The organism is Nocardia sp. NPDC127579, assembly GCF_042672005.1.
Classification (GTDB): Bacteria; Actinomycetota; Actinomycetes; order Mycobacteriales; family Mycobacteriaceae; genus Nocardia.
Genome location: NZ_JBHXVZ010000009.1, coordinates 1 through 113,652, shown reverse-complemented (window position 1 = coordinate 113,652; position 113,652 = coordinate 1). Strand labels below are relative to the sequence as shown.

Here is a 113,652-nt window from a genome sequence, read left to right as displayed (position 1 = left end):
TCCGGCACCACGTACTGCCCGTCCGCGTCGGTGCGTACCGTCGCCGTCAGGTCACCCGCCACATCCAGCACCATGATCTGCACATCGGGCACCGCACGCCCATCGGCGATAGCCATCCCCGCGAGCACCGCCATCGGATCCAGATCGATGTCATGCCGCAGCAGACCACTCGGCGGCACGGTCAGCGCGGCCGCGTACGGGCGCATGTGCTCGGCGATCACGACCAGGGTGTAGCTACCGGAAACCACGTCGTGGCAGACGAAATGGCCGTCCTCGGTCGACAGGGCCGCACCGACCACTTCGCCGCGCCGGTCGGTGAGCGTGATCGTCGCGCCGTCGATCGGATTGCCGCTGAGCACCGAGCGGACCACACCCGAGACCTCGCTCGATCCCATCAGGGTGAGATCGAGTTGCTGCGGCCACGGTCCGGCGACCACGCTGATCGCGGTGGGCTGATGCCCGGCGGCCGAGACGATCAGGACGTAGGTCCCGGGTTCGGGCGCGTAGACGGCGTAGTCGCCGTAACTGTCGCCGGTGGCGCGGGTGACCTGCTGTCCGCGCTTGTCGATGAGAGTGAGCGCCGCATCCGGCACGGGTCTGCCGTCCTCGTGGCGAATCCGGCCGGTGAGCGAGGGGTCCCCCGACTCCGTCGCGGCGACAACGCTCTCCACGTCCTCGTCCTCTTCCTCGTCGTCGGGAACCTCCAGCGGCGCGGTGACTTCGAGCACCGGCTCCGGCTCCGGCATGCTCCGCGCCGGAACCCAGTCGAGTTCGGCTTCGCCGCGCGGCGCGCCCACGCCTTCGACCTCGCCGCCCGGCGCGATCGGATCATCCTGTAGCGGAAGCTCTTTCATGAACAGCAAGATCAGTCCGGCCAGCAGCGCCACCCCGGCGGCGGTGTAGAACACACCGTTCATGGCGTCGGTGAAACCGGCCAGCACCGGCACCCGGAACTCGGGAGACAGATTCGCGATGCCGCTGGCATCGCTGGTGATACCGCCCAACTGCCCGGCGTCGAAGCCCGGGGGCAGCTGGCCGCCGAAGGCATCGATGATCTTGTTCGGCAGCAGATTGAACAGGATGGTGAGGAAGATGGCGACGCCCAGCGTGCCGCCCATCTGCCGGAAGAAGGTCGCCGCGGCGGTGGACACCCCCATGTCCTGGCGCGGGCCGGCGTTCTGCGCGGCGATGATCAGGGTCTGCATACAGAAGCCGAGCCCCGCGCCGATCACGCCCCCGCAGACCAGCGGCTGCCACAGCGGGCTGTCGAACTCCACCTGCGCGTGCAGCACCGCACCGACGGTGATGAGCAGACACCCCGCCACCGGCAGCATCTTGTATCTACCGGTGCGCTGGGTGACCATCCCCGAGATCTGCGCGCCGACCATGATCCCGACCACCAGCGGCAGCATGAGCAGGCCCGACTTGGTCGGCGAATAGCCGCGCACCACCTGGAAATACAACGGCACCAGCACGATCGCGCCGAACATGGCGACACCGACGATGAAGCCGCCGAGGATTGACACGCTGAAGGTGGAGTTGTCGAAGAGCCGCATCGGGATCAGCGCGGCGTCTCCCATCAGCAGTTCCACGATGATGAACAGCAGTACGCCCGAGGCGGCGACGCCGTAGCAGATCAGGGCACGCTCGGACTGCCACCCCCACTCCCGGCCCTGCTCGGCGATGATCAGCAGCGGCACCACGCCGACCGTCAGCGTGAGCGCTCCGAACCAGTCGATCCGCTGTTTTTGCCGCTGGTGCGGCACATTCAGGAATCTCGCCACCACCAGGAAGGCGAGAATGCCGATCGGCACGTTCACCAGGAAGACCCAGCGCCAGCCGTCGAGCTTCGCCAACTCCGCGTAGCCGGAGAAGAACCCGCCGAGCACCGGGCCCAGCACGGTCGAGGAACCGAAGACCACCATGAAATAGCCCTGGTAACGCACCCTTTCCCGAGCCGGGACGATATCGCTGAGAATGGTGAACGCCAGCGACATCAGCCCACCCGCGCCCAGCCCCTGGAACGCGCGGAAGGCCGCGAGCCCGTACATGGAGGTCGCGAAGGTGCAGGCCACGGAGCCGATGATGAACAGGCCGATCGCGATGAGGTAGCACGGTTTCCGGCCGTAGATATCGGCCAGCTTCCCGTACAGCGGGGTGCTGACCGTCGCGGTGATCAGGTATGCGGTGGTTGCCCAGGCCTGCTCGTCGAATCCGTGCAGGTCGTTGGCGATCGGCACGATCGCCACACTGACGATGTTCTGGTCCAGCGCGGCCAGGAAGATGCCCAGCAACAGACCCGACAGGATGGTCAGGATCTGCCGGTGCGACAGCGCGGCGGGGGTCGAGTTCGTCATGGTGGTGGGGCCTCAGCTCTGGTCGACCATCCGGAAAGGGTCTGCGGTGTGAGCTCAGCGCCCGGAGGCGGTAGCGCAGCGTAACCACGGAGGGCGTCGCGAACACCGCCGGTAGGCACTGGTAAAGCAAAGTCCTGCGGTACATCTCGAACATCGCGCGCCTGCTGTCATCGGCAGGTCATGCGCCACAAGCGATCTCCCGGCAACTATAGAGATCGAGCCTCGGGTGCGCGTCGACACCCCTCCCCCACGGCCGGATTCGGGCCACGGGGGACGGGGTGTCGCGGTGCCGGACGGGTCAGCGCGTGGCTGCCCGCTGCTTGCTGGTACGCGCCTTGCGCCGCTCGGCCTGGAGCTCGGCGAGCTCCTGCTCGAGAATGTCGGCGACCCGGAACTGACCGGTGTCGTACAGCGGATCCGGCTCTGTGGTGCTTGCCTTTTCGCCGGCCACCGGCTTGGCCGGCGCCTTGCGCTCGGGCACCGCGACAGGCTCCGCTTTCACCGGAACCGGCTTGACCGGAACCGGCTTGACCGGAACAGGTTTGACGGACGCCGGCTTGACCACCTCCGGCTCGGCCGTCTCGGTCTTGCGCATCGGGGCCTTGGCGACAGGCGGCTCGGCGGCACTCTTGGCCACCGGCTGCGGCGAGGTCACCCGGGTAACCAGGTGCGGTTCGATTTCGACCGGGACGGCCCGCTTCTCGGCGGCGGGACGGCCGTTGGTCTTGACCGCGACCGGCTGCTCGGGCTTCGGCGCTGCCGTGACCTTGTCGGAATCGACCGGCGCGGGGCGCTTCTCCGGGGCGTCGGCCGCCGCGCCGTTGCGCTTGCCGTTGCTGACCCCCGGCGGCGTCTGGACCTCGGCTACGACCTCGGCCTCGGCCTCGACCGTTTCGGCGTGCTCCGCCTCCGGCTCGGCCGCGGGCATCTCGGCTTCCTCCAGCGGCTTCGGCGCAGCGCTGCGCGCGTAATTCGCGATGGTGGGCAGTTGCCGCCGGATGCGCTCGGCCGGGTCCGGCATATCCCGGACCTGTTCGGTGGCGCGCGCGATGGCCAGCCCGTAGCGCGCGCTCGCCGCGTCGTGGATGAGTAGCGCGACACCGATCATCACCGGGGCGATGGCGTGCACCGCGACCTCGTACCATTCCCCGCCGCGCAGATAGGGGTAGGTGTTGAGGCAGACGGTCAGTCCCAGCAGCGCCAATTCGGCCAGGGCGACCTGCCCGCGACTGTCGACGACGCCCCATTCGGAGACCTTGTTGGTGCCGATCATGATGATGATCAGGCAGACGCTGATCATGCCTTCCAGCAGGTAGCTGAACCAGAACAGCGGATCACTCGGCCCGCCCGGCGCGATGTTGTGCTGAACATTGACCGCCGACCACAGCATGCCCGCACCCACCACGCCGGCCAGCGCACGCAGCGACCAGGACCGATGCCGGTAGAGCGAGGCCAGCCGGGCATGCGGGCTCGACTCTCGCCGCTGCGCGGCGATTGCCTTGCGGGCGACCAGGAGATCTCGCATATCGGCCTTTTCGATTGCCTCGGTGGTCTGCCTGGCGCGGTCCGCGGCCGCCGCCAAAGCCTGGACTTCCTTCCAGCGCTGGCCCCGATCCTGCTCGCGGATCCGTTCGGCGAGTTCCCGTTCGGCGTGTAGCTCGTCCTCGGAGAGCGCCTCGGTGAGCGCCGGATCGAATTGCCACGCGAGTCGGCCGCGGGCCCGCTCGACCCGTCTTGCCAGCTGCGTCACCTCGTCCTCGATGGGATGCTCGATGGTCACCTGGGCCCCCCGCTCGGGGGGAGACTCGTAGTCGCGGTTGGGTTCGGCACCCAAGCATTCATAGTCGATGGCCGCCGACTACGAAACCGTTGATTAGCCAATGGCACGCCAAACTCGGCGTGGCGCGCGGCGACACACGGTGTACGGCGGTGGACAGCACCAGCGCGGCGGCCGTGTATTGCGGACCCTCCCCGCGAATCGGAAGTGAAATGATTACTGATCGAAAGCCCCTGGGCAGCAAGGAAAACGACGCGGCTCAGCGTGCCATATGCCGACCACGTCCGAATCGGCGGGTCGGACGGCGCGGGGACGCCGCGCAGCGGCTGGGGCCAGCAACGCGCCCGCATATTTCCGGGCCGCCGCACCGATCGGCATCAGCGCAGCTCTGTAGAATTTCCGGCTGGCCGATTCCCGGCGATCTCGGACGAGGTGGACGACAGTGGCGATGCGTGTGCGGAAGCTGACTGCCCGCTCGGCGATTCTGAGCGCACTGCTCGGGGCACATCCGGCGCAGGCGCCGGTGAGTTCCATCGTCCTGGTCGCCGAGGAGCTGGGGTTACAGCAGTCCGCGACCCGGGTGGCGCTGACCCGGATGGTGGCCGCCGGGGACCTGGAGCGCACCAACGGCGTGTACAAGCTCTCGCGCCGATTGATCGAGCGGCAGCGCCGCCAGGACGCCGCCCTGCGCCCGGTGCAACAGGATTGGGACGGCCGGTGGTACATGGCCGTGGTCACCGCCGTCGGCGACGAGGCCAGCGCCCGCGTCGCGTTCCGTGACGCCATGCGCGCCAGCAAGCTGGCCGAACTCCGAGAGGGGGTGTGGACCCGGCCGGACAATATCGCCATCGCGCTGGGTCGCGACGCCACCCGCCGCATCGTGCGGTTCACCGCCGAACCGCACACCGCGCCCGCCAAGCTCGCGGAATCCCTGTTCGCCCCGAAGCTTTGGGCTCGCGATGCCGAGCGCCTGCTGCGCGCCTTCGGCGCCGCGCACACCATGGCCGATCGGTTCGAGGTGGCCGCGGCGGCGGTCCGCCACATTCTGGACGACCCGCTGCTCCCGGAATCGCTCTTGCCCGCGACCTGGCCCGGCCCCCGCCTGCGCGCCGAGTACGAAGGCTTCCGCGCCGAGTTCATCAGCTTCGCCGAACAGCGCTTCGTCTCCTGACCCGCCATTACAATCCATGATCATTCGATAGAAGTAAGTAATACGATGGATCACATGGATCCCGAGAAGCATTCCGGCACCCGTCCCGCCGCCTGGTACGAGGGCCTCACCGAAGGCCCGGACGCCCCACTGGCCGGGCGGGCGCTGCCCGCGGACGAGACGAGCTACCGGACCCTCACCTACGAGGTCGACGGCCGGATCGCGCGCATCACCTTCAACCGCCCCGTGCACGGCAATGCCATCACCAGCGACACACCGATCGAGCTCGCGCACGCCGTCGAGCGCGCCGACCTTGACCCGCGCGTGCACGTCATGGTGGTCTCGGGACGCGGCAAAGGCTTCTGCGGCGGCTACGACCTGTCCATCTTCGCCGAGAACAGCTTCGATCTCGGCGCCGGCACCCACGACACCGCGGGCACCGTCCTGGACCCCGGCGTCCAGGCCGCCAACCACAACCCCTGGGGCACCTGGGATCCCATGGTCGACTACGCCATGATGAGCCGCTTCAACCGCGGCTTCGCCAGCCTGCTGCACGCGAACAAGCCGACCGTGGCGAAGCTGCATGGATTCGCGGTCGCGGGCGGCACCGATATCGCGCTCTACGCCGACCAGATCATCTGCGCCGACGACACCAAGATCGGCTACCCGCCCACCCGGGTCTGGGGCATTCCCGCCGCGGGCATGTGGGCGCACCGTCTCGGCGACCAGCGCGCCAAACGCCTGCTGTTCACCGGCGACTGCCTGACCGGCAAGCAGGCCGAGGAATGGGGGCTGGCGGTGGCGGCGCCGCCCGCCGACGAACTCGACGCGCGCACCGAGGCCCTGCTGGAGCGCATCGCACGGATGCCGGTCAACCAGCTGATCATGGCCAAACTCGCGCTCAACAGCGCGCTGCTGGCCCAGGGCGTGCAGAACTCCGGCATGATCAGCACCGTCTTCGACGGCGTCTCCCGGCACACCCGCGAGGGCTATGCCTTCCAACTGCGCGCGGCCACAGCGGGTTTCCGCGAGGCGGTGCGCGAACGCGACGAACCCTACGGTGACTGGAAGCGCGGACGGCCCGCGCCCGAGCAGGACTAGGCGATCGGCCGGAACCCGGCGCCGAGATCGCCGCGCGCGTCCAGATCGGCGCTGATGGCTGCCATATTGGTGCCCACCTCCGGGCCGAAACAGCCGATCGCCAAGTAGGCGTTCACCATGCCGACCAGTGTCGACCCGGCCATCACCGGCGCGCCCGAATCGCCTTCGAGCACGCAGAGCTGAGTCCAGGTCTCGTGGTGGGCCGCGCGTAGATTCCCCCACACCACACCGCAACTGGTGCCCGTGGTACGCCCCTTCTTGCACACCACCGCGGGGAACTGCGCGGGCCCGCCGAGCCCGGTGATCGTGGTGTCACCGATTCGCGCGACCGGCCGGATCCGGTCCGGCGGGAATTCGATCAGCGCGTAGTCCAGCACCGGATCGGAGTGGACGAAGCGGCCGACCACGCCGAAACCCGGGTTCGCCTCGGCCACGACCTGGGCGCCGAGGGCACCGCAGTGCCCGGCGGTCAGGCCGAGCAGGCGACCCGCGTGGTCGTGTCCGACGGTGGTCAGGGTGCACTGCGCCCGGTTGTCGATGATGATGCCCGACCCGCCGCCCACCATCGGCGCGTCGGTGTCGGCTTGCGCCGCGCCGCCTGTGGCCGCGCTGATCGCGACCGCGGCGCAGACCGCGCCGAGGCGCCCCGCTCGTTGACTCATCGCACCCTCGCTTCCGACATCGTCCAGCGGAACTTCTCGGGTCAGATCCGGGCGGTACCCGGGTACACACATACCGAAGTTACACCGGGCGATGCCGCGGGGACCAACCGTCGCGATAGCGTTTCGGAATGCGGCTTCACGTGGGATGTGCGATGTGGAGACACGCGGCGTGGCAGGAGGGGCAGTTGCCCGCGAGTTCGGCGCTGCGGGTCTATGCGAGCAATTGCACAGCGGTGGAAGGGAATACGACCTTCTACGCGACACCGTCGCAGGCCACCGCGCGCTCCTGGGCGGAGCAGACCGACCCGGATTTCCGGTTCGTGATGAAGCTGCCCAAACCGATCAGCCACGACCGCCGCCTGCTCGACGCCGAGGCTCCGCTGCGGGAGTTCCTCACCGCCCTGGCACCGCTCGGGCCGCGGGTGCACGCCTGGTGGGTGCAGCTGCCCGCCTCGTTCGGGCCGAACGAACTCGGCGCGCTGGCCGGTTTCCTGCGGCTGTTGCCCGGGCGGGCGGCCGTCGAGGTGCGCCATCCGGCCTTCTTCACCGACGAACGCGCCGCACGTCAACTGGAATACGTGCTCGGCCGGGTCGGCGCGGAATGGGTGCTCTTCGACACCACAACGCTTTTCGAGGGTGCCGCGCAGAGCTCCGCCGAGGCGGAGGCGCGGTCGAAGAAGCCGCGCCTGCCGCGAAGAACGGTGGCGCTCACCGAGTTTCCGATCCTGCGTTACCACGGCCGGGATGACGACGAGCGCACCATCGCAGGCTGGCAGCCGTGGCTGGACATCGTCGTCGACTGGCTGCGCGCGGGCCGCTCCCCCACCGTTTTCCTGCACACCCCGGACAATGTCGGCTCCCTGCCGCTGGCCCGCCGCTTCCACGCGGCGGTCCGGGCTCGGCTGCCGGAGCTGGATCCGCTGCCCGAACCCGAACCGAGCGAACCGATGACGCTGTTCTAGCGGGCGCTCACGTGTTGTCCCGGCCGCGCGGCGCGGGCTGCACGTATCCACCGAATGGCACCTGACGCTGCCGAATCTCGGTGCCGTCGAACAGGATTCGGAGCAGCGACCGTACCCGCGGCCAACCGTGGACGTGCTGCGGGCCGACATAGGAGGAAATAGGGGACCGGGGAATATGGGAATGTGGAATCGACCAGGACATGGCTGCCTCGCGATCTCCGCCGTACGCCGCCATCGCGGCTGAGGGCAACGCCCTAAGGCTACCCACCCTCGGCCGGGAACAAACCCTGATCGGGCAACCAGGCCCACGAACGCCCAGGCAGGACGCGTGTAGGGTGGATTCCGTCGGAAAAGGAGCCGTCACATGGCGCCAAACCACCTGCGGCTGCTCTGCGGCCGTCAACATCTGCCGTCGGTCAACACCGCGCAGGTCAAGTTCACCCCGACCCCGCCCCGGTTCGGCGGGATAGACGGGGTGTGGTGGCCACGTACCCGGCACCTGTCCACCGAACTACCCCTGTTGTTGACAGCATTGCAGCCTCAGTTGGGTCTGCCCTGGCGCGTCGCCTACAACCCGCACGGCTGGGTCCTGGGCGCGCCGCGCACGCTCGAGCTGGACGACCGCGCCGTGCAACTGGTGCCGCGACGCTTCGAACTGGGCAATATCGTGCACATCGTCGGACTCGACGGCGCTCGGATCGTGCTGCGGGTGATCCCGCCCGCCACTGGCTCGCGTATCCCGTTCCGCTGATCAGCCGACCGGACGTAGTCGGCGAACCAGCAGGAAGGCGACCGCGCAGCCGAGGCTGACCAGCAGCGCGGCCACCCCGGGCGTGACATCGGTGAGCAGACTCGGCTCGGTGTAGATCGGCGGGCGGCCGCCCTCCCGGAAGACCCGCCCGCGCATCGCGACCACCAGCCCGGGTACGAACAGGGTGGCGATGCACAGCATGAGACTCGAACCCTGCACCGGCAGCGCCGCGGTGAAGCAATAGCCCGTCACCGCCGCCAGCGCGATACCGGCGGCGGCCAGCACCGCGCCCTGCGAATCACCGAGCAGAACCGCCACCCACGCCAGCAGCAGCGTCACGGCCATGCCCAGCGGCGGCAGCGACCATCGCGCACCCAGCCACAACCCGCTCACACAGGCCACGAACAGCAGCGGGATCAACCAGTTCGTCTCGGCGGTGAACACGATCGCCCCGCCCACCGCGGAGAGCGCCACGGTCTGGATCAGCAGCAGCCCGTCCCGGCCCGGCAGTAGCAGCGCCGCGACCGTGGCCGCGACCACGGTCGCCGCCGCCACCAGGAAGATCTCGCCGAAGGTGCTGCCGTTGCGGGCCAGCCACTCCGAGCCGAGCAGCGGCACCGACATGGTCACCAGCGCGGCCACGATGGGCAGCAACGGCAGCTCGGCCGAATCGTCCTCGGCACGCTCGCGTCTGCCCCGCAACGCGCACAGCACCACCAGGATCGCGGCGGGCCCGATCAGCCACAGCGGCGGCGAGCCGACGATGAACCCGTAGATCGGCGAATGCCAGGCCGGATCGCCGTAATCGGTCGCGGAGACGCTGACATCGCCCAGCGCGATGCTGAACAGCGCGCCGAGAACGAACACGACTGTGGGCAGTAGAACAGGAGCCACCACCGCCGCCACGCCGCCCATCAGCACACCGCCCGCCAGCGAGTCGACGTAGTTGAGGGTGGTCAGCGGAGCCAGCGTGGTGGAGAAACTCCCGAGCAGATGATTCACCAGCAGGATCACGGTTCCGGTCGCGGCCACCCACCAGGCCACGGTGGCCGAGTTCGCGGTGCTGGCGAAGACCGCCACCATCACCGCCGCGACACAGCCGATCGCGGAGGCGCGGGGCATGTTGAAACCCAGCAATTCCATCTGCAAGGTGGAGGTGCCCTCGGCCCAGGCGAGGGCGAGTGGCGTGGTGAGCGCCAGTCCGCCGATCACGGCCGTCAGGAAAGCCGTGATCAGTTCTAGTCGACCGGTGCCGCGTCGCACCAGCTCACGCTATCGGAGACGGCGTCGATTGCCCTTCATTTGCGCGCGAAAGCCTCGTGCGCGAGTGAAATTCCTACTCGAACCGCAGCGCCCGGGTCGGGCAGCTGTCGACCACGAGATCGAGCAGCTGCCGATCGCCCGCGCCGACCTCCGCCGTCGCGGGCACCGTGATGCCGTCGTCGCCCACCTGGAACAGCAAGGGCGCGAGCGCTTCACACATGCCGTGCCCTTCGCAGCGTGACCGATCGACCGCGATTCTCACCGGCGCTCCAGTCGAATCGGCAGTCCGTCCGCCGGAGTCGGCCCGGTGCCCGCCACCAGGGGCACCCGATAGTCCGCGGGTACGGTCCAGCGGTAGCGCAGGAGCACCTGGTGCAGCACGGCTTTCACCGTCATCCCGCCGAAGTAGAGGCCGATGCACTTGTGCGCGCCACCGCCGAACGGGGCCCACGCGAAGCGGTGCGATCGGTCCTCGCGGCGGTCGGGGGCGAAGCGCTCCGGGTCGAAAACGTGTGCGTCCGGCCAGTATTCGTCCGTGTGCATCATGGCGTAGGGGCTGCACATCACCAGTGTGCCCGCCGGCAGGTAGTAGCCGAGCAGATCGGTGTCGGCAATGGTCTCGCGGGCCTGCTGCGCGACCGGCGCGTACAGCCGGAGCACCTCACGGAAGGCCAGGTCCAGTGACGGCAGCCGATCCAGGTCGTCGTAGTCCAGCGAATCCTTGCCCAGCGCAAGGGATTCGGCGCGTAACCGGTCTTGCCACTCCGGGCGGCGCCCGAGCTCGTAGATCAGCATGGCGGCGGCGATGGTGCTGGTGTCGTGCGCGGCCATCATCACGAAGATCATGTGCTCGACCACCTCGTCGTCGGTGAAGGTGTGGCCGTCCTCGGTGGTGGCGCGACTGAGCACGCTGAACAGATCGGTACCCGCGCCCGCGCGCTTGGCGGGCAGCTCGCGCCGGAAGTACTCGGCGAGCAGCCGCCGTCCGCGCAGGCCGCGCGCCCACACACCGCCCGGAATATTCGCGCGGACAAGGGCTTTGCCGCCCGCGACCGCGTCCTCGAAGGCGTGCGCCAGCCGGGTGCCCTCCGGCCCGAGCCGGGCGCCGGCGAAGACCTCGGTGGCCTGTTCGAGCAGCAGGTGCTTGATCGCACGGTAGGCGTGGAAGCTTCGGCTCGGCTCCCAGGCGGCGACGCCCCGGGCGATACACGGCGTGGTCAGCTCCAGGTAGCCGATCAGCCGGGGCCGGGTGAACGCCTGCTGCATGATCCGCCGGTGGAACAGATGCTCGTCGAAGTCACGCAGCAGCAGGCCGCCGTGGAAGAAGGGCCCGATCAGGAATTCCCAGCCGCGCTCCGCCGAGAACACCTTGTCCCGGTCCAGCAGTACCGCCTCGAGGGCCGCCGGGCTGCCGACCGAGACCGTCGCCCGGCCGAGCACGCCGAACCATTGGATCGGGCCGTACCGCTCGAAACGCTTGCGGGCGAAGGGGATCGGGTCGGCCAGGGTGTTCAGCGTGTAGCCGATGCCGGGCGGGCCGTAGTCGCCCATGATCGGCCGCAGGCCGCTGCCGGGCGGCGGTGCGGCCAGTGCGCGCGCCCGGGCCGGATAGCGTTCGGCGAGCCGGGCGCCGACTCGTTGCACCTGCCCCGCGGCCAGCGCCCTGGCCTGGCGCACGGTGCCGGAAACGGCGGTGATCGTCGGCGGCGCGAGCAGGCTCATGATCGACCTCTTCATGTGATGCGGGTCACTCGACCATATCGGAAACAACCATTTCCGTAAACGTTTGTTTCCCAACTTCTTCCGTGCCAAGCTGGGCAGGGTGACCAGAGCATTCACCGGCACCTACCGCGGCACCTCCACCGAGGAGCGCCGTGCGGACCGGCGCCGACGCCTGCTCGACGCCGCCCTCGACATCATCGGCACCCAGGGGCTGACCGCGCTCACGGTGCGCGGGCTCTGCGAACAGGCGCGGGTCGGTCCGCGGTTCTTCTACGAGGCCTTCTCGGATCTGGACCGCCTCACCTCGGAACTGCTTGTCGAGATCCAGGATTCGACCCTGGCGAGAGCCCGCGCAGCCGTCGCCGACATGCACGGCACACCCGCCGACCGGATCCGCGCCGGCGTGGCCGCGCTGATCACCGATCTCACCGACGACCCGCGCCGCGCCCGGCTCGTCTTCGCCCAGGCGTACGGCAACGAGGCGCTCATGCGCACCCGCTTCGCGGGCATGCACCGGGTGGCGGAGGTGATCGTCGAACAGACCCGCCTGGTGCTCGAGCTGCCCGAGGGACAGGACATCGCGGTGGCCACCGTCGCCCAGCTGATCACCGGCGGCGCCGCTGAACTCGTCCTGGCCTGGATCGACGGACACCTCGCGGTGGACCGCCCGACCCTGATCGCGCTGCTCGGGGACTACGCGATCGACATGATCGAGCGGCTGCCCGCGATCGGCGCGCGCGTGGGCTAACCGGAGCGGTGCACCGGCCCGTGCGCGTCGGCACAGTGCAGATCCGCGGCGGCACAGTGATCGACCTGGAGCGTGGTGTGCTCGAGCCCGAATTCGTCGTGCAGCACCGTCTCGATCGTCGAGCGCACCGCGTGACAGTCCGTCCCCGCGTCGACCAGGACGTGGGCGGACAGCGACGGCTGACCCGAGGTGATCAGCCAGACGTGCAGATCGTGCACCTCGGCGACGAACGGGATGCCGACCAGCCGGGTGCCGATGGCGTCGGGATCGAGGTCGGCCGGAGCGGCCTCGAGGAAGATCCGGCCGGATTCGCGCACCAGCCCCCAGCCGGCCTTCAGCATGAGCGCGGCCACGACCAGAGCGGCGATGGCGTCGGCGCGCGGCCAGCCGGCCAGCCAGACCACCGCGCCCGCGATCGCGGTCCCGATGAACGCGTAGAGATCGTTGAGGATGTGCTGGAACGCGCCTTCGACATTGAGACTGGTGCGGTTGGCCTTGCTGATGCACCAGGCGGCGAGGATGTTCACCACGATGCCGAACAGCGCCGTGATCAGCACCAGCGGCCCGGCGACATCCGGCGGTTCGATCAGCCGATGGATGCCCTCGTAGACGAACCACGCCGCGAGCAGCAGCAGCGTAATGCCGTTGACCTGGGCCGACAGGATCTCCGCGCGCTTGTAGCCGTAGGTGTACTTGCCGCCCGCGGGGCGCCTGGATAGCCGGATCGCGATCAGCGCGAGCACGATCGAGGCGGCATCGGTGAGCATGTGCGCGGCATCGGTGATCAGGGCCAGCGACTGGGCCACGAGGCCGACGATCACCTCGACGGCCATGAACGACGCGATCAGCGCGAGTGCGATGCCGAGCCAGCGCCGATCCGAGTCGGCGGACACGCCGTGATCGTGACTGTGCCCGTGATCAGGGCCTTTGCTGTGATCATGGGACGGCGCCGACGCGCGGACGGCGCTCGCCTCCGGCTGCTCCACCCCACAGTGATCTCCACCCATAACCCAGTGCCCTCGTTTCGTGTGTCCGGCGTGCACCCGACAGCCTAGCTCAAAGTGCACGCATGCGAATGTCTGCATCTATTGCTTTCCGCTAAGTATCCACGACATCGCCACGAGCGCAATCGTGATCTTCTGCGGTGCACCGGGATTCACCGGGCGGATTACTATGCGGACATCGCCTTTCGAGGTCAGCGGTCGAGGTCAAGGGGTTGTGCGAATGGATAGGCCAGCGTGGGCGCCCGAGGGCGTGGATATGCAGCAGGCGAGCCCGGCGCGAATGTACGACGCGCTGCTCGGCGGCTCACACAACTTCGAGGTCGACCGCCAGGGCGCCGAGATGGGCAAACAGCTGGTCCCCGACCTGCCGCGCGTCGCCCTGAGCAACCGGGCGTTCCTGCGGCGGGCCGTACGATTCATGGCCGACGCCGGGATCAAACAGTTCCTCGATATCGGATCCGGCATTCCCACCGCGGGCAATGTGCACGAGGTCGCGCAGAGCATCGACCCCGCGATCCGGGTGCACTACGTCGATATCGATCCGGTGGCCGTCGCGCACGCCAACGCCATCCTGCTGGGCAACGACCAGGCCACCGCCACCGAAGCCGACCTGCGCAAACCCGACGCCCTACTCGACGCGGTACGCGCGGTCGGCCTGATCGACTTCGAACAGCCGGTCGGCCTGCTGCTGGTGGCCGTGCTGCATCTGCTCGCCGACGCCGACCGGCCCGCCGACATGGTCGCCGCGCTGCGCACCGCGGTCCCGGTCGGCAGCTTCGCCGCCATCTCGCACCTGACCTCGGAGCTGCGGCCCGAGGACGCCGCCCAGCTGGGCCAGAACGCGGCGAATCAGACCCGAATCGGCATCCACTTCCGCGATCGTGCGGGCATCGAGACTATGTTCGACGGGTGGGACCTGGTCGAACCCGGGGTGGTCGAGCTGCCGGCGTGGCGGCCGGAGTCCGAACGCGATCAGCACGAGGCGCCAGGGCGCTCGCTCGGTTTGGCGGGCGTCGGCCGGAAGATCTGACCTGGCCGGCGCGGCGTGAAGACGGTGAGGTCACCGCGATGACGGAGACTCCGCCGGGACGACGGGAACGGTGAGCGGGTTGGGTGAGCTGGCGGTGCGCTGGGCCGACGCGCTCGACGGCGTCGTCGCCCCCACCCTCACCCGCGCCCAGATCGAAGCACTGCTCGCCGACCTGGCCGAGGTCCTGCTGGCCACCCTGCGCGAACAGGCCAGCCCCCGAGTCGCCTTCGACGCGGCCGAGGTGCTCGTCGCCGCGAACTATCGCGACCCGGTCGCGGTGAGCCGATCCATCGATGTGATCTGCCGTGACATGGTCGCCGAGATCTGCCCCGACCCCGGCGCACCCGGCTACGAACGGGTCCGGGACCGCTCGATCACGATCGCCGCCGAATTCGCGGCCGGATTCACCGCCGCGCTACGCAGCGCGGCGCTGGGCGAACAGGAGACCACGCTGGCGGCGGCACTGGCCGCGGCACAGGAGGCCGAGGCGCGCCGACAGCTCTCGGAGGCCAGATTCCAGGCCGTGTTCGAAGGCGCGTCGGTCGGGATCGGCACCCTCGACACCATGGGCCGGGTGATCGATGTCAACCGGGCATTCGCCGAAATGCTGGGTCTGCCTGCCGATCTCATGCCCGGACGGTCGGTGGCCAATCTGCTCGGCCCGGACAATATCGGCTACGCCTTCGATCAGATGCAGCAGATGCTGGCCGGGCGAATCGAACGGTTCCGGCTGGAAACCGAACATGTGCGACCGGATGGCGGTTTCGCCTATATCGACCTGTCGATGTCGGCGGTGCGCGACGCCGGTGGACGGGTCCGGTTCCTGATCGGTGTCGCCGTCGATGTCACCGAGCGCAAGCAGCTGGCGAATCAGCTCTGGCACGACGCCAACCACGACAATCTCACCGGCCTGCCGAATCGCGTGCTGTTCTTCGACCGGCTCACCAACGCGGTCGCCCCGCTGGGGGTCTGCTATCTGGACCTGGACGGGTTCAAGGAGATCAACGACCAGTGGGGCCACACCGTCGGCGATCGTGTCCTGCGCGATGTGGCGCACCGGCTGCGGGCGGCGGTCGAACCGGTCGGCGGTCTCGCGGCCCGGATCGGCGGCGACGAATTCATCGTCCTGGTCGATCGCTGTGAAGGCGAGCATCAGCTCTCCGCCATCGCCCGGCGCATCCGTGTGGCCCTGGCCGCCCCGATCGAGGTGGCCGGTCATCCGGTGACGGTCGGCGCCAGCATCGGCATGGTCTTCGCCGCGGAGAAGCCCCGCGATATCGATGAACTCATGCACACCGTCGACACCGCCATGTATCGCGACAAGTCCGCCGGTGGCGGCAATCAGGCCAGCCACAGCTAGGCGGCGGTATGCCGGTCGGCCCGTGGAAAGTCGCTCGGGCCGGGAGCGGCCACCAGGGTCCGATGCTCGCGGATGAGCCATTGGCCGCACACGCAGCGCAGGTAGTGGGTGGTGCCGTGGGTGGAGACGAGGGTGGGGGTGGGCCAAGCGCAGGTGGGGCACGGGGTGGTCATGCAGACAGCGTGGTGTAATGGTTCAGTGCATTTCAACCCTTACGGCGGCGCGGCGGCGGAACTGGCCGTCCGGCTGGTGAATTCGACGGCCGAGACCGACCTACAGCACCTGCTGGACGAGGCGGACTACAAACCCCTCGGATCACTGGACCCGGCGCAGGTCGCGGAGCTGCGCCGGTGGATCGATCGGCTCGGCGCGGTGTTCGACGCGCCGTCGGTGGCGCTGCTCAACGAACTGCTGGCCGAGACCGCCAGTGAGCCCTACATCTCGACGCACGACGGGCGCGCGCCGCACCTGCACTTCTCGCGGATCGATCGGCCCACGGTGCAACGCGTCAAGGCGTACACGGCGATGGGGCTCGCGGAATTGTTCTGCGCGGCACCGGAACGGATCGGGCGCTGCGCGCGCGATGGATGCGCAGCGGTGTTCGTGGACACCTCGCGCAATGGCCGGCGGCGCTTCTGCACGACCCGATGCTCCACCCGGGTCCATGTGGCGGAGCACCGGAATCGGGCGAGCTAGTTCGCGCTGCGCTGCCCGGGACCGCGGAAACCCGGCAGGGTGTCGGCGACGATCCAGCGGCCGTAGGTCTTCGCGCCGGTGTCGTCACGGCGGATCGGGCTGACCCAGGTGGGGCGCGGCATGGCGGCCGCGCGCTGTCCGCGGCCGACGAGCGGAACCTGTTGGGCGACCAGGTAGTAATCGCCCTCGTCCTTGGGTTCGGGTAGGTACTCGCATAGTTGCTCGGCCGCGTCACCGAGCTGGGCGGCGGCGACCACTCCGCTCCACGGCCGGGAATCTTCGTCGCGGACGACGACGGCCGACACCGTCCACATGCGATTGCCGGTCGGGTGCTGGTGAGGATCGGCGGTGTCTCCCGCGCCTGCGTACGTGTTGTCGATCATCTTGCACCTCCGGTTGCTGCCCGGGGGAGACCACAGTCTCCCGGTCTTGCGTTTCCTGCCGCGAACCAGTTCGGTATTACAGAGGAGAACTGGCCTGCAAATGAAGTGTATCGTCCGGTCCGCTGATCTTGGTGGTGATTCTTTGCATGAAACACGTTCTGGTACAGCCATATTCGTGTGAATTCCGGTAACGGACGATGCGCCCGATACTGTGGTTGGCACGATCGACCCGATGAGGTGACCCCATGGATGGCTGGCCCGTCACCGTCGCGCTGCCGATCGCGCTGGCGTTCATCATGTTCGGCCTCGGCCTGGCGCTGACGGTCGCGGATTTCGCCCGCGTCGTCAGCTATCCGAAGGCCGTCACCGTCGCCCTGGGCTGTCAGATCGTGGTGCTGCCGCTCATCGCGTTCGGCCTGGTGGCGCTGCTGGATCTGGCGCCGCCGCTCGCGGTCGGGGTGATGCTGCTCGCCGCCTCGCCCGGCGGCGCCACGGCCAATCTGCTCAGTCATCTCTTCCGCGGCGACGTCGCCCTGAACGTCACACTGACGGCGGTGAACTCGGTGCTCGCGGTGGTCACGCTGCCGCTGGTCACCAATTTCGCGCTGACGCACTTCGCGCCCGACGGCGCGGGCGGGCTCGGCCTCCAGTTCGGCAAGGTGCTCCAGGTATTCCTGATCGTGCTGATTCCGGTGCTCGCGGGCATGCTGACCCGGCGGTGGGCACCGGGATTCGCGCGGGCGATGGACCGTCCGGTGCGGATCGGATCGATCGCATTCCTGGCGCTGGTCACGCTGGCGGCGCTGTTCGCCGAGCGGGCCAATATCGTCGACTACGCGCTCCAGGTCGGGGCGGTCATGCTGATCTTCGCCGTCGCCAGCCTCGCCATCGGCTACTGGGTACCACTGGTGGCGGGTGTGCGGCACGCGCAGGCCATCGCCTGCTCCATGGAGGTCGGCATCCACAACAGCACGCTGGCCATGACCATCGCGATCAGTCTGCTCGACAGCGTGCGCATGGCGGTGCCCGCCGGGGTGTACGGGGTGGCGATAGCGCCGATGGCCCTGGGGGCCGGTGCGCTCATGGCCCGGCGCAGCCGGGCTCGGGCCGAGCCCGGCGCCGACCCGATCCGGGAGCGCCGCTAGACCGGGGTGCCGAGCGGGTCGGTCAGCAACTCGGTGAAGGCCAGCTCGGCGGCGCCGAGCAGAGTGGCCTCGGCGGCCAGCGCCGAGGTGCGCAGGCGGACGCGTTCGCGCAGCGCGAGCAGCCCGTCGACGGCGAGCCGGCTGCGCACCTGCGCGGCGGAGGCCAGATAGACCTCACGCAGGACGCCGCCGAACACCACCACCGACGGATTGAAGATATTGACCAGATTGGCGACGCCGTAGCCGAGCCGGTCCCCCACCTGGTGCAGGGCGTCGCGGGCGCGAATGTCACCGCGCGCGGCGGCGTCCACGATGGCCTCGACCACCGCCCGGCCCGGCGGATCGGTCCGCCCGGCCGCGGCGATCAGCGCCAGCTCCCCGGCTTCGGCCTCCAGGCAGCCGCGCGATCCGCAGGCGCACGGCCGCCCGCCCGGATTCACGATCATGTGCCCGACCTCGCCGCCGTAGCCGCCCTCGCCACCGATCAGATTGCCGCCCATGATGATTCCGCCGCCGATGCCGACATCGCCGTGCAGATAGATCAGATCGGCGACATCGACGCCGACCCCACGCTCACGTTCGGCGAGCGCACCGAGATTGGCGTTGTTGCCGACCGCGACGGTCAACCCCAGTTCCGCGGACAGCAGCGCGCCGATCGGGACGTCCACCCAGCCGATATTCGGCCCGTAGCGCACCACCCCGTCGGATTCGCGCACCATTCCGCAGAACGCGACACCGACTCCGGCACAGCGGGACTGCGGGCCCGCGCCATCGATCATGGTGCGCGCCATGGCCGCCAGCGCGCCGATCACCTCGTCCGGGTCGAAAGCCCGGCTGGTGCGCGGTGTTTCGGTGCGGTCGAGCACGGCGCCGCCGAGCCCGACCCGGCCCGCGGCCAGCCGGTCGGCGCCGACGTCGAGGGCCACCACATAGACCTGCTCGCTGGGCCGCACGACCAGCGACGGCCGCCCGGCCCGGCCGGTCTGGCCGGGCAGCTCCTCGCTGACCAGACCGGCGGCCGCCAGATCGGCGGTCAGCGCCAGAATCGTGCTGCGGTTCAAGCCCATTCGCTCGGCCAGCACCGCTCGCGACATGGGGCCGCCGCGATGGATGTGGCGCAGCAGGACCGCGAGGTTGCGCCGCCGGATCTCCTCCGGCGTCGGGGCCGCTCGCATGCCGAGTGTCCCCCTCTCCGTCTCTGTCCCGATCGTGGTGTCTCGCCGGCTAACTCCGGGCGTGCGCCCGTTTGCGCGACAGCGCGTCGACGCCCGCGGCCAACAGCAGCACGAATCCTGTCACAACGAATTTGGTGCCCGCGCTGAAGCCCATCAGCCCCATCCCGTTGTTGATCACCGCGACCACCGCGGCGCCCAGCACCGCGTCCAACATGCGGCCGCGGCCGCCGAACAGGCTGGTGCCGCCGATGACGGCCGCGCCCACCGCGGTGAGCAGCACATCGCTGCCGCCGGTATTCGGGTCGACGGAGTTGGCCCGCGACGCCGCGATCAGCCCGCCGACAGCCGCCATGGTCGAGCACAGCACGAAGGCCGCGATCTTGATGCGGTCCACGGCGATACCCGCCCGGCGTGCGGCCTCGGCATTGCCGCCGACCGCGTAGATGTGGCGGCCGAACGCCGTGCGGCGCAGCACGAACGTCCACAGCAGCAGCAGCGCGGCGATCAGCGGCACCACGATCGGCATGCCCTGCAACGAGTTCAGCGCCGGGTTGCGGCTGCGCTCGTCGTTGAGCACACCCACCACCACACCGAGGACCAGCGCCACCGCCGCGATCCGCAGCAGCACCACCGGCAGCGTCTCCCCCGTCAGCCCGAGTTTCGTACGCGCCCGCAGCTTCCGGAACTGGACCAGCGCGAACCCGGCCAGCAGCACCGCGTACATGAGCCAGCCCAGCAGCGGCGGCACGTTCTTGTTGGCGATCGCCACGATGGTCGGATCGGCGATCGAGATATTGCGCCCGTTGTCCATGATCTTCAACGCCACACCCTGTAGCGCCAGGAACGCCGCGAGCGTGACCACGAACGACGGAATCCCGATCCGCACCACGATCACGCCGATGATCAGCCCGATCGCCACGCCGGTCAGCAGTGACACCGCCACCGCCGCGTACCAGGGCCAGCCCTTGTCGGTCAGCAGCACGGCCAGCACCGCCGCGCAGACGCCGCTGGTGAACCCGGCCGAGAGGTCGATCTCGCCGAGCAGCAGCACGAAGATCAGGCCCATCGCGATGACCGCGATCGCCGCGCCCTGGGTGAACAGATTGGCGAAGTTGGCCTGGGTCAGGAAGACCGGGCGGGCGACGGAGAAGATCACCGACAGCACCACCAGGGCGATCACCGACGGCAGCGCGCCCATGTCGCCGCCGCGCACCCGCCCCAGATATCCGGTGGCCAGCTCGGTGAGCGGCGCCAGCACGGCGCGCTCGCGGCTCATCGGCCCGCTCCGCCCGCGGTGATGCCGAGCTCACCGCTGCGCCCGGCGGTGATCAGCTCGACGATCTGGGCGTGGGTGACATCGGTGGTGCGGACCTGGGCGGCCATCCGGCCGAGATAGAGCGCCGCGATCCGGTCCGAGACCGCGAAGACGTCGTTCATATTGTGCGAGATGAGCACCACGGCCAGCCCGCGGTCGGCCAGGGTGCGCACGAGTTCGAGCACCTGCTGGGTCTGTGCGACCCCGAGCGCGGCGGTCGGCTCGTCCAGGATCACCACCTTGCTGTTCCACAGCACGGCCTTGGCGATCGCGACGGTCTGCCGTTGCCCGCCGGACAGGCTGGACACCTGCTGCCGCACCGATTTCACGGTGCGAACCGACAATCCCGCCAACGTCTTTCCGGCCAGCTCCTCCATGCCGTACTCGTCGAGCACCAGGCCGCGGCGGCGTTCCCGGCCGAGGAACATGTTCTGCACGATGTCGAGGTTGTCGCACAGCGCCAGGTCCTGGTACACGATCTCGATGCCGAGCGCGGCGGCGTCACGGGGACTGTGCACCTGTACCGGTGCGCCTTCGAACCGGAACTCGCCCGCGTCGATGGGGTGGGTGCCGCCGATACATTTCACCAGCGTCGACTTACCCGCGCCGTTGTCACCGACCAGAGCCGTCACCTCGCCCGCGTGCGCGCTGAAGGCGACATCGTGCAGCACCTGGACGGCGCCGAAACTCTTGTCGATACCCCGTAATTCGATGATCGGGGGTGTGGTCATCGCAATGCTCTCCTAGCGCGACCGCCGCGGTCCCCTCATCGGTACCGCGGCGGAGCCGATATGTTCGTCAGATTCCGTTGTCCGCGCAGAGTTTCGCGAAATCGCCGGTGCACAGTTCACTCTTGGTGACATAGCCGTCGGCGACCACGTCCTTGACGTCGGCCTTGTAGATCGGTTTGGGTTCCAGCAGCACCGAGGGCACGTCCTTCTTCGATTCCGGATCGGCCACCGTGCCGTTGGTGGTGCCCTTCTCGCCCTTGGTGAGCGCGATGGCCAGCCGCGCGGCCGCGGCCGCCTCCTGCTTGATCGCCTTGTAGACGGTCATGCACTGATCGCCCACGAGCACGTTCTGCAGGCCCTGCACGGTGGCGTCCTGGCCGGTGACCGGGACCTGGCCGTTGAGCTTCTGCTTGCGCAGCACCGCGATGGCGGCATTGGCCATTCCGTCGTTGGCCGCGGCCACGCCGCCGAGATTCGGTGTGCCGGTGAGCATCTGCTCGAAGATGGTGCCCGCCTTGGTGTTGTCCCACTCCGGAACGGCCTGATCCGGGCCCTTGAGGTAGTCGCCGGAGTCGAATTTCGGCTTCAGCACGCCGTCGTAGCCGTTGCGGAACAGCGTGGCGTTGTTGTCGGTGGGGCCGCCGTTCAGGTAGGCGACCACGGGCTTCTGGGCGTTCTTGTCCGATAGGCAGCGCACCAGCCCCTGGCCGATCAGGTTGCCCACCTTCACATTGTCGAAGGACACGTAGTATTCGGCGCCGCCGCCGAGGGTGAGCCGGTCGTAGTCGATGACGGTGACGCCCTGCGAGCGGGCCTTCTCGATCACGGCCTTGCCGGTGCCGCTGTCCAGGTTGGTGATCAGCAGGACCTTGGCGCCATTGGTGATCATCTGGTCGGCAATGGTCTGGAACGCGCCCTTGTCGCCCTGGGCGTTCTGGATATCGGCCTTGACCCCCGCGCTGTCGAAGGCTTCCTGGAGGTATTTCCGGTCCGCGGTTTCCCAGCGCGCCGAGGTCTTGCTGTCCGGCAGGATCACCCCGATCTCGGCGCCGGAGCCGCTGCCGCCGGTGTCGTCGCCGCAGGCGGTGAGTGAGCCGAGCAGTGCGGCCGAAACAGCGGTGATGGTGAGAATGCCCTTACGCATGGTGGGCCTTTCATCGGACCGCCCAGCAGGCCGGGCCGGTCGTGTCGAGCGAATGTTGTTCGCTGCAACATATTCCACTGTGACCCAGCGCACAACCACTTTCGGCAAATCCGCCCGCCCTCGGTGAATCCCGGTCCCCCACGCCGTCTGTACCGGTATCGACGACGAAGGGATTCGCCATGACCACACCCGAGGTACTGCTGGAGGGCATCGCGTTCGGAGAATCACCACGCTGGCACGCGGATCGCCTCTGGTTCTCCGACTGGGGCGCCGGACAGGTGATCCGGCTCGACGCCGATCATCGGCCCGAAGTCGTCGCGCGCGTCGACTCGTTCCCGATGTGCATCGACTTCTTGCCCGACGGCCGGCTCCTGATCGTCGACTCGACGCGGCGGCGGCTGCTGCGCCGGGAACCGGACGGCGCGCTCGTGCCGCACGCCGATCTGGCCCCCATCTCGGACAAACCGTGGAACGACATCGTGGTGGACGCGCACGGCAACGCCTACGTCAACACCATCGGATTCGACTTCCCCGGCGGGGAATTCGCGCCCGGCCGGATCGTGCGCGCCACGTCGGACGGCAGCGTCGCCGAGGTCGCCGACGGGCTCGCGTTCCCGAACGGGATGGCCATCGCACCCGACGGGCGCACCCTGGTGGTCGCCGAGTCCTACGCCGAGCAGCTCACCGCCTTCGACATCCAGGACGACGGAACGCTGGGCGGGCGCCGGGTCTGGGCCAAGACGCCCGGGGACCACCCCGACGGCATCTGCTTCGACGCCGAAGGCCACCTCTGGTACGCCGATGTGGGCAACGGGCACTGCGTCCGGGTCGCGCCCGGCGGCGCGCGCTCGGCCACCCGCGCCCTGGACCGCGGCGCGTTCGCCTGCGTGCTCAGCCGGGGCGAGAATCCGCGCCTCTACGTGGTCGGGCAGCGCTGGGGCGGCGAATCCGACGCACCGAGCGGGCAGGTGGTGGCATTCCCGGCTCCCGCTCCCGGCGCCGGACGGCCCTGAGCCCGGCGATCCCGCGATTGTGTAAAGCAATGTTTCAATTCCAATCGCGCGGACCGGGAATGCGGTAAATCTGTCCAGATGAGATCTGCCACTGCCTTGAAGACCATCGTCGCCGGCGGTGCCGCCGTCGCGCTCGCGCTGCTCACCGCATGCGGTTCGCCCCCGGCCGAGAAGGGATCCGCCGGATCCGGGAACACCTACGGCGCCCCGGACGCGAAATTCCGGGCCTGCATGGTGACCGATGCCGGCGGCGTGGACGACAAATCGTTCAACGAATCCGGCTGGAACGGCGTCAAGGCCGCGGTCGACGCCAACAAGGCGATCTCGGGCAGCTACCGGCAGTCCAACAGCACCGCCGACTACGAACCCAACCTGCGCGCCTCGGCCGACGACGCGGCCTGCGGTCTGGTCATCGGCGTCGGCGGCCTGATGGCGGACGCGATCACCACGGTCGCCAAGGAGAACCCCGACAAGCGCTTCGCCCTGGTCGACTCGCACGTCGACCTACCGAACGTGTACTCGATGGAGTTCAACGCCGCCCAATCCTCGTATCTGGCAGGTTATCTCGCGGCGGGCACGACCAAGACCGGCAAGGTCGCGACCTGGGGCGGGATGCAGATTCCCGCGGTCACCATCTTCATGGACGGCTTCGCCGCCGGTGTCGCCAAGTACAACCAGGTGCACAACACCAGCACCGCGGTGCTCGGCTGGGACACCCAGGCCCAGAAGGGTTCGTTCACCGGCAATTTCGACGACACCAGCGCGGGCCGGTCACTGACCGAGAACTTCCTGGCCCAGGGCGCCGATGTGGTCCACCCGGTCGCCGGGCCGGTCGGCCTCGGCGGCGCGTCGGCCATCAAGGACACCGGCAAGGCCACCATGATCTGGGTGGATTCCGATGGCTACCAGGCGGTTCCGGAATACAAGCAGATCATGCTCTCCTCCTCGATGAAGGACATCAGCTCGGCGATCCGGGTCGCGATCGACAACGCCTTCAACGAGGGACCCAAGGACGGCCGCTACGTGGGCACGCTGAACAACAAGGGTGTCGCGCTGGCGCCGTTCTACGATTTCGACAGCACGGTGCCCGAGGCCCTGAAGCAGGAGCTGAAGCAGTTGCAGGCCGACATCGTCGCGGGCACCGTGGTGGTCAGCTCCCCCGCCGCGCCGAAGCCCTAGCGTATGCGCCTCGAATTACGCGGCCTGACCAAGCGATTCGGCGATTTCGTCGCGGACGACGCGATTGACCTGGTAGTGCTGCCGGGCCAGATCCACGCCGTCCTCGGCGAGAACGGCGCGGGCAAATCCACCCTGATGAACATGCTGTACGGGATTCTCGAGCCCTCCGCCGGGGAGATCCTGATCGATGACGCGCCGGTGCGATTCCGCTCGCCCGGCGACGCCATCGCCGCCGGAATCGGCATGGTGCACCAGCATTTCAAGTTGGTGGGCCCGTTCAGCGTCGCCGACAACGTCCAGCTGGGCCGCGAGCACGGCAGAGCGGGGATCCTGGACCGCGCCGCCGCCCGGCGCGCGGTCCAGGAGGTCTCCGAACGCTACGGGCTGGCCCTGGACCCCGACGCGATCTGCGAGAACCTGCCGGTCGGTGTGCAACAGCGGGTGGAGATCGTCAAAGCGCTGTCCGGGCACACCGAACTGCTGATCCTGGACGAGCCCACAGCGGTGCTCACCCCGCCCGAGGTGGCCGAATTGCTCACGATCATGCGCAATCTCGCGGATTCGGGCATGTCGATCATCTTCATCAGTCACAAGCTGAAGGAGGTGAAAGCGGTCGCGGACACGATCACGGTCATCCGGCGCGGCAAGGTGGTGGCCGAGGCCGCGCCCGCCGACAGCGAGGCGGAACTGGCGGCGGCCATGGTGGGTCGCGAAGTCTCGCTCACGGTCGACAAATCTCCGGCGAAACCAGGCGAAATCGCCTTGCGGATCACCGATCTCACCGTGCTCGACGATCGCGGCGTGCCCGTGGTCGACGGCCTGAACCTCACCGTGCGCGCGGGCGAGATCGTCGGCCTGGCCGGCGTGGAAGGCAACGGCCAGACCGAACTGGCCCGCGCCATCCTCGGAACACTTACGCCCACGGCGGGTTCGGTCACCATGACCGGTACCGAGGTCACCCGGTGGCACCCGTACCGGCGGATCGCCGCCGGACTCGGCTACATCCCGGAAGACCGGGCTCGCGACGGCCTGGTCGGTGATTTCACCGTCGCCGAGAACATCGCGCTCAACCAGTACCGGGAGCCGCCGCTGTCGCGCCACGGCGTGGTCGACGACCAGGCGGTGCGCGAGATCGCCACACAATCCATCGCGGAGTTCGACATTCGCACCCAGGGCCCCGAGGAACGGGTGAGCGCGCTGTCCGGGGGCAATCAGCAGAAGGTGATCATCGCCCGGGAATTCTCCCGGCCGCGCAAGGTGCTGGTGGCGGCGCAACCGACTCGCGGCGTCGACATCGGCGCCATCGAATTCATCCACGCCCGCCTGGTCGCCGAGCGCGACACCGGCACCGCCGTACTGCTCATCTCCGCCGAACTCGACGAGATCCTGGCCCTCGCGGACCGGGTGGCCGTCATCTACAACGGCCGGATCGCCGGTGAGGTGGGACCCGAGGCGCCCCGCTCCGACATCGGCCAGCTCATGATCGGCCACCGACCCGAGACCCCGGCAGGCGACGCGTGACCACGACCACCGAACCGGAAACCGAGCCGAACCGAAAAGGCTTCGGCCCCACCTTCGTTCGCTACCTGACCGAAGCCAACAGCGTGATGGTGACGGTCTACTCGCTGCTGCTGGCCTTCGCCATCGGCGCGGTACTGATCATCGTCTCCGATCCGGGCGTGCGCGGCACGTTCGGCTATCTGTTCGCGCGACCGGGCGACGCGCTCAACTCCTCCTGGTGGGCCGTGCGCACCGCCTACCAGGATCTGTTCGAGGGTTCCATCCTCGATATCGGCCGCCTGCAACAATTCCTGGCCGGCGACGCCACCCTGGCCCAGGTGCTGCGCCCACTCTCGGAGACGCTGACCTACGCCACTCCGCTGCTGTTCACCGGCCTTGCGGTCGGGCTCGCGTTCCGCGCCGGACTGTTCAATATCGGCGCGCAGGGGCAGTTCATCTTCGGCATGCTCGGTGCGCTCATCGTCGGATTCGCGGTGGAACTGCCCGCGCTGCTGCATCTTCCGCTGGCATTGCTCGCCGGTGGACTGGCGGGCGGGCTGCTCGGCGCGGTCCCCGGCTATCTCAAGGCGAGAACCGGTGCGCACGAGGTCATCTCGTCGATCATGTTGAACAATATCGCCGCCTACTTCCTGATGTGGGCGCTGGGCACCACGTTCATCCATTCGGTGACCTCGCAGGAACTGGTCTCCAAACCCGTCGCCGCGTCCGCGCGGCTGCCGCAGCTGCTGGGCTGGGCCGGATCGGGACTGCGGGTCAGCATCGGCCTGCTGCTCGGCCTGGCGCTGGCCGCCGGAACCTGGTGGCTGCTCAGCAAATCCACCTTCGGCTTCCGGATCCGCGCGGTCGGCGCCAACGCGCACGCGTCGGAGACCGCGGGCATGGACATCGGGCGCACCTTCACCACCACCATGGGGGTAGCGGGTGCGCTGGCCGGGCTCGGCGGCGCCGCGCTGGCACTCGGGCTCAACCCCTACACGGTGAATCCCGGCACCGCGGTGGAGTACGGTTTCGACGGCATCACCGTGGCGCTGCTCGGGCGCGCGCACCCCGGCGGAATCGTCGCCGCCGCACTGCTTTTCGGAGCCCTGAAATCCGGCACCCTGCACATGCAGCCGGCCATCCCGGTGGAGATGTCCACCCTGCTCCAAGCCGTCATCGTGCTCTTCATCGCCGCGCCCGCACTGGTGAAAACCCTGCTGCGGCTGCGGACACCGAGCGGCGGGCTCAACACTCTGGAAGCGAGGGGCTGGTGACCAGCACCGAACCGCGGATCGCGGTGTCCGACAAAGCATTGCGACGGCACACGGCGGCCGGGGCCGGGCTGGCCGGTGTCGGCGTCGGGCTCGGCGGACTCGGTCTGCTGCTGATCGACTCCGGCCGCACCACCACCTACCGGCTGGACCAGACCGTCGACGCGAACTGGACCGTCGCGACGCTGATCGTGGTGCTCGCGACCGGCGTGCTCGCGGCGCTCGCCGGAGTCGCCCTGCTCACCGTGCCGAAAGCCCGGTTGCGGCGCGGCGACAACCTGCTGATCGGCGGCGGCGTGGCTGCGCTGGTCGTCGGGGCGCTGTCCTGGACGGTCACCCCGGGAGTCGGCTTCCCGGTCGAATTCGTGCTGGCAACAACGCTTTTCCTGGCGTTGCCGTTCATCTTCGGCGCGCTGTCCGGTGTGGTGGCCGAACGCTCCGGTGTCATCAATCTCGGCATCGAGGGGCAATTCCTGACCGGCGCGTTCACCGCCGCGCTGCTGGCCTCGATCAGCGGCAACGCCTACGTCGGCATGCTGGCCGCCACCCTGTCCGGAGTCTGCTCCACGCTGCTGCTGGCCTGGCTGGCCACCCGGTTCCAGGTCAACCAGGTGGTGACCGGCATCATCCTGAACCTGCTCGCCCTGGGTCTGACCGGATTCCTCTACGAGCGGCTGATGCGCGCCGACGGGTCGCTCAACCAGCCCGCCACCGTGCAGCGCGTCGGCGACTCGCTCGGATTCCTGGCCGACATCCCGATCCTCGGGCCGGTGCTGTTCGACCAGAACGTCTTCGTCTACGTGGCATTGGCCTGCGTATTCGCGGTGTCGTTTCTGCTGTTCCGCACCCGCTGGGGGCTGCGCACCCGCGCCGTCGGCGAACATCCCGCCGCCGCCGACGCGGCCGGGATCAATGTCAATCGGCTGCGGTTCTGGAACGTGACCGTGGCGGGCGCACTCTCCGGCTTCGGCGGTGCGTTCTTCACGATCGCCAACAATGTGTCGTTCAGCAAGAACATGACGGCTGGGCTGGGCTTCGTCGCGCTGGCGGTGATGATCGTCGGACGCTGGCATCCCTTCGGAGTGCTGTCCGCCGCACTGCTTTTCGGGTTCTCCAGCGCGCTCCAGCGGTTCCTGAACACGATGCCGGGCAATCCGATCCCAACCGAGTTCCTGGGGATGCTGCCGTACGCGGTGACGCTGGTCGTGGTCGCCGGGTTCATCGGCCGGGCAGTCGCGCCCGCGGCGGACGGTATTCCGTATACGCCGGGCGGGAAGTAGCCGGGTCTTGTAGCCCGGGCACCCGCAGTTGACCTTCACCCAACTCGAAGCCCCACTATGTCCCCGTGACTGAATTGACGATCGGCGCGATGGCCCGCGCCACGGGCGTCACCGCCAGCGCACTGCGCTTCTACGACGACTGTGGACTGCTGCCTCCGGCCCGGGTAGACCCTGTGACCGGCTACCGGTACTACACCGAGGAGCAGTGCGGGCGCGCGGTCGCGCTGCGGCGGCTGCGGGAGATCGGGGTGCCGTTGGACGCGGTCGCACGGATTCTGGACGGCGAGCCGAGGGAAGCGGCGCAGGTGCTCGACGGCTATGTGCGCGAGTTACGGCAGCGCGCCCAGGCGGCGGCGGAAATCGCCGAGGAGCTCAAACAGGGACTCGCCGCCATCGTCATCGGTGGGGCGGCACTGGCCGAAGCGGTGGCGCAGGTCCGTTCGGCCTGTGCGCGCGACAGCGAATTCCCCGTGCTGTGCGGGATCTACCTGGAGGCCGACAGTTCCACACTGTCCGTGACCGCGACCGATCGCTATCGGTTGACGACCCGCACCCTGGTGCCACGTCAGGGCGTCGGCCGGTGGTCCGTCGTGGCCGACGCCGACGCGCTGGCAACAGTCGCCGAGCGCCTGCGCGGAGCCGCGGCGGTGAGCCTGTCCGCGTCCGAGGAGTCCCTGCTGGTGGCGGCCGACGGAATCGAGTACTGCTGTGACGCGATCGCGGAGCCGTTCCCGGACTATCGCAGCATCCTGGGCGGCCTCCCCGAGATCCGGACCCGTGTGGTCGTCGATCGCGCGGCGCTGCTCGCGGCCAGTGACCGCACCCCGATCACGCTGTCGCTCACCGAGTCGGAATGCGCGGTGCCCGGCTGGGGCCGCCTGCCCGCCACCGTCGCCGGTGCCCCCCTCGACATCGCCTTCGCCCCCGAGGTCCTGCGCCCCGCCCTCACCACCGCCGTAGGCCCCGAGATCATGCTCGACCTCGCCGCCCCCGACGCCCCCGTCATCGTCCGCTCCGCCACCGACGGCGACCTGACCACAGTGGTAATGCCGATCCGAATCCCCTGATCCGAATCCCTGCACCGCAACGTTCCCGACCCGGGACGACTACCGCGACCTCGGCGGTCGACTCGTCCCGAGGCCAGCACTGCGGGTCACGACGCCGACCAGCAGACCGAATCGGCGCACCGGAACAACGGCCGGCACCCCGATTGATCACGAAACCCATTGATAGACAAGGAGTTCAGCTGATGGACAGCATTTCGGACCCGACCATGGACGCAATCATGCGGGCGGTGACGCTAGGCCGCGAAGGCGAGACGGGGCAGGCGCGCACAGCCCTCACCGAACTGTGGGCAACGCTGGGGCCGCAGGGTGATCCGCTGCACCGGTGCACGCTCGCGCACTTCCTGGCCGACCTACAGCCCGATCCCGCGCAGGCACTGGTCTGGGATGTGCGGGCCCTCGATGCCGCCGACAGCCTGACGAACGAGCGCGCACGCCAGCACCATTCGTCCCTCGACGTGGCGGGCTTCTACCCGTCGCTGCATCTCAACCTGGCCGACAACTACCGCCGCCTCGGTTCGTTCGATGCGGCGCACGCCGCCCTCGCCGCCACCCGCGCCTGCCTGCACACCCTCGCCGACGACGCCTACGGCAACACCATCCGCACCGCGGTGGACGAGATCGACGAGGCCACCCGCGCCGGATCAACTGCCCGCCGCGACTCGTCCCCGGGCACCTGACCCATCCACACGGCCGAACGAGGACAGCCGGACCGGGGCTCGCTGCCCGGTCATCGCCCCGATATGACTACCGTCGGCGCAGCTGCCCGGGCCCTCAGCGCGTGCCGACCAGAGTTTTGCGCAGGTCGGTGCGCATGGTGGTGGCGGTGTCGAGCAGGTAGTTCTGGCGGACTTTCCAGGGGTGACGATCGCCCTGACGGGGGAAGGCGGCGATGGAACGCTGGACGTAGCCGGAGGCCAGGTCCAGCAGGGGGCGCTCGGTGAGCTTGCCCGCGGGTTCGGGGACGACGGCGGTGAAGCGGTTGCGGTCCATATGGCGCAGCACCTTGCAGATCAGCCGGTGGGTGAGGTCGGCGCGCAGGGTCCAGGACGCGTTGGTGTAGCCGATACAGACCGCGAAGTTGGGGACGCCGGTGAGCATGGCGCCCTGCCAGACGTACTGCTCGGAGATCTCGACCTTGCGGCCGTCGACGATCGGCGTGATACCGCCGAAGGCGAGCAGTTGCAGACCGGTCGCGGTGATCACGACGTCGGCCTCGAGCACTCGGCCGGACTTCAACCGGATACCTTCGGGGACAAAGGTTTCGATGTGGTCGGTGACCACCTTCGCCTTGCCCTTCTTCATCGCCTTGAAGAAGTCGGCGTCGGGCACCGCGCACAGCCGCTGATCCCACGGGTCGTAGGACGGCGTGAAGTGTTCGGCAACCGCCTGCTCGTCCTTCAGGATCCGGGTGGTGAGCCCGGTCAGCAGTTTGCGCGCGGACTCCGGGCGGCGGCGGCAATACTGGTAGAAACCAATGCTGAACAGGATGTTCTTGGTGCGGATCACCCGGTGCGCCAGATCCGCCGGGAGCAGCTCCCGGATCTTGTCGGCTTGCTTGTCGCGGCCGGGCACGGCGCTGATCCAGGTCGGGCTGCGTTGCAGCATGGTGACCGAGGCCGCGGTCTCGGCCATGGCGGGCACCAGGGTGACGGCGGTGGCGCCGCTGCCGATCACTACGACGCGCTTGCCGGTGTAATCGAGGTCCTCGGGCCAGAACTGCGGATGCACCATGCGGCCGGAAAAGCTTTCCGCGCCGGTGAATTCGGGCGCGTGGCCCTGATCGTAGTTGTAGTAGCCCGCGCAGGCATAGAGGAAGTTGCAGGTCATGGTGCGCTCACCGGCGTCGGTGGCGACCGTCAGCGTCCAGCGCGCGGTACCGGAGGACCATTCGGCTGCCACGACCTTGGTTCGGTATCGAATGTGCTGGTCGATGCCGAATTCGGTCGCGGTCTCCTTGATGTAGCGCAGGATGGACGGCCCGTCGGCGATGGCTTTGGCGTCACGCCACGGCTTGAACGGGTAGCCGAGGGTGAACATGTCGGAATCGGAGCGAATTCCGGGGTAGCGGAACAGGTCCCAGGTGCCGCCGAGGGCGTCGCGCGCCTCCAGGATGGCGTAGCTGCGGCCGGGGCATTCGGTTTGCAGCCGGTAGGCCGCACCGATGCCGGACAGGCCCGCACCGACGATGACGACATCCACATGGTCCCGAACCTCAGCGTTCATGTCTCCAGTGTGGAAAAGCTGTCACCCGGATTCTTGACTTTGCGCGACAACTATTTGATTCTGGACGACATGTCGGTAATCAGGTCGGCCGGACTGCGCGGCTTCCGCGCGGTGGTGGCCGAGCTCGGCGGCGACGCCGAGGAGCTGGCCACCGCCGTCGGGCTGCCGATCGCCGCGCTGGACGCCGACGATCTCCTGGTCCCCGACGACGCCATGGCGGCCGTGCTCGAACTCGCCGCACACCGGCTGAACTGTGCCGATCTCGGACTCCGGATCGCCTACCGGCAGGATCTGGACATGCTCGGGCCGCTGGCGCTTGCCATCCGCAACTCCCCCACCCTCACCGACGCGCTGGAGTGCACCTCGCGCTATCTGTTCGTGCACGCGCGCTCGCTGAGCCTGAGCCTGGAACCGGACCCCTACGCCGATCGCGGCGTCGTCGCACTGCGCTACGGCACGCAGCCGGGGCTGCCGACGCCGGTCCAGGGCACCGACCTGGGCCTGGGCTTCCTGCACCGCACCATCGAGCGCCTGGCCGGCGCCCGCTACGGTCTGCGTTCGGTCGAACTCCCCTATCGCCCGCAGGCTCCGCTGCGCGTCTACGAGGAATTCTTCGGCGCGCCGGTGCGGGTCGGCCGACCGGCCGCCGTGCTGCGGGTGCCCGGCGCGCTGACCGGCAAGACCCTGGCCGGCGGCGACGAGAATCTGCACCGGCTGGCCATCGCGTTCCTGGCCGAACAGGCCAAGCAGGCGGGCGGGTCCATGGTGCCCCGGGTGCAGGCCGCGCTGCGGCAGCTGCTGGGCACCACGCCACCCGAGATCGACATCGTCGCAACACTTCTCACGCTGCACCCGCGCACCCTGCAACGCCGGCTGGCCGCCGAGGGGACCAGCTTCGCGCACATCCTGGACGCCGTGCGCCGCGAGGAGGCGCGCCGCTATCTGACCACCACCGATATGCCGATGACCCAGATCGCTTCGCTGCTGGGCCTTTCCGAGCAGGCGACCTTCACCCGCTGCTGCCGGCGCTGGTGGGACCTGACCCCCAGCGCCGTGCGCCGGGCGGGTTAGGCCGCCTTCTCCACCTTGCGGACCGCGTCGAGGAACACCTTCTGGAACGCGGCCTCGTCCAGCGAGTCCTTCAGGGCGCTGGTGCGCACGACCACGGTGGTGCCGCGCAGCACCGCCATACCCTGGTAGCCGACCGAGGTGAGCGGCTTGCCGGCGCCGACCGTGGAGACGGTCGTGGTGCGGTAGACGATCGCCGTCGTGCCCTTCAGATCCGCTGGCACGCTGAGGTTCTCGACCTTGGCAACGGTGCTGATCTGCTTGCCCTCGACCGTACTGGTCACGGTGACCTCAGCGCAGCGCTTGTTGCCGTCGGTGATGGACTGCAGATCGCCGGTGCGGCCGGACACGAATTCCAGGTACATGACCCCGGTCTTGGCGTCGGTCGCGGCGATCACGGCCGACTCGGCCAGCAGCGACTTGCTGGCGGTGCTGAGATCCTTTGTGGTCGCAGCGCATTCGGCGGGGGTGAGGGTCGCGGAGTCCTGGAGCCCGGCCATATCGGCGGCCGCCGCGTCCAGCTTGTCCTTGGGCAGATCGATCTTCTTCACCCCGGACGGGAATTCGTCCACGGTGAGCAGCAACTGCTCGCGCGGCGTGCTCGGCGCCGCCGTGCTGCCCTCCGACTTCGACTCGCTACAACCGGCCAGCAGCAGCGCGCCCGCCGCGATTCCGGCCATCCATCGTGCACCCTTGATCATGCGGGTCAGCATGCCAGCATGAGCGGGGGTTCGGCGAACCGGACCGGACATCGCGCAGGCGGCGCGAATCACCTCTAGGCACTGTCCTGAGCGCCCCCTAGACTTCTGCCGCAGTTCCCGGCGTACGCCGGCGATGACGGGTGGCTGAGCCGGGTGAGGAAGGGGCCGAATGGATACGGTCAGAGAGGTCGCCGAGGAGGGCAAGCGCCTGATCGACCGGGCCTGGCTCGGCGAGCTGTCCCGTGACGAGGCCGTGCACCGTTTCGTGCAGGTCGGTGACGGCATGGTCTGCCCCGTGACCGCCCGCGAGATCATCGATGACGGTGTGCGCTGGCTGGATTCGAACGCGACCCGACTACGGGTACTCGGCTGGTGCGCCCTGCTGGAACTGCCGGTCTTCGGCGGTTTCGCGCTGCTGGCCGTGCTGCTCGGCGACTATCTGACCGCCGCGCTGTCGTTGCTGCTGCTGTTCGGGCTGCAATTGATCCACCACCGGGTCATCCCGCATCCCACGCCCGTCCGGAAGGCCCGCCACGCCCGTAACCTCTAGGGCGCACCGGTATTCGCCTCCGCCGCCGCGCCACCCTGCCTACAGTGAGAACGTTGCGGGGCGCTGGGAGGAACGCGGATGCGCATCGATGAGCTGAGCACGGTCGCCGACGCGGAGCTGACCGCCGACATCTGCGTCATCGGTTCGGGCCCCGCCGGTTCGACCTTGGCTGCCGAACTCGCCGGCACCGGTTTGCGGGTACTGGTGCTGGAGAGCGGTGGCCGCGCGGCCACCGAGGCGGCCAACGCCCTGGACGACGCCGAGCAGATCGGCGCACCACGCGCCGGTACCGGCCGGGTGGCGGGCGACCGTGTTCTGGGCGGCAATTCCCATACCTGGAGCGGCCGCTGCGGCCTGCTCGACGACCTGGATTTCAGCGCGCGCCCGTGGGTGCCCGAATCCGGCTGGCCCCGTATCGATCTCGATCCGTACCTGGACCGCGCCGCCCGCCACATCGGCATCGGCTACGGCACCGGGTTCACCGACGACGCGTTCTGGGAGCTGGCCGAGCGCACCCGGCCGCGAAAGAGCCTGGACCCGCAGTGGTTTCGCCCCTACTTCTGGCAGATCAGCCGCGATCCGGTCGATCCGTTCGACTGCAAGCGTTTCGGCAGGCATGTGAAAGACCTTGTCGCACCGAATATCCGGGTGCTGGTCGATGCCACCGTCACCCGGCTCGACACCGATCCGGACGGCCGCCGCGTGCTGGCCGCGCGGGTGGCCGATCCGGCGCCGCGCACGGTGCGGGCGCGGTACTTCGTCCTCGCGGCCGGGGGCATCAACACCCCGCGCCTGTTGCTGGCCTCGCGCACGGTCCGGCCCGAGGGCATCGGCAACCGGCACGATCTGGTGGGCCGCTATCTGATGGACCACCGCTGCGGCGCGGTCGGCGAGCTGACACCCACCCAGTCCCGGAAAGCCTTGCGCCGGTTCGGAAAATACGTGGTCAAGAGTCCGCACGGGCGGCACACCTTTCTGCACGGCCTGGCCCTGCATCCGGACGTACAGCGCACGGAGCAGCTGCTGAACTGCGCCCTGTGGCTCCAGGAGGTGCCCGCCGACGACGACCCGTGGGAGTCGGTGAAACAGCTCATCCGCGGGCGCGGCACCCGGCACGACGCACGGGTCGCGGTCGCGAATTCCCGGTTGCTGCTCGCCGGGGCGCGCCGCCGCCTGATCCAGCATGCGGGGCTGCCGCACAAGCTGGACCGAATCGAACTGCGCTGCATGGTCGAACAGGTACCCGACCCCGACAGCCGGGTCACGCTGAGCGATCGGGTGGACCGGCTCGGCATGCCGCTGGCGCGGATCGACTGGCGAGTGCACGAGCAGGAGGACTCGACCGTGCGGCGGGCGGCGGCCCTGGCGGTCGAGCAGTTCGCCGGACTCGGTTATCCCGAACCGGCGCTCTACGACTGGGCGATGCCCGGCAGCACCCGGACGCCCGCGCTCACCGACTGGGCGCATCCGACCGGCACCACCCGGATGGCGCAGCGCCCGCACGCCGGCGTGGTCGACCCGGACTGCCGCGTGCACGGTGTCGAAAATCTGTTCGTCGCGGGCAGTTCGGTCTTCCCGACGACCGGGCACGCGAATCCGACCCTGACCATCGTGGCGCTCGCGGTGCGGCTGGCGGATACCCTGCGTACCAGCGGTTAAGGTCCGGATATGGATCCGCACCCCCACGAACCGCACACCGAGGCGCTGGCCTCGCGGCTGAACTGGCTGCGCGCGGGCGTGCTCGGCGCGAACGACGGCATCGTCTCCACCGCCGGCCTCGTGGTCGGCGTGGCCGCCGCGAGCACCGACACCTCGGCCATCCTGACCGCGGGCATCGCGGGGCTCGGCGCGGGCGCGATCTCGATGGCGGTGGGCGAGTACGTCTCGGTCAGCACCCAGCGCGATTCCGAACGCGCGCTGCTGGCCAAGGAGGCCCGCGAGCTGAAGGAGGAGCCCGATACCGAACTCGCGGAGCTCGCGGGCATCTACACGGCCAAGGGCCTGACGGCCGAGACCGCGCGCAAGGTCGCCGAGGAGCTCACCGCCCACGATGCCTTCGCCGCGCACGCCGAAGCCGAATTGGGTTTGGATCCGGACGAACTCACCAATCCCTGGCACGCCGCGTTCTCCTCGGCGGTGTCGTTCACCCTCGGCGCGCTACTCCCGCTGTGCGCGATCCTGCTGCCGCCGGTGCAGTGGCGGATACCGGTGACCTTCGTCGCCGTCCTGCTGGCCCTGGCCGCCACGGGGAGCATCAGCGCCCGGCTGGGCGGTAGCGCACCCAGCCGGGCGGTGCTGCGCGTGGTGGTCGGCGGGGCCGTCGCCATGGCCGTCACCTACGGAATAGGACAGCTGGCCGACGTTTCCGGAATCTGACGCGCTCAGTAATAGTGCCGGCGGCCGCCGATCGGGCGGCCGACCTGACCGGCGATCATCAGCACCGCGCCGATGATCAGCACGATGATTCCGGCCGTGACCAGAAGTGGGATGCCGAGTAGCCAGCCCAAGACCAGCAATACCAATCCGAGAACAATCATGTCCTAGCTCCTTTTCTGCGGTGCACGAATCACCGTGCGGTGGCGGCCGGTTGTTTCTTCGCGGGTTGCGTCGCCGCCATCTGTTTGCGCGACCGGCGCAATTCCCGGCGCGTGGCCCGGCTGCGTGCGGAAGTACGGGCCAGTCCGGTGAACAGTAGCCCGAGGCCGAGCATGCCGACCGCACCGACGGCAATGCCGTAGAGGAAGAGTTCGCCCGCCGATGCGGTGAAGCTGTAGTCGAATACCGCGAATTCACCTGTCGAAGCATCGAATTCGCCGGAATTCGCCGCCACACCGGCGACGCCGACGACAACCGCCGCGATCAGAACGAACAGCCCGATGAGAATGATCATGACAATCCCGTGGTCGCTGAAATAGGTAATACACCGGAGCTATTCCCGGCGAATTGCGCCCCAAACAACCGGTGGAACGGCCGCTAAAAGGATTTCATCCGGCCCAGATCCAGCCGACGCGTCACCCGGTCCACCAGATCCGGCGGCATGCCCGGCTCGCGGCGGGCGGCCTGGGCCTCATGCCGTCCGGCCTCCACGATCTCCTCCCGCACCCTGTGCATCACCTTCAGATCGCGCACCGCCTGGGCCCGGGCGTCCTCCTCGTCGGCGGCCTGCGGATCGGCGCGGGCCAGCCGGGCCATGAACTGGTCCCGCAGCCGCTCGTAGAGCTCGTCGGGCAGATGTTCGCTGGCCGCAAGCTCTTTCAACCTGGCGAGCTGGGCGCGCATCACCCGTTCCCACAGCTGCCGCTCCAGCTCACGTTCGTGCTGGGTGTCAGCGTGCACCCCGGTGAGCCGGACCACCAGCGGCAGCGTCGGGCCCTGCACCAGCAGGGTGAACAGCACCACCGCGAAGGCCGTGAACAGAATCTCGGTGCGCCCGGGGAACGGCGCACCGGCCTCGGTCAGCAGCGGAATAGCCAGGGCCAGAGCGACACTCGCGACCCCGCGCATACCCGCCCACCAGGTGACGATGGTTTCGCGCCAGGTGTAGGGTTCGTCGGCGTCCAGGCGCCGCCACCAGCCGCGGCCGATCGCCCAGGTCGCCAGCAGCCACACCAGGCGCAGCACGACCACCGTGGCGATCACCGCACCGGCCACGCCGAGCAGCCGGGGCCAATCATGCCCGGCGGTCTCCAGCACGGTCGCCAGTTCCAGACCGATCAGCCCGAAAGCGAAACCGGCGAGCAGCATTTCGGCGATCTCCCAGAACGAGTCGCCGACCAGTCGATAGTCCCGGTCGCCGATATCGGTGACGGCGTCTGTCAGATACAGCGCGCACACCAGCACCGCGAGCACACCGGATCCGTGCCAGGCCTCGGCGAACCCGTAGGCGGCGAACGGGAGCAGCAGGCTCGCCGCCACCTGCCAGGACGCCTCGTCGAGCAACGCGGTCAGTTTGCTGCCCGCCCAGCCCAGCGCGAGGCCCACCAGCACCGCCACCACCGCGGAGACGACGAACTCCCCCACCGCGTGGGCGGTGGAGAAGTGGCCGGTCAGCACCGCCTGTATCGCGACGGTGTAGATGACGATGGCGGTGACATCGTTGAACAGGCCCTCGCCGTCCAGGACCACCACCAATCGACGCGGCAGACCCAGTTTGCTCGCCAGTGCGGTGGCCGCCACCGGATCCGGTGGCGCGATCGTCGCGCCCAGCACCACCGCCGCCGCGATGGGCACGCCCGGATACCAGCGATGGAAGACCGCCGCGACCGCCGCGGCGGTCGCGATCACCAACCCGACCGCGCGCAGCGCGATCGGACCCCAGTTCTCCGCGAACTGCTGCCAGGAGGTACGACGGGCGGCCGCGTACAGCAGCGGCGGCAGCACCAGCGGCAGGATCAGATCCGGCGGGAGGTGGATACGCGGCGCCCACGGAATCAGCGCGACCACGCAGCCGAAGAGCGTCATCAGGACCGGGGAGGCGATGCCGATGCGCCGGGCCAGCGGCTCGGCCAGGATGGTCGCGAACAGCAGCGTGAACATCAGCACCAACTGGTCCATAGCCGCCCAGTCTGCGGCTCTCACTCGGTTTTCGACGCCAGCCGCGCCGACGAATTCCTAGTATCGGCGCAGGTAGCGGGTGCTGGCGCGGTTGGGCGGCCGGGTGGCGGTGGGATTGGGACGCAGCCGATTGCCCCAGGGCGCCGGGGCCGGTGCGGTAATGCGACGCTCGGGCTTCTTGGCCGAGAAGCGGCGCCACCACATCGGGTTCAACGAGCTGCCCAGAGGGTAGGGACCTGGACGGCATCCGTACTGTCGATCACCCTTCAACGATCCCAGCCGCGTCCACCGATTTTCGGGAACGCGCCCAGCGCGCCCCGTCAACCAGCGTGTTCGGTATGGGTCAGCGCGGGATGTGGCGACAGGCCCGGGTGGGCAGCGGGGCCGGGTCGCCGAGGTCGGGGTGCGGCGCGTGCAGGCGCTGCCGCCAGCGCGGCGGGCCGGCGAGCCGGGGTGTGCGGGTGGGCAGCGGGGGCGGCGGGGCGTGGCAGAGACGACCCGCGCGCCATAGTCGGAACAGCAGCAGCGCGATCAGGATCTGACGGAGCGTGGTCCAGCGGGAGGTCGGTACAGCGGGCATGCGCGCGGTCACCTCGGTGGGGGGAGGAAGGGCAGGGGCGGGAGCTGTAGATCGGGAATCAGTGGGGGTGGGGGCGGCGGTGGGGGCGGAGGAGGCGGCGCCTCTTCGACCGGCTCCGGCGCCGGGGGCGGTTCGTAGTCGGGGACGTACTCGGGCTGATATTCGGGGGCGGGCCCGACCGGTTCCGGCGGCGGAACGAATTCGGGCGGCGGGGCCGGTGCGGGCGGCGGTGGAACGGTGGTGGCGCCGGCTACCACCGGCGGCGGCGGGCTGCATGCCCAGCTGCCGTCGGGCAGGAAGCCCCAGCGCTTGGTGACGCCGTCGCCGGAGCAGTCCTCCCCCACTCGTTTTCCGTTGGGCCCGAGTTTCACCGCGGCGCAGTTCCATTCGCCGTCGCGCTTATCCCAGCGGGCTTGGACGCCACCGGCCGAGCAGTCGTCGCCGATCTGCCGCGCGGGAAAAGGCGGCGCGGGCGGTGGCGCCACCGTCGGTGAATTCGGGTCGGTGGCGGAGTAGGCGGCGGCGCCCTGAGTGCGATTGTCCGCGGGTTCCTCCGAGCGCAGCGTCAAGGCGACAGAAACAACCACCGCTGCCCCTGCCGCCACGGCGGCGGCAATGGACAGCGCACGGGTGTTGTCGCGCCGATCGTCTCTCGGCCCGGGGTCGCCCTCGGATTCCACCTTCGCACCGCCTCCTCTGTTAAACAGGGAATATCGTCACGAATAGCTGATCTCCGGAGAGGCTACCGGAAGTTTGCTGAAATCTCGGTCACCTTTGACATGCCATATTTTCGCAGTTCAATACCAGCGAATTCGGTTGTCCGACTATTAGCTGAATTTCCGCGCGATTCCCCGGCGCGGAAGCGCGACTCACTTGACGGCGACCCGCACCCGCACTGCGTCCGCATCGGTGCCCGCCAGCGCCTGCGAGATCAGCGCGCTCAGATCGAGCGCGGGCGCACTCGAGGTGACCGCGTCCGTCACCGGCCGCAACCCCGGAATCAGCGCCTTCAGTTCCGGGCCGACCTCCTCGAGCCACCGGGTGAGCTGCTCCAGGAACGGCACCAGGCCATTACCCTCGAGATACATCTCGGGAGCACCGGCCGCGGTGACCACCCGGCCCACCGCCTCGACCAGCCCATCGAGCACCCGGCCGAACTCGGCGAAATTCGGCGCGGCCTCCGACAGCGCCGGATCGGCCCAGGCGATGTCGGAGGCCGTGTACTGGAAGCTGTTGAGCAACTCGGCGATCCGCGGCGAACGGGTCATGATGGTGGCTGCCAGCAGATCACCGGAGCGGGTCAGCTCGGGCATCACCGCCTGGGTGCCGTCCAGCGCGGTGCCCATCGTCCGCACCAGCGAGTCCACCACGGTCGGATCCAGCTGGTTCATGGTCTTGGTGACCAGCCGCGCCACCTCGGCGATGGACAGCGGAGTCCGGACCTCGGCGGTGTCCAGCCGCTGCCCGTCCCGCAGATACGGCCCGCCGGCGCCCTTGGGCACGAACTGCACATACGGCTCGCCGAGCGCCGAGAGGTGCTCGACGGTGACCACGCTGTCGGTGGGCAGCCGATGCTCGGCGTCGACCCGGAACCCGACCTCCACACCCGCGGGCGTGCTGTCGACCGAAGTCACCTTGCCGACCGGAATACCGGTCAGCAGAATCGGCGAACCGACCCCGAGGCCACCCGAATTACGCAGCAGCATGGACGCGCTGGTGTATTCGGCGAACGGATCGAACCGCACCACACCGAAGGTGAGATAGGCCGCGCCGAGCACGAGAATGGCGGCGATACCGGTGAGCGAGGCCAGCGAACCCGGCTTGATCTTCATCGCACAGCTCCGATCATGCGCAGCGCCTGCACCATCCGGTCCACCTGTTCGGCATCGGCGTCCTGCGAATTCACCTGCACGCCGGTGACATTCACCTTCGGCCCGCGCTCGGCGAACGGAATCACCTTGTCCCGCAGCAACGCGACCAGCAGCGCGAGGTTCGACGGCGAACTCAGATCCAGCGGCCCGCCGGTGAGCAGCGGCACGAACGCGATGGCCGCGGCCTCCCCGGATCGCGCCAGCGGCGCCAGCCAGACCAGCGACTCACCGACCGGCCCGAGCGCACCGAAGATCTTGGTGACACCGTCGATCGTCCCGGCGGCGTCCTCGACCCGCCGCACCGATTCGGCACTGAGGATATTGTCGAGTTCGGGCCGAAGATCGTGCAGCACCCGGGCATTGGTGCCCAGACCGTTGATCAGCTTGTCGACCTCGTCCAGGTTCGCGGCCAGATCGGCGGCGTCCGCGCCGAGTACCTGCGAGATCCGCGCGGTCTCGCGCGGGTCGGCCGGCAGCACCGCATTGAACTGGTTGACGATGTCCTGCAACTGACCGATCGCGCCGCCCTGCACGAACATCGCCATGGCGGCCATGGTGTCCTCGAGCTGCACCGGCGGGCGGCTGTGCGCCAGATCGATGACGGCGTCGGCGCCGAGCAGCGTGCCGAATCCGTCCGGGGGTGTGGTCAGGGCGATGTGGATATCGCCGAGCACGGTGTTCTGCCGCAGTTCGGCAATCGTGCTGGCGGGCAGGCGAACCGACTCCGAGATCTCGGCGTCGACCACCACGTGACCGCCGCGACCCGCCGGGGCCTGATCGGCGGGGATCACGGTGACCTTGTCCACCGTCCCGATCTGGGCGCCGTTGGCGATGACCTTGGCCCGCGCGGGCAGGTTCAGCACATTCGCGAACTGGATCTGGACCCGATAGGTGGGACCGGACACCGAGGTGCCCGGCATCGGCACCGAGGCGGGATCGAAGCCGCAGCCGCCGAGCGCCACCGTGGCCGCGAGCACCAGCGCGATTCCGCTGCGCCGCACCGCTTTCGGCCGTGGGAGCCGCAGGGTCACCGATCTCATCGCGTACCAACCGATCCCAGCACCAGCTGCGTCAGGGAAACCTGCATCATGCCGTCGGAGGCGCCCGCGCAGCGCCCGGGGGCGAGGGCGTTGAGCGCGGCGCACACCTGCTCCGCGTCCGCCTGCGGCAGTGCCACTCTCGGTGGCGCGTAACTGATTCCGGCCACGCCCGTGGCCGGGTCGAGCACACTCCGGAAGGCCGAGGCCACCACCGGCGCGGTGAGCACGATGTCGCGCAGCGACCCCGCGTTGGCGCGCAGCAGCTTGATCAGCGGCACAGTGCGATCGAGCAGAGCCCCGATCTGCCCGCCGAACATGGTGGTGATGTCGTTGAGCATGGGCAGCACCTCCCGCAGCCCGTCGAACAACTGGATGCCGGGCCCGAGCAGTTCGGTACTGGCCTGATTCAGGGCGGGACCGAGCCGGGTCAGCATGGTCTTCAGATCACCCCAGTGCTCCTGCACCTTCTTCGACACCGAGGCGAACGCGTCGAAAATGCCCGCGAGATTGGCGATATCGGCGTCCGGCGACTTCAGCGCCGAGCCCAGCTTCTTGATCAGCTCGTTGATCTGCGGGCCGGTCCCGGTGCTGGCCCGATCCAGGGCGGAGAGGCCGTCGGCGAGCGAATTCGGCTGGGACGGATCGGGTCCCACGATCTCGTCGGACAGTTGCGCCAGGGCCGTCAGCGTCTGGGTCAGGCTCTTCGGGGTCAGCGTCTTGGTGATGCACTGCCCGCCGTCCCACCGCTCGGTCCCGGTCCCGGTGGACAGCACCGCCAGTTCCCGATCCGCGACGACGGTGTCCGACAGCGTGGTCGCGCCCGCGTCGGCGAGCACTGGATGATCGGCGTCGACCTCGAAGTCGACCCGCACGGTCGCGCCCTGATTGCGCACCGAGGTCACGGTGCCGACCGCGATGCCGCGCATGGTCACCTGATTGCCCTCGTACAGCCCGATGCTGTCGGGCATGATCGCGCAGTATGCCTGGGTCTTGTGCAGCGGATCGAAGGCGACGAAATAGCCGACGACGGCGAGCAAGGCGATGACCACCGCCCCCGCGATCGACATGAACGCCTGACTACCGAGTACCCGGTTCAGCATCAGCATTCCTTCCCGGGTAGCGGCACACACAGTCCGGCGGGCGCGGGCACGGTGTCACCGGACTGATCGATGACGAGGCCGCCCTCCGGAATCACCAGCTCGCGCAGCTTGTCGGTGAGCGCGTGCGCGGAGGCGATCATCGGATCCAGCCGACCGCCGAGTTCGTCCAGTCGCGGCAGCGCGTCCGCGAGCTGCTGCGCCTTGGGTTTCAAGGTCTCGTCCCAGCTCGGCGCGAGCAGGGCCAGCCGCTGCACGACGCCGTTGAGCAGACCCACCGCCTCGCGCATCTCGGCGCGCTTGGCGAGCAGCACCGTCTCCAGCTGATTGGCGTTGTCCATCAGGCGTTTCAGATCGCTCTTGGCGCCGTCGTACAGCCGCACGTACTCACTGGCCACGGAGATGGCATTGGAGACCTGGGTGCGCTGGCGGTCGATGGCGTCGATGTAGCCGCCGACCGTGTCCAGGGTGGTGCGCAGCGCGTCCGGCGCGCTGTCGACCGACCGGTTCAGCGCGGCCAGGTTCTCGCGCAGCGTGGCTCCGTCGATCCGGTCCAGCGGGGTGGTCGCGTCCTGGAAGGTCTGCATCAGGCTGTAGGGCAGCCGGACCCGATCCGCGGGAATCGCGGTGTCGCCCAACGGTTTGTCCCCTGCCGGGAACAGTGCGACGTAGTGGCCGCCGACCACGGTCAGCATGCGCACGTCCAGCGAACTCTGATCACCGACGAAGACGTCGTTGTCGACGGTGAAGCTCATGACGACCCGATCCGGCTTCAGCTCCAGACCGGTCACCGAACCCACCGAGACACCGGCCAGCCGGACGTCGTCGCCGGTCTTCACCGACTGCGCTTCCGACAGTTCGGCGGTGTAGGTGGTCTTGCCGAACGGCACCACGTACAGCGCGCCCGCCGCGATCATGCCGAGCACCAGCAGCAGCACCCCGAGCAGGCCGAGGCGCACCTCGCGCCGCCGCTTGCCGGCCTCGTCGAGGACGCGCCGGTCGCCTCCGAAGATCCGGGAGATCACGCCTTGCATACCGCCACCTTCTGTCCGGCGATGAGCACCTGCAGCGGGGCCGGCACATCGGCGTCGCCCTTGCTGCACTGCGGTTTCCAGCCCGCGACGGTGTGCGGCAGCGCGTTGTCGATCGCGGTGAGCAGGCCGGGCAGCTTGCCGAACACCTCGACCGCCTGCTCCGGATCCGGGAACAGACGGCGGAGCTGGGCGTCCAGATCCGCGGCGCCGTCCTGGTCCAGTCCGAGCGCGCCGAGCAGCCGGTCCACCGGGCCGAGTACCGAGGGCGCGGTCATCGCGAAACGGGCCAGTCCGTCGATGTTCTCGCGCAGCGAGCCGAAGACATCGGAGAGGCGGGCCAGCAGCGGCACCAGATAGTGCACGCGGCCGCCGACCCGGTCGGCGATGTCGGACATATTGCGCACCAGCGTGCCGATCACCTGCTGCCGGTCACCGACGTAGGCGCTGAGCTCGGCGATCGATTCCATCGCGGGGCCGAGGCCGTTGCCGTCACCTTCGAGCACCGCGAGCATGTTCTCGGTGAACCGGTTCACCGACTCCGGCGACAGTGTCGCGAGGACCGGCTTCAGACCGTTGAAAAGGCTGGTGACATCGAACGACGGGACGGTCATATCGGTGCCGATGGTCGCGTTGCCGGGCAGCCGCAGGCCGGGATTCGGCTGCTGCTGCAAATCGATGTAGCGCTGACCGGTGAGGTTCTGGTATCGGATGGCCAGCACCGAGTTGTCGTACACCGGCGTCGAATCCCGCACGGTCAGACGCACTTTCGCCTGCACGGAGCTTACCCGCCCCGTCGGCTTCGCCTCCTTTCCATCCCCCGTCTCGAGCGAAATGCCCTCGATCTTGCCCACCTGCACGCCGTACATGCGCACGTCGTCGCCGACCTTGAGGCCGTTGGCGTCGGTGAACAGCGCGTCATGGGCGTGGGTGTCGCCGTCCACCGGGCGCTTGATCGCGGTCAGTACCAAAGCCAGCACCACCATCATCACGCCCGCGAACAGCACGAGCCGCCAGGTCGCTGCGCGTACTGTCATCGCGATCCCTCCTCGGGGGCGGTGGGCAGGCGCTGCCCGAGTAGCGGCACGGCGACGCCGGGAACGTTCTGGAGATCGACCTCCAGGTTCAGCACCGGGCCGTCCGGTGTATCCGGCATGGCCGCGCGCAGCCGCTCCAGCAGCAACCGCAGCTCCGTCGCCGACTGCTGCGGGCGCGGCACCATCTGGGCGAGCACGGTCAGCATGGGGGCGAGCATGTCGGTGGCCTCGGCCAATTGGTCACCGGCGGCCGTGACGGTGGTCGCCAGGCCCGGCAGGATCTGGCCGGTCAGCGCGGCCACGCCCACGTCGTAGCGGTCCTTGTCGGTCTGGACGATCCGGATGTCGTGGATCTGATCGATGATCTGGATGGTCGCGCCCGCGAACTTGCCGCCGCCGTCGAAGGCCGGTCCGAGATTGCCCAGCAGCTCCGAGGCGGGCATGTTCTGGTTGTCGGCGATGATCTTCGAGACCGTGATCAAGGCCTGGATCAGCGGCGTCATGGCCTTGAAGTCCGCGGAGACCTGGGCGATGACGGTGGCCAGCTGCGGGGTCAGCACCGCCGCGCCGACCTGCGACAGGCTGCGCAGGATCGAGCCCATGGTGGCGTCGTAGACCCGGCCGGCCCGCGGCCCGGTCAGATCGAGCACCGCGCCCGCCCGCAGCGGCGCGCCACCGGCACCGCGCAGCAGTTCGAGTTCGCTGATGCCGAACAGATTGGCGGGCGCGTAATCCAACCGCAGGCTGTCGTCGATCCCGTGCAGCCGGGAACCGTCCAGCCGCAGCATGATTCGCTGCGTGCCGTTGGCGTCCGGGCTGATCTCCTCGACGGTGCCGACCTGGACACCGTCCAGGCGCACCTGGGTACCCGCGGTCAGACCGTCGCCGACCTGTTCGGTGTGCAGTGCGATCCGCAGCCCGTCCTCGGTGCGCAGATTCCGGTACAGCGAGGTGGCCAGCGCCACCACCGCGAGCAGCGCGACCAGCGCCAGCCCGACCGTGCGGGCTTTCTTCTTGTCCGCGGCGACGCCGGGCAAACCATATTCAGGCATCAACTCACCCCGTAAAACTGATCGCCGCGTTGAAACCCCAGAACACGATGGACAGCACCATGTCGATGGCGATGATCGACACGAAGCTGGCGCGCACCGCGCGGCCGGAGGCGATGCCGACGCCCTCGGGCCCACCAGTGGCGAAGAAGCCGTAGTAGCTGTGCACCAGGATCACCACGACACCGAAGACAGCCACCTTGAGCACGGCGGCGATCACATCGAATCCGGAGACGAACTGGAAGAAGTAGTGGTCGTACACGCCGGCCGACTGCTCGTGCACCAGGGTGATCAGACCGCGGCAGGCCGCGTAGGACAGGATCAGCGCGATCAGGAAGGTCGGGATGATGGCCAGCGCGCCCGCGATGACGCGCGTGGTCACCACGAACGGCACCGAGCGCAGGCCCAGCGACTCGATCGCGTCGATCTCCTCGGAGATGCGCATGGAACCGATCTCGGCGGTGATCCGGCAGCCCGCCTGCGCGGCGAACCCGACCGCGGCGGCGATCGGGGCCAGCTCGCGGGTGGTCGCGTAGGCCGAGACCACGCCGGTGACCGGGCCCATACCGAGCATGTCCAGCGTCGCGAACGCCTCGACCGCGACCGAGGCGCCCATCACCAGGCCGAGCACGATCATCATCGGCACCGTGCCGCCGCCGACCACGATGGAGCCGCGGCCCCAGGTCATATTGGTGATGGCGCGCATGGTCTCGCCGCGGTAGCGCCGCAGCGTCAGCGGGATCGCCGAGAGCACCTGCCAGACGAACACCGCGACGAAGCCGAGCAGGTCGGCGGCGCGCAGCACCCGGCTGCCGCGCCGGAAGTAACGCGCGACCCAGCGCAACCCCTTGGGGGTGTAGGAGGACGTGGTCATCTATGCCAGCCTGGTGGGAAGGAACATGGCCGTGACCTGCGTCATCGCCAGATTGACGACGACGATCGAGACGACCGAGAGCACCACGGCCGCGTTCACCGCGTCGGCGACGCCGCGCGGACCGCCCTTGGCTTCCAGGCCGCGCTGGCAGGCGATGATCACCACGAGGAATCCGAAGATCAGCGCCTTGAGCAGCGATACCCACACATCGGCGGTGGTGGTGAAGGAGCCGAAGGTGGCCCAGTAGCTGCCCGGGGTGACGCCCTGTCCGGTGATGGCGACGGCGTATCCGGCGAGCACGCCGACGAAGATGATGAGGATATTCAGCAGCGGTGCCACGATCAGCATGGCGGCCATGCGTGGGATCACCAGCCGGTGGATCGGGCTGATGCCCATGGTGTGCAGCGCGTCGATCTCGTCGCGGATGGTGCGCGCGCCGAGGTCGGCGGCGATGGCCGCGGCGCCCGCGCCCCCGAGCAGGAAGCCGGTGGCCATCGGGGCGCCCTGTTTGATCACGCCGAGGCCGCCGGTCGCGCCGAGCAGCGAGTCCGCGCCGAGGGTGTGGATGAGATTGCCGACCTGGATCGAGACGATCACGCCGAACGGGATGGCGATCAGGATGGCCGGGATGGTGGTGACCGTGATCAGCCGCCAGGCTTGCAGGATGGCTTCGCGCCACTGGAACTTGCCGCGGGCCAGATCACCGACCGCGCCGGTCACGGACTCCTCGGCCATGCCGACGGCGCGGCCGAAGGTGCGCACCGAGGACACGACGGTGTCGGAGAAGTTCTTGCGGACTACCTGCGCCGGGGAGTCACGGCGTTTGGCTTCCCGCAGGATTTCGAGCTGTGCGAGCGCGGTCCGGGTATCGGGGGTCATACGCGAGTTCCGTACCCCGCGCCGACGGCACGGGTTGTGTCGAAGTTCATCAGGTATCTCTCCGAATCCGGCAGCAATGCCAACTCATGCAAGCTAATGGGTACTCTAGGTCACAACAAAATCTCGCCTCTGTGACGATCATCACTTGACGATTGATTCGAGCACCGTCCGAGTTATTCGTGAGACGCATCATAATGTGCGCGACAATGCGGTGCAGAGCACATTTCGCCAGCACAATAGGTAAATTCAACTTTCCGACAACCCGATGCGAGACCGGCCGAGATGGACATTTGCGCTACGCGAGAGGCCGCCGCGAACCCCACTCCGACCAGGCCGGGAGATTTTAGAGAGTCGATTTCAGTTTGCTGACAGATTGCTTTCCCTCTGTTCAGCAAACACTCTTCCGGAATGGCCCGGTCGAGCTTTTTCGAGTGAATGGCTACCTTTCGGCAAATTCGCTGATTAGCATCGGCCGAATGCAGATGCGGCTATGTCAGGTAGTCCTGCTCGGCCTCACGACCCTGCCCGTCGCGGCAGCCTGCACCTCGCAGTCGCTGGCCGAATCACCGGCGGTACCCGCCAGCTCACCGGATATCTCGCTGCGCGCGGGCGCGTTCGGAAACTTCGCGCCAGCGCATAGCTCCGGCGATTCGGGCCCGGTCGAGCAGGTGCTCGAGATCGACGTCGCGCACGAAACGATGCGCTGCACACAGACCTCGGAGGATCGGTGCCTGCAAATCCGTCGCGACGCCAACGCCCCCTGGGAGCTCTACGCCCGCGAAATCGACGGATTCGAGCACGAGGCGGGGTACCGCTATCACCTGCGGATCGAGCAGACCCCCGCCGAGAACCCGGCGGCCGAGGCCGCGGACTGGCGTCTGGTCGACGTGCTGGACAAACAGCGCGTCATACCCGACACGGTGCAGCGGCCCAGCTCCGTCGGGCTGGACGGGCCGGGCCTGACCGGTGGACGCTGACCCCGAGGTCATACACCTGGGCTATGAGCGCTCTTCAGCGCGATCGCATACAGCTGCCGCGCGGGTCCCGAGGGTCGACGACCCTTCGGCCACACCGCGCGCAGACTCCGGCGCAGATCCAGACCCGGCACCTCGGGCGCGACCAGGGTGCCCGCCGCCACATCGGCGGCCACGGCCAGTGAACTCAGCACGGAGACACCGACATCAGCGGCGACCGCTGTCTTGATCGCGGTGGTGGACGACAGCTCCAGCGCGACATTCGGCTGCCAACCCGGAATCGCACGACCTAGCACCTGCTCGAACAGCGATCGCGTGCCCGAGCCGGGTTCGCGTTGGATCAGCGGGGTGGCGGCGAGTTCGGCGGCCGTCACCGTGCCGCGCTTGGCCCACCGGTGCCGCGGCGCGACGACAACCACCAGCTCGTCGCGGGCCACCACATGCGATTCCAAGCCGCGCCAGGATCGTGGGCTCTCGATGAACCCGATTCCGGCCTTGCCGTCGAGCACGGCCTGCGCCACGTCGACCGAGTTCCCGGACTCCAGCGCGATGGTGATCTCGGGCGCGGTGGCGCGCAGGGTGAGCAGCCACCCCGGGAACAGGTATTCGGCGACGGTCTGGCTGGCCGCCACCCGCAGCCGGGAATCGCGTTCGGCCCGCAGCGCGGTGATTCCGGCGTCCAGTTGCTCGGCGGCGGCCACCACCTGGCGTGCCCAGGCGGCGATCAGCGCGCCCGCCGGGGTGGGACGCGACCCGAGCGGCGTGCGTTCCAGCACCGCCGTGCCGACCAGCTGCTCCAGGTAGCGGATGCGCGAGGACGCGGAGGGCTGGCTGATGCCGTGCGCCTGGGCCGCGCGCCCCAGGCTGCCCAGCTCGATGACCGAGAGCAGCAGATCGAGCGCGGCCAGATCCGGTACGCGCGGGGACAGGGGCATAGATCCACTCTATGCACCCATAGCTACGCGGCGGCTACTCGATATCGGCGGCGACGCCGATGCTGGAGCCATGACCGCCACCATGATCTCGCGCCCGGCCGTGCGGTCCGGGCAGATGGACGCGCTGCGCCACCTCGGACCGAACTGGTTCGCGGCCGTGATGGGCACCGGCATCATCGCGAACGCGGCCGCCACGCTGCCGCTGCGGTTTCCCGGCCTGCGCCCGGCGGCGCTGGTCGTCTGGGCGGTCGCGGCCGCCTTCCTGCTCGCGCTGAGCGCGGCCTACGCGGTGCACCTGATCCGGTTCCCGGAATACGCGCGAGCAGACGGCCGCCACCCGATCATGTCGCAGTTCTTCGGCGCGCCGCCGATGGCGCTGATGACCGTCGGCGCGGGCACCCTGCTGCTCGGCCGGGACGTGATCGGGCTGGACGCGGCGGTCACGATCGACTGGACGCTGTGGAGCCTGGGCACGGTGCTGGGGCTGCTCACCGCGTTCGCGATTCCCTATCGGATGTTCACCGGCGAGCGGATCGCACCGGACGCGGCGTTCGGCGGGTGGCTGATGCCCGTTGTGCCGCCGATGGTTTCGGCGGGCATGGGCGCGCTGCTGGTCCCGCACACGCCCGCGGGTCAGGCGCGCCTGACCCTGATCCTGGTGTGCCTGGCGATGTTCGGGCTGTCGCTGATCGCCGCGCTGGTCACCATCACCATGATCTGGTCACGACTGGTGCACAGCACGGTGCCGCGTGGCGCGACGGTGCCGACGCTGTGGCTGGTGCTCGGCCCGCTCGGCCAGTCGGTGACCGCGGCCGGTCTGCTGGCGAACGCCGCCGACGGCACGCTACCCGAGCTCTACGCCAAGGGACTGATCGTCTTCTCGGTCATCTTCGGTATCGCCACCTGGGGATTCGCCATGCTGTGGCTCGCGCTGGCGATGGCGGTCACCGCGCGCGCCCACCGGGCGGGCGAACTCGACTTCGCGCTGACCTGGTGGGGTTTCACGTTTCCGCTCGGTACCTGCGTCACCGGTAGCGCCGTCCTCTACACCCATACCGGCGCCTATCTGTTCGCCGCGACGGCGGTCATCCTCTACGCGCTGCTGCTGGGCGCCTGGGCGATCGTGCTGGCCCGCACCGGAAAAGGGCTGCTCAGTGGCACATTGCCGGCGCCGCGCTGAAACAGACTGCGCCGTCCGGCTTTTCCGGGACCTGCGACTGTGCCAGCATCGATGGTGACGTGCGTCACTCGCTGTGCCTAACCTCATACGCGGCATTGCCTTTCGCCAGTACGGCGGCGAGTTACCTTGACGCCGTTCGAGATCGCAGGCGTAAGGAAAGTACTGATGAAGGTCACGGCTCGTCCACTGTCGCTGCTCGGCCGCTCGGCCGGTCTCTGTCTGGCCCTGGTGATCGCCGCCGGCTGCGGCCAGGCGACCAGAACCGCGGCGCCGCAGTCGGCACCCCAGGCCGCGGGGTCCAGCGCCGAGATCAACGACATGCTCGGGAAACTCCAGGTCGCGACCGAAGCCGCGATGAGCGGCTACGACCGCGAGAAGTTCCCGCACTGGGACACCAACAAGGCCGAGCACGGCTTCGGCGCCGAGTTCACCCAGTACGCCAAATGCACCACCCGCGAGGTGATGATGCTGCGCGACGCCACCGGCGCGGTCACCCTGGACGCGAAGACCTGCAAACTCACCATCGGCAAGGACGGCGGCTGGCGCGACGAATACGGCTTCCTCGACGCCAAGACCGGTCAGCTCAAGCCCTACAAGTGGATGACCGACCCGGCCTCGGTCGACGCCGAGCACATCGTCGCGCTGGCCGAAGCCTGGCGTTCGGGCGCGGCCACCAAGGACGAGGACACCCGCCGGCGGATCGCCAATGACGCGCTCAACCTGGAGGCCTCGGATCCGTCGGCCAACCGATCCAAGGGTGATCAGGACGCAGCCAACTATTTGCCGCCGGGGACATTCCGGTGCGCCTATATCGATCGCTACGTCCGCGTGAAGATAAAGTACGCACTGACCGTCGATTCCGCCGAACAGTCGGCACTGCGCGCCGCGGTCGCCGACTGTGTGTCTCGAGGAGAGTTCAAATAAGCGACATCATCGAGATCCCCAAGGCCGCCGTCATGACCGAGGAGGAGGGCACCGTCTCCGGCGAGCTCGACATCACCGTCGATGCCGCCGGAAAGGGCCTGGTCCGCTACCGAGGCACGGAGAAGTGGTTCACGATCGGCAATCTCGCCGCCGACCCGCCGCGCACCTGGACCGGCGTCGTCGAGCTGGCCACGGCGATCGCGGCGGGTGCGGGCACCCGGGACGCCGCGGGCAACGCGGTGCCGTTCGAGGCCTGACCCTCAACCCACCCGATGCCCCGCGTCCACCAGCGACGCGGTAGCTGCCTCGAGTTTGCTCTCCGGGACCAGCACCAGGTCGGCATGGAAGGTCGAGGCGACGAACACGGGAATCTTCGACTCCGCCAGGGGTGTGATCAGCCCGGCCAGCACACCGGGCGCGTCCAATTCGTGTGCCGTGCCGTAGAAGCCCACCCACTTCTCCTCCACCCACGGCGGCGCGTCCCGGATGACCGTCAGCCCCTCCGGCGCGCGCACCAGCGCGATCCACTCGTCGTCCTCGGGGAAGGTCGCCTCCGGCAGGTGCTCGATGGCGAAGCGAGAGGGCACGACGGAAAGGCGCATGCGGCCAGCTTAGGCGTCAGGTTCGGCTCGCCCGCCGATACCCGATCCCGGCGGGCACCGCGAAGATCGCGAGCAGGGCCACCGACCACAGCACGGTCAGCAGCAGCGGGTGCGCGGTCGGACCGCCCAGCGCCAGCGCCTTCATCGCGTCCACGGCCACGGACATGGGTTGATTGCGCACCACCGGCTGGATCCACGCCGGGTACGCGATCAGCGGCACGAAACCGGTGCTGAAGAACATCAGCAGCGAGCTCAGAATCGTGATCCCCTCCACCAGTGTGGCTTTGGCGGTGAACACGGCAACGGCGGTGACCATGGTGGCGAACGCCAGCCCGAACAGCACCGGCACACCGACGAAGGCGAGGGCGGCGAACCAGCCGCGCTGGAAACGGAAACCGAGCAGGTGGCCCACGACGATCACCACCAGGGTGCCCGCCAGGATGCGGCAGCCCTCGGCCAGAATCCGGGCCAGCAGCCCCGAAGCGCGATGCACCGGCAGCACCCAGAAGCGCGCCAGCAGACCGGCATCGCGTTCCCGCCCGAGCATGACACCACCGGCGACCGCGCCGGAGAGCGCGCCGACGATCGCGACCATGGGCACCGACCCGTAGAGTGCGTTCGCGCCGGAGAACTTCTCGATCTGATTGCCGACCACGATGTCGAGCATGAGCAGCAGCAGACACGGAATGATCAGAGTCTCCAGCAGCGCCACCGGATTTCGCGACCAGCGCAGTAGCAGTCGCTGCGTCTGCACCGTCGTGTGCCGCAGCAGCGCGATCGGCGCCGTCTCGCCGGGACCGTGCGGGCGAAGCACCGACAGCACCATCATGCCCTCCTCGAACTCAGCCGGATCACCAGCGGCAGGCACACCACCAGGATTCCGAACACCCACAGCAGCGGCGGCCAACCCGGATCGCCCACCACAGCTTTCGAATCACCGGCCAGCGCACGCAGTCCGATCGCGAACTGCGAGATCGGCTGATTGCGCACGAATGGTTGTACCCAGGACGGGAATTGACTCGCGGGCGCGAGGCCGGTCGAGAGCATGCCGAGGATCAGCGGTGGCAGGACCAGTGCCTGGGTCGTCGCCTCCGGGCTCTTGGCAAGAGTCCCGATGACATCCGCGCCCAGGGTCAGCGCGAGCCCGATCAGCAGCGCGAACGCCAGGAAGCCGAGGGTGTGCGCGAGGTCGAGATGGAAGCGGAACCCGATCACGTACCCGGAAACCAGCGCCGCCGCCACTGCGATCAGCAGCCGGAAGACATTGCCCGCCATCCGCGCCGCGACCGGCACCAGCGGGCCGATCGGCATCGCGCCGAATCGGCGATCGAGGCCCGCGACGGCATCGGTCGCGGCACGAAAAGCCGCGCCGATCGCGGTGAACGCGGCGGCCTGGAGGATCACGATCGGCATCATGAACTGCGCGTAGCTGCTGAAACCGTGCCCGGCGAAGGTCATTACGGTCTTCAGCGGGATGTAGAAGCTCGCGGTGAAGGCCACCGGCGCGAGCACCGAGGACAGCACCTCACCGGTTCGCAGCGACGGCACGATCAGCCGCGTGGTCAGCACCCACCACTGCTGGACGCGGACCGGTGTGGCACGCACGTCGGCCAGCCAGACCCCCGCGGTCATGCCGGGTCCTCGGCAGCGGCCAGATGGCCGGTCAACTGGAGGAAGACGTCATCGAGCGAAGGACGGCGCAGCGCGATGTCGACCAGTTCGATATTCGCGTCGTCGAGACGGCGCAGCGCTTCGGCCAGGGTTTTCGCGCCGTCGGGGGCGGGGATGGCGACGCGGTCGGAGTCGGGGGTGAGCGCCGCCCGATTGCCCTGCGGCAGCAGGGAACCCAAGGCATCGGCGATGGCCGGGAGATCGGCCGGCGCGAGCGGCACCACCTCGCAGTAGGCGGCGCCGGTGCGGGCCTTGAGCTCATCGGCGGTGCCCTCGGCGATGACCACGCCGTGATCGATGACGATGATCCGGTCGCACAGTGCGTCGGCCTCCTCCAGGTACTGGGTGGTCAGCAAGGTGGTGATGCCGTGCTTGCGAAAGCCCGCGACCAGGTCCCAAACCCCCTGTCTGCTCCGCGGATCCAGGCCGGTGGTCGGTTCGTCGAGGAACACCACATCCGGGCGCACCACCAGGCCGCAGGCGATATCGATGCGCCGCCGCATGCCGCCGGAGTAGGTGCCGACCCGGCGACCCGCCGCCGACACCAGATCGAACTCGGCCAGTAGTTCATCGGCGCGGACCCGCGCGGCCCGTTTCCGCAGACCCATCAGCCGGCCGAACATCACGAGATTCTCGTAACCGCTGAGCATATCGTCGAGCGCGGCGAACTGGCCGGTCATCATGATGGCGCGGCGGACCGCCGCCGGATCGGCGACCACGTCGTGACCGGCGACACTGGCCCGGCCCCGGTCCGGCGCGATCAGGGTGGACAGGATGTTCACGGTGGTGGTCTTGCCCGCACCGTTGGGTCCGAGAATGCCGAGCACCTCCCCCGGCGCGGCAGCGAAATCCACTCCGCGCAAGGCTTTCACGGAGCCGAACGATTTCTCGACGGCCTCCACCACAACCCCGGTGTCAGTGCCCACTGGTTCCTCCAAGATGTCGGTCGAGCACGCGCGCGATTCCGGGCAGGACGTGCGGGGCTGTCAATTCGTCGTGGGTGACCGCGATCTCGTGCTCGGTGATCGCGCCGGTGACGTAGGGCTGCCAGCCCGCCGCGCCGAAGATCGCCGAAGTGTCCTCGGTCGCATGGAAATACAGCACGTCACCGTGGTAGGCGGGACGCTGATAGCCGGTGCGCGTGCGCGCGGAAGCGTTGTAGGAGCCCGCCATTCGCTCGAGCGTGCCCGCGTCGACCAATTCGGCGCCGACGCGGGCAGCGATCAGGTCGGCTGCCTGCTGCGCGGTGGCGTCGGCGGGGACGTTCTCGATGCCGAAGACCGCGCCGAAGGCGCTGACGAACGAACCGGCGGTGAGCGTTTCGATACTGTCGCCGTCGATATCGGCGGTATCGGCGTCCAGCAGCGCCAGCACGCCGACTTCCGCACCCGATCGCTCCAGGAGCACCGCGACGGCGTGTGCGATCAGCCCGCCGAACGACCAGCCGAGCAGGTGGTACGGGCCGGTCGGCTGGATCGCGCGGATCTCCCGGACATACCGGTGCGCGAAGTCCTCGATACTGCGGACCGGCGCTTCCCGGCCGCTCAGGTCCGGCGCCTGCAAGCCGTAGATCGGCCGGCCCGGGGCCAGGGCCTCCGCGAATCCCAGGTAGGTCCACGACATTCCGGAGGACGGGTGGATGCAGAACAGGGCCGGTTCGTCACCGGCCGGGCGGATGGGGAGCACGACATCCAGGCCGAGCGCCGAAGCCGGTGCCTGTCCCTCCGCCGCGCCCAGCTCGCGAGCCGCGTCGGTGTCCGCGAAAGCAGCTGCGGCGGTGAGTGCTTCGCCCCAGCGCCGCGCGAGTTCGGATACGGCCGCATGGTCGAAGAGGGTGACGGGGAAGCCGAAGCTCGCCCGCAATCGACCGTCGACGACGACCGCGTTCACATCGATCTCCGTCTGTAGCGGCACGTTCGGGTGTTCGCCTGCCGGGAGGTCGCCGAGTTCGTCGGTCGGGAGCCAGCCCAGTCCTTCCAATCCGGCGGGGATGTCGCTGACCGAATAGCGGCCGAGATAGTTGAAGCCGATGCGGCCGGGAAGTCGACGGGGAAGGTGCCGCGTTGTCTCGTCGTTCAGATATCTGAGCAGCCCGAAGCCGATGCCCTTGTCCGGGACCGCCAGGAGCCGATGCTTGACCGCCTGGATGAGTGATCCGAGTGCGGTCCCACCCGCCGCCGCCTGCGCGATATCTATGCCGCCGAGGTCGATTCGCAAGGGATAGATACTGGTGAACCAGCCGACCGTGCGCGAAAGATCCGCGCCGGGCACGACTTCCTGCTGTCTGCCATGGCCTTCCAGGCGCAGCAGCACGCTGCCCGTGGGAGCGGAGCGCCACTGTTCGACGGCCAGCGCCAGCGTAGCGAGCAGGGTGTCCTCCACCGAGCCGTGGAAAAGGGCGGGCAGGGTGGTGAGCAGTGCGGTGGTGACATCGGCCGGAAGCTCGAGGTCGACCATGCGCAACGTATGGGCCTGATCGATGCCGGGGTCGAGGTCGCGCGCGCCCAGTCCCGGGTCCGGACCATCGAGGACCGTTCGCCAATAGTCGAGTTCGGCTGTCCGGGTGGGTGTTCGGGCCTCCGCGGCGAGGGCATGCGACCAGCGGCGCATGGACGTGCCGGGGTCCGGCAGGACCGGGGTGGAGCCCGCCGAGAGCTGCGCCCAGGCGGCCATGAGATCCGGGATCAGGATGCGCCAGGAGACGCCGTCGACGACGAGATGGTGCGCGATGACGATCAGCCGTCCGGCCCGGCTGCGGTCCCCGGCCGCGCCGACCGGGTCCAGCCAGAGGAACCGCAGAACGACGCCCGCGGCCGGGTCCAGCTCGTTCATGGCCGAATCCACTTCGGCGGTAGCGTATTCGCGCAGGTCGACGGTATCGGCGTCGGCGGCGAACTCGACCCGGCGGACCAGGGCGGCGGGATCGGCCGTACCGGGTTCGGCGACCCACAGCCGCCATTCGCCGTCCTCCGCACGGAAGAGCCTGGCGCGCAGCATGTCATGGCGGTCGATTACCGCCGCGAGCGTGGCGACCAACTGGTCGTGGCGGATTCCCACGGGCAATTCCAGAACCGCGGTCTGCGCGAAGCGATCATGGTCGCCGCCGCGCTCGAGCATGTAGTGCACGATCGGCGGCAGCGGAATATCGCCCACGCCACCGCCCGGCAGTTCCGCCAAGGTGAGCTGCGGTCCGGCGGCATCGGCGACCGCCGCCAGCGCGGCCACCGTGCGATGCTCGAAAACCTGGAGCGGCGTGACGATCACACCGTGCTGCTTGGCGCGCGAGACCACCTGGATGGCCAGGATGCTGTCACCGCCCAGCGCGAAGAACGAGTCCGTCACACCGACTCGATCGCGCCCGAGCAGTTCGGCGTAGATCGACGCCAGCACGTCCTCGGTGGGCGTTCCCGGAGCGATGAACTCGCCCTGCTCGACACCGAATACAGGTTCCGGCAGCGCTTTTCGATCGAGCTTGCCCACCGCGTTCAGTGGGATGGCGTCCAGCACCACGAATGCCGCGGGCACCATGTAGCCGGGCAGGCGATCCGCCGCGTGCGCGCGCAACTGCTCGGCCTCGACCTCGGCACCGGGTTCTCGCACGATGTAGGCGGCCAGCGCCGTTGCCGCACCGGGTCCGTGCACACCCAGCGTCACCGCGAAGTCCACACCCGGCGCACGGCCCAGTACCGCATCGATCTCTCCGAGCTCGATGCGCTGCCCGCGCACCTTCACCTGGAAGTCGGTGCGCCCGAGGTACTCCAGCTCCAGACCGTCCGCTCGCACCCAGCGCACCAGGTCACCGGTGCGATACATCCGTGCCCCCACCGCACCGAACGGATTCGCGACGAACCGCGCCGCGTTCAGGTCAGCTCGCGCGTGATACCCGCGCGCCAGCGCAGGCCCCGCCACATACAACTCCCCCGCCACCCCGACCGGCACCGGCCGCAACCGCTGATCGAGCACCAGCGCCTGGGCCCCCCGAATCGGCCCGCCGATCGTCACCGTCGTCCCAGGCCGCAACGCCCCCGATCCGGTACCCCAGATCGTGAACTCGGTCGGCCCATACAGATTCACCATCCGCCGCTCGCCGAATCCGAGCGCGGCCCGCCTGCCTTCCGCGTCCGGCTCACCTGCCGACTCGCCAGCACCGGAGGCGGCCGGATCGACAGTCGGCTGCGCCCAGCGTTCGACGAGTTCGGGCCCCACGGCCTCACCGGCCACCGCGAGCACGCGGACGCTCGCGACTCGGGCCGGGTCCAGGGTGGCCAGGGCCGAGGGAGTGATCACCATGTGGGTGACCTGCTCGGATTCGATCAAATCGGTCAGCGCCTCGCCGCCGAACACGTCCGGTGGGGCGATGATCGCCGCACCGCCGGAGCCGAAGGCCATCAGCGCTTCGAAGATCGACGCGTCGAAACTGGGCGAGGCAACCTGCAACACCCGGGACTGCTCGTCCAAACCCAGCGACTCGCGCTGCGCCAGAACCAGATCCGCTATTCCACGATGGGAGACCGTGACCCCCTTGGGAGTTCCGGTCGACCCGGACGTGTAGATCATCCACGCGGCACGATCGAGCAGGGCCGGATCCGAATCCGGTAAGCCGGTGCGACCCTCGCGCGCGGTTAGAGCGACCTCGGGGGTAGCAGACGTCGGGGGTGTTTTCGTGGCGGCGGGTTCGACTGTATGAGGCGGAGTGGTCGGGTCGGCGTGGAAGGGGTTGTCCAGGTTCAGCCAGTGGGTGGTGTCGGGGAGGTTAGGGCGGTGGATGGTTCGAGTCAGGCCGAGGCGCGCACGGGAGTCGGTGAGCATGTGGGCTATGCGGTCGAGAGGGTGTTTCGGGTCGACCGGGAGAAAAGCGGCGCCGGTCTTGGTTACCGCCCAGATGCTCACGAGTAGCTCGATGCCACGGGGAAGGCCGAGGGCCACAACCGTTTCCGGCGCTGCACCCGCCGCGCGCAGCAGGTGTGCGAGCTGATCCGAGCGGGCGTCGAGTTCGGTGTAGGTCAGCCTGGTGCCGGCGCAGACGAGGGCGGTCCGGTGGGGGAAGCGCGCGGCCGTGGCGGTGAGCAGGTTCGGCAAGGTGATCGTGCCGGTGGACTCCGGCCCGCGGACCGGTACCAGCTCGGCGCGTTCGGCCGAATCCAGTAGATCGATGGCCGCCACGGGCAGGTCGGGTTCGGTGGTGATCGCGGTGAGCATGCGGAGCCAGCGGCGGATGTAGGAGTCGACGGTGGCGCGGTCGAAAAGGTCTGTCGCATAGGTGAGTACGCCCTCGATTCCGGCCGGCTCCGCGTCGGCGAGCCGTTCGCGCAGGTCGAAGGCGAGATCGAACTGTCCGGCCGCGCGTTCCAGCTCTTCGAGTTCGACACGCAACCCGGGCAATTCCAGAACGGGCTCGGTGAAGTTCTGTAGCGACAGGGTGACCTGGAAGATCGGGTGGTGGGCGGTCGAGCGGGACGGGTTCAGCACCTGGACCAGACGCTCGAAGGGAACGTCGGCATTCCCGAGGGCCGCGAGGTCCGATGTGCGGACAGCGCTGAGGAATTCACGGAAGTCGAGCGCGGGATCGACCTGCGTGCGCAGGGCGAGGGTGTTGACGAACATGCCCACCATGTCGTCCAGCGCCGCCGCACCACGCCCGGCCACCGCCGTGCCGACCACCACGTCGTCGGTATTGCCGAGCCGCCCGAGCAGTACCGCCAACGCGGCATGCACCACCATGAACACGCTGGCCTGCTGCGCGGCAGCGAGTTCCACGATCGCACGGTGCAGTTCGGCGTCCAGCGTGAAGTTCAGGTCGGCGGTGCGCATCGACTGCACGGCGGGCCGCGGCCGGTCGGCAGGCACCTCCAGTATCTCCGGCGCATCGGCGAGCGTTTCGCTCCAGTGCCGAATCTGCCGCGCCGCCAACGACTCCGGATCCGACTCCAGGCCGAGCAGGTCGCGATGCCACAGCGCAAAATCGGCGTATTGCACAGCGCGCGCCGGCAAGCCCCCACCGTACCCGGCCACGCGTGCCGCGTACGCCGTCATGAGATCCGCCGCCAGAGGTGCCATCGAGAACCCGTCGGCACTGATGTGGTGCACCACGAGCAGCACAACGTGCACCGGTTCCACACCATCGTGGGCCGAATCGGTGTCGTACGGCGGGATTCGAACCCCGCCGTTGGAGGCGTCCGCCTCCTGGGCGGGCAGGCGCAACAGCGTGACTCGGATCGGTGTATCGACGGTCAGGTCGAACCCTCGGGCGGCGAGGGTATTGATCCGATCGGTCAGAGGCGCGCCGTCCTCGATCTCGCGGACCTCGAGGGTGGGTACCGCCGAGTCGACGTCCAGGATCACCTGGCGCGGGCCCTGCGTGTCGGCGGGGTAGACGGTGCGGAGGGTTTCGTGGCGGCGGAGCACGTCGGTGAGCGCGTGGCGCATGACTGCCGGGTCGAAGGGGCCGGTGAGGCGCAGCGCGACGGTGATGTTGTAGGCGGCCGAGGTCGGGTCCAGTTGGTTCAGCACCCACATGCGCTGTTGTGCCGGAGACAGCGGGATGCGGTCGGGGCGCAGCCGCGGGGCCAGAGCGAAGGGGGCGCGGGCATCCTCGGTGGCGGGGACGACGCGGCCGGCCAACTGCGCCACGGAGGGTGCGTCGAACAGGTCGCGCAGGGCGATGGTGGAGCCGAGGGCCGCGTTCACCCGGGCGACGACCCGGGTCGCGCTGAGCGAGTTGCCGCCGAGTTCGAAGAACGACTGGTCGATCCCGACTCGCTCGGCTCCGATCACGTCGGCGAACACCTGCGCGACCGCCGCTTCGACCGGGGTGCGCGGTGCCAGATACCGGCGCTGCTGCCGCTCGAAATCCGGTACCGGCAAGGCTTTTCGGTCCAGCTTGCCGACCGGGGTCAGCGGCACGTCGTCGAGGACCATCAGGTGACCGGGCACCATGTACCCGGGCAGTCGACCCGCCACTCGATTGCGCAATCGTTCGGTGTCGAACTCGCTGCCGCCGGTACGCGCGGGCACGACATAGGACACGAGTACGGTCACGCCGCCGGGGCCGGGCATTCCGATGGTCGCCGCGTACTCGACGTCGGGATCGGCCCCGAGCACCGCGTCGATCTCCCCGAGCTCGATCCGCAGCCCGCGGATCTTGACCTGGAAGTCGCTGCGCCCCAGGTACTCCAGCTCGAGCGCGCCGTCGCGCGCTACCCACCGCACCATGTCGCCGGTGCGGTACATCCGCTCCCCCGGCACGTCGAACGGGTTCGCGACGAAACGTCCCGCGGTCATGGCGAATCGGTTGAAGTAGCCGCGCGCGATGGCCGGTCCGGCGAGATACAGCTCGCCCTCCACGCCGACCGGCACCGGCCGCAACCACCCGTCCAGCACCATGAGCGCCGCGCCGCGGATCGGGCCGCCCATGGTCACCGGTTCCCCGGCCCGCAGCTCACCCGGACCGGTCGCCCAGATGCTGAATTCGGTGGGGCCGTACAGGTTCAGCAGGCGCCTGCCCGCCGACCATTGCGCGGTCAGTTCGGCGCTCGCCGCCTCACCGGCGACCGAGAGCACCCGCAGTTCGGGAAGATCGCGCGGATCCATGGTGGCCAGCACGGAGGGGGTGATCACCGCGTGGGTCACCCGTTCGGTGCGCAGCAGCGCCTCGAGTTCGGCGCCGCCGTACACCTCGGGCGGCGACAGCACCAGCTGTCCGCCCATGCCGTGCGCGCACAGCATCTCGAACACCGACGCGTCGAAACTCGGTGAAGCCACCTGGAGTTCGCGAGCCGTTCGATCCAGCGCCAGCGATTCCCGCTGTGCTGTCACAAGATTGGCGACCCCACGATGACTCAGCAGTACCGCCTTGGGTTTTCCGGTCGAGCCGGAGGTGTAGATGAGGTAGGCGGTCTGATCCAGCCGGATCGCGCCGCCCCGTTCCGCGTCGGTGATCGGATCGGCCGATACGGTCATGACCCGGCGGATGGTGTTCAGTTCGTCGAGCAGCAGCCAGTCGATGGTGCCGGGCAGGGTGTCGCCGGTGGCGTGCACCGTGACCCCGATCGGTGCCTCGGAATCGGTGAGAATGTGCTCGATCCGCTCGACCGGATAGTTCGGGTCCAGCGGCAGGAAGGCCGCGCCGGTCTTGACCAGCGCCCACACCGCGACCACCGATTCGATGGAGCGGGTCAGCGCCAGCACCACGAACACCTCCGCGCCGACCCCGCGCCGCAGCAGCACCCGGGCGAACCGGTTGGACCAGGCGTCGAGTTCGCCGTAGGTCATGCTCACACCGCCCAGGCTTACCGCGACGGCGTCCGGGTCGATCGCCGCGCCCGCGGCGAGGATCTCGGGCATGGTGCGCTGCGGCACCGAGGGCGCGCCGCGGCGTGGCAGCAGCAGGGCCCGTTCGGCACGGTCGCAGTGCCGCAGCTGCGCGACCCGCGCCTGCGGCCGTTCGGCGAGCTGCCGGAGCAGCAGCACGAATCGATCCCGCAGGCGGCCCGCGTCCGCCGCCGTGAAGTGGTCGGCCAGGTACTTCACGGTGATGCGCAGGGTGTCCGGTTCGCCGGGTGCTCCGTGCAGCGGAATCACCATGAGGTTCAACGGGTATGGCGTCGCGTCGGTCCCGGAGACGTCCAGCACCCGCATGCCCGCGATGTCCAGCGAGCGGGACAGCGTCTCCCGGTCGATCGGATACGACTCGAAAACGGTGAGCGTGTCGAACAATTCGGCCAGGCCGACGGCTTGATGGATCTCGGCCAGCCCGATCTGCTGGTGATCCAGCAGGCACGCCTGTTCGGCCTGGATGCGCGAGAGCAGGTCCGTGACGCGCTCGGCCGGATCCAGTCGGATCCGCACCGGCAGCGTGTTGATGAACAACCCGACCATGTCTTCGACGCCCGCCAGGTGCGGCGGGCGGCCCGATACGGTGCCGCCGAACACGACATCGGTGCGACCGGTCAGCATGACCAGCAGCAGCGCCCATGCCGCCTGCACCGCGGTGTTCGTCGTGGCGCCGGCCGCGCGGGTGGTCACCGCCAGCCGCTCGACCAGCTCGGCCGGTAGATCCGCCGACACCATCCCGGCGGCGGACTGCACGCCGGCCAGGGTCGGCACCACTCGGGTCGGTGCGTCCACACCATCCAGGGCGGCCCGCCAGACCGCCGCGGAGTCCGTGCTGTCCGGCTCGGCCAGCCAGGCCAGGAAAGCCCGGTAGGACGGTGCGGGCGGCAGGATCTCCGTCATCGGCGCACCCGAGGCAGCGCCGACATACAACGTCAGGAGCTCGCGTACCAGCAGCGGCGTCGACCAACCATCCAGCACCACATGGTGATTGGTCATCAGCAGGGTGTATGTCTCGTCGTCGACCCGGATCAGCTGGAAGCGCAGCAGCGGCGGCCGGGTGAGGTCGAATCGGCAGTTGGCGTCGACCGCGACGAGACGGTCCAGATCCCGCGTATCGGTCAGCGGTCGCAGATCCACCTCGTGCCAACGCACTTCGGCGGCGTCGAGAACCAATTGCCGTGGACCGTCTTCGGTTTCGACGAAGGCGGCGCGCAGATTCGCGTGCCGATCGACCAAAGCCTGCGCGGCCGCGCGCAATCGGCGGGCATCGACCCGGCCGGACAGGGTGAGCCGGGTCTGCACGGTGTACCCGTCGGCGGTATCCGTGTCGTACAGCGCGTGGAACAGCAGCCCCGACTGCAAGGGCGACAGCGGCCAGACATCGGCGAGATCCGGGTACGCGCGCTCCCAGGCATCGATCTGCGGCTGGGTGAGCGGCACGAGCGGAAAATCCGACGGGGTGTGCCCGCCCGCCCCGGTGCGGGTGAGCGCTGTCAGGGCCGACAACCACAGATCCGCGAGTTCGCGCACCTGTTCGTCGTCCACTAGCCGCGAGGCATGGTCCCAGGTGACCTCGAGTCCGGTCGCGCCCATGATCGCGTTGATATCGATGACGGCGGGCAACGGCGCGCGATCGTCCTGGGTCGACGCGAAACGCTGTGGCAGCCAATCACCTTCATCGCCGGTGAGCGCCCGGCCCAGATAGTTGAAGCTGATCTGAGGTGTCGGCGCGGCCGAGAGCACCGCGGCGGTCTCCGGATTCAGGTAGCGCAGCATCCCGTAGCCGACTCCCTTGTCCGGCACCGCGCGCAACTGCTCCTTGGCGGACTTGAGCGCCGCCACGGCCGCCGGGCCACCGGCGAACGCGTCCGCCACATCGATGCCCGCCAGATCGATCGCGATCGGATACACGCTGGTGAACCATCCCGCGGTGCGCGCCAGATCCGCGCCGGGCAGTATCGAGTCCTCCCGCCCGTGCCCCTCCAGCGTGAACAGCGCACTGTCGCGATGCCGCCACCGGGCCACCGCCAGCGCCAGCGCGGTCAGCAGCACATCGTCCGCACCGCAGTGGAACCGCTGCGGCACCTCATCGAGCACGGCGGCTGCCACCGCGGCGGGCACGGTCGTGCGGATCCGCGCCCCGGTCGCGACCACGTCCACCGCCGGATCGATCGCCCGCGCACCGAGCAACGGATCCGGCGTCGCCGCGATTCGCTGCCAGATCGGCAACTCTCCCACCCGCCGCAGCGCCTCGTCGGCGTTGGCCTGCGCCCACCTCCGATACGAGGTCCCGATCGGCCGCAACTCCCCACCGCCGAACGCGGTAGCCAAGTCCGGCAACAGGATTCGCCATGTGACTCCGTCGGTCACCAGATGGTGCAGCACCACCCACAGCACCCCGCGCTGCCGATCACCATCCAAGGCCCCGCGGCGCTCGGACGCACCGCACTCGCCACCGATCGACGCCGCGGCGTCCTCCTGCCGCCCGCCACCGGGAGTCCGGATCAAGACGAATCCGGCGGTGACCCCGGCGGCTGGATCCAGGCGGTCAGCCGCTCGTTGCAGTTCGCGTTCGGCGATCTCGGCCGGCTCGCCCTCGGCTGTCACGACATCGATGAGCTGGGCGGCATCGACCGAACCCGGCTGGGAGACAGCCCAATCCCAGCCGTCGCCGCGTCGGCGCAGGCGGCTGCGCAGAACGTCATGCCGGTCCAGGAGGACCTGCACCGCCGAGGTCAGTCGCGCGGGCGTGACATCGGGCGGCAGGCCGATCAGCACCGCCTGGCTGTAGCGCTTCCAGGCCCCGCCCGATTCGAGCATGGCCCGCACGATCGGGGTCGGCGCGATGGGTCCTACCGCGCCGCCGGGCAATTCACGCACGGCGGTCGCGGCGGCATCGGTGGCGACGGCGGCCAGGGCGGCGACGGTCTTGCGCTCGAAGACATCTCGGGCGGTGAAGCTCAGGCCGGCGGCGCGCGCCCGCGAGACCAGCTGGATGGAGATGATGCTGTCGCCGCCGAGAGCGAAGAAGTTCTCGTCGACGCCGACACCGTCCACACCCAGAACTTCGGCGAACAGGCGAGCCAAGATTTCCTCGCGAGGCGTGGATGCCGCGCGACGATCGACCGTGCGGGTGCCGAAATCCGGTGCGGGCAGGGCGCGGCGGTCCACCTTGCCGACCGGGGTCAGCGGCACCGCGTCGATCTCCACGATGACCGTAGGCACCAGGTAGGACGGCAGATCCTGTGCCAGAGCCGCTTTCAGCGCTTCCGCTCCCGGACCGCCCCGCACGTAGGCCACCAGCGCGGTCGCTCCGGCGGGCGTCTTCGCGCCGAGGGTTAGCGCGAACTCGACCCCCGGCTGCCGTTGCAGCGCGGCGTCGATCTCCCCGAGTTCGATCCGGTATCCGCGCACCTTCACCTGGAAGTCGGTGCGTCCGGCGTACTCCAGCTCCCAGCGGCCCCCGCCGTGCCGCCAGCGCACCAGGTCGCCGGTGCGATAGAGCCGGGCGCCCGGGGTGTACGGGTCGGCGACGAACCGGCTGGCGGTCAACCCGTTGCGCCGGTGGTATCCCCGCGCCACCGCGGGACCGCCGAGATACAGCTCCCCGGTCGCGCCGGGGGCGACCGGCCGCAGCCACGGATCCAGCACCACCGCCCGCACTCCGCGCGCCAGGCCGCCGATGCGCACGGGCGCACCGGCTTCCAGCGGAGCGCTCACCGTGACGGTGATCGTGGTCTCGGTCGGGCCGTACCCGTTGAGCAGCCGCCGCCCGGCCCAGCGCGCCACCAGTTCGGGCGGGCACGCGTCACCGCCGACGATCACCGTGCGCAGCGCGGGCAGCGTCGCCGAGTCCAGGGATGCCACGACCGCGGGCGTCACATTCAAGTGCGTAACCCGTTGTGTACGAAGCACTTCCGACAGTTCGGACCCGGCGTATGCCTCGGGCGGCACCACCGCGACGGTCGCGCCGACGGCGAACGCCACCAGCAGTTCCTCGATCGAGATGTCGAAGCTGGGCGAAACCGCGTGCGCCATCACCGATTCGGCATCGACGCCGAAGGCCGCGCCGGAGTTCTCCACCAGGTTCGCCAGCCCGCGATGGGTCACGGCCACGCCTTTGGGCAGCCCGGTCGAACCGGAGGTGTAGATGAGGTAGGCGGGCTGGTCGACATGAATTCCGGCGATTCGGTCGCCATCGCCGACCGGGGATGAATCCTGTTCCGCCACTGCCTTTTCTGTCGTCGCGGCATCGACGATGAGCCAGGACAGCCCGTCGGGCAGCGCCGGCCGCGCCGCCGCGATCGTCAGTCCGGTGACCGCGCCGCTGTCTCGTACCATGTATTCGATCCGATCGCCCGGATACCCCGGATCGATCGGAACGAACGCCGCTCCGGTCTTCGCCACCGCCCACAGGGCAAGCACCGATTCCGCCGAGCGTGGAATGGAGATCGCCACGGCCTGTTCCGGTCCCGCACCGGCCGCGATCAGCAGCCGCGCGAGCCGGTTGGTGTACGCGTCGACCTCGCCGTAGGTCAGCTGCCGTCCGCCGCCGCGCAGCGCGACCGCTGTCGGGTCGAGATCGGCTCCCGCACCGAGGATCTCGGGCAACGTCCGGGCCCGAGCGCCCTCCGCCCCGCGCGCGGGCGCCAATTCGGCGACCTCGTCGTCGAACAGCACCGACACCGCCGACAGCGGCGCCTCGGCGCCGGCGACCAGAAAGCGGTGCAGGAACGCCAGAAAGCGCCGATGGTGCCCGGCCAGCTCCGCCTCGCCGTACAGGTTCGGATTCGCCTGGAAATCGATATGCGTCCGCTCCGCCCCCGCGCCGGGATACAGGTTCAGGAACAGGTCGTCGATCATCCCGGAGGTGAGCACCCGCATCCGCCCGGTGACCTCGCCGAGCTCGATCCTGGTATCCACCATCATCAGGTTCACCGTCGGCCCGAACGACGCGCCCTCGTCCACGGCCCAGCCCAGGTCCCGGACGATGTCCTCCTGCCGATAGCGCTGCCGCCGCAGCGCGGAGGTGAGCTCGCCCTGGGCGGCGCGGATGAACTCGCCGACCGTCGTCGCGGCGGGGGCGCGCAGCCGCAGCGGCACCACATTGGCCACCATGCCGCCGGAGCGCCGCAGTGCGGCCGTGGTCCGGCCCGACACCGGCAGGCTCAGCACCACTTCCGGCGCACCCGTCATCGCGCTCAGATAGGCGCCGAACGCCGCCACCACGATCGGCGCAACACTCGAGTTCTCCGCCTTGGCCACGCTGTCGAGCAATTCCGCGGTGCCGGAGGGCAATTCGCCCGCCGCGACCCGTGGATGCGCGTCCACCTCGGCCGCGCGCCCGGACAATCCGACCGGCTCGGCCATGCCCGCGAGGTGCTCGCGCCAATACTGTGCGTCCGCCCCGAACCGCGGCGAATCCCGGTAGGCGGCATCGCTGTCGATGATCGTGCGCAGATCCGCGGCCCGGTTCGGCGGCCGGCCGCCGCCGGTGCGCTTCGCGTTGTACAGCTCGGCGGTGCGTTGCAGCATGGTCATCGCGCCGAACCCGTCGAGCACGATGTGATGGATCCGCTGATACCAGTACCAGTGCTCCTCGGCCAGCCGCAGCAGCACATAGCAGCCGAGCGGGTCGCGCAGCAGATCCAGCGGCGCGGTGTATTCCGCGCTCATCCACGCCTGCGCGGCCGCCACCGGATCGGCTTCCGCGCGCAGATCCAGTACCGGGATCCGGTCGTCCTGCTCGGTATCGACCATCTGACAGGGAAATCCGTCGACCTCGAGCAGCCGGACATAGCCGGTGCCGAATTCGCGGCCGGCCTGGCGCGCGGCGTCGGCGAGCAGTTCGACATCGACGGGTCCGGCGAATTCGACGTACTGCGCGATGGAGATCGGGGTCGCGCCCGCGAAATGCTGGGCGAACCAGATTCCGCGCTGAGCCGCGGAGAGCGGAAACGCGCCGGCGGGCAACTGATCCGGGGAGAAAGGCGGCATACGGGGTCCTGGAAGATCAGGAGATAGCCAGTGAGGACAGGAGAATGCGCGCCGCACCGCGGTGGGGCGCGGCGCGCAGCCGACCGCGGGGGAGCGCGGCGGATTCGACCAGCGTGCGCAGAAATTCTTCCCCAGGAGTCTATCTCGCGGTAAGACGCGGACAACGAGAAATCAGCAGGCCTGCGGCACGTGGAAAAGATCGGCGTCGGTGATCGGGGCGTCGGATCCGGTGAGGTAGCCGAGCAGGGTCGAGCGATCGTCGAGCAGCAGCCAGTCGACGGTGTCGGTGAGCCCGCCGCGATCCTGTTTGGTGGTGACCCCGAGGTGGCCGCCGAGCGCGGCCGAGTCGGCGGAAACCATGGTGGCGCCGATCTTCTCGACCGCCCAGCGGGTCACCACGAACTCGACGGCGGGCTCGACCGCCACCGCGATCCGGGTGCCCGGCGCGCCACCGCGCGCCAGCAGCACCCGGGCCAGCCGGTTGGACCAGCGGTCCAGGTAGTCGCGGTCCGATACCGCGGCAACCTGGTTCGCGGCGCTGCGGTTCCGATCGAGGTGCGCGGTGTTCATGAGGTGGTCCTCCGAGGTCGTCCGATGCGGTACGACTTCAAATTTCCCCTGTTCAGCGGCTATTCGACAGGAACCCCAGTGCTGGCACACCCGCCACCGGGGTGTTACCGATTCGCCACCCTGGGTGGTGTGACGGCGTCCCAGTCGATCCGATAGCGCTGTTCGGCGCCGAGCTGCTTCTCCTGGTCGGTCAGCTTGAACATCATCGGCATCACCAGGTTCATCATCTTCCGCGCCAGCGGGCCCGGGGTCTTGCTGTGGTTGATCCGCGCCGCCCGCTCGGCCACCCCCTCGACCCGTGCGCGCCGCGCTCGCTCGTAGGCCGCGAAGGCCTGCCCGTGCGGCAGATCGCGCAGGCAGCGCGCCAGCTCGATCGCGCTCTCGATCCCCAGCGAAGCGCCCTGGCCGGAACTGTTGGACGGCGCGTGCACCGAATCACCGACCAGCACCATGCGCCCGCGATACCACCGCGGCACCGGCGGCATGATGTGCAGCGCCCCGGTGACCTCCAGGTTCTCGACGGTCGTCGCCGCCACCAGCTTGCCGCCCGCGTCGTCGCCGCCGTAGGTCTCGCGCAGGATCTCGAGCCAGTGCTCGGCGGGCAGCGCCCGCGCCTCGGTCAGCGAAAGATACTGCTTGCTGGGCAGATTCGCGCCCCACAGGAAGCGGCCGCCACCGAGTCCGCCGTAGAGGTAGTAGGCGCGCCGGCCGAACGCGAACACCATGGTGCCCGGTGCGGTGTCGAGATCGCACTCGACCGTCGCGCCGAAGCCGAGCATTCCGGTGTAGTCCGGACCGGGTGCGTTCGGATCGATCAGTGTGCGCACCGTCGAGCGGATGCCGTCGGCCCCGATGAGCACGTCGGCGGTGGCGCTGGCGCCGTCGGCGAAGTGCGCGGTGATGCCGTCGGCGTGCTCGTCGACGCGTATCAGCCGCCGGTCGTACTCGAACGACACACCGGCCTCGACGGCATGATCGTGCAGCGTCCGGTGCAGATCGCTGCGATCGACCAGTTGCAGCGGCTCCACTCCGGGCAGGGTGGGCACCCGATGGATCTTGCCGCCGACCGACAGCGACATATCGGAGACGGGAAACGCGATGTCGCGCACCCGATCTCCGGCGCCGATCAGATCGAGCGCGGCCACGCCGTTGGGTGCGAGCGCGAGCCCGCTGCCGATATTGAACGAGGGCCCGGGATAAGCCTCGCAGACGCGGGCGTCGATACCCGCCTTGCGCAGTGCGGTCGCGGCGACCGGCCCGGCGATGCCGCCGCCGATGACCAGTGCGGAACGTGTTGTGGACATGGGTGTACTCCGATTCGGTGTGTGGAAGGTTCCCCGACACCGTTCCGCCGACCACCCGGCTATCCTGTGGTTGCCAAACCTTGGGCTGGGTGCGCGTACGCGGGCACGGTTCGAGACGGTTCGCTCGAGCTCGGCGGTGGTGTTGCCGCACCTCCGCCGGGCCCGGGTCCTGCTGGATTACTCCGGTTTCTCCCCCCTCTCCACAATCGCGAAGACGTCGGCCGGGTCGATGTTCTCGGCGTGCATCCGCCGCCAGAACTCCAGATCGGGGAAATCGCCGTCGACGAGTTCGGCACGGAAGGACCGCGCCCAGGCCACCTCGGCGTTCAGCATCGCCAGGCTGTATTCGGTTTCCACGGTGAACAGCCGCGGCAGCGCGCCCGCCAGGGCCGCCAGTTCGCGCTCGATCTCGCCGATGGTCTGCTCGAGTGTGGCGATCCGCCGGGCCAGCAGTTCGATCACCAGCTCGGGCGGCAGCACACCCAGGATCGACAGACCCGCGGTGAATCGCGTCGCCTCCAGTTCCGGATCGGCGATCAGCTCGGTGGTCCACTCCCGCATTTCGGCGCGGCCGACGTCGGTGATCCGGTAGATCACCCGCTCGGGGCGGGCGCCTTCGCGTTCGCTGCCGACCTCCTCCAGGAAACCGGCCTTGGCCATGTTCTGCACGACCGTGTACAGCGAGCCCCACTTGATGTCCATATCGCGGTCCTTGCCGCGTTCCTTCAGCTTGGAGGCGATCTCGTAGCGGTGCATCGGCCGTTCGACGATGACGGACAGCACTGCCAGCGCCAGCAGATTGTTGACCTTGCGTTTGATGGCCATGACACCTCCTTACTCGTAGACGAGTATACGTCTACGAGTATTCGCTCACAAGTATTTGGCTCAGGTCCGTGCGGAGTCGAATTCCAGCTGGTCATCCAGCAATTTCCGGGCGATATTGTCCAGCGCCTGGTCCAGCAGCGCGCTGTCCACCGGATCACGGTCGTCCCAGTCGTCGATCCGGCCGCTCAGCCAGCGACGCCAGGCCTGATGCACCCGATCCACTTCCGCCCGGCCGACGGGGGTCAGCGTCAGATTCCCATCATCGGCATCGACGAAGCCCGCGCCGATCACCTTCAGCAGCACCGGCTCGACCACCTCGTCCGGCACCCGATGCGCCTGCGCGATCGAGGCGATGCTCGCGCCGCCGCGAATCCGGTTGTGCAGGTAGATCTGCCGCAACGCCCACGCCTGGCCCCGGCTCAGCTCACTGCCCGCGTCGGCCAGGATGCGCGAGTGGACCGAACCGCCCTCCGTGTGCGCCTTGCGCATCGTGACCGACACCGCCCGCTCCAGCAGCGCCACCCGATCGCCGTGATCCGGCATCGAGAAGCCCTCGCCCACATCGGTCGCCCCGCCGCGAATGCTGTCGCGCAGCGGCACCTGCTTCAGAAACCAGGCCACGACGAATGCGAGGATCGCGACCGGCACCACCCACTGGAACACATAGTTGATCGACGCCGCGTAGGCGTCGATGATCGGCACCGACTGCTCCGGCGGAAGATTGCGCAGCGCTTCGGGATTCGAAGCCACCGCAGGTGACACCCCGGGCACCTCCGCCAGCGCCCGCGCCAGATTCGGCGTCAGCTGGTTGGTATACAGCGTGCCGAAAATCGCCGCGCCGAACGCACTTCCGAGCGTGCGAAAGAAGGTGACGCCGGAGGTCGCGGTGCCCAGATCGGCATAGGGCACGGTGTTCTGCACCACGATGGTGAGCACCTGCATGGACAGGCCGATGCCCATGCCGAGCACCAGCAGATACAGCGACTCCAGCCAGGGCCCGGTGGACCGGCCCATGGTCGACATCAGGAACAGGCCCAGCGCCGTCACCGCGGTGCCCACGATCGGAAAGTATTTGTAGCGGCCGGTTTTCGCGACCACCTGGCCGGACAGGATCGAGGTGAACATCAGCCCCACCACCAGCGGCAGCGTCCGCACCCCGGACATGGTGGCCGAAACTCCGTCCACGTACTGGAAATACGCGGGCAGGAACGTCATCGAACCGATCATGGCGAAGCCGACGATGAAGCTCAGGATCGAGCACACCGTGAAGACATTGCTACGGAACAGCTTCATCGGCAGCATGGGCTCGCGCGAACGCAACTCCACCAGCACGAAGGCCACGAGCAGCACCACCGCCGCGGCGAACAGGGCGACGATCTGCCAAGAGCCCCAGGGATATTCCTGCCCGCCGAACTCCAGGCCGAGGATCAGACACGAGACGCCGGCCGCCACCAGGCCGATGCCGGCGTAGTCGATGATCGGCCGGGCGAGGGCTCGCACATGCGGAATCGTCCGCGCCGCCAGCGCGATCATGATGATCGCGATCGGCACATTGACATAGAAGCACCAGCGCCAGCTGGCGTGGTCGGTGAACAGGCCGCCCAGCGTCGGCCCCACGACGGTGGTGACGCCGAAGACCGCGCCGAGCGCGCCCTGATACTTCCCGCGTTCCCGCAGCGGGATGGTGTCGGCGATCAGCGCCATGGCGGTCACCATGAGACCGCCCGCACCGACGCCCTGGATGCCGCGCGCGACGATCAGCAGCAGCATGTCGTGGGCCAGACCGGCCAGCGCCGACCCGGCGATGAAGATGATTCCGCTGAGCTGGAAGACGAGCTTGCGCCCGAACAGATCGCCGAGCTTGCCCGCGAGCGCCGTCGACACCGCCTCGGTCAGCATGTACGCGGTGACCACCCAGGCCATGTGCCCGGCGCCGCCGAGATCGGCGACGATGCTGGGCAGTGCCGCCGAGACGATGGTCTGATCGAGCGCGGCCATCAGCATGCCCAGCACGATGGTGCCGAAGATCAGATTGATCCGGCCGCGACTCAGCGCTTCCGGCGCGGACTTCTCGGCAACAGCTACCGCCTCGGTCATGCGGCCAGTATGGTCCGATGCCATTGCCCAAATAGGCCAGCGACACGGCAGCTATCGACTAGCGGACCGCGTAGCGCTCCAGACCCGGCGCAAGTACGTCGAAGGCGCGGCCGATGTAGCCGGTGAGCGCGGCGGCGATCACGTCATTGGACTCCCCCGCCAGCGTGCGCCGCATGGTCTCCTCGAACAGCACCCGATGCACTCCGGCGAGCTGCGCGGCCGCGACCCGCGGCGTGATGTCACCCGGTTCAGCCGCGGTCTCCGCGGCCAGCGCGCGCGCCAATGCCGCCTCACGCTCCTCGTGGAACTCGCGCAACCGGCCCAGCAGGGCCGGACTGTCGGCGATCAGCTTGGCGAAGTCGGGACCGGAGAAGCCGACCACGGGGCTCTGCTCGGCAGCGGCGGCCAGGTAGGCCCGCCGCAGCGCCGCCAGCGCCGACTCGCCCGGCTCCCGCTCGCGCACCGTCGCGGCGAGCTGCTCGACGAAGACCGGGCCCAGATCCAGGGCGAGATCCTCCTTGCGCGGGAAGTAGTTGGTCACCGTCATCTTCGCGACATCGGCCGCGGCCGCGACATCGGCGATGGTGACCTTGTCGAAGCCGCGCTCCAGGAACAGGCGGGTGGCCCGATCCGAGATCGTGTCCCTGGTCTGCTGTTTCTTCCGTGCGCGGAGTCCCTGTTCGCTCATGCCGGAGAGCCTATCTGAATTCGTCATAAATTTGTACTTGACATATTTTTAGGTTCGATCTAAGTTTGTCTTCGTTGCCGGAGACGGCACACGATCGAAGGAGAAACCCAGCGCATGATTCACGGCCCTGATATCGCAGCCCCGCGTCAGACCATCCAGATCGACCCCCAGGGAGCAGCCACCATGGCCAAATACATCGTGTACACCGACAAATCCCGCACGGGCGCAACGCAATTCCCGCTCCAGCGGGACAAGCGGCGCAATCCCGGCCCGACCCGCGCACAGGTCGACCGCGTGCCGGTCCGCCGCCCGCTGCGAATCCCCGGGCGATAAGAGGTCGGCCGGAGCGGAATATTCGGCGCCCGGGCGCACTTCTACCTGGCACTGATCCGCAACGACCCCTCCGATGCCCACCGCGATGCCGGATGCGGCCACCCCGCATTCGCCGCGCACCCGCCGGTGGCCGACGACCCCTCACGTCGGCCACCGGCACCCGTCCCGATCGAAAGGCCCTCGTATGCCTCAGTTCTGCGCCACCCGCCGCCTCGCCCCGACCACCGGCTCGGTCAGCGAGGACCCGATCCGGGACTACCTGCGCGCCATCGGCCGCACCCCCCTGCTCACCGCCGCAGAGGAAGTCGAACTGGCCGCCTACATCCAGGCCGGCCTGACCGCCCAGCAGCAACTGGACGAGAGTGCCGCCGCCGGAACCGAACTCGACGCCGCCACCCGGCGCGCCCTGCGCCGCACCGTCGTCGACGGTGAGCGCGCCAAGGAGCACATGGTCGAGGCCAACCTGCGCCTGGTGGTATCCATCGCCAAGCGCTACCCGGTGCCGACCGGGATGTCACTGCTGGATCTGGTGCAGGAGGGCACCTTCGGGCTGATCCGCGCGATCGAGAAGTTCGAGGCCGAACGCGGGCTGAAACTGTCCACCTACGCCACCTGGTGGATTCGTCAGTCCATCGGGCGCGCACTGGCCGATCAGGGCCGCACCATCCGGATCCCGGTTCATGTGGTCGAGGTGCTCAACAAGGTGACCCGCGCCCAGCGCACCCTGTCGCAGCAGCTGGGCCGCGCGGCCACCCCGGCCGAGATCGCCGCCGAACTCGACCTGCCGGTCGAGCAGATCGAAGAGGTCATGCGGCACGGCCGCACGCCGATCTCACTACACACTCCGGTCGGCGACGAGGACGACACCGAACTCGGCAACCTGATCGCCGACGCTGCCCCGGACCCGGCCGACCTGGTCGCGGCAAGCCAGGTGCGCGGCCGCCTCGACGCCGTGCTGGCCACCCTCAGCGATCGCGAACGCGAGGTCATCCTGCTGCGCTTCGGCCTGGACCGCGGCGAACCCCGCACCCTGGAGGAAGTGGGTACCGCCCTCGGCGTCTCCCGCGAACGCATCCGCCAGCTCGAGGCGAAGGCCCTGGGCAAACTCCGCCAGCCCAGCCGCCGCCGCAACCTCGCCGACATGCTCGGTTAGACGGACGCTTCCGCCGATCGCCGACCGGACGGGCCGGAGCCCGGCTATACCGGCGTCTCGATCAGCGCGAGGGAGATCGGTACCAGCAGGTCGACCAGCTGGATGACCGGCGGACGCGGGTCGGCGAGCAGCCATTCGCTGGTCAGGCCGTTGGTGGCGCCGATAAAGGCGGATGCGCCCAGGTAGGTGCCGCCCCGCAGATGGCCGCCGGGGGCGACCTTCGGGAGGACGACCGTCTCCAGCAGGTCGGCCCACTTGTGGCGGCGGGCGCGGCGGTGCTGCTCCATGCGCTCGCTGACCCCGACCACCTCGATGAAGGCCACCTTGGCGCGGAACGGATCGGAGCCGATCGAGCCGAGGTAGGCCGTCAGCGCCGTGTGCATGGCGGTCTGCGCGTCGGTGGCCGAATCCAGTTCGCGCACAGCGGCGATCACCGCCGCGGCGGCGTCCTGCTGGATTCGGTCGTAGGCCGCGACCAGCACGTCCTCCCTGGTCTGGAACTCCTCGTAGAACTGTCGCTTGGACAGTCCGGCGGCGGCGCAGACATCGGCGAGGGAGCAATCGGTGTAGCCGCGCTCGGCGAAGATCTTGGTCGCGGCGTCGAGGAACCGTTCCCGGCGTTCGGCCTTGCGTTCGGCGACGGCGCGTCCGCCGTACTGCCTGCCCAGGGTTGTCACGCGTTCACGGTACCCAGCCGGTCGGGCGGGTATTGTCTGAGCCAATTCCGCCGTACCCTTCCCCCCGAACTTACTCCAGAGTAAGGTTGGGTGCATGGCGTGGAAACCAGCACAGATTCCGGATCAGACCGGGCGCACCTTTGTCATCACCGGCGCGAACGGCGGGCTGGGTGCGGAAACCACCAAGGTCCTCGCCGCCAAAGGCGCCACCGTCATCATGGCCTGCCGGAACGCGCAGAAGGCCCAGGCGGTCGCCGAGGCCATCCCCGGCGACGTACGCACCGCCACCCTGGACCTGGCCGATCTGGCCTCGGTCCGCGAATTCGCGGACCGCTCCGGCGAATTCGACGTCCTGATCAATAACGCGGGCCTGATGAACATTCCGTTCTCACGCACCAAGGACGGCTTCGAAACCCAGTGGGGCGTCAACCATCTCGGGCACTTCGCGCTCACCGGGTTGCTGCTGGACAAGATCGGCGATCGGGTCGTCACCCTGGCCAGCATCGCGCACAAGCAGACACCGAAGTTCTGGGTCGACGACCTGAACTACGAGCACCGGCGCTACCAGCGGAACCTGGCCTACGCCCAGTCGAAGCTGTCGAACCTCATGTTCGCCCGCGAACTCCAGCGTCGGCTCACGGCGGCGGGCTCGGTCAAGCGCTCCTACGGCGTGCACCCCGGCGTCTCGGCCACCGATCTGTTCGCTCGCACCGAGACCTGGGCCGACAAGGTCGCCAAGCCGCTCATCCGCATCATCGGCCACCCGCCGCACAAAGCCGCGCACTCCACTCTGTTCGCCGCCACCATGCCCGACGCCGACCCCGAAACCTACTGGGGCCCAGCCCGGTTGATGCAGAGCCAGGGCCCGGTCGAGCCGTCCCCGTCCAGCAAGCTCTCGCAGGATCAGAAGCTGTGGCAGCGGCTGTGGGAAGAATCCGAACAGCGCACCGGAGTCACCTACACGTTCTAGCCGACGGTGAGCACGATCTTGCCGGTCGTGCGTCCACCGGCACTGAGTTCGTGCGCCTCGGCCACGTCCGCGATCGGCAGCACCGCATCGATATGCGCTCGGAGCCGACCGGCCTCGGCCAGTGCGGCGATCTCCCGCATGCCCTGGAGGTCGGCCTCCACCGCCATGAACCGGGCCCGCTTCCCCTGCGGCGCAGCGAGTTCCGCGAGCTGATCCTCGGCGGGCGAGGCCAGTGACACCACGATCCCGCCGGGGCGCAGGGTGCGCAGCGAACGCGGCCCGTACTCGCCGCCGATCGGGTCGAGGACCACGTCCACGTCGGTGACCACGTCGGCGAAATCGACCGCGGTGTAATCGATCACCTCGTCCGCACCGAGACCACGCACGAATTCGCGCTTGCCCGCGCTCGCGGTCCCGATGACATACGCGCCCCGCGCCTTGGCGATCTGCACCGCCACATGCCCGACCCCACCGGCCGCCGCGTGGATCAGCACGCGCTGCCCGGCCCGCACCTCGGCCACGTCGACCAGCGCCTGCCACGCGGTCATCGCGACCAGCGGCAATGCCGCGGCCTCGGTGTGGGTGAGCTCCGCGGGTTTGGCCACCAGGTGCCGAGCGGGCGAGGTGACGTACTCGGCGTAGGTGCCCGCAGGCAGCGGATGCCGCGGCATCCCGAACACCTCGTCACCGGGCCGGAAACGGGTGACCCCGGGCCCGACCGCCTCCACCACACCGGACACGTCCCAGCCCAGCGGCACGATCCGGCCGACCAGCCCACCGGAGAACCGATGCCACACATCGGTGGGGTTGACCGAGGTCGCGTGCACCCGCACCAGCACCTCGGCCAGCCCCGGCACCGGCTTGTCCACCTCGACCAGCCGCAGTACCTCGGGTCCGCCGAACTCGTCCTGCCGGATCGCACGCATCGTCATATCTCCTGTCCTCGGAGCCGGTTCCGGTCGAATCGGCCGCGCCGAGACCAGAATTCCGCAGCCGGGCACGGACAACGAGTGGCAAGAAGGCCAATATATGCAAGGATCTTGCCATGCATCGCGTGGTCGTTCTGGCCCTGGACGGGGTCTATCCCTTCGAATTGAGCATCCCCGCACGGATCTTCGGTACCGCCTTCGACACCGACGGCGCACCGCTGTACGAGGTCCTCACCTGCACGCTCGACGGCCGGCCGGTACGCAGCAACGCGGATTTCGGCATCGCGGTCGAACAGGATCTGACGGCCCTGCACACCGCCGACACAATCGTCATCCCGCCGTTCGTCGGGTGCGGGTCCGAGTCCGCGGCGGACTGGCTGCCCGCTGAGCTGGCCCAGGTGTTCGACGGGTTGCGGCCCGAGGTCCGGATCGTCTCGATCTGCACCGCGGCCTACGTGCTCGCCGCCGCCGGGCTACTCGACGGCATGCCCGCCACCACACACTGGAACCGGGCCGCCGACTTCCAGCGCACCTTCCCGCAGGTCCATGTCGACCCGACCGTGCTCTTCATCGATCCCGGCCGGGTGCTCACCGCCGCCGGGGCCGCGGCAGGCATCGACCTGTGTCTGCACCTGGTGCGGCGCGACCACGGAACCGCCGTCGCCAACCGGGTCGCCCGGCTGTGCGTCGTCGCGCCGTGGCGTGCCGGTGGGCAGGCCCAATTCATCGAACGCCCCGTTCCCGAACCCGCGTCCTCTCCCATCACCGACACCCGTGCGTGGGCACTACGACACCTGGACCGTCCACTCACGCTGTCCGAACTCGCCGAGCAGGCCCGAATGAGCGTGCGCACCTTCTGCCGCCGCTTCCGCGACGAAGTCGGCGTACCGCCCGGGCAATGGCTCACCCAGCAGCGCGTCGACCAGGCCTGCCTGCTCCTGGAAACCACCGACCTGCCGATCGACCGCGTCGCCACGGATTCCGGCTTCGGCACCGCCGCCGCCCTGCGCCAGCACCTCACCGCCACCCTCGGCGTCTCCCCCACCGCCTACCGCCGTACTTTCCGCGCCGCCGCCACGAAACCCGTTACCCCGGCCGAGGGCCCCTTGTCCGTGACCGCACTGATGGACCGGTTCGAAGGCTTGGGCAAAGCCTTCCAAGCCGCAGGACTCGAGCCGCGCATTCCGGATCGGCATCACGACCGGTGATCGACCTGCTCCTACGGCCGCTGTAGTAGACGGGTACCGTGTATGTCGTGTCCGCCCCTCCCCGCCGCTCGGCACACAGGTCCTTACCCACCCCGCCGACTTCGTCGGCTTCCATCCCCCGACGCCCGGCTCTGATCGTCCTGGTTGTCGTGTCCGCGCTGGCCTGCCTCGCGCTGGGGTGGTGGCAGTGGGAGCGGTTCGAATCGGCCAGCGGTACCGGGCAGAACCTCGGTTACGCGTTGCAGTGGCCGTTGTTCGCCGGGTTCGCGGTCTTCGCCTACTTCCGGTTCGTGCGGCTCGAGCGTGAATCCAGCGACGACGGCGACCACGTCCCGAAGCCCGTGCAGACCGTCGCGGCACGCGAGATTCCCGCCGGAATCCTGCCCGAGCGCCCGAAGGCGGCTCGCGACGACGACCCGGTCCTGGCCGAATACAACAAATACCTGGCCGACCTGCACGCCAAAGACCTCGACGACCAGGTCCGCAAGGCCGGACTGGACGCCCGCACCGAGAGGAGCGCCGGATGAGCGCCACGGAAACCGCGCCCGGCGCGAAAACCCAGAAGATCGCGGCGGCACTCACCCGCTACCGCGCACTGGCCTGGATCACCGGCCTGTGGCTGCTGCTGCTCACCGCCGAGATGATCGCCAAATACGGCTTCGGCGTCGACACCCCCAGCTGGATCGCCGTCGTGCACGGCTGGGTCTACTTCGCCTACCTGCTGGTGACCGCCGACCTCGCCGTCAAGGTCCGCTGGCCGCTCGGCCGCACCGTCGGCACCCTGATCGCGGGCACCATCCCGTTCCTGTCCTTCTACGTCGAGCATGTCAACGCGAAGAAGGTCAGGGACGAGTTCGGCGTCTAGTCCGACGCGAGTTCCGACAGCGCGGGCAGCAACTGCCGTAGCGCCCGGCCACGGTGCGACGCGGCGTCCTTCGCGGCCGGCGTGAGTTGCGCCGCGGACACCTCGCCACCGTCCGGCACGAACAGCGGATCGTAACCGAAACCGCCGTCGCCCTGCGGTGTCCGCGCGACCCGGCCCGGCCACTCGCCGCGCACCACCAGTTCCGCGCCGCCCGGCACGACCAGCGCACAGGCGGAGACGAACTGCGCGCCACGCCGCGCGTCCGGAACATCGCCGAGCTGCCCGAGCAGCAGGGCGTTGTTGGCCGGATCGTCACCGTGCCGACCGGACCAGCGGGCCGAGAGCACGCCGGGCATACCGTTCAGCGCGTCCACCGCGATCCCGGAATCGTCGGCCACACAGGGCAATCCGGTGGCGGCGGCACCGTCACGGGCCTTCGCCAGCGCGTTCTCCTCGAAGGTCGCGCCGGTCTCGGGTGCCTCGTCGTAGGGCGGCACATCGTCGAGGCCGACGATCTCGACCCCCGCGACCCCGGCCTCGTCGAGAATCCGCCGCAGCTCGGCCAGCTTCTTCACATTGCGGCTGGCGACCAGCACACGCCTCATCGACGCTTCTCCACCGGTTCGGGCAGCACACCCGGATACGGCAGCGCAAGCGCTTCCTTCTGCACCTGGAACAGCTGGTCGCAGCCGGCGAGGGCGGCGTCGAGCATCTTGTCCAGGGTGGAGCGCGGGAAGGTGGCGCCCTCGCCGGTGCCCTGGATCTCCACCAGGGTGCCGGTATCGGTGGCCACCACATTCATATCGACCTCGGCGCGCGAGTCCTCCTCGTACGGCAGATCCAGCCGGACCCGGCCGTCGACGACGCCGACGCTCACCGCGGCGATCGCGCACGAGATCGGCTGCGGATCGGCCAGGCCGCCCGCCGCGCCCAGATAGGTGACCGCGTCGGCCAGCGCGACATAGGCTCCGGTGATCGCGGCGGTGCGGGTTCCGCCGTCGGCCTGGAGCACATCGCAGTCGATCGCGATGGTGTTCTCGCCGATGGCCGCGAGGTCGATGCAGGCGCGCAGCGACCGGCCGACCAGCCGGCTGATCTCCTGGGTGCGGCCACCGACCCGGCCCTTCACCGATTCACGCCCGGAACGGGTGTGGGTGGCGGCGGGCAGCATCGCGTATTCGGCGGTGAGCCAGCCCAAGCCGGAGTCGCGGCGCCACGGGGGCACGCCCTCGGTGACGCTCGCCGTGCACATCACCCGGGTCTGCCCGAATTCGACCAGCACCGATCCCGCTGGATGCGTGGTGAATCCCCGGGTGATCCGGACCTCGCGGAGTTCGTCGTCCGCCCTGCCATCAGCTCGTCTCGACACGGGCTGAGCTTAGCCGCTGGCTCAGATGTCGAAGGTCTCGCCCGGCGCGACCGCGTGCACGGGCCCGGCGAAGGCGGCCTTCGCCTCGGCGATCACGTCTTCGCGGGAGGTCCACGGCGGAATATGGGTGAGCAGCAGTTCCTTCACCCCGGCACGGGTGGCGATCTGCCCGGCCTCGGTCCCCGAAAGGTGAATGCCGGGTGGACGATTCGCCGGGTCATGAGTCCAGGACGCTTCCGACATCAGGATGTCGGCGCCCGCGGCGAGTTCGAGTACCGCGTCGCACATGGCGGTGTCACCGGTGTAGACGAAGGTGCGGCCGGATGCGCCGGTGATGCGCAGGCCGTAGGACTCCGGCGGATGGAACATGCGCCGCGCCAGCACGGTGTGCCCGGGACCGAATTCGATCAGATCGTTCTCCGCCCAGGCGCGGTGATCGATCACATCGGACCAGTCGTCGCATTCGCCGCCGACCTCGGCGGAGGCATTGCCGATCCGCACCGCCGCGTCCGACGGGCCGCGCACGATGGCCTTACCGACCGGCGGAGTCGGGTGATAGCGCCGCCACACCAGCAGACCCGGCAGGTCGAGGCAGTGGTCGGCGTGCAGGTGCGTGAGGAAGATGTCGACCTCGCCGGGATCGGCGTAGCGCTGGAGCGCGCCGAGTACACCGGGGCCGAAATCGATGACCACCGGTCGCATATCCGGTCCGGTCAGCAGGTACCCCGACGCTGGGGAGTCCGGGCCGGACACACTGCCCGAGCACCCGAGGACGGTAAGGCGCATCCCATCATGCTGCCACGACGAATTTTCGGTCACCACTCCACCTCGCTAACGCTCGGCTCTGCGGCGCCCGAAGGTGCTGTGCCGATGGTTCCCTCGCTACGCTCGGTCACTGATGGATCCCCCACATTCGGCTGCGTTCGAGAGCCTCACCTGGGCTGCGCAATGATCCCCGACTGATCCCCGCGACGGCTTCGGCGTGCATCACCCGAGAGTACCCAGCCTGCCAGCAGTCCACCCGCCGCACCGAAAAGATGGCCCTGCCAAGATATTCCGGGCTGGCCCGGCAGCACGCCCCACAGCGCGGAACCGTAGAGCGCGAAAACCACCAGTCCGAGCAGGATCTGGCCGATATTGCGGGCGAACCAGCCGCGTGCGATCAGGTAGGTGAGCCAGCCGAAGATCAGCGACGACGCACCGACGTGCACGCTGTGGTCGGGGCCGATCAGCCAGGTGCCGACACCGGCGACCACCCAGATGATCGCGGTCGCGGCCAGACCGCGGGCGATACCGCTGAGCAGCACCAGGAATCCGAGGACCAGCACCGGCAGGGTGTTGCCGATCAGGTGCGACCAGTCGTCGTGCAGTACCGGCGCCCACAGGATCCCCCACAGCCCGTCCGGCTCCCGCGGCTCGACGCCCGCCTGCTGAAGGCGGCTACCGGAAATACTGTCGACCACCTCGATGCCGTACAGCAATGCCACGAAACCGAGGATCAGTACCCCGGCCTGCGCCCAGACCCGCTGTCCACCCCCGGCGGGCTTGCCCACCTGCCCCCGCAGCCGCGCGATCCGTCCCGGATCGAACGACGGCCCAGTGCCGCCGGCCATGGCAACCTCCTCGTCGCGGCATCGCCAGCGGTCGGCGACCCGCCCCATCGAGAGTACCGGCGCGACCGGGAGCTAGGCCCAGAGCTGGCCGTCGAGCCGCTCCTCGGCTTCCTCGAGGGTGCCGTCGTAGGCGCCGGTGGACAGGTACTTCCAGCCGCCGTCCGCGACGACGAAGGCGATATCGGCGCGGCGGCCCGCCTTCAGCGCCCTGCGGGCGACACCGAGCGCGGCATGCAGGATGGCGCCGGTCGAGATGCCCGCGAAAATGCCCTCCTCCAAGACCAATTCGCGGGTCCGCTTGACCGCGTCGAACGGGCCGACCGAGAAGCGGGTGGTCAGCACGGACTCGTCGTAGAGCTCCGGGATGAATCCCTCGTCGATATTGCGCAGTCCGTAGACCAGCTCGCCGTATCGCGGTTCGGCGGCGACGATCTCGATATCGGCGACCTTCTCACGCAGGAAACGGCCGGTGCCCATGAGAGTTCCGGTGGTGCCGAGCCCCGCCACGAAATGCGTGATCTCCGGCAGGTCCGCGAGGATCTCCGGACCGGTGGTCTCGTAGTGGGCGAGCGCGTTGGCCGGATTGCCGTACTGGTACAGCATCACCCAGTCGGGATGCTCGGCGGCGATCTGCTTGGCCTTGGCCACCGCCTGATTGGAGCCGCCGGCGGCGGGTGAATCGATGATCTCCGCACCGAACATGGTCAGCAGCTGACGCCGCTCCACCGAGGTGTTCTCCGGCATGACGCAGATCAGCCGGTACCCCTTGAGCTTGGCCGCCATCGCCAGCGAGATCCCGGTATTGCCGCTGGTCGGTTCCAGAATGGTGCAGCCGGGCGTGAGTCTGCCTTCGGCTTCGGCCTGCTCGATCATGCGCAGCGCCGGACGGTCCTTGATGGATCCGGTCGGGTTGCGGTCCTCGAGCTTGGCCCACAGTCGCACATGATCCTCGCCATCCCATTTCGGAGACAGCGTGCGCAAACCCACCAGCGGAGTATCGCCGAGGGTCGCGATCAGCGATTCGTAGCGCGCCACAGCGGTTTCTAGCCTCCGGCGACGGCGGGCAGGATGGTGACGGACGCGCCCTCGGGCACCTCCGCCGCGAGACCACCGGCGAAGCGCACGTCCTCGTCGTCGACGTAGATGTTGACGAAGCGGTTCAGCTTGCCGTCCTTGAGCAGGCGCTCGGCCAGGCCCGGATGGTTCGCGTCGAGGTCGGTGATCAGGGCGGACAGCGTGTCGCCGCTGGCCTGCACGCGCTTCTCACCGCCGGTGAGGCTGCGCATGATGGTCGGGATGGACACGGTTACCGACATGGAAGGACTCCTCGATTGCTGGGGTTCAGTACTCGTCGACGATCTGCACGGGCTCTTCGGTGACCACACCGTCGAGGATCCGGTAGCTGCGCAGCTCGTGCCGCTCCGGATCGCGGGTGGAGATCAGCACGTAGTGCGCGTCGGGCTCGGCGGCGAAGGAGATATCGGTGCGGCTCGGGTACGCCTCGGTGGCGGTGTGCGAGTGGTAGATGACGACCGGTGTCTCGTCGGCGTCGTCCATTTCGCGCCACACCTTCAGCTGTTCACCGGAGTCGAACCGGTAGAACGTGGGCGAGCGTTCGGCATTGACCATGGCCACGAATCGCTCCGGCCGATCCGACCCCTCGGGCCCGGCGATGACGCCGCAGGCCTCGTCCGGGTGGTCGGCGCGCGCGTGCGCCACCATCGCGTCCACGAGGTCGCTCTTGATCACCAGCACCAGTCGAACCCTTCCGTACTCCGGCTGTCCCAGCCGACAACGACCCAGGATATTCACCTATTCCCGGCATAGCGCGCACCGGCACCAGCTCGGGTGATCTGTTACACACCTTCGGTGTCAGGCGGTGAACAGGTCGCGATAGGCCGGGATCCCGGCGACGCTGGTCGCGGACAGCACGGCGTCGAGTACCGCGCGTTCCACGGCCACCGCGGCCGCGGTGCAGATCGCGTCCAGGACCAGCAGGTCGGCCGGGAACGCCGGCGGCATCGGGTACCGGGACGGCGTGGCGGTTCCGGTGGCGAGCGCGAACAGGGTGTCGCCGTCGAGCGGGGAGTGCGCGGGCCGGATGGCGCGGGCCAGGCCGTCGTGCGCCGTCGTCGCCATGCGGCGACAGCCGATCGGGTCCAGGGGCGCGTCGGTGGCCACCACGCCGATCGTGGTGTTCAGCACGGTGCCCTTGACCGGCAGCGCGTTCGCCCGGGCCAGCTGTTGCGGTGTGGGCGTACGCAATCCGAAGAACTCCGGCCCGTCGGTGCCCGCACTCCACGGCAGACCGGTGCGCGGATCGAACACCGAACCGACCGGATTCGCCACGATCAGCGCCGCCACCGTCACCCCCGCGGCGGGCCCGTCGCCCAGCACGATGCTGGCGCTGCCGACACCACCCTTGAGCGATCCGGCCCGGGCGCCGACGCCCGCACCCACCGATCCCCGGGCGAAGTCGACCGCCGCCGCCTCGGCGGCGCGGAAGCCGAAGTCGCCGGTGGGCCGGATTCCCCAGCCGCCCACCGGCAGATCGAAGATGACCGCACCGGGCACGATCGGCACCACCTTGGCCGGGTCGGCCGGATCCATGGCGATGCCCTCGCCGTGTTCCTCCAGCCACCGCATCACGCCGTCGGCGGCGGCCAGACCGTAGGCGCTGCCGCCGGTGAGCAGGATCGAATTCGCCTGGCGCACGGTATTGCCCGGGTCGAGCAGGTCGGTCTCCCGGGTGCCCGGCCCGCCGCCGCGCACGTCCACCGCGGCGGTCGCACCGCCCGGTGCGTGCACCACGGTGCACCCGGTGGCGGCGCCGCTGCCGAGTGTGGCGTCGGCGTCGAGCGCGTGGTGGTGGCCCACCAGCAGTCCGTCCACATCGGTGATCGAATTCCGGGGCCCGGTCGCACTCATGCGGGGTTACTCGGGCGAGAGGGCTTGCAGCAGGGAGTCCTGCATCCAGGTGAGCCAGTGATAGACATCCAGGTGCACACCCCGCGGATCGTCGGGTTCGAGCTGGTCGGGGGTGTCGGCGTCGATGTTCAGGACCGTGCCCAGCGCCAGGCGGACATCGGTGAGCGCCGTCAGCCAGGCGTCGGCCTGCTCCGGGGTGAGCGAGATCTTCCCGCCCTCGACCGGGACGGTATTGAGTACGACTCCCGCGGCGGCGACCTTGGTGTCGATGATCTCCGGCTCGTGCAGGCCGCGCAGCGCGCTGTTGAGATCGGATCGCTCGGCATCGGGGGAACCGGGCTCGCTGCGATGGAAATCGGGCAGCAGGCGCTTGAGCCGCGGGTCGTCCGGCGGCGCGGTATTGCCGCTGCGCAGACCGGTCAGGGCGGCCAGCTCGTCCTCGGGCGCGGACTGCGCCCGCTCGACCAGCAGCCCGGAGACCGTGCCGACCAGCGACCGCAACACCGCGGCCTCGCGCTGGTCCATCTCGGACCGCAATTTGAGGCCGCTCAGCGAGTTCTTCCGGCTCCACTTCCGCACGGAGACTCAGGGTAGTCGCAAGTTCATTCGTCCCGTTGCATCGTGGCCCACAGGCCAGCCGCGTGTAACCGGCGTACGTCCTGCTCCATCTTGTCGCGCGAGCCCGACGACACCACGGCTTTGCCCTCGTTGTGTACCTGGAGCATCAACTCGGTGGCCTTCGCCTTGGTGTAGCCGAACAGCTTCTGGAAGATGTAGGTGACGTAGTGCATCAGGTTGACGGGGTCGTCCCAGACCACCGTCACCCATGGGCGGTCTTCCGCCTCCAGGACCTCGGTGTACTCGACCGCTTCCGGAGTCGCCTGTGCCGCCGACAGCGTCGTTGTCAGTTCCGTTTCGCACAAGGCCATAACGTCCAGGGTACGACGCGACCCAGCAAGCACAACACCTGCGAACAAGCTGGCGGATAAGGGCACGGTTCGGTCTCGATGTCTACAGTGACACTGTGCAGACACCCAGCACCGCGCTGCTTACCGACCAGTACGAACTCACCATGCTCGCCGCGGCCCTGGCCGATGGTTCCGCGGAGCGCCGATGCACCTTCGAGGTGTTCGCCCGGCGGTTGCCGAACGGGCGGCGCTACGGCGTGGTCGCGGGAACGGGACGTGTGCTCGAGGCGCTGGAGCGATTCCGGTTCGGTCCCGAGGAGCTGGCCGTGGTGTCTCGTTTCCTGGACGAGGACACCGTCGCCTGGCTGCGCGACTATCGCTTCACCGGCGATATCGACGGCTACGCCGAGGGTGAGCTGTACTTTCCAGGCTCGCCGATCCTGACCGTGCGTGGCAGCTTCGCCGAGGGCGTGGTGCTGGAGACGCTGATCCTGTCCATCCTCAATCACGACAGCGCGATCGCGTCGGCCGCGGCGCGAATGGTCAGCGCCGCCGCGGGTCGCCGGATGATCGAGATGGGGTCGCGGCGTACCCACGAGCTCGCGGCGCCGTCCAGTTCACGGGCCGCGTATCTGGCCGGTTTCGACACCACCTCGAATCTGGAGGCGGCGCGGCAGTTCGGGGTGCCGAGCGCGGGCACCAGCGCGCACGCGTTCACCCTGTTGCACAGCGGGTCGGATGGGGAGCACGAGAAAGAGGCCTTCCGCAGCCAGATCGCGGCACAGGGCATCGGCACCACACTGCTGGTGGACACCTTCGACATCACCCAGGGCGTGGCCAACGCCATCGAGGTGGCGGGCCCGGAACTCGGTGGGGTGCGCATAGATTCGGGTGACCTGGGCGTGCTGGCCAAACAGGTCCGCGATCAACTCGACGCGCTCGGCGCCACCGGCACCCGCATCGTGGTCTCCGGCGATCTGGACGAGTACGCGATCGCGGCGCTGCGCGGCGACCCGGTCGACGTGTACGGCGTCGGCACCTCGCTGGTCACCGGATCCGGCGCGCCGACCGCGGGCATGGTCTACAAACTCGTGGAGGTGGACGGCCTGCCGGTCGCCAAACGCAGCAGCCACAAGGAATCCCGCGGTGGAACCAAGCAGGCGATCCGGCTGTCCCGGCGCACCGGCACCGTGGTGGAGGAAATCGTCTACCCCGCAACGGGTCCCACGCCCGCCACGGACGGGTTCGAGGTGCGCGAACTCCGGACGCCGCTGGTCCGGGGCGGGAAGGTGCTCGACGGGCTGCCCACCCTGGCGCAGAGCCGGGACCTGGTGCGCCGCGGACTCGTGAGCCTGCCGTGGGAGGGACTCAAACTCTCGGCGGGCGAACCCGCGATCCCGACCACGTTCGTGCGTTGATCAGCGGCGGCGCTTGGTGAACAGGGTGGCGCCGACGAAGAGCGCGCCGAACAGCGCGCCGCGCCCGGCGAGCCACCCCCACTCGCCGCCGTCGGCCGGCCACTCGAACAGCAGTGTCAATCCGCTGAACCCGAGCGCGCACACCGCGAACAGCACCGCGTATCCCGCCCAGATGATCACGGTGCCCATGGCCCAGCCCAGGCGGGCCTGCCGGTCGAGTCGGTCGCTACTCATCGAATCCCCCCAAAAGCGCACTGCGGCCACGGCACAACGCAATCGTGGCCCGGTAGCCTCAGTTTACAACCGCGCGTAATTAAGGAGCCTCGTCATGAACCGGGCGTTGATCATCGTGGACGTGCAGAACGATTTCTGTGAGGGCGGGTCGCTGGCGGTGGCGGGTGGCGCGGCGGTCGCCGAGCGGATCAGCGCACACGTCGCGACCAGGGATTACGCCGCCGTCGTCGCGACCAGGGATTACCACATCGATCCGGGTCCGCATTTCTCCGACGATCCCGATTTCGTGGACAGCTGGCCGCCGCACTGCCGGGTCGGCACGCCGGGCGCGGAATTCCATCCGAACCTGCGCACCGACCGCGTCGAGGAAATATTCGCCAAGGGCGAATACGCCGCCGCCTATTCGGGTTTCGAAGGTGCCGCCGCCGACGGCAGCACCTTGGCCGCCTGGCTGCGGTCCCGCGATATCGACGCGGTGGACGTCGTCGGCATCGCCACCGATCACTGCGTGCGCGCCACCGCCCTGGACGCGGAGCGTGCCGGCTTCGACACGCGTGTGCTGCTCGACCTGACCGCGGGCGTGGCTCCGGCGACGGTCGAGGCCGCGCTCGAGCAGATGCGCGAGGCGGGCATCGAACTCCAGGGCACCGCCGGGTAACCCAGTGTCCGGTGTCGGTGAGGAGCAGTAGTCTGCTCGGGTGCCTGAACTCCCGTCCGCTCTGGAGCTGTTGTCCACCGCCGTCACCGCGCTGGGTGGCAAGGAGCGCAGCGGGCAGGTGACCATGGCCTCGGCGGTCGATCACGCGATCGACACCAAGGAGCATCTGGCCGTGCAGGCGGGCACGGGTACCGGTAAGTCGCTGGCCTACCTGGTGCCGAGCCTGCGGCACGCGGTCCGCACCGGGCGCACGGTCGTGGTGTCCACCGCCACCATCGCCCTGCAACGCCAGCTCGTCGATCGGGATCTGCCGCGGCTGGCGCACGCGCTGAAGCAGCCACTCGGCCGGGAAGCGCAGTTCGCGATTCTCAAGGGCCGCAACAACTATCTGTGCCTGAACAAGATAAACAGCGTGCTGCCCGAGGAACCGGAGCAGGAGCTGTTCGACGCGTTCGCGATCTCCCGGCTCGGCCGCGAGGTGCAGCGCCTCAACGAGTGGGCCTCCGACACCGACACCGGCGACCGCGACGAACTCGCGCCCGGGGTCAGCGATCGAGCCTGGCGGCAGGTCAGCGTCTCCTCCCGGGAATGTCTCGGCAAGACCCGGTGCAGCTTCGGCCAGGACTGCTTCGCGGAGAAGGCGCGCGCGGAATCCGCGCAGGCCGATGTGGTGGTGACCAATCACGCGCTGCTGGCCATCGACGCCATCAGCGGCATCCAGGTACTGCCCGAACACGATGTGGTCGTGATCGACGAGGCACACGAACTGGTCGACCGGGTCACCGGCGTGGCCACCGCGGAGCTCGCGGCCACCGCGATCAGCGCCGCCGCGCGCCGCTGCGCCAAACTCATCGACGAGCGCGAGGTCGACCGGCTCGAGGGCGCGGCCGAGGCCTGGCACGACCTGCTCGAGGAGCTGCCCGCCGCCCGCTGGGACGTCATGCCCGATGGTGTCGCGCCGGTGCTCGCGCTGGTCCGCGACACGGCCTGGAACGCGCGCACCGAGCTGGCGCCGCCCGGTTCCTCGAAGGAGCAGGCCGATCCGGACACCGCGGCCGCGCGCACCCAGGCGCTGGCCGCGATCGATGAAATACACGACAGCGCGGTGCGGGCGCTGACCGCCTTCGACGAACCCGATCCGGCGACCCGGCGCGACGTCATCTGGCTGGCCGCCGACGACATCCGCGGGGTGAGCCGCAAATCGCTGCGGATGGCGCCGCTGTCGGTGGGCGGGCTGCTGCGCAGCCGTCTGTTCGGCACCTCCACCGTCGTGCTCACCTCGGCCACTTTGCAGATCGGCGGCTCGTTCGACAGCCTGGCCGTCACCTGGGGACTACCGGCGCAACAGGGCAATCGCCCCGACCCGGCGACCGCCAACGGCGCGCAGGCACCTTCCGACAGCGAGACCGTGCGCTGGAGTTCGATCGACGTGGGCTCCCCGTTCGATCACGCCAAATCCGGAATCCTCTATGTCGCCAAGCATTTGCCCGCACCGGGGCGCGATGGGCTCGCACCCGCCTACCTGGACGAGATCGAGCGATTGATCACCGCGGCCGGTGGGCGCACCCTCGGCCTGTTCTCCTCCATGCGCGCGGCGAAGGCGGCCACCGAGGCGCTGCGGGAACGGCTCGACACCCCGGTGCTGTGTCAAGGGGACGACGCAACCGGTGCGCTGGTGCGCAAGTTCGCCGACGATCCGGAGACCTCGCTGTTCGGGACGCTGTCGCTGTGGCAGGGCGTCGATGTGCCCGGCCCGTCGCTGAGTCTGGTCATCCTGGACCGCATTCCCTTCCCGCGCCCGGATGACCCGCTGCTCACCGCACGGCAGCGGGCGGTGGAGTCGCGCGGCGGCAACGGGTTCATGACGGTGGCCGCCAATCACGCGGCGCTGCTGCTGGCGCAGGGCACCGGTCGGCTGTTGCGCAGCGTGGACGACAAGGGCGTGGTGGCGATCCTGGACTCCCGGCTGGCGACCGCGCGCTATGGCGGCTATCTCCGGGCGACGCTACCGCCGTACTGGGAGACGGCGGACCCGGACGTGGTCGTCAAGGCGCTGAAACGGCTGACCGCGGTATAGCCCGTAGCCCGCTGAGCCGGTCCTCGGTTTCCTGACGCAGTTTCGGTTTCGCCAATCGGCGTCACGTGAGACCGTTGTCCAGATGAAGCACCCTCTCGACACTGATGTCCTCGGCGAATTCCTGGTCAGTGCACGATCTTTGGCGGAATACCGCGCGATCTTCGACCTGGCCGACGCAGACCTACAGGGCCGCCGCATCCTCGATTGCCCGGGCGGGGCCGCCAGCTTCACCACCGAAGCCAGCGACCTGGGCGCCCACGTGACCGCCGCCGATCCGATCTACTCGCGCTCCGCCGAGCAGCTACGGTCCCTGGCGGTCAGCGAAACCGACCGTGGAAGTGATTGGGCCACGGCGCATTCCGACCGCTACCGCTGGGACTGGTACGGCGACCCGGAGCGGCATCGCGCGCTGCGGCACGCGGCGGCCGGCCGTTTCGCCGCCGATCTGACGGCGCACCCGGAGCGCTACATGGCCGCGGAGCTACCCTCGCTTCCGTTCCGGGACAACAGTTTCGATCTGGTGCTCAGTTCGCATCTGCTGTTCACCTACGCCGATCGGCTCGACGCCGATTTCCATCTCGCGGCCCTGCTCGAGCTGGCCCGGGTGAGCGCTTGGGAGACCCGGCTCTACCCGCTGGTCGACCATATCGGGCGCCATCACGATGTTCTGGTCGAGCATCTTCGGAAAGAGCTGCGGGACAAGGGTATCCATTCCACACTGCGGGAGACGGAGTACGAGTTCCATCACGGTGCGAACACCATGCTGATTCTGCACGGCGACTGAGCGCCGGGGTGTGCCGTGTCCAGCGGTGCGCTGGACACGGCGACCGCCTCAGCTCAGCGTGAAGGTGGCGGTGCCCGAGATCTGTTCCATCTCTCGATCCCTGGAATCCAGGGCGACGATTCGAGCTTCCACCCGGCCGACGCCCGGCGCCGTGCCGAAGCCGACGATCACGCCATCGGCGGTGTGCTGGACGACGCCGTTCACGACGGGATGCTGCTGCCCGTCCGCGTATCCGCTGTCCAGGTTCTTGAAGCGCACGGCGACTTTCCAATCCGCGCACTCCTCCCCCGTCTGCGTGATCTTCACCCGCACGCCGAAGGTGCCGGACTTCTCCTGCGGCACAGTCACCGCGTCGATGATCGCGGAGCAACTGGTCGGAATCAGTCGCGTCAGCGTAGGCGTGAACGGCGCGCCCGGTTCGTGCGGAATTGCGATGGACGGCCCCGTCGAACCGATAACCCCCGCGGCGGTCACCGCGGCGGCAACCCCGACCCGGGCCGAAAACTGTTGCAGCTGCTTACGATTGAGAGTCATGCCCGGTTAGTCGCCCATCCGCACGCCCTTGTTACTACATCAGTTGCGTTAGTGAAATCACTGTAACGCCCGGTGCCCCGACTCGGCGAGCACCCAATCCCGCAGCACCGGAGCGATATTCGGCCCCTCCCGGTAGCAGCACACATCCAGCCGACCGGCCAGGATGGCGGTCCCCCATGCCTGCCACAATTCTCGAAAGTGCTGATCGGCCACCGCACCGGAGGTCTGCGACCAGATCGCCAACCATGGTTCGACGGTATCGGTCAGCGGCACCAGGAAACACAGCTCCAGCCGCGGTGCGCCCTCGGCGTCGGACAACGCCTCCCGCCACAGGGTTTCGCAGAACACGCGAATCGCCTCGGCCTCGGGCCAGTCCCGCCACCGCGCCGCGTACAACCGGCAGCCGACCATCTCGGGATCGAGTGCGCTGCCGCCCTCGGCGACCGCACGCAGCAGACGGGGCGCGATCCAGCGCAGCCACGGCACGCTGTCGTCGAGTGTGCTCCCCCAGCTGAACACGGCGTGGAACAGCTCCGAATCGGGGATGGCGTCCAGCGGTCCCGAGAGCCGCCGTAATTCCTCGGCGCTGAAGCAATGTGAGCAGCCCTCGATCGGCCGGGTGCGGCCGGTGCGGCGGCCGAATGCTCGATCCAGTGCGGTGAGCGCTGCTTCCATCGTGGTCACGCTGCGACGCTAGCGCTTCGATACCGGCCGCTGCCAGGCTATTTCGCGGCTGGAGGTCAGCGGAGCAGCAGGATGGCGGCGGCGGCGAGGACCAGCACGGCGACGATGCAGAGGCCCGCGATGAGTGGCGCGTTGGATCGGGACTGGTTCATTTCCCGCAGCGGCGCGGGATGCGGGTGCGCCGGGGGCTGGGCGAAACCGGGATGGCCGGTCATCGCGGCAGGCGGATGGGGCGCTGCCGTGGGCGCCCGGTTGACCGGCGGCATGGGCCGTCCGCCGACCTGGACCGCCGGGCCGGGGACCGGCGTGCGGACCGGGCCCGGACCGCCCTCGAGCGCCAGACGGGCGGCGTGGGCGAATTCTCGGCAGGAGCGGAAGCGCTCGGCCGGTCGTTTGGACAGCGCGCGCGACAGGACGGCGTCCAATTGGGTCGGCAGCCCCCAGCGGACCTCGCTGATCGCGGGTGCGGGCTGCTGGAGATGCCCCTGCACCAGCACGGAGGCGTGTGTGGACTCGAACGGGGACCTGCCGGTCAACAGCCAGAACAGGGTGCAGGCCAGGGAGTACTGGTCGGCGGTGGCGTCGAGTTGCTCGCCCATCAGCTGTTCGGGCGAGGCGAAGGCCAGGGTGGCGGTGAAAGCGCCGGTCTCGGTGAGCTGTCCGGCGTCGTCGCGCAGCTTCGCGATGCCGAAATCGGTGAGAAACACCGGTTCCGGTCCGGTCGCCGACCGCGCCAGCAGAATATTGGCGGGTTTCACATCGCGGTGCAGCACGCCCATCTCGTGCGCGAAGTCCAGTGCCGCGGCGGTTTCCGAGACGATCCGCATGGCCTGCTGCGGCGGCAGCGTGCGGGTGTCGAGATTGCCGGCGTCGGCGCCGTCGATGTACTGCATGGCGATCCACAGCTGGTCGCCCTCGAGCCCGCTACCGTGCGAGGCGACGATATTCCGATGCCGCAGCCGCCCCACCAGATCGGCTTCGCGTTCGAAACGCGCGCGGACCCGGCTGTCGGCGAACAACTCCCGATTCAACAGCTTCAGCGCGACCCGCTGCGCCGATCCCGGGTCGCGAGCCAGGTACACCGAGCCCATGCCACCGCGTCCGAGCCTGCGCTCGATGACATATCCGGCGAATGTCGTACCCGCGGCCAGCATTCGGCTCTCCTCACTCGATCGGCCATCCCGCCCGACCCTAACGCGCGTCGGCCCGGCCCGCGCATTCACGCCGACCGGGCCGAGATCGTGGCTCAGCTCGCGGCGGCGACGGCGTCCACCTCGAACAACATGTCCGGCATGGCCAGCGCGGCGACGCCGGACAGGGTCTGCACCGGCGGCCGGTCGCCCCAGATCGCGGCGATCTGCTTGCCGAGCACCTCGAGCTTGCCGAGGTCGTGGTCGACGATGAAAGTGCGCAGTTGGAAGACGTCGGCGTAGTCCAATCCGGCAGAGCGCAGGGCGACACCGAGATTGGCGAAGGCGCGCTGCACCTGGGTGGCGAAATCGTCGCTGGTGGTGTGCCCGTCGGCGTCGGAGTCGTATTGTCCGGCGATGAAGACCAGGTCGCCACGCACCCGGGCGACGTGGCTGTAGCCGAAGCCGGTGGGGTCGTGCAGTTCGGCGGGGTTGCTGATATCGATGCTCATATCGTGACGACGACGCACCTCGCCGAAGTGTGACACAGCGAAAGCCCGCCTCCCATGCGGGAGACGGGCTTTCACGGTCGAGGTGTCAGAGCACCCACTTCAGGATCAGGGTCAGTACCCCGGCGGCGACGGCGAGCGCCACCGCGCCGGTGCCGATCACCACGCCCTGGCGCTGCCACGGCCGGTTGTGATCGAGCGAGTACTTACCGGCGCCGGTGTAGGCGAAGATCACGCCCGCCGCGGCGAACAGCAGCGCCATCTCGTAGCCGGGCTGCCAGCCCTGCGCGGTCACCGCGCCGAACAGGCCGTTGGGCCAGGTGGCGTTGATCGCGTTGATCATGGTGCCGATGGTGATGGCCGCGGCCAGCGGGGTGGCCAGGCCCAGCAGCAGCAGGAGGCCACCACCCAGCTCGCTCAGTGCGGCGAGGGTGCCGAAGAGCTTGCCCGGGTTGTAGCCCATCGCTTCGAACGAGGCGTTGTTGGTTTCCAGGCCCGGGCCGTCGAACCACCCGAACAGCTTCTGCGCGCCGTGGGCCGCCATCAATCCGCCGAAGATCACGCGGCCGATCAGCAGGCCGAGGTCCGCGGCGCCGGCGCCCTGGACGGTGGTGGTCTCGGTGGTTGCCTTGCTTTCGGTGGTGGTCATGCTGGTTCCTCATCCCTGCGTGGTGGACACGTTCGTAAGCCTCGGTAACAACCGGACCGGGGTCCGATTGAAGCATGTTCTGACCCAACCACGTCAAAGCGGCAACTATTCCAACGAGCGGCGAACTTATTCGGCCAGGAAGAAGAAATAGCCGGCGAACACCACCATCAGCACCCACATCGCGGGGTGGATCTCCTTGATCCGGCCTTTCGCGGCCATGACGATCGGATAGAAGATCATGCCCATCGCCAAGCCGTTCGCGATCGAGTATGTGAGCGGCATCATGATCACGGTGATGAACGCCGGGATCGAGTATTCCAGTCGCCCCCAGTCGATTTCACCGAGCGAGCGCGCCATCAGGATGCCGACGACGATCAGCGCGGGCGCGGTGATCTCCGCCGAGCCCGCCACGATCGCGAACACCGGATAGCAGAACATCGCGAGCAGGAACCACCCCGCCGTGGTGACCGCGGTGAGCCCCGTGCGCCCACCCGCCGTGACACCGGCCGTCGATTCGACGTAGGCGGTGGTGGTGGAGGTGCCGATGACCGCGCCGGCCATGGTGCCGACCGAGTCGGCGGCGAACGCGCTGGACGCGCGCGGCAGGCGGCCATCCTTGTCCAGCAGCCCGGCCTGGTTCGCGACGCCGATCAATGTGCCCGAGGCATCGAAGAAGTCGACGAACAGCATGGTCAGCACGACCACGACCATCTGCCCGGTGAACGCGTCGGGCAGATGGATGATCGCCTGACCGAAGGTCTGATCCAGGCCCTTGGGCATGGCCACGACACCGTCGGGCAGATCGACCAGGCCGGTGACGATGCCGAGCAGCGCGGTGAGCACGATGCCGTAGAGCACGGCCCCGTGCCAGCCGCGAACCAGGAAGATCACGGTCACCACGAGTCCGAACAGCGCGAGCAGCGTGGTGCCCTTGTGGAAATCGCCGAGGGTGACGAACGTCGCCTCGCTGGCGCGCACGATCCCGGCGGCCTTGAGCCCGAGGAACGCCACGAACAGGCCGATGCCCGCGCCGACCGCCAGTTTCATCTGCATCGGGATCGAGTCCAGGATCTTTTCCCGGACCTTGGTGACCGCAAGGAAGAAGAAGATGATGCCGGACAGGAGCGTGCCCGACAGCGCGACCTGCCACGGAATGCCCATGCTCAGCACCACGGTGTAGGCGAAGAACGCGTTCAGACCCATGCCCGGCGCGAGCGCGATCGGGTACTTCGCCCACAGGCCCATGACCAGCGTGCCGAACACCGCCGCCACCGCGGTCGCGGTGAATACCGCCTGGGTGGGAATGCCCTTCTCACCCAGTGGGCCGAGATCACCGAGCACAGCCGGGTTGACCGCGAGCACATAGGACATAGCCAGGAACGTGACCGTGCCGGCCATCAACTCACGCCGGGTAGTCGAGCCGTTGGCCTGGACGCCGAAGAATTGGTCGATGCGACTACGCGCGCGCCGGGTCACGTCGGTGGCCATGTGGGATCTCCAGTCGTGGCTGAGTACAAAAGGGGTGCTCAGGCACGTTAGCGGACAGTTGACCGAATCGCAGAGTCGCCGGGCGGCCTAGGCGCTCGGGGCAGCCACCAAGCCGAGTTCGGCGGCGCCGGCCAGCAGCTCGTGCCGGGGCAGCACCCGGACCGTGTAGCCGACCGCGCCGGAGATCGGGACCGGAGTGTCGACCGTGAACAGCTCGGCCCCGGCGTCGGCACCCCGGTGGCGCATCGGGATGGTGGTGACCTCGGAGAGATCGTCCGTCGGCGACACCCGGCCGAGCACGGCCTGCACCTGCACCTCCGAGACGCCGAGCCCGCCCAGGTCGACCCGCGCGGTCAGCGACAGGTGCGCGCCGATGATCGGGGTATCGGGCAGGCCCGCACTGTCCACCTGGACCACCCGCACCTTCGGCCAGGCCGCTTCCACCCGCTGCCGGTAATCCGAAACCGAACGTGCACCGGCGAACTCGTCCGCCACGGCGGCGCGGTAGGCGGCGGCGGCCGGTGCGTAGTAGCGCGTGGTGTAGTCGCGAACCATGCGGGAGGCCAATACCTTCGGGCCGAGCGTCCGCAGGGTGTGCCGCACCATCTCCACCCAGCGCACCGGCAGGCCCTGCCCGTCGCGCTCGTAGAACCGGGGCGCGACGGTGCGCTCGACCAGGTCGTAGAGCGCGGCCGCCTCCAGATCGTCGCGACGGTGCTCGTCGAGCACACCGTCGGCGGTCGGGATGACCCAGCCGTTCTCGCCGTCGAACATCTCGTCCCACCAGCCGTCCCGAATGGACAGGTTGAGGCCGCCGTTGAGCGCCGACTTCATGCCCGAGGTGCCGCACGCCTCCAGCGGGCGCAGCGGATTGTTCAGCCACACATCGCAACCCCAGTACAGGTACCGGGCCATCGACATGTCGTAGTCGGGCAGGAAGACGATGCGGTGGCGCACCTCGGGGTCGTCGGCGAACCGAACCACCTGCTGGATCAGGGATTTGCCGCCCTCGTCGGCGGGATGACTCTTGCCCGCCACCACCAGCTGGATCGGCCGCACCGGATCGAGCAGCAGGTCGCGCAGGCGCTGCGGGTCGCGCAGCATCAGGGTGAGCCGCTTGTAGGTCGGCACCCGGCGCGCGAACCCGACGGTGAGCACCGTCGGGTCGAAAATGCTGTCCACCCAACCGAGTTCGGCTTCTGCGGCACCACGCTGCAACCAGGATGCCCGAACCCGACGACGTACTTCCGTGACCAGCCGGTCGCGCAGCTCGTTGCGGACCGACCAGAGTTCGCCGAGTTCGGCCGCGCCCAGTCGTTCCCAGCCCCGCTCCTCGTACAGCTCCCCGTCCGGCCACTCGCGCGCGGCCCAGGTCGGCGCGTGCACCCCGTTGGTGATCGACCCGATCGGCACCTCGGCCGGATCGAAGCCCGGCCACAGCGGTCCGAACATCCCCCGGCTGACCTCGCCGTGCAACTGCGAAACACCGTTGGCGCGCTGCGCGAGTCGCAGACCCATGTGCGCCATGTTGAATACGGCGGGATCACCCTCCCGGCCCAGCGCCAGGATTCGATCGACGAAAAGGCCCGGCAGCATGGCGGATTCGGCCTCGCCGTGCGCACCGCCGAAGTAGCGGCGCACCAGCGGCATCGGAAACCGGTCGATTCCCGCGGGCACCGGCGTGTGCGTGGTGAAGACCGTTCCGGCCCGGACGGCCGCCAGCGCCGTCTCGAAATCCAGTCCGCCCGAGACGTATTCGCGGATTCGCTCCACCCCGAGGAAGCCGGCGTGCCCCTCGTTCATATGGAACACGTCGGGATCGGGCAGACCCGCGGCGCGGGTGTAGGCGCGCACCGCGCGCACACCGCCGATACCGGCCAGGATCTCCTGTTTGATCCGATGGTCCTGATCGCCGCCGTAGAGCCGGTCGGTGACCGCGCGCAGTTCCGGATCGTTTTCGGCGATATCGGAATCCAGCAGTAGCAGCGGGATCCGCCCGACCTGCGCGATCCACACCCGGGCCCGCAGCACCCGCTGATCCGGCATGGCCACGTGGATCAGCACCGGCGAGCCGTCGGCGCTCAGCAGTCGCAGCGGCAGGCCCTGCGGATCCAGGGCCGGATAGTGCTCGATCTGCCAGCCGTCGGCCGACAGCGACTGCCGGAAATAGCCGGAGCGGTACAGCAGTCCGACGCCGATCAGCGGCAGCCCCAGGTCCGAGGCGGCCTTGAGGTGATCGCCCGCGAGGATGCCCAAACCACCGGAGTAGTTCGGTAGCACCTCGGTGACGCCGAACTCCATGGAGAAATAGGCGATCCCCCGGATGTGCTCGGCCGAGCGCTGCTGGAACCACCGCGGTTCGGCCAGATATTCGCGCAGATCGGCCACCGCCGCGTCCACCCGCGCGGTGTAGCCGGGGTCGTCGGCCAGTTCGTCCAGCCGCGCCGCGGGCACCTCGCCGAGCATTCGCACCGGGTCGTGCCCGACTTCGCGCCACAGCGCCGGGTCCAGCCGCTCGAACAGGTCCTGGGTGGGCCAGTGCCAGGACCAGCGCAGGTTGGTGGACAGCTCGACCAGGGCCGCGAGCCGCTCGGGCAGATGGGCACGGACGGTGAATCTGCGCAGCGCTTTCACCCCGCGAACCCTACCTAATCGGTCCTGAACTGCTCGGCGTACGCCGCCGAGGGCGGGATCTCGGTGATCATGTCGATCAGCACCCCGCTGGGGTCGGCGACGATGAAGTGCCGCTGGCCGAAATCCTCCGAGCGGATCTCGAGCTCCGGTCGCAGCCCGCCCCGCACGACCATCCGCTCCCACTCGGCGTCGACATCGTCGACCTCGAAGTTGAGCAGCAGCCCCTGCACCGGCTTGCGGTAGGCGGCGGGGACCGTGGGGTGGGTGTAGTCCAGTAGCGCCAGTTCGAAGGACTTCCCGCCTTGCTGCCGCCGCAGGCTGATGTACCAGTCGGCCTCGAACACGATCTCGAAGCCGAGCCAGTGGGTGTAGAAATCGCGGGCCTCGGCGATCTTGCCGGTGCCCAGGACCGGGTAGAAGCTGTGCAGTTCCATGTCCTTCACCTTTCACGTACCGATGGTATGTGAGCTAAGCTAGCTGGCATACCGTCGGTATGTCAAGGGAGGATTCCGAATGGCGAGCACCCTGCGCACCCAGCAGCGCGAGGCGACCCGGCGCACGCTGCTGCGCGAGAGCCGCCGTCTTTTCGCGGCGAAAGGCTATGGGGCGGTGGGCCTCTCGGAGATCGTCAGCGCCGCCGGAGTCACCAAGGGCGCGCTCTACCACACCTTCGCGGGCAAGACCGAGGTCTTCCGCGCGGTACTGGAACAGGTGCAGCACGAGGTCGGCGAACGTGTCGCCGCGGCCGCCGACGCCGAACCCGACCCCTGGCGCCAACTGCGCACCGGCTGCGACACCTTCCTCACGGCCTGCACCGACCCCGATATCCAGCGCATCATGCTGATCGACGGCCCCGCCGTCCTCGGGTGGCACGAATGGCGCGCCCTCGACGAAGCCGGCTCCGCCCGCCACCTCGGCGAGGCGCTGCAAACCCTGGTCGACGCGGGCATCCTGCCGCCGCAGCCGATCGGGCCGCTGACCCATCTGCTCTCCGGCGCGATGAACGAGGCCGCCCTCTGGCTGGCCACCACCGACGACCCCGCCGCCCTGCCCGACACCCTCGCCACCCTGCACCGGCTGCTCGACGGCCTCCGCGATCGACCTGCGGCGCAATAACCCCTGGCCGTCCGGGCCGCCCCGTGTCAGCATCGATCGATGCCGCACTGGGTCCACGTCCTCCCGCAATTCCTGCTGGCCAGCCTGATCCTGGCCGCCCTTCCCGGCCCCGCGACGGCACTGTTCCTCCAGCGTTCGGTGCGCGACGGCCGCAAGGCCGGGCTGGCCGCCGTCGCCGGGAACGAGATCGGGGTCTTCGGCTGGACGCTCGCAGGCGGCGCCGGACTGTCGATGCTGCTGGTGGCCAACCAATTGCTGAACACCGCCCTGCACATCGTCGGCGCGCTCGTGCTGATCTGGCTCGGTGTGCAGGCCTGGCGTGGCACTCGGGGCGACCGCGAATTCGACGGCGGCTCCGATCGGCGCCGGCCCACCGGGCCGCTGCCCGCCGGCCGCACGCCCGGCTCGGCGTTCCGGGCCTCGCTGTTGTCCATCGCCGCCAATCCGAAGGCCGCGGTATTCGGGCTGACCATCCTGCCGCAGTTCCTGCCCGCGACCGGGCCGGTACTGCCGACGGTGGTGATCCTGGCGGTGATTCAGCTGGTCATCGACACCTCGTGGTGTGTCATGGTGGTGCTGGCCGCGGACCGGGCGGGCGAGTGGCTGCGCCGCGGCGGCATCCGCCGGCGCGTGGAGCGGGCCCTCGGAGCGATCTTGGTCGCGCTCGGCCTCGGTCTGGCCGCGGACGCACGCTGAGGTCGGCGCACCCGGTAGGTTGGTCCGGGTGACCGGCCGCATCGCCATCGATGACACCGCCCCCTCCGTCCCCGGCGGATATCCGGCCAAGGCCGTGGTGGGTGAGGTGTTCCCGGTGCGGGCCGTGGTGTGGCGCGAAGGCCACGACGCCGTCGCGGCCACGCTCGCGGTGCGCGGACCGGGATCGGCGCGAGTCACCCGGATTCCGATGGAACCCGACTACGAACCCGACGTCTGCAATGCCGTCTTCGTACCGCACGAACCGGGCGCCTGGACCTTCCGCATCGAAGGCTGGAGCGATCCGATCACCACCTGGCGGCACGCGGTCGAAGCGAAACTCGCCGTCGGACAGAGCGCGGCCGACCTCGCCAACGATCTGGAACTCGGGGCGCGGCTGCTCGACCGAGCCGCCCAGGCCGTGCCGAAACAACAGTTCGAACGACTGCGCGCGGCCGCGGCCGCGCTGCGCGGCGACGAGCAGCTGCCCGCCCGGGTGGCGCTCGCGTTCAGCGCGGAGGTCACGCGGATCGTGCGCGCGACACCGTTGCGCGAGATGGTCACTCGCGGACCGCAGCACACCGTCCTGGTCGAGCGCCGGCGGGCGCTGTTCGGCTCCTGGTACGAGTTCTTCCCACGATCCACCGGCGGCCGGGACGCCAACGGCATTCCCGTACACGGCACCTTCGCCACCGCCGCCGCGGAGCTGCCGCGCATCGCCGGCATGGGCTTCGACGTCGTCTATCTGCCGCCGATCCACCCGATCGGCGAGGTGAACCGCAAGGGCCGCAACAACTCCCTGATCGCCGAACCCGGCGATGTCGGCTCGCCGTGGGCCATCGGCTCCGACGCGGGCGGGCACGACGCCATCCACCCGGCGCTGGGTACCGAGGACGACTTCGCCGAATTCGTCGGCGCCGCACGGCGATCGGGACTCGAAGTCGCACTGGATCTGGCGCTACAGTGCGCGCCCGACCATCCGTGGGTGGCCGCGCATCCGGAGTGGTTCACCACCCTGCCCGACGGCACCATCGCCTTCGCCGAGAACCCGCCGAAGAAGTACCAGGACATCTACCCGGTCAACTTCGACACCGATCCCGACGGCCTCTACGCGGAGATCCTGCGCGTGGTGCGACATTGGATCGCCCTGGGCGTCACCATCTTCCGGGTCGACAACCCGCACACCAAACCCGCCGACTTCTGGGAGTGGCTGATCGCGCGGGTGCGCCGCACCAATCCCGAGATCATCTTCCTGTCCGAGGCGTTCACCCGGCCCGCCCGGCTCTATGGTCTCGCCCGGCGCGGATTCACCCAGTCCTACACGTATTTCACCTGGCGCGTACACAAGTGGGAGCTGACCGAATTCGGTCTCGAATTGGCCGCCAAGGCCGACGAGGCCAGACCGAACCTGTTCGTCAACACCCCCGACATCCTGCACGAGAGCCTCCAGCACGGCGGGCCAGGCATGTTCGCCATCCGCGCCGCCCTCGCCGCGACCCTGGCCCCGACCTGGGGCGTGTACTCCGGCTTCGAACTCTTCGAGCATCAGGCGGTGCGCCCGGGCAGCGAGGAGTACCTGGATTCGGAGAAGTACGAGCTGCGCCCGCGCCCGTTCGCGGCGGCCCTGGCGCGCGGAGAGTCCCTGGAGCCGTGGATCACCCGGCTCAACGAGATCCGCCGCAACCATCCGGCGCTGCAACAGCTGCGCTGCGTGCACTTCCACCAGATCGACAACGACGCGCTCATCGCCTACTCCAAGATCGATCCGGCCGGCGGTGACGCGGTTCTCGTGGTGATCAACCTGAATCCCTTTGCCGCCGAACAAGGATTCCTATCCCTGGATCTGCCCGCCATCGGCCGCGAATGGCACGACCACCCCGTGGTGACCGACGAGATCACCGGCGAGGAATACCACTGGGCGCAGCGCAATTTCATTCGCCTGGATCCGGCCGGAGCCGCCGCCCACATCATCGCCCTGCCTCCGGTCTCGCAGTCGGCCCGCACCGCGCTGGCCTACCGCAGGACCTTCCGATGACCATTCCCCGCCGAGATCTACTGCTACTGGCGGCGGGGACGCACACCGATCCACACACCGTGCTCGGCGCGCACCCGCACCCCGACGGCACCGTCGTGCGAGTGCTGCGCCCGCACGCGGAGACGGTCGCCGTACGGGTGGACGGGCTCGAACATCCGCTGAAGTCCTGCGGCCACGGTGTTTTCGCGGCGGCGCTGCCGTATCCGGAGCTCCAGGACTATCGGATCCGCACCACCTATCCGGGCGGGCAGACCATCCTGGACGCCGACGGCTACCACTTCCTGCCCACCGTCGGCGAACTCGATCTGCACCTGATCGGCCAGGGCCGCCACGAACGCCTGTGGGATGTGCTCGGTGCGCACCCCCGGCGCTACACCACCCTCGACGGTGCGGTGACCGGCACCTCGTTCGCGGTGTGGGCACCGAATGCGCGGGGCGTCACCGTCTTCGGCGATTTCGACAGCTGGGGCGGGCAGACCGCGCCGATGCGGGCACTCGGCAGTTCGGGTGTGTGGGAGGTATTCGTGCCGGGTGTCGCACCGGGCACCAAGTACAAATATCGCGTGCACGGCGCCGACGGCCGCACGGTCGACCACGCCGACCCGCTGGCCTTCGCCACCGAGCTACCGCCCGCCACCGCCTCGGTCGTCACCGAGTCCGAATTCACTTGGCACGACCAGGATTGGCTGCGCCGGCGGGCCGACACGGATCCGACCCGCGCACCGATGAGCATCTACGAGGTGCACCTCGGTTCCTGGCGGCCCGGGCTCGGGTACCGCGAAATCGCCGACCAGCTCGTGGAATACGTGCGCGAGCTGGGCTACACGCATATCGAGCTGCTACCCGTCGCGGAACATCCCTTCGGCGGCTCCTGGGGCTACCAGGTCACCTCCTATTACGCGCCCACGGCCCGATTCGGCTCGCCCGACGACTTCCGCGCCTTCGTCGACCGCATGCACGCCGCGGGCATCGGCGTGCTGCTCGACTGGGTGCCCGCGCATTTCCCACGCGACGAATGGGCCCTGGCCCGCTTCGACGGCACTCCCCTCTACGAGCACCCGGACCCGCGCCGCGGCGAGCAACTCGACTGGGGCACCTACGTTTTCGACTTCGGCCGCAACGAGGTGCGCAACTTCCTGGTCGCCAACGCCCGCTACTGGATCGACGAATTCCATCTCGACGGACTGCGGGTCGACGCCGTGGCCTCCATGCTGTACCTGGATTACTCACGCCCCGAAGGGGATTGGGAACCCAACGTGCACGGCGGCCGGGAGAATCTGGAGGCCGTCGCCTTCCTGCGCCAGCTCAACGACACCGTGCACCGGCACCATCCGGGTGTGGTCGCGATCGCCGAGGAATCCACCACCTGGCCCGGCGTCACCCGCGGAATCGACGTCGGCGGCCTCGGATTCACCATGAAATGGAACATGGGCTGGATGCACGACACCCTCGGCTACCTGCGCCGCGACCCGATCCACCGGACCTGGCACCACAACGAGCTCTCCTTCTCGCTGACCTACGCCTGGAGCGAGAACTACGTGCTGCCGATCAGCCACGACGAGGTCGTGCACGGCAAAGGCACACTGTGGACCCGGATGCCCGGCGACGATTTCACCAAGGCCGCCGGCGTCCGCGCCCTGCTCGCCTACATGTGGGCGCACCCCGGCAAGCAGTTGCTGTTCATGGGCCAGGATTTCGGCCAGTTCCGGGAATGGTCACACGACCGCGGCCTGGACTGGCAAGAACTCGAAAACCCACTGCACCAAGGCATTACCGCCACCGTCCAGGCTTTGAACCGGGTATACCGCGCGCACCCGGCACTGTGGACGCAGGACACCACCCCCGGCGGCTACTCCTGGATCGAAGCCGACGACCGCGACCGCAATGTCTTCGCGTTCCTGCGCCACGGCTCCGACGGCTCGGTCGTCGCCTGCGTCTACAACTTCTCCGGCGCCGCACACACCGACTACCGCCTCGGCCTCCCGCTCCCGGGCGAATGGACCGAAATCCTCGACACCGACGCCGTCGATTTCGCCGGCTCCGGCCTCACCCCCCGCGGCACGGCCGCGACCGACGAAATCCCTTGGCACGGCCGCCCGCACTCGATCATCACCCCCCTCGCCCCGCACAGCGCCGTCTGGTTCGCCGGACCGGCCACACCGTAAACCGCAGCTGTTGCGATCACCTGGATCAACAGCCGGTTCGGCAGCGGCGAACCGGCATTCGAACTACGCCACCTCACCAGCGAACGCGCGACCGTCACCCAGCATGCTTCGGCCGGGGATCCACGACCAACTCGCCGGTACTGTGGCGATCATGCTCGTGTGGATCAACGGACCGTTCGGCGGCGGTAAGACCCAAACTGCGTTCGAGTTGCGCCGCCGCCTGCACGGCAGTGTCGTCTGTGATCCCGAGTTCGTCGGCTACGGTCTGCATCGCAGCATGCCCGCCGAGCTGCGCGGCGACTTCCAGGACCTGCCCGCCTGGCGTCAGGGTGTCGTCGAAGTCCTGGATCTGGTGCTGAACCAACACAAAGGCGTCGTGATCGCCCCGATGACCGTGGTGCATCCGGACTATTTCGCCGAGACCGTGGGGCGCCTGCGCGAAATCGGCCACGATGTAAGGCATTTCGCGCTGCTGGCCGAACACGATACCGTCCGCGAACGCCTGCGTGGCCGCGGCCTGCCGGGCATGCGATTCGGCCTCCGATTCGAAACGTTCGCCCTCGAACGCATCGACCACTGCCTCGAGGCGCTCCAGCGCCCCGAGTTCGGCGAGCACATCCACACCGATCACCTCGGAGTCGCCGCGGTGGCCGACCGTATCGCCGCGTCCGCAAACCTCACCCTCACCCCCAACACGGACAGCGCACTCCGCACGCGCCTTCGGCAAGCCCGCGTCACCCTGAGCCATATCCGCCTCTAGCTCCCCCCGACTCGAGGCCCAACCGGCTAGCCGACCCACGCCGGAGCGCATCCACACGAGTTTTCACGACTCTGCACACCCCTATGCGTATGTGCAGTGGCGCAAAGAGCTGTGAAGTCACCGGCTGGCGTGTGATGTGGCTTCGGCTAGGTACTGGTTCTGATGGTGCGGCTAGTACAGGGCGGTGGCCAGTTTGCGGCGGGCGGCGACCACGAATGGCTCGGCCTTGTCGAACAATTCGAAGAGTTCGAGCAGGCGGGTGCGGGCGGTGGTGCGGTCGTCGCCGGCGCTGCGCTTGATCAAGGCGATCAGGCGGTCGAAGGCGGCTTCGGGGCGCTGGTTGAGCATGTCCACGTCGGCCGCGTTCAAGGCCGCCGCGACATCGGCGGGGTCGGCGTCCGCGACGGCGATGGCCGAATCGGGGATGGACTGGGCCCGCGCCAGGAAGCGCAGTTGGCGCAGCGCGGCCTTGGCTTCCTCATTGCCGGGCTCGGCGGCGATGATGGCCTCGTAGGCGGCTTCGGCGCCGGCCAGGTCGCCTCGCTCCAGCGCCTCCTCGGCGGCGGTGAAGCGCGGATCCTCGGGTTCGGGCTGCGGTTCGCCCGTGCCCTCCAGCTTGCCGGCGACCGCATCGATCACCGCGTCCAGCCACTGCCGCACCTGCGCTTCGGGCTGAGCGCCCTCGAAATCCGCGAGCGGGCGGCCGCCGGCGATCGCCACCACGGTCGGGATGCCCTGCACCTGTAGCGCCTGCGCGATCCGCATATTGGTTTCGGCCTCGACGGTGGCCAGCGCCCAGCTGCCGCCGTCGGCTTCCACCAGACGTTCCAGGGTGCGGACCAATTCGACGCTGCCGGGGCTGCGCTGCGAGTACAGCGCGACCACAACGGGCACCTGCGCCGACCGGCGCAGCACCTGCGTCTCGAAATCGGCCTCACCGACCGCGTAATCGCCGCCGGGCGCACCGGCCGCGCCCGCGGGCGGCTGCTTCAGACTGGACAGATCCACCGCACCGGACATAGCGGCGGCAACGGCGGGCGAAGGACGGCGTGCGGCAGGTCGATTCACGGTTCCCAGTTTGTCACGAGGAGACGACGGCGGCTTGCCCGGATCCCGTGGGCGCGGCACTGAGCTCGCCGAGCTGGCCCGTGCGCTGGGCCCAGACCTCGAAGATCACCGTGAACAGCGGCGGACCGCTGGACACCAGCGCCAGCACGATGGTCTTCCAGTGCCAGCCGAGCTCACGCGCGGCCAGCAGGGTCATCAGCAGGAACAGCACGAAGATGGTGCCGTGCACCGGGCCGAAGATCTTCACGCCGATCTCGTTGCCAGCGGGCAGACCGAACCAGCCGTACTTGAACGCCATACCGGTCAGCAGACCGACCCAGGAAATCGCCTCGAGGACGGCGATGAACCGGAAGCGTTTCGCGACAGTGCTCAGGTCGAAGAAATTGCCCATGCCCATCATTCTGCCGTATGCACTACGACAAGTCGTAGTTGGCCGCGTCACACTCGGACGATGAGGGCGTCGCCCTGACCGCCGCCGCCGCACAGCGCGGCCGCGCCGACACCGCCACCGCGACGCTGGAGTTCCAGCGCCAGGTGCAGCACGATGCGAGCGCCGGACATACCCAGCGGGTGACCGATGGCGATCGCACCGCCGTTGACGTTCACCTTCGCCGGATCGATGCCCAGCTTGCGGGTGGAGGCGATGCCGACGGCGGCGAACGCCTCGTTGATCTCCACCAGATCCAGGTCGGCGGGCGAGATGCCCTCCCGCGCACAGGCTTTGGCGATGGCATTGGCGGGCTGATCCTGCAACGTGGAGTCCGGCCCGGCCACCACGCCCGCCTTGCCGATCTCGGCGATCCAGGTCAGGCCGAGCGCCTGCGCCTTCTCCTTGCTCATCACGACCACCGCGGCCGCACCGTCGGAAATCTGCGAGGCCGTGCCCGCGGTGATGGTGCCGTCCTTGCGGAACGCCGGGCGCAGTTTGCCCAGCGATTCGACGGTGGTGTCGGCGCGAATGCCCTCGTCGGCGCCCACCACGACCGGGTCGCCCTTGCGCTGTGGCACCTCGACGGGCACCACCTCGTTGTCGAAGACGCCGTTCTTCCAGGCCGCCGCCGCCCGCTGATGCGAGGCGGCCGCGAACGCGTCCTGCTCCTCGCGGGTCACCGTGTCGGTGTCGTTGCGGGTCTCGGTGAGCGCGCCCATCGCCTGGTCGGTGAAGATGTCGTGCAGGCCGTCGTAGGCCATGTGGTCGCGCAGCGTCACATCGCCGTACTTGAAGCCCTCCCGCGACTTCTCCAGCAGGTGCGGCGCCTGGCTCATGGATTCCTGGCCACCCGCGACCACGATCTCGTACTCACCCGCGCGGATCAGCTGATCCGCCAGCGCGATCGCGTTGATACCGGACAGGCACACCTTGTTCAGGGTGAGCGCCGGGACATCCATCGGAATGCCCGCGGCCACGGCCGCCTGCCGCGCCGGGATCTGCCCTGCGCCGGCGGTCAGCACCTGGCCCATGATCACGTAGTCGACCTGCTCGGGCGCGACGCCGCCGCGCTCCAGGGCCGCCTTGATGGCGAAACCGCCGAGGTCGGAACCGGTGAAGCCCTTCAGACCGCCGAGCAGCCGGCCGACGGGGGTACGAGCACCGGAGACGATCACGGTTGTGGTCACGACTAGACCTCGCTGTTCTCTGCAATCAGGGCGGTAACTACTCCACGGTAACCGGTATGCCTCCCCCGCGGACGCGCAGGGCAAGCTACCTTCGAGTAGTGAGCACCGCTTCGAATCAAACCGGTTTCATCCCGGGCGACTACGTCATCGCCGTCGATCACGTCGGCATCGCCGTTCCGGACCTGGACGCCGCTATCGCCTGGTACGCCGAGAACCTCGGCATGGTGGAGACCCATCGCGAGGTCAACGAGGCCCAGGGCGTGCACGAGGCCATGCTCTCGCTGCCCGGCGCCGCCGACAATGCGACTGCCATCCAGTTGCTGGCTCCCGTCGACGCCGAGTCGACCATCGCCAAGTTCATCGATCGCAGCGGACCGGGTCTGCAGCAACTGGCATACCGGGTCACCGACCTGGAGGCTGTCTCTGCCTATTTACGTGATCGAGGTCTGCGTTTGCTGTACGACGCCCCCCGGCACGGAACAGCCGATTCCCGCATCAATTTCATCCACCCGAAGGATGCTGGCGGTGTGCTGATCGAGTTGGTCGAGCCGAACCCGAATCTTACTCACTAGTACCAAGATCGGGCCCGGAAAGTTCTTCGGAATCACATTCGCGGTCGAGTCACCATGACCTTCGATGAGGCTGTAGTTTGTGTGCCATGTCGTCACCTGAGTCCGATCGCAATCGCTTCGTTGCACTGCCCTTCACCGTTGTGCGCAAGGGTTATGCGCAAGACGAGGTACGCAACTACTTCGACCGCTTCGACGCCGAACTAAGGGTCACCGCTACCGACCGGGATGCCGCCGCGGCGCAGGCCCGGAACCTCGCAAGCCAGCTGGAGGACGCGCGGGACGAGATCGACGAGCTCCGCAAGGAGGTCGATCGCCTCTCGGTCCCGCCGACCACCGCGGAAGGCATGTCCGACCGTATCTCGCGCATGCTGCGCCTGGCCTCCGACGAGGCCTCCGAGGTCCGCGCCCTGGCGCAGGCCGAGGCCGCCGAGATGGTGTCGATCGCCGAACAGCAGGCGACCGAGATGCGCGGTAAGTACGAGTCCTTGCTCGCGGAGACCAAGGAGAAGCGCGAGGCGCTCGAAATCGAGTTCGAGCAGACCCTCGCGAACGCGCGTACCGAGTCCGCCAAGATCATCGAGGCCGCCCAGGCCGAGGCCGATCGCATCGGCAAGGAAGCCGACGCCAAGCGCAAGGCGACCCAGCAGGACTTCGAGGTCACCATGGCCGAGCGGCGCACCAAGCTCACCCGCGCCATGGAGGAGCTGGAGGCCACCAGCCGCGCCGAGGCCGCGCAGCGGATCAAGGACGCCACCGACGAGGCCAACCGCCTCATCACCTCCGCCACCCAGACCTCCGAGCGCAAGATCGCGCACGCGAAGGAACTGGCCGAGGAGATGCGCGTGCTGCGCGGCCGGGTGCTGGCCCAGCTGCTCGGTATCCGCGGCCAGCTCGACTCGGTGCCGGCCATGCTCGCGGCCGTCAACCGGGAAAGCGAACTGCTGGACGGCGTTCCGGATCAGCGCAAGTCGATCGGCGGCAATGCCAAGCAGGTCACCGGTTCGCGCGCCAAGGCCATCCCGGAGGTCGCCTCCGAGGATGAGGACATCGACGCGGACGAGCGTGAAGGCGCCGACATCGCCTGACCTATTCGGATCACCGGGCGACGACGCAAGTGGGCGATGCAGTGACAACTTCACACGCGGCCCCGCACTAGAAGCCACAGGGCCGTAACACAATTCGCATGAAGGCCGCTCCCGAGAGGGGGCGGCCTTCCTAATTTCCGCCGCCCGGGAGAGGGCGTTTCACTGTCACATACGTCCCGAAACCGACCCAGGTGTATGTGGCAGATGGGGCCTACGGTATATCTAGATAACAGAAGGCCCTTGCTCGTTTGCTAGACGCGCCTGATGACGACCCCGCCGCGCGGTGATGCTCATGACCACCGTCTCGTTATGCGGCGGGTTTGGCGTCCATTCCAGCAGCCGCGGTGCCAGTGCCTACGATCAGCTTCCCCACCGTAAGACGGCCAAGCCACGATATGGGCTACGCCAGGAACGATTTCGTGGTCACAGCCGGGGCAGCGGTAGGTCTTGGTAGCGCGGCTGCCGGGAATGGTACGCACGACATAGGATTCACCGTCGGGACCTTCGACGGATCTGCCCAGTTCGAAGCCCGCCGGGAAATCGGCTTCGAACCCGTCTTTACCGGACGCGGTCTTCCGGGACGGTGGGCGCGGTTTCCGACGAGGCATAGCCAAAGCCTAGAACAGGCGGAATTCGCTGCTCTCCGTGCCACGCAGGGCGTCGTAATCGAGGGTGAGGCACCTGATTCCACGGTCCTCGGCCAGCGTCTTCGCCTGCGGCTTGATCTGCTGGGCCGCGAACACTCCGGCGACCGGCGCCAGCAGCGGATCCCGGTTCAGCAATTCCAGATAGCGGGTGAGCTGTTCGACGCCGTCGATCTCGCCGCGCCGCTTGATCTCCACGGCGACCGTGGCGCCGTCGGCATTACGGCACAGGATGTCCACCGGGCCGATGGCGGTCATGTATTCGCGGCGGATCAGCGTGAAGCCGGGGCCCAGCGTCTCGATGTGCTCGGCCAGCAGCTCCTGAAGATGCGCCTCCACACCGTCTTTCACCAATCCCGGATCGATCCCGAGATCATGGGTCGCGTCGTGCTCGATCTCCTCGAGCGTGATCCGCAGTTCTTCCCCTGCCTTGTTGGTGACCACCCACAGGGCCTTCGCGCCTTCGGGCGCGTCACCGTCGCGCTCCTCCAACCAGCACGGCGGGCTCATCCAGTTGAGCGGCTTGTAGGACCCGCCGTCCGAATGGACCAGCACCGATCCGTCGCTCTTGATCATCAACAGTCGCTTGGCCATCGGCAGATGAGCGGTCAGCCGACCCACGTAGTCAACCTGGCAACGAGCAATCACAAGGCGCACCGGTCGAGTCTAGGCCCTGACCGCGGCCCGCTTCGACGCACCCGGCGCTCGTCCGCGAGCACGCCGGAAATGGCTGGCCAGGCGCACGGGCCGCGCACTACGCTGCTTCGATGACCAGCGGATCCCTGTTCTGCGGTATCGAACTCGCCGCACGTATCGAACGCGCCGAGACCGATCTGATCGCCACCGGTAGCGCGGCGGCGTCGGAACGGCTGGGCGGCGCCGGCTTCACCTTCGCGTTCGCGGGTGGTGTCGCGGCCTTCGCCGAACCGGGTTCGCCGCTGAACAAAGTGGCCGGACTCGGCTTCGACGGCCTTCCCGGCCCGGCCGAGCTCGACGATCTCGAAAAGCGCTACGCGGCCGTGGAAACACCGGTTCAGATCGAGCTCGCCCAGCTGGCCGACCCAGCCCTGGCCGAACTGCTCACCCGCCGCGGATACCGGCTCGTCAACTTCGAGAACGTACTCGGCCGCACACTGAGCGAGCACAACGCGGCAATCGTCCCGTCCGGCATCGAGGTACGCCCCAGCGACGACACCGAATTCGATATCTGGCTCGATGTAGTCGCCGACGGCTTCGCCCACCCCGACGGCCAGGGAGTCGTCTCCCACGAGGATTTCCCCCGCGACATCATTGCTGCCGCCATGCGCGATCTCACCGCCGCCGCCGGTGTCCGGCGCTATGTGGCAATCCGGGAGGGCCAGCTCGCCGGTGCGGCCAGTCTCCGTCTCGCCGATGGCATCGCCCAGCTCACCGGCGCCGCGACCCGGCCGGAGCACCGCCGCCACGGCATCCAATCCGCGCTGCTGTCAGCACGTCTCGCCATCGCGGCCACCGCGGGCAGCGAGATCGCCGTCATCACCACCCAACCCGGCTCCAAATCCCAGCACAACGCGCAACGGAGCGGCTTCGATCTGCTCTACACCCGCGCGATCCTGGTCAAGGACTAATCGCGTAAACGCAGGAAGGCCCCCAACAAAATGCTGGGGGCCTTCCGCAAAAATGTTCCGGCGGTGTCCTACTCTCCCACACCCTGTCGAGTGCAGT

108 protein-coding genes (1 of these 108 only partly in view) are annotated in these 113,652 nt (G+C 68.8%); 42 read left to right on the top strand and 66 right to left on the bottom strand.

The genetic code is table 11. The annotated features are described in order from the left end of the window. A protein-coding gene (locus ACFVMC_RS27450) for an MFS transporter (protein WP_379214927.1) crosses the window boundary here: on the bottom strand, window positions 1-2,357 show its 5' portion. 166 nt of this gene lie to the left of the window's left edge; the window shows 2,357 of its 2,523 coding nt (coding positions 1-2,357); the start codon lies at window positions 2,355-2,357; the stop codon falls past the left edge of the window. Between the two features lie 298 nt (window positions 2,358-2,655). After that, window positions 2,656-4,191 (bottom strand): hypothetical protein, encoded by a 1,536-nt coding sequence (locus ACFVMC_RS27445; protein ID WP_379214926.1) that lies wholly within the window; start codon window positions 4,189-4,191, stop codon window positions 2,656-2,658. Between the two features lie 391 nt (window positions 4,192-4,582). Here ACFVMC_RS27445 and ACFVMC_RS27440 point away from each other — a divergent pair, with 391 nt between their 5' ends. Both ACFVMC_RS27440 and ACFVMC_RS27435 read left to right on the top strand, forming a co-directional pair. Beyond that, window positions 4,583-5,305 carry a PaaX family transcriptional regulator C-terminal domain-containing protein gene (locus tag ACFVMC_RS27440; RefSeq protein WP_379214924.1) on the top strand — a complete coding sequence of 241 codons (723 nt, stop codon included), beginning with the start codon at window positions 4,583-4,585 and terminating at the stop codon, window positions 5,303-5,305. Between the two features lie 54 nt (window positions 5,306-5,359). Continuing rightward, window positions 5,360-6,385 (top strand): crotonase/enoyl-CoA hydratase family protein, encoded by a 1,026-nt coding sequence (locus ACFVMC_RS27435; protein ID WP_379214922.1) that lies wholly within the window; start codon window positions 5,360-5,362, stop codon window positions 6,383-6,385. On the opposite strand, the gene ACFVMC_RS27430 is transcribed toward ACFVMC_RS27435, so the two are convergent. Then, on the bottom strand, window positions 6,382-7,047 hold the full coding sequence (locus ACFVMC_RS27430; protein ID WP_379214920.1) for a S1 family peptidase: 666 nt from the start codon (window positions 7,045-7,047) through the stop codon (window positions 6,382-6,384). The two genes, ACFVMC_RS27435 and ACFVMC_RS27430, sit on opposite strands and share 4 nt — an antisense overlap. 152 nt (window positions 7,048-7,199) lie before the next feature. Here ACFVMC_RS27430 and ACFVMC_RS27425 point away from each other — a divergent pair, with 152 nt between their 5' ends. After that, entirely contained in the window at window positions 7,200-8,009 is an 810-nt protein-coding gene (locus tag ACFVMC_RS27425; protein WP_379214918.1) for a DUF72 domain-containing protein, read from the top strand. Between the two features lie 7 nt (window positions 8,010-8,016). On the opposite strand, the gene ACFVMC_RS27420 is transcribed toward ACFVMC_RS27425, so the two are convergent. Further along, window positions 8,017-8,259 (bottom strand): hypothetical protein, encoded by a 243-nt coding sequence (locus tag ACFVMC_RS27420; protein ID WP_379214917.1) that lies wholly within the window; start codon window positions 8,257-8,259, stop codon window positions 8,017-8,019. Window positions 8,260-8,373: 114 nt separating this feature from the next. On the opposite strand from ACFVMC_RS27420, the gene ACFVMC_RS27415 reads away from it, so the two are divergent. After that, on the top strand, window positions 8,374-8,760 hold the full coding sequence (locus ACFVMC_RS27415; RefSeq protein WP_379214915.1) for a DUF5994 family protein: 387 nt from the start codon (window positions 8,374-8,376) through the stop codon (window positions 8,758-8,760). On the opposite strand, the gene ACFVMC_RS27410 is transcribed toward ACFVMC_RS27415, so the two are convergent. From ACFVMC_RS27410 to ACFVMC_RS27400, 3 genes are all read right to left on the bottom strand, one after another. After that, window positions 8,761-10,023, bottom strand: coding sequence for a hypothetical protein (locus ACFVMC_RS27410; RefSeq protein ID WP_379214913.1), 1,263 nt, complete (start codon window positions 10,021-10,023; stop codon window positions 8,761-8,763). A 73-nt stretch (window positions 10,024-10,096) separates the two neighbouring features. Next, a complete protein-coding gene (locus ACFVMC_RS27405; protein WP_379214911.1) occupies window positions 10,097-10,285 on the bottom strand; it encodes a ferredoxin in 189 nt (62 codons plus the stop codon). Then, complete coding sequence (locus ACFVMC_RS27400) at window positions 10,282-11,760, bottom strand: cytochrome P450 (RefSeq protein ID WP_379214909.1); 1,479 nt, start codon at window positions 11,758-11,760, stop codon at window positions 10,282-10,284. Before ACFVMC_RS27400 ends, ACFVMC_RS27405 begins: the two co-directional genes overlap by 4 nt. Before the next feature lie 85 nt (window positions 11,761-11,845). Between ACFVMC_RS27400 and ACFVMC_RS27395 the strand changes: the two genes are divergently transcribed. Beyond that, window positions 11,846-12,493 (top strand): TetR/AcrR family transcriptional regulator, encoded by a 648-nt coding sequence (locus tag ACFVMC_RS27395; protein ID WP_379214907.1) that lies wholly within the window; start codon window positions 11,846-11,848, stop codon window positions 12,491-12,493. Here ACFVMC_RS27395 and ACFVMC_RS27390 read toward each other — a convergent pair. Next, on the bottom strand, window positions 12,490-13,386 hold the full coding sequence (locus ACFVMC_RS27390) for a cation diffusion facilitator family transporter (RefSeq protein ID WP_379214905.1): 897 nt from the start codon (window positions 13,384-13,386) through the stop codon (window positions 12,490-12,492). The two genes, ACFVMC_RS27395 and ACFVMC_RS27390, sit on opposite strands and share 4 nt — an antisense overlap. Before the next feature lie 331 nt (window positions 13,387-13,717). On the opposite strand from ACFVMC_RS27390, the gene ACFVMC_RS27385 reads away from it, so the two are divergent. Both ACFVMC_RS27385 and ACFVMC_RS27380 read left to right on the top strand, forming a co-directional pair. After that, window positions 13,718-14,527, top strand: a complete 810-nt coding sequence (locus ACFVMC_RS27385; protein ID WP_379214903.1) for an SAM-dependent methyltransferase — start codon at window positions 13,718-13,720, stop codon at window positions 14,525-14,527. A gap of 70 nt (window positions 14,528-14,597) precedes the next feature. Then, complete coding sequence (locus ACFVMC_RS27380; RefSeq protein ID WP_379214901.1) at window positions 14,598-15,887, top strand: diguanylate cyclase domain-containing protein; 1,290 nt, start codon at window positions 14,598-14,600, stop codon at window positions 15,885-15,887. On the opposite strand, the gene ACFVMC_RS27375 is transcribed toward ACFVMC_RS27380, so the two are convergent. After that, window positions 15,884-16,060 (bottom strand): hypothetical protein, encoded by a 177-nt coding sequence (locus ACFVMC_RS27375; protein ID WP_379214899.1) that lies wholly within the window; start codon window positions 16,058-16,060, stop codon window positions 15,884-15,886. The two genes, ACFVMC_RS27380 and ACFVMC_RS27375, sit on opposite strands and share 4 nt — an antisense overlap. A 25-nt stretch (window positions 16,061-16,085) precedes the next feature. Between ACFVMC_RS27375 and ACFVMC_RS27370 the strand changes: the two genes are divergently transcribed. Next, window positions 16,086-16,583, top strand: a complete 498-nt coding sequence (locus tag ACFVMC_RS27370) for a CGNR zinc finger domain-containing protein (protein WP_379214897.1) — start codon at window positions 16,086-16,088, stop codon at window positions 16,581-16,583. On the opposite strand, the gene ACFVMC_RS27365 is transcribed toward ACFVMC_RS27370, so the two are convergent. Further along, entirely contained in the window at window positions 16,580-16,966 is a 387-nt protein-coding gene (locus ACFVMC_RS27365; protein ID WP_379214895.1) for a hypothetical protein, read from the bottom strand. The genes ACFVMC_RS27370 and ACFVMC_RS27365 overlap by 4 nt on opposite strands. Window positions 16,967-17,211: 245 nt before the next feature. Here ACFVMC_RS27365 and ACFVMC_RS27360 point away from each other — a divergent pair, with 245 nt between their 5' ends. Then, entirely contained in the window at window positions 17,212-18,111 is a 900-nt protein-coding gene (locus tag ACFVMC_RS27360; RefSeq protein ID WP_379214893.1) for a bile acid:sodium symporter family protein, read from the top strand. On the opposite strand, the gene ACFVMC_RS27355 is transcribed toward ACFVMC_RS27360, so the two are convergent. The 4 genes from ACFVMC_RS27355 to ACFVMC_RS27340 all read right to left on the bottom strand — a co-directional run bounded on the left by ACFVMC_RS27355 (window position 18,108) and on the right by ACFVMC_RS27340 (window position 22,476). Then, window positions 18,108-19,286 (bottom strand): ROK family protein, encoded by a 1,179-nt coding sequence (locus tag ACFVMC_RS27355; protein WP_379214892.1) that lies wholly within the window; start codon window positions 19,284-19,286, stop codon window positions 18,108-18,110. The two genes, ACFVMC_RS27360 and ACFVMC_RS27355, sit on opposite strands and share 4 nt — an antisense overlap. Before the next feature lie 49 nt (window positions 19,287-19,335). Next, window positions 19,336-20,562 (bottom strand): sugar ABC transporter permease, encoded by a 1,227-nt coding sequence (locus ACFVMC_RS27350; protein WP_379214890.1) that lies wholly within the window; start codon window positions 20,560-20,562, stop codon window positions 19,336-19,338. Next, window positions 20,559-21,332, bottom strand: coding sequence for an ATP-binding cassette domain-containing protein (locus ACFVMC_RS27345; protein ID WP_379214888.1), 774 nt, complete (start codon window positions 21,330-21,332; stop codon window positions 20,559-20,561). Before ACFVMC_RS27345 ends, ACFVMC_RS27350 begins: the two co-directional genes overlap by 4 nt. A gap of 67 nt (window positions 21,333-21,399) precedes the next feature. Beyond that, window positions 21,400-22,476 carry a sugar ABC transporter substrate-binding protein gene (locus ACFVMC_RS27340; RefSeq protein ID WP_379214886.1) on the bottom strand — a complete coding sequence of 359 codons (1,077 nt, stop codon included), beginning with the start codon at window positions 22,474-22,476 and terminating at the stop codon, window positions 21,400-21,402. 179 nt (window positions 22,477-22,655) lie between these two features. Here ACFVMC_RS27340 and ACFVMC_RS27335 point away from each other — a divergent pair, with 179 nt between their 5' ends. The 7 genes from ACFVMC_RS27335 (at window position 22,656) to ACFVMC_RS27305 (ending at window position 30,463) form a co-directional block, all read left to right on the top strand. Further along, window positions 22,656-23,489: an SMP-30/gluconolactonase/LRE family protein gene (locus tag ACFVMC_RS27335; RefSeq protein WP_379214884.1), complete on the top strand. Its 834-nt coding sequence runs from the start codon at window positions 22,656-22,658 to the stop codon at window positions 23,487-23,489. 78 nt (window positions 23,490-23,567) lie between these two features. Beyond that, the gene (locus ACFVMC_RS27330; RefSeq protein ID WP_379214883.1) at window positions 23,568-24,668 is read left to right on the top strand and encodes a BMP family protein; all 1,101 of its coding nucleotides are present in this window, start codon (window positions 23,568-23,570) and stop codon (window positions 24,666-24,668) included. Between the two features lie 3 nt (window positions 24,669-24,671). After that, on the top strand, window positions 24,672-26,189 hold the full coding sequence (locus ACFVMC_RS27325; RefSeq protein ID WP_379214881.1) for an ABC transporter ATP-binding protein: 1,518 nt from the start codon (window positions 24,672-24,674) through the stop codon (window positions 26,187-26,189). Next, window positions 26,186-27,442, top strand: coding sequence for an ABC transporter permease (locus ACFVMC_RS27320; protein WP_379214879.1), 1,257 nt, complete (start codon window positions 26,186-26,188; stop codon window positions 27,440-27,442). Before ACFVMC_RS27325 ends, ACFVMC_RS27320 begins: the two co-directional genes overlap by 4 nt. Next, window positions 27,439-28,719, top strand: coding sequence for an ABC transporter permease (locus ACFVMC_RS27315; RefSeq protein WP_379214878.1), 1,281 nt, complete (start codon window positions 27,439-27,441; stop codon window positions 28,717-28,719). Before ACFVMC_RS27320 ends, ACFVMC_RS27315 begins: the two co-directional genes overlap by 4 nt. A 65-nt stretch (window positions 28,720-28,784) precedes the next feature. After that, window positions 28,785-29,786, top strand: coding sequence for a MerR family transcriptional regulator (locus ACFVMC_RS27310; RefSeq protein ID WP_379214876.1), 1,002 nt, complete (start codon window positions 28,785-28,787; stop codon window positions 29,784-29,786). 182 nt (window positions 29,787-29,968) lie between these two features. Then, window positions 29,969-30,463, top strand: coding sequence for a hypothetical protein (locus ACFVMC_RS27305; RefSeq protein ID WP_379214874.1), 495 nt, complete (start codon window positions 29,969-29,971; stop codon window positions 30,461-30,463). A 94-nt stretch (window positions 30,464-30,557) separates the two neighbouring features. Here the strand turns inward: ACFVMC_RS27305 and ACFVMC_RS27300 are convergent, their stop codons facing one another. Continuing rightward, window positions 30,558-32,009 carry a flavin-containing monooxygenase gene (locus tag ACFVMC_RS27300; protein WP_379214872.1) on the bottom strand — a complete coding sequence of 484 codons (1,452 nt, stop codon included), beginning with the start codon at window positions 32,007-32,009 and terminating at the stop codon, window positions 30,558-30,560. Window positions 32,010-32,078: 69 nt separating this feature from the next. Between ACFVMC_RS27300 and ACFVMC_RS27295 the strand changes: the two genes are divergently transcribed. Then, entirely contained in the window at window positions 32,079-33,080 is a 1,002-nt protein-coding gene (locus tag ACFVMC_RS27295; RefSeq protein WP_379214870.1) for an AraC family transcriptional regulator, read from the top strand. On the opposite strand, the gene ACFVMC_RS27290 is transcribed toward ACFVMC_RS27295, so the two are convergent. After that, window positions 33,077-33,778, bottom strand: coding sequence for a hypothetical protein (locus ACFVMC_RS27290; RefSeq protein ID WP_379214868.1), 702 nt, complete (start codon window positions 33,776-33,778; stop codon window positions 33,077-33,079). The genes ACFVMC_RS27295 and ACFVMC_RS27290 overlap by 4 nt on opposite strands. Window positions 33,779-33,947: 169 nt before the next feature. On the opposite strand from ACFVMC_RS27290, the gene ACFVMC_RS27285 reads away from it, so the two are divergent. The 3 genes from ACFVMC_RS27285 to ACFVMC_RS27275 all read left to right on the top strand — a co-directional run bounded on the left by ACFVMC_RS27285 (window position 33,948) and on the right by ACFVMC_RS27275 (window position 36,704). Then, window positions 33,948-34,328, top strand: a complete 381-nt coding sequence (locus ACFVMC_RS27285) for a hypothetical protein (protein WP_379214866.1) — start codon at window positions 33,948-33,950, stop codon at window positions 34,326-34,328. Window positions 34,329-34,406: 78 nt separating this feature from the next. Further along, on the top strand, window positions 34,407-35,987 hold the full coding sequence (locus tag ACFVMC_RS27280; RefSeq protein ID WP_379214864.1) for a GMC oxidoreductase: 1,581 nt from the start codon (window positions 34,407-34,409) through the stop codon (window positions 35,985-35,987). A gap of 9 nt (window positions 35,988-35,996) precedes the next feature. After that, a complete protein-coding gene (locus ACFVMC_RS27275; protein ID WP_379214862.1) occupies window positions 35,997-36,704 on the top strand; it encodes a VIT family protein in 708 nt (235 codons plus the stop codon). A 5-nt stretch (window positions 36,705-36,709) separates the two neighbouring features. Here ACFVMC_RS27275 and ACFVMC_RS27270 read toward each other — a convergent pair whose 3' ends face one another. The 13 genes from ACFVMC_RS27270 to ACFVMC_RS27210 all read right to left on the bottom strand — a co-directional run bounded on the left by ACFVMC_RS27270 (window position 36,710) and on the right by ACFVMC_RS27210 (window position 48,340). Next, window positions 36,710-36,865: a DUF6131 family protein gene (locus ACFVMC_RS27270; protein ID WP_379214860.1), complete on the bottom strand. Its 156-nt coding sequence runs from the start codon at window positions 36,863-36,865 to the stop codon at window positions 36,710-36,712. A 29-nt stretch (window positions 36,866-36,894) separates the two neighbouring features. After that, window positions 36,895-37,218, bottom strand: a complete 324-nt coding sequence (locus ACFVMC_RS27265) for a hypothetical protein (RefSeq protein WP_379214858.1) — start codon at window positions 37,216-37,218, stop codon at window positions 36,895-36,897. An 83-nt stretch (window positions 37,219-37,301) separates the two neighbouring features. Further along, on the bottom strand, window positions 37,302-38,882 hold the full coding sequence (locus ACFVMC_RS27260) for a Na+/H+ antiporter (protein WP_379214857.1): 1,581 nt from the start codon (window positions 38,880-38,882) through the stop codon (window positions 37,302-37,304). A gap of 343 nt (window positions 38,883-39,225) precedes the next feature. Continuing rightward, a complete protein-coding gene (locus ACFVMC_RS27255; protein WP_379214855.1) occupies window positions 39,226-39,462 on the bottom strand; it encodes a hypothetical protein in 237 nt (78 codons plus the stop codon). A gap of 8 nt (window positions 39,463-39,470) precedes the next feature. Further along, entirely contained in the window at window positions 39,471-40,142 is a 672-nt protein-coding gene (locus ACFVMC_RS27250; protein WP_379214854.1) for a hypothetical protein, read from the bottom strand. A gap of 189 nt (window positions 40,143-40,331) precedes the next feature. After that, window positions 40,332-41,294, bottom strand: a complete 963-nt coding sequence (locus ACFVMC_RS27245) for an MlaD family protein (RefSeq protein ID WP_379214853.1) — start codon at window positions 41,292-41,294, stop codon at window positions 40,332-40,334. After that, window positions 41,291-42,373 (bottom strand): MlaD family protein, encoded by a 1,083-nt coding sequence (locus ACFVMC_RS27240; protein ID WP_379214852.1) that lies wholly within the window; start codon window positions 42,371-42,373, stop codon window positions 41,291-41,293. The genes ACFVMC_RS27245 and ACFVMC_RS27240 overlap by 4 nt, the downstream gene beginning before the upstream one ends. After that, window positions 42,370-43,473, bottom strand: a complete 1,104-nt coding sequence (locus tag ACFVMC_RS27235; RefSeq protein WP_379214850.1) for an MlaD family protein — start codon at window positions 43,471-43,473, stop codon at window positions 42,370-42,372. Before ACFVMC_RS27235 ends, ACFVMC_RS27240 begins: the two co-directional genes overlap by 4 nt. Continuing rightward, window positions 43,473-44,504 (bottom strand): MlaD family protein, encoded by a 1,032-nt coding sequence (locus ACFVMC_RS27230; protein ID WP_379214848.1) that lies wholly within the window; start codon window positions 44,502-44,504, stop codon window positions 43,473-43,475. The genes ACFVMC_RS27235 and ACFVMC_RS27230 overlap by 1 nt, the downstream gene beginning before the upstream one ends. After that, window positions 44,492-45,538 carry an MlaD family protein gene (locus tag ACFVMC_RS27225; RefSeq protein ID WP_379214846.1) on the bottom strand — a complete coding sequence of 349 codons (1,047 nt, stop codon included), beginning with the start codon at window positions 45,536-45,538 and terminating at the stop codon, window positions 44,492-44,494. The genes ACFVMC_RS27230 and ACFVMC_RS27225 overlap by 13 nt, the downstream gene beginning before the upstream one ends. Then, window positions 45,535-46,590 (bottom strand): MlaD family protein, encoded by a 1,056-nt coding sequence (locus ACFVMC_RS27220; protein ID WP_379214844.1) that lies wholly within the window; start codon window positions 46,588-46,590, stop codon window positions 45,535-45,537. The genes ACFVMC_RS27225 and ACFVMC_RS27220 overlap by 4 nt, the downstream gene beginning before the upstream one ends. Before the next feature lie 4 nt (window positions 46,591-46,594). After that, entirely contained in the window at window positions 46,595-47,461 is an 867-nt protein-coding gene (locus ACFVMC_RS27215; RefSeq protein ID WP_379214842.1) for an MlaE family ABC transporter permease, read from the bottom strand. Continuing rightward, the gene (locus ACFVMC_RS27210) at window positions 47,462-48,340 is read right to left on the bottom strand and encodes an MlaE family ABC transporter permease (RefSeq protein WP_379214840.1); all 879 of its coding nucleotides are present in this window, start codon (window positions 48,338-48,340) and stop codon (window positions 47,462-47,464) included. It lies immediately after the preceding gene. Between the two features lie 476 nt (window positions 48,341-48,816). On the opposite strand from ACFVMC_RS27210, the gene ACFVMC_RS27205 reads away from it, so the two are divergent. Beyond that, on the top strand, window positions 48,817-49,317 hold the full coding sequence (locus ACFVMC_RS27205) for a DUF4377 domain-containing protein (protein WP_379214839.1): 501 nt from the start codon (window positions 48,817-48,819) through the stop codon (window positions 49,315-49,317). An 8-nt stretch (window positions 49,318-49,325) separates the two neighbouring features. Here ACFVMC_RS27205 and ACFVMC_RS27200 read toward each other — a convergent pair whose 3' ends face one another. After that, window positions 49,326-50,249, bottom strand: a complete 924-nt coding sequence (locus ACFVMC_RS27200) for a LysR family transcriptional regulator (RefSeq protein WP_379214837.1) — start codon at window positions 50,247-50,249, stop codon at window positions 49,326-49,328. Window positions 50,250-50,319: 70 nt separating this feature from the next. Here ACFVMC_RS27200 and ACFVMC_RS27195 point away from each other — a divergent pair, with 70 nt between their 5' ends. The 3 genes from ACFVMC_RS27195 (at window position 50,320) to ACFVMC_RS27185 (ending at window position 52,610) form a co-directional block, all read left to right on the top strand. Beyond that, the gene (locus ACFVMC_RS27195; protein WP_379214835.1) at window positions 50,320-51,429 is read left to right on the top strand and encodes a TDT family transporter; all 1,110 of its coding nucleotides are present in this window, start codon (window positions 50,320-50,322) and stop codon (window positions 51,427-51,429) included. 165 nt (window positions 51,430-51,594) lie between these two features. Next, on the top strand, window positions 51,595-52,353 hold the full coding sequence (locus tag ACFVMC_RS27190) for an HNH endonuclease family protein (RefSeq protein ID WP_379214833.1): 759 nt from the start codon (window positions 51,595-51,597) through the stop codon (window positions 52,351-52,353). Window positions 52,354-52,385: 32 nt separating this feature from the next. Further along, the gene (locus ACFVMC_RS27185; protein ID WP_379214831.1) at window positions 52,386-52,610 is read left to right on the top strand and encodes a hypothetical protein; all 225 of its coding nucleotides are present in this window, start codon (window positions 52,386-52,388) and stop codon (window positions 52,608-52,610) included. A 3-nt stretch (window positions 52,611-52,613) separates the two neighbouring features. Here ACFVMC_RS27185 and ACFVMC_RS27180 read toward each other — a convergent pair whose 3' ends face one another. The 10 genes from ACFVMC_RS27180 to ACFVMC_RS27135 all read right to left on the bottom strand — a co-directional run bounded on the left by ACFVMC_RS27180 (window position 52,614) and on the right by ACFVMC_RS27135 (window position 74,441). Continuing rightward, window positions 52,614-52,955: an ACT domain-containing protein gene (locus ACFVMC_RS27180; RefSeq protein WP_379214830.1), complete on the bottom strand. Its 342-nt coding sequence runs from the start codon at window positions 52,953-52,955 to the stop codon at window positions 52,614-52,616. A gap of 16 nt (window positions 52,956-52,971) precedes the next feature. Then, window positions 52,972-53,784: an ABC transporter permease gene (locus ACFVMC_RS27175; protein ID WP_379215329.1), complete on the bottom strand. Its 813-nt coding sequence runs from the start codon at window positions 53,782-53,784 to the stop codon at window positions 52,972-52,974. After that, entirely contained in the window at window positions 53,781-54,587 is an 807-nt protein-coding gene (locus ACFVMC_RS27170; protein ID WP_379214828.1) for an ABC transporter permease, read from the bottom strand. The genes ACFVMC_RS27175 and ACFVMC_RS27170 overlap by 4 nt, the downstream gene beginning before the upstream one ends. After that, a complete protein-coding gene (locus ACFVMC_RS27165) occupies window positions 54,584-55,552 on the bottom strand; it encodes an ATP-binding cassette domain-containing protein (protein ID WP_379214826.1) in 969 nt (322 codons plus the stop codon). Before ACFVMC_RS27165 ends, ACFVMC_RS27170 begins: the two co-directional genes overlap by 4 nt. Next, a complete protein-coding gene (locus ACFVMC_RS27160; protein WP_379214824.1) occupies window positions 55,542-68,957 on the bottom strand; it encodes an amino acid adenylation domain-containing protein in 13,416 nt (4,471 codons plus the stop codon). Before ACFVMC_RS27160 ends, ACFVMC_RS27165 begins: the two co-directional genes overlap by 11 nt. A gap of 171 nt (window positions 68,958-69,128) precedes the next feature. Continuing rightward, a complete protein-coding gene (locus tag ACFVMC_RS27155; protein WP_379214822.1) occupies window positions 69,129-69,527 on the bottom strand; it encodes a hypothetical protein in 399 nt (132 codons plus the stop codon). Window positions 69,528-69,631: 104 nt separating this feature from the next. Further along, a complete protein-coding gene (locus ACFVMC_RS27150; protein ID WP_379214820.1) occupies window positions 69,632-70,831 on the bottom strand; it encodes an FAD-dependent monooxygenase in 1,200 nt (399 codons plus the stop codon). 177 nt (window positions 70,832-71,008) lie between these two features. Further along, a complete protein-coding gene (locus tag ACFVMC_RS27145) occupies window positions 71,009-71,656 on the bottom strand; it encodes a PadR family transcriptional regulator (protein WP_379214818.1) in 648 nt (215 codons plus the stop codon). Between the two features lie 60 nt (window positions 71,657-71,716). Beyond that, on the bottom strand, window positions 71,717-73,753 hold the full coding sequence (locus ACFVMC_RS27140; RefSeq protein WP_379214816.1) for an MDR family MFS transporter: 2,037 nt from the start codon (window positions 73,751-73,753) through the stop codon (window positions 71,717-71,719). Window positions 73,754-73,811: 58 nt separating this feature from the next. After that, window positions 73,812-74,441: a TetR/AcrR family transcriptional regulator gene (locus tag ACFVMC_RS27135; RefSeq protein WP_379214814.1), complete on the bottom strand. Its 630-nt coding sequence runs from the start codon at window positions 74,439-74,441 to the stop codon at window positions 73,812-73,814. Between the two features lie 114 nt (window positions 74,442-74,555). Between ACFVMC_RS27135 and ACFVMC_RS27130 the strand changes: the two genes are divergently transcribed. Both ACFVMC_RS27130 and ACFVMC_RS27125 read left to right on the top strand, forming a co-directional pair. Then, entirely contained in the window at window positions 74,556-74,774 is a 219-nt protein-coding gene (locus ACFVMC_RS27130) for a hypothetical protein (RefSeq protein WP_379214813.1), read from the top strand. A 184-nt stretch (window positions 74,775-74,958) separates the two neighbouring features. Further along, on the top strand, window positions 74,959-75,927 hold the full coding sequence (locus ACFVMC_RS27125; RefSeq protein WP_379214811.1) for a sigma-70 family RNA polymerase sigma factor: 969 nt from the start codon (window positions 74,959-74,961) through the stop codon (window positions 75,925-75,927). A gap of 44 nt (window positions 75,928-75,971) precedes the next feature. On the opposite strand, the gene ACFVMC_RS27120 is transcribed toward ACFVMC_RS27125, so the two are convergent. Beyond that, window positions 75,972-76,604, bottom strand: a complete 633-nt coding sequence (locus tag ACFVMC_RS27120) for a TetR/AcrR family transcriptional regulator (protein ID WP_379214809.1) — start codon at window positions 76,602-76,604, stop codon at window positions 75,972-75,974. 94 nt (window positions 76,605-76,698) lie between these two features. On the opposite strand from ACFVMC_RS27120, the gene ACFVMC_RS27115 reads away from it, so the two are divergent. Then, entirely contained in the window at window positions 76,699-77,574 is an 876-nt protein-coding gene (locus tag ACFVMC_RS27115; protein ID WP_379214807.1) for an oxidoreductase, read from the top strand. On the opposite strand, the gene ACFVMC_RS27110 is transcribed toward ACFVMC_RS27115, so the two are convergent. Next, complete coding sequence (locus ACFVMC_RS27110; RefSeq protein ID WP_379214805.1) at window positions 77,571-78,506, bottom strand: NADP-dependent oxidoreductase; 936 nt, start codon at window positions 78,504-78,506, stop codon at window positions 77,571-77,573. The genes ACFVMC_RS27115 and ACFVMC_RS27110 overlap by 4 nt on opposite strands. A gap of 113 nt (window positions 78,507-78,619) precedes the next feature. Between ACFVMC_RS27110 and ACFVMC_RS27105 the strand changes: the two genes are divergently transcribed. The 3 genes from ACFVMC_RS27105 to ACFVMC_RS27095 all read left to right on the top strand — a co-directional run bounded on the left by ACFVMC_RS27105 (window position 78,620) and on the right by ACFVMC_RS27095 (window position 80,576). Next, on the top strand, window positions 78,620-79,711 hold the full coding sequence (locus tag ACFVMC_RS27105; protein WP_379214803.1) for a GlxA family transcriptional regulator: 1,092 nt from the start codon (window positions 78,620-78,622) through the stop codon (window positions 79,709-79,711). Window positions 79,712-79,824: 113 nt separating this feature from the next. Beyond that, window positions 79,825-80,238 (top strand): transcriptional regulator, encoded by a 414-nt coding sequence (locus tag ACFVMC_RS27100; RefSeq protein WP_379215327.1) that lies wholly within the window; start codon window positions 79,825-79,827, stop codon window positions 80,236-80,238. Then, a complete protein-coding gene (locus ACFVMC_RS27095; RefSeq protein WP_379214802.1) occupies window positions 80,235-80,576 on the top strand; it encodes a DUF3817 domain-containing protein in 342 nt (113 codons plus the stop codon). The genes ACFVMC_RS27100 and ACFVMC_RS27095 overlap by 4 nt, the downstream gene beginning before the upstream one ends. Here the strand turns inward: ACFVMC_RS27095 and ACFVMC_RS27090 are convergent. The 10 genes from ACFVMC_RS27090 to clpS all read right to left on the bottom strand — a co-directional run bounded on the left by ACFVMC_RS27090 (window position 80,573) and on the right by clpS (window position 87,415). Next, window positions 80,573-81,181, bottom strand: coding sequence for a non-canonical purine NTP pyrophosphatase (locus tag ACFVMC_RS27090; RefSeq protein ID WP_379214800.1), 609 nt, complete (start codon window positions 81,179-81,181; stop codon window positions 80,573-80,575). The genes ACFVMC_RS27095 and ACFVMC_RS27090 overlap by 4 nt on opposite strands. Beyond that, window positions 81,178-81,945: a ribonuclease PH gene (gene rph, locus ACFVMC_RS27085; RefSeq protein WP_379214798.1), complete on the bottom strand. Its 768-nt coding sequence runs from the start codon at window positions 81,943-81,945 to the stop codon at window positions 81,178-81,180. The genes ACFVMC_RS27090 and rph overlap by 4 nt, the downstream gene beginning before the upstream one ends. Window positions 81,946-81,966: 21 nt before the next feature. Beyond that, window positions 81,967-82,731 carry a cyclic nucleotide-degrading phosphodiesterase gene (locus ACFVMC_RS27080; protein ID WP_379214796.1) on the bottom strand — a complete coding sequence of 255 codons (765 nt, stop codon included), beginning with the start codon at window positions 82,729-82,731 and terminating at the stop codon, window positions 81,967-81,969. 146 nt (window positions 82,732-82,877) lie between these two features. Then, a complete protein-coding gene (locus tag ACFVMC_RS27075) occupies window positions 82,878-83,558 on the bottom strand; it encodes a rhomboid family intramembrane serine protease (protein ID WP_379214794.1) in 681 nt (226 codons plus the stop codon). Window positions 83,559-83,630: 72 nt separating this feature from the next. Continuing rightward, window positions 83,631-84,593, bottom strand: coding sequence for a PLP-dependent cysteine synthase family protein (locus ACFVMC_RS27070; protein WP_379214792.1), 963 nt, complete (start codon window positions 84,591-84,593; stop codon window positions 83,631-83,633). An 8-nt stretch (window positions 84,594-84,601) separates the two neighbouring features. Further along, entirely contained in the window at window positions 84,602-84,874 is a 273-nt protein-coding gene (locus ACFVMC_RS27065) for a MoaD/ThiS family protein (protein WP_379214791.1), read from the bottom strand. A gap of 25 nt (window positions 84,875-84,899) precedes the next feature. After that, window positions 84,900-85,313: a Mov34/MPN/PAD-1 family protein gene (locus tag ACFVMC_RS27060; RefSeq protein WP_379214789.1), complete on the bottom strand. Its 414-nt coding sequence runs from the start codon at window positions 85,311-85,313 to the stop codon at window positions 84,900-84,902. A gap of 117 nt (window positions 85,314-85,430) precedes the next feature. Next, complete coding sequence (locus ACFVMC_RS27055) at window positions 85,431-86,486, bottom strand: P1 family peptidase (protein ID WP_379214788.1); 1,056 nt, start codon at window positions 86,484-86,486, stop codon at window positions 85,431-85,433. Window positions 86,487-86,492: 6 nt separating this feature from the next. Continuing rightward, complete coding sequence (locus ACFVMC_RS27050) at window positions 86,493-87,065, bottom strand: DUF2017 domain-containing protein (RefSeq protein ID WP_379214786.1); 573 nt, start codon at window positions 87,063-87,065, stop codon at window positions 86,493-86,495. 23 nt (window positions 87,066-87,088) lie between these two features. Further along, complete coding sequence (clpS, locus tag ACFVMC_RS27045; protein ID WP_379214785.1) at window positions 87,089-87,415, bottom strand: ATP-dependent Clp protease adapter ClpS; 327 nt, start codon at window positions 87,413-87,415, stop codon at window positions 87,089-87,091. Window positions 87,416-87,510: 95 nt separating this feature from the next. On the opposite strand from clpS, the gene ACFVMC_RS27040 reads away from it, so the two are divergent. After that, the gene (locus tag ACFVMC_RS27040) at window positions 87,511-88,812 is read left to right on the top strand and encodes a nicotinate phosphoribosyltransferase (protein WP_379214783.1); all 1,302 of its coding nucleotides are present in this window, start codon (window positions 87,511-87,513) and stop codon (window positions 88,810-88,812) included. Here ACFVMC_RS27040 and ACFVMC_RS27035 read toward each other — a convergent pair whose 3' ends face one another. Then, the gene (locus ACFVMC_RS27035) at window positions 88,813-89,046 is read right to left on the bottom strand and encodes a hypothetical protein (protein ID WP_379214781.1); all 234 of its coding nucleotides are present in this window, start codon (window positions 89,044-89,046) and stop codon (window positions 88,813-88,815) included. 94 nt (window positions 89,047-89,140) lie between these two features. Here ACFVMC_RS27035 and ACFVMC_RS27030 point away from each other — a divergent pair, with 94 nt between their 5' ends. The 3 genes from ACFVMC_RS27030 to ACFVMC_RS27020 all read left to right on the top strand — a co-directional run bounded on the left by ACFVMC_RS27030 (window position 89,141) and on the right by ACFVMC_RS27020 (window position 92,565). Next, window positions 89,141-89,704 (top strand): isochorismatase family protein, encoded by a 564-nt coding sequence (locus tag ACFVMC_RS27030; protein WP_379214780.1) that lies wholly within the window; start codon window positions 89,141-89,143, stop codon window positions 89,702-89,704. 40 nt (window positions 89,705-89,744) lie between these two features. Next, window positions 89,745-91,781, top strand: coding sequence for an ATP-dependent DNA helicase (locus ACFVMC_RS27025; RefSeq protein ID WP_379214778.1), 2,037 nt, complete (start codon window positions 89,745-89,747; stop codon window positions 91,779-91,781). Window positions 91,782-91,863: 82 nt separating this feature from the next. Then, complete coding sequence (locus tag ACFVMC_RS27020) at window positions 91,864-92,565, top strand: class I SAM-dependent methyltransferase (RefSeq protein ID WP_379214776.1); 702 nt, start codon at window positions 91,864-91,866, stop codon at window positions 92,563-92,565. Window positions 92,566-92,613: 48 nt separating this feature from the next. Here the strand turns inward: ACFVMC_RS27020 and ACFVMC_RS27015 are convergent, their stop codons facing one another. From ACFVMC_RS27015 to ACFVMC_RS26980, 8 genes are all read right to left on the bottom strand, one after another. Next, entirely contained in the window at window positions 92,614-93,099 is a 486-nt protein-coding gene (locus ACFVMC_RS27015) for a hypothetical protein (protein WP_379214774.1), read from the bottom strand. 57 nt (window positions 93,100-93,156) lie between these two features. Then, window positions 93,157-93,783, bottom strand: coding sequence for a hypothetical protein (locus ACFVMC_RS27010; protein WP_379214772.1), 627 nt, complete (start codon window positions 93,781-93,783; stop codon window positions 93,157-93,159). A gap of 56 nt (window positions 93,784-93,839) precedes the next feature. Next, window positions 93,840-94,937, bottom strand: coding sequence for a serine/threonine-protein kinase (locus ACFVMC_RS27005; RefSeq protein ID WP_379214770.1), 1,098 nt, complete (start codon window positions 94,935-94,937; stop codon window positions 93,840-93,842). 92 nt (window positions 94,938-95,029) lie between these two features. After that, the gene (locus ACFVMC_RS27000; RefSeq protein ID WP_379214768.1) at window positions 95,030-95,443 is read right to left on the bottom strand and encodes a RidA family protein; all 414 of its coding nucleotides are present in this window, start codon (window positions 95,441-95,443) and stop codon (window positions 95,030-95,032) included. Between the two features lie 67 nt (window positions 95,444-95,510). Continuing rightward, complete coding sequence (locus ACFVMC_RS26995; protein ID WP_379214766.1) at window positions 95,511-96,071, bottom strand: DoxX family protein; 561 nt, start codon at window positions 96,069-96,071, stop codon at window positions 95,511-95,513. 126 nt (window positions 96,072-96,197) lie between these two features. Continuing rightward, on the bottom strand, window positions 96,198-97,559 hold the full coding sequence (locus ACFVMC_RS26990) for an NCS2 family permease (protein WP_379214765.1): 1,362 nt from the start codon (window positions 97,557-97,559) through the stop codon (window positions 96,198-96,200). An 87-nt stretch (window positions 97,560-97,646) separates the two neighbouring features. Beyond that, window positions 97,647-100,193, bottom strand: a complete 2,547-nt coding sequence (gene glgP, locus ACFVMC_RS26985; protein ID WP_379214763.1) for an alpha-glucan family phosphorylase — start codon at window positions 100,191-100,193, stop codon at window positions 97,647-97,649. 14 nt (window positions 100,194-100,207) lie between these two features. Then, window positions 100,208-100,627 (bottom strand): VOC family protein, encoded by a 420-nt coding sequence (locus tag ACFVMC_RS26980; RefSeq protein ID WP_379214761.1) that lies wholly within the window; start codon window positions 100,625-100,627, stop codon window positions 100,208-100,210. Window positions 100,628-100,706: 79 nt separating this feature from the next. On the opposite strand from ACFVMC_RS26980, the gene ACFVMC_RS26975 reads away from it, so the two are divergent. From ACFVMC_RS26975 to ACFVMC_RS26955, 5 genes are all read left to right on the top strand, one after another. Next, window positions 100,707-101,309 (top strand): TetR/AcrR family transcriptional regulator, encoded by a 603-nt coding sequence (locus tag ACFVMC_RS26975; RefSeq protein ID WP_379214759.1) that lies wholly within the window; start codon window positions 100,707-100,709, stop codon window positions 101,307-101,309. 39 nt (window positions 101,310-101,348) lie between these two features. After that, window positions 101,349-102,005: a LysE family translocator gene (locus ACFVMC_RS26970; protein ID WP_379214757.1), complete on the top strand. Its 657-nt coding sequence runs from the start codon at window positions 101,349-101,351 to the stop codon at window positions 102,003-102,005. 28 nt (window positions 102,006-102,033) lie between these two features. Next, window positions 102,034-104,037, top strand: a complete 2,004-nt coding sequence (locus tag ACFVMC_RS26965; protein WP_379214756.1) for a maltotransferase domain-containing protein — start codon at window positions 102,034-102,036, stop codon at window positions 104,035-104,037. Further along, window positions 104,034-106,202 carry a 1,4-alpha-glucan branching protein GlgB gene (gene glgB / locus ACFVMC_RS26960; protein ID WP_379214754.1) on the top strand — a complete coding sequence of 723 codons (2,169 nt, stop codon included), beginning with the start codon at window positions 104,034-104,036 and terminating at the stop codon, window positions 106,200-106,202. The genes ACFVMC_RS26965 and glgB overlap by 4 nt, the downstream gene beginning before the upstream one ends. 151 nt (window positions 106,203-106,353) lie before the next feature. After that, the gene (locus tag ACFVMC_RS26955; RefSeq protein WP_379214753.1) at window positions 106,354-106,962 is read left to right on the top strand and encodes an AAA family ATPase; all 609 of its coding nucleotides are present in this window, start codon (window positions 106,354-106,356) and stop codon (window positions 106,960-106,962) included. Window positions 106,963-107,133: 171 nt separating this feature from the next. Here the strand turns inward: ACFVMC_RS26955 and ACFVMC_RS26950 are convergent, their stop codons facing one another. The 3 genes from ACFVMC_RS26950 to ACFVMC_RS26940 all read right to left on the bottom strand — a co-directional run bounded on the left by ACFVMC_RS26950 (window position 107,134) and on the right by ACFVMC_RS26940 (window position 109,647). Continuing rightward, window positions 107,134-107,982: a tetratricopeptide repeat protein gene (locus tag ACFVMC_RS26950; protein WP_379215325.1), complete on the bottom strand. Its 849-nt coding sequence runs from the start codon at window positions 107,980-107,982 to the stop codon at window positions 107,134-107,136. A 61-nt stretch (window positions 107,983-108,043) separates the two neighbouring features. Continuing rightward, window positions 108,044-108,430, bottom strand: coding sequence for a DUF3817 domain-containing protein (locus ACFVMC_RS26945; protein WP_379214751.1), 387 nt, complete (start codon window positions 108,428-108,430; stop codon window positions 108,044-108,046). Between the two features lie 38 nt (window positions 108,431-108,468). Next, entirely contained in the window at window positions 108,469-109,647 is a 1,179-nt protein-coding gene (locus ACFVMC_RS26940; protein WP_379214750.1) for an acetyl-CoA C-acetyltransferase, read from the bottom strand. 98 nt (window positions 109,648-109,745) lie between these two features. On the opposite strand from ACFVMC_RS26940, the gene mce reads away from it, so the two are divergent. Together mce and ACFVMC_RS26930 are read left to right on the top strand one after the other, a co-directional pair. Further along, window positions 109,746-110,219 carry a methylmalonyl-CoA epimerase gene (mce, locus tag ACFVMC_RS26935; RefSeq protein ID WP_379214748.1) on the top strand — a complete coding sequence of 158 codons (474 nt, stop codon included), beginning with the start codon at window positions 109,746-109,748 and terminating at the stop codon, window positions 110,217-110,219. An 86-nt stretch (window positions 110,220-110,305) separates the two neighbouring features. After that, window positions 110,306-111,304, top strand: a complete 999-nt coding sequence (locus tag ACFVMC_RS26930; protein ID WP_379214747.1) for a hypothetical protein — start codon at window positions 110,306-110,308, stop codon at window positions 111,302-111,304. A 290-nt stretch (window positions 111,305-111,594) separates the two neighbouring features. Here ACFVMC_RS26930 and ACFVMC_RS26925 read toward each other — a convergent pair whose 3' ends face one another. After that, window positions 111,595-111,912, bottom strand: a complete 318-nt coding sequence (locus tag ACFVMC_RS26925) for an ATP/GTP-binding protein (protein WP_379214745.1) — start codon at window positions 111,910-111,912, stop codon at window positions 111,595-111,597. 9 nt (window positions 111,913-111,921) lie between these two features. Beyond that, entirely contained in the window at window positions 111,922-112,605 is a 684-nt protein-coding gene (gene nucS, locus ACFVMC_RS26920; RefSeq protein WP_379214743.1) for an endonuclease NucS, read from the bottom strand. A 125-nt stretch (window positions 112,606-112,730) separates the two neighbouring features. Between nucS and ACFVMC_RS26915 the strand changes: the two genes are divergently transcribed. Further along, window positions 112,731-113,555 (top strand): GNAT family N-acetyltransferase, encoded by an 825-nt coding sequence (locus ACFVMC_RS26915; RefSeq protein ID WP_379215323.1) that lies wholly within the window; start codon window positions 112,731-112,733, stop codon window positions 113,553-113,555. The last annotated feature ends 97 nt before the right edge of the window (window positions 113,556-113,652 follow it).

Excerpts from the sequence above, each read along its gene's own strand:
- ACFVMC_RS27440 (WP_379214924.1), top strand. The coding sequence starts at position 4,583 with ATGCGTGTGCGGAAGCTGACTGCCCGCTCGGCGATTCTGAGCGCACTG.
- ACFVMC_RS27435 (WP_379214922.1), top strand. The coding sequence starts at position 5,360 with ATGGATCCCGAGAAGCATTCCGGCACCCGTCCCGCCGCCTGGTACGAG.
- ACFVMC_RS27430 (WP_379214920.1), bottom strand. The coding sequence starts at position 7,047 with ATGAGTCAACGAGCGGGGCGCCTCGGCGCGGTCTGCGCCGCGGTCGCG.
- ACFVMC_RS27425 (WP_379214918.1), top strand. The coding sequence starts at position 7,200 with ATGTGGAGACACGCGGCGTGGCAGGAGGGGCAGTTGCCCGCGAGTTCG.
- ACFVMC_RS27415 (WP_379214915.1), top strand. The coding sequence starts at position 8,374 with ATGGCGCCAAACCACCTGCGGCTGCTCTGCGGCCGTCAACATCTGCCG.
- ACFVMC_RS27400 (WP_379214909.1), bottom strand. The coding sequence starts at position 11,760 with ATGAAGAGGTCGATCATGAGCCTGCTCGCGCCGCCGACGATCACCGCC.
- ACFVMC_RS27385 (WP_379214903.1), top strand. The coding sequence starts at position 13,718 with ATGGATAGGCCAGCGTGGGCGCCCGAGGGCGTGGATATGCAGCAGGCG.
- ACFVMC_RS27375 (WP_379214899.1), bottom strand. The coding sequence starts at position 16,060 with ATGACCACCCCGTGCCCCACCTGCGCTTGGCCCACCCCCACCCTCGTC.
- ACFVMC_RS27365 (WP_379214895.1), bottom strand. The coding sequence starts at position 16,966 with ATGATCGACAACACGTACGCAGGCGCGGGAGACACCGCCGATCCTCAC.
- ACFVMC_RS27360 (WP_379214893.1), top strand. The coding sequence starts at position 17,212 with ATGGATGGCTGGCCCGTCACCGTCGCGCTGCCGATCGCGCTGGCGTTC.
- ACFVMC_RS27355 (WP_379214892.1), bottom strand. The coding sequence starts at position 19,286 with ATGCGAGCGGCCCCGACGCCGGAGGAGATCCGGCGGCGCAACCTCGCG.
- ACFVMC_RS27350 (WP_379214890.1), bottom strand. The coding sequence starts at position 20,562 with ATGAGCCGCGAGCGCGCCGTGCTGGCGCCGCTCACCGAGCTGGCCACC.
- ACFVMC_RS27345 (WP_379214888.1), bottom strand. The coding sequence starts at position 21,332 with ATGACCACACCCCCGATCATCGAATTACGGGGTATCGACAAGAGTTTC.
- ACFVMC_RS27340 (WP_379214886.1), bottom strand. The coding sequence starts at position 22,476 with ATGCGTAAGGGCATTCTCACCATCACCGCTGTTTCGGCCGCACTGCTC.
- ACFVMC_RS27335 (WP_379214884.1), top strand. The coding sequence starts at position 22,656 with ATGACCACACCCGAGGTACTGCTGGAGGGCATCGCGTTCGGAGAATCA.
- ACFVMC_RS27330 (WP_379214883.1), top strand. The coding sequence starts at position 23,568 with ATGAGATCTGCCACTGCCTTGAAGACCATCGTCGCCGGCGGTGCCGCC.
- ACFVMC_RS27325 (WP_379214881.1), top strand. The coding sequence starts at position 24,672 with ATGCGCCTCGAATTACGCGGCCTGACCAAGCGATTCGGCGATTTCGTC.
- ACFVMC_RS27305 (WP_379214874.1), top strand. The coding sequence starts at position 29,969 with ATGGACAGCATTTCGGACCCGACCATGGACGCAATCATGCGGGCGGTG.
- ACFVMC_RS27300 (WP_379214872.1), bottom strand. The coding sequence starts at position 32,009 with ATGAACGCTGAGGTTCGGGACCATGTGGATGTCGTCATCGTCGGTGCG.
- ACFVMC_RS27295 (WP_379214870.1), top strand. The coding sequence starts at position 32,079 with ATGTCGGTAATCAGGTCGGCCGGACTGCGCGGCTTCCGCGCGGTGGTG.
- ACFVMC_RS27290 (WP_379214868.1), bottom strand. The coding sequence starts at position 33,778 with ATGATCAAGGGTGCACGATGGATGGCCGGAATCGCGGCGGGCGCGCTG.
- ACFVMC_RS27285 (WP_379214866.1), top strand. The coding sequence starts at position 33,948 with ATGGATACGGTCAGAGAGGTCGCCGAGGAGGGCAAGCGCCTGATCGAC.
- ACFVMC_RS27280 (WP_379214864.1), top strand. The coding sequence starts at position 34,407 with ATGCGCATCGATGAGCTGAGCACGGTCGCCGACGCGGAGCTGACCGCC.
- ACFVMC_RS27275 (WP_379214862.1), top strand. The coding sequence starts at position 35,997 with ATGGATCCGCACCCCCACGAACCGCACACCGAGGCGCTGGCCTCGCGG.
- ACFVMC_RS27270 (WP_379214860.1), bottom strand. The coding sequence starts at position 36,865 with ATGATTGTTCTCGGATTGGTATTGCTGGTCTTGGGCTGGCTACTCGGC.
- ACFVMC_RS27265 (WP_379214858.1), bottom strand. The coding sequence starts at position 37,218 with ATGATCATTCTCATCGGGCTGTTCGTTCTGATCGCGGCGGTTGTCGTC.
- ACFVMC_RS27260 (WP_379214857.1), bottom strand. The coding sequence starts at position 38,882 with ATGGACCAGTTGGTGCTGATGTTCACGCTGCTGTTCGCGACCATCCTG.
- ACFVMC_RS27255 (WP_379214855.1), bottom strand. The coding sequence starts at position 39,462 with ATGCCCGCTGTACCGACCTCCCGCTGGACCACGCTCCGTCAGATCCTG.
- ACFVMC_RS27245 (WP_379214853.1), bottom strand. The coding sequence starts at position 41,294 with ATGAAGATCAAGCCGGGTTCGCTGGCCTCGCTCACCGGTATCGCCGCC.
- ACFVMC_RS27240 (WP_379214852.1), bottom strand. The coding sequence starts at position 42,373 with ATGAGATCGGTGACCCTGCGGCTCCCACGGCCGAAAGCGGTGCGGCGC.
- ACFVMC_RS27235 (WP_379214850.1), bottom strand. The coding sequence starts at position 43,473 with ATGCTGAACCGGGTACTCGGTAGTCAGGCGTTCATGTCGATCGCGGGG.
- ACFVMC_RS27230 (WP_379214848.1), bottom strand. The coding sequence starts at position 44,504 with ATGCAAGGCGTGATCTCCCGGATCTTCGGAGGCGACCGGCGCGTCCTC.
- ACFVMC_RS27225 (WP_379214846.1), bottom strand. The coding sequence starts at position 45,538 with ATGACAGTACGCGCAGCGACCTGGCGGCTCGTGCTGTTCGCGGGCGTG.
- ACFVMC_RS27220 (WP_379214844.1), bottom strand. The coding sequence starts at position 46,590 with ATGCCTGAATATGGTTTGCCCGGCGTCGCCGCGGACAAGAAGAAAGCC.
- ACFVMC_RS27215 (WP_379214842.1), bottom strand. The coding sequence starts at position 47,461 with ATGACCACGTCCTCCTACACCCCCAAGGGGTTGCGCTGGGTCGCGCGT.
- ACFVMC_RS27210 (WP_379214840.1), bottom strand. The coding sequence starts at position 48,340 with ATGACCCCCGATACCCGGACCGCGCTCGCACAGCTCGAAATCCTGCGG.
- ACFVMC_RS27205 (WP_379214839.1), top strand. The coding sequence starts at position 48,817 with ATGCAGATGCGGCTATGTCAGGTAGTCCTGCTCGGCCTCACGACCCTG.
- ACFVMC_RS27200 (WP_379214837.1), bottom strand. The coding sequence starts at position 50,249 with ATGCCCCTGTCCCCGCGCGTACCGGATCTGGCCGCGCTCGATCTGCTG.
- ACFVMC_RS27195 (WP_379214835.1), top strand. The coding sequence starts at position 50,320 with ATGACCGCCACCATGATCTCGCGCCCGGCCGTGCGGTCCGGGCAGATG.
- ACFVMC_RS27190 (WP_379214833.1), top strand. The coding sequence starts at position 51,595 with ATGAAGGTCACGGCTCGTCCACTGTCGCTGCTCGGCCGCTCGGCCGGT.
- ACFVMC_RS27185 (WP_379214831.1), top strand. The coding sequence starts at position 52,386 with ATGACCGAGGAGGAGGGCACCGTCTCCGGCGAGCTCGACATCACCGTC.
- ACFVMC_RS27180 (WP_379214830.1), bottom strand. The coding sequence starts at position 52,955 with ATGCGCCTTTCCGTCGTGCCCTCTCGCTTCGCCATCGAGCACCTGCCG.
- ACFVMC_RS27175 (WP_379215329.1), bottom strand. The coding sequence starts at position 53,784 with ATGATGGTGCTGTCGGTGCTTCGCCCGCACGGTCCCGGCGAGACGGCG.
- ACFVMC_RS27170 (WP_379214828.1), bottom strand. The coding sequence starts at position 54,587 with ATGACCGCGGGGGTCTGGCTGGCCGACGTGCGTGCCACACCGGTCCGC.
- ACFVMC_RS27160 (WP_379214824.1), bottom strand. The coding sequence starts at position 68,957 with ATGCCGCCTTTCTCCCCGGATCAGTTGCCCGCCGGCGCGTTTCCGCTC.
- ACFVMC_RS27155 (WP_379214822.1), bottom strand. The coding sequence starts at position 69,527 with ATGAACACCGCGCACCTCGATCGGAACCGCAGCGCCGCGAACCAGGTT.
- ACFVMC_RS27150 (WP_379214820.1), bottom strand. The coding sequence starts at position 70,831 with ATGTCCACAACACGTTCCGCACTGGTCATCGGCGGCGGCATCGCCGGG.
- ACFVMC_RS27145 (WP_379214818.1), bottom strand. The coding sequence starts at position 71,656 with ATGGCCATCAAACGCAAGGTCAACAATCTGCTGGCGCTGGCAGTGCTG.
- ACFVMC_RS27140 (WP_379214816.1), bottom strand. The coding sequence starts at position 73,753 with ATGACCGAGGCGGTAGCTGTTGCCGAGAAGTCCGCGCCGGAAGCGCTG.
- ACFVMC_RS27135 (WP_379214814.1), bottom strand. The coding sequence starts at position 74,441 with ATGAGCGAACAGGGACTCCGCGCACGGAAGAAACAGCAGACCAGGGAC.
- ACFVMC_RS27130 (WP_379214813.1), top strand. The coding sequence starts at position 74,556 with ATGATTCACGGCCCTGATATCGCAGCCCCGCGTCAGACCATCCAGATC.
- ACFVMC_RS27125 (WP_379214811.1), top strand. The coding sequence starts at position 74,959 with ATGCCTCAGTTCTGCGCCACCCGCCGCCTCGCCCCGACCACCGGCTCG.
- ACFVMC_RS27115 (WP_379214807.1), top strand. The coding sequence starts at position 76,699 with ATGGCGTGGAAACCAGCACAGATTCCGGATCAGACCGGGCGCACCTTT.
- ACFVMC_RS27110 (WP_379214805.1), bottom strand. The coding sequence starts at position 78,506 with ATGACGATGCGTGCGATCCGGCAGGACGAGTTCGGCGGACCCGAGGTA.
- ACFVMC_RS27105 (WP_379214803.1), top strand. The coding sequence starts at position 78,620 with ATGCATCGCGTGGTCGTTCTGGCCCTGGACGGGGTCTATCCCTTCGAA.
- ACFVMC_RS27095 (WP_379214802.1), top strand. The coding sequence starts at position 80,235 with ATGAGCGCCACGGAAACCGCGCCCGGCGCGAAAACCCAGAAGATCGCG.
- ACFVMC_RS27090 (WP_379214800.1), bottom strand. The coding sequence starts at position 81,181 with ATGAGGCGTGTGCTGGTCGCCAGCCGCAATGTGAAGAAGCTGGCCGAG.
- ACFVMC_RS27080 (WP_379214796.1), bottom strand. The coding sequence starts at position 82,731 with ATGCGCCTTACCGTCCTCGGGTGCTCGGGCAGTGTGTCCGGCCCGGAC.
- ACFVMC_RS27075 (WP_379214794.1), bottom strand. The coding sequence starts at position 83,558 with ATGGCCGGCGGCACTGGGCCGTCGTTCGATCCGGGACGGATCGCGCGG.
- ACFVMC_RS27065 (WP_379214791.1), bottom strand. The coding sequence starts at position 84,874 with ATGTCGGTAACCGTGTCCATCCCGACCATCATGCGCAGCCTCACCGGC.
- ACFVMC_RS27055 (WP_379214788.1), bottom strand. The coding sequence starts at position 86,486 with ATGAGTGCGACCGGGCCCCGGAATTCGATCACCGATGTGGACGGACTG.
- clpS (WP_379214785.1), bottom strand. The coding sequence starts at position 87,415 with ATGGCCTTGTGCGAAACGGAACTGACAACGACGCTGTCGGCGGCACAG.
- ACFVMC_RS27035 (WP_379214781.1), bottom strand. The coding sequence starts at position 89,046 with ATGAGTAGCGACCGACTCGACCGGCAGGCCCGCCTGGGCTGGGCCATG.
- ACFVMC_RS27030 (WP_379214780.1), top strand. The coding sequence starts at position 89,141 with ATGAACCGGGCGTTGATCATCGTGGACGTGCAGAACGATTTCTGTGAG.
- ACFVMC_RS27020 (WP_379214776.1), top strand. The coding sequence starts at position 91,864 with ATGAAGCACCCTCTCGACACTGATGTCCTCGGCGAATTCCTGGTCAGT.
- ACFVMC_RS27015 (WP_379214774.1), bottom strand. The coding sequence starts at position 93,099 with ATGACTCTCAATCGTAAGCAGCTGCAACAGTTTTCGGCCCGGGTCGGG.
- ACFVMC_RS27005 (WP_379214770.1), bottom strand. The coding sequence starts at position 94,937 with ATGCTGGCCGCGGGTACGACATTCGCCGGATATGTCATCGAGCGCAGG.
- ACFVMC_RS26995 (WP_379214766.1), bottom strand. The coding sequence starts at position 96,071 with ATGACCACCACCGAAAGCAAGGCAACCACCGAGACCACCACCGTCCAG.
- ACFVMC_RS26990 (WP_379214765.1), bottom strand. The coding sequence starts at position 97,559 with ATGGCCACCGACGTGACCCGGCGCGCGCGTAGTCGCATCGACCAATTC.
- ACFVMC_RS26980 (WP_379214761.1), bottom strand. The coding sequence starts at position 100,627 with ATGGAACTGCACAGCTTCTACCCGGTCCTGGGCACCGGCAAGATCGCC.
- ACFVMC_RS26975 (WP_379214759.1), top strand. The coding sequence starts at position 100,707 with ATGGCGAGCACCCTGCGCACCCAGCAGCGCGAGGCGACCCGGCGCACG.
- ACFVMC_RS26970 (WP_379214757.1), top strand. The coding sequence starts at position 101,349 with ATGCCGCACTGGGTCCACGTCCTCCCGCAATTCCTGCTGGCCAGCCTG.
- glgB (WP_379214754.1), top strand. The coding sequence starts at position 104,034 with ATGACCATTCCCCGCCGAGATCTACTGCTACTGGCGGCGGGGACGCAC.
- ACFVMC_RS26955 (WP_379214753.1), top strand. The coding sequence starts at position 106,354 with ATGCTCGTGTGGATCAACGGACCGTTCGGCGGCGGTAAGACCCAAACT.
- ACFVMC_RS26950 (WP_379215325.1), bottom strand. The coding sequence starts at position 107,982 with ATGTCCGGTGCGGTGGATCTGTCCAGTCTGAAGCAGCCGCCCGCGGGC.
- ACFVMC_RS26945 (WP_379214751.1), bottom strand. The coding sequence starts at position 108,430 with ATGATGGGCATGGGCAATTTCTTCGACCTGAGCACTGTCGCGAAACGC.
- ACFVMC_RS26930 (WP_379214747.1), top strand. The coding sequence starts at position 110,306 with ATGTCGTCACCTGAGTCCGATCGCAATCGCTTCGTTGCACTGCCCTTC.
- ACFVMC_RS26925 (WP_379214745.1), bottom strand. The coding sequence starts at position 111,912 with ATGCCTCGTCGGAAACCGCGCCCACCGTCCCGGAAGACCGCGTCCGGT.